Below are 115,139 nucleotides of genomic sequence, written 5' to 3' on the forward strand. Positions count from 1 at the left end.
CCATTTTTAACCCATTGTGTTAATTTGGCTATTTGTAAGCTGTCACCTTGAGCAATAATTTCAACATCGCCGTTATCTAAATTTCTAACATAGCCAACTAAACCAAGTTTTTGAGCTTGCTGATAAGTAAAAAAACGAAATCCTACACCTTGTACACGACCACCAACATTTATTTTAACTTTCTTAATCATCCTGTAGCCTTATTTTATGATTAATTCAAACATATTTATCTTAATGATGAAATACTAATTCAGATTGTAAATACTAAATATAATTCTCTATCATGACTAAATAACTTATATAAAAAGTGAACACCATTCAACGAATAAATACGACACTTGCAGTATTTTATTTTAGATACACTAATAATAATGTTTTTATTATTCGATTAAATTTTATTTTTTAATAAAATAAGCGATCATGATTAATAATAAATAATTAAAACGATGGAAATAAAAATGTTATTAAAATATAAAAAAAGCTTGTTCTTTCTTTGTCTATTTTCTGTATTGAGCTACTATACACTCTATCCATGTGCTTTTGCCAATATTGAATTTGATAAGCAAAAAATTGGCAAAGTCGTTGATGAATTTAATGGAGTGAAAGTCTATTATAATGGTAGTATCCATAATGTAAGTGGAAGAAATATCGCTAAAGACGGCTATAACTTAGGTCAAAAATATCAATGTGTTGAATTTATTAAACGTTATTATTATCAGCGTTTTAATCATAAAATGCCAAATAGCTATGGTCATGCTAAAGATTTTTTTGACCCATCAATTGCTGATGGAAAGATCAATCGTCAACGCAATTTACTACAATTTCATAACGGCTCACCCACTAAACCACAAGTTGACGATATTATTGTCCTTAATTGGTCTAGCTATGGACATGTTGCTATTATCAGTAAAGTAACCGACAACGAAATTGAAATTGTACAACAAAACCCAGGACCTAATGCAAGCAGTCGAGCAACCTTTCCTTTAATTTTTAAAAACGGAAGATGGACAATAGCGGATTTTGGAGTTTTAGGTTATTTGCGTAAAAATCAATAACCGTCAAAATAAATCAGATTATAAAAAGATAAGCAACATAATTTTATTCATAACATAAAAAAGAATAATCGAGAGCTTTAATACATACTAATCAATAAACCATTCATTCTTCTGCTTGGATACTATTTTTATTGTCTCTAAAATAGCCGATAAATGTTCATGTTGAGCTATTGCAGCGAGCTCCGGATCATGTTTTTTTAAAGCTGTCAGAATTTTTTCGTGTTGTTTAACAAGATTTTCTGGAGGAGAAATCTGTTCTAATGAAAGAAATCTGACTCTATCCATCATTGCTTTAATGTTCTCGACACTTTCCCAAGCCATTTGGCAATCTATCACATTCATTAAAATTTGATGAAACTCATCATCTTTTTCAAGAAAATAATGAATATTCTTGTGCTTATTAGCTTGTTTTTGTTCATCAAGATTTTTTTGCAGCAATAAAATATCTGCCGCACTAATCATTAGTGCTGCTTGTTTGATAATTGCACACTCAACAGCATCTCGTATAAATTGGCCATCAATAACTTTTTTAATCGATATTTTTGTAACAAATGTTCCTCGTTGCGGAAGAATTTGCACAAGTCCCGCTTCAGCTAATTTAATGAACGCTTCTCTAACCGGTTGCCTTGAAACACTAAATTGACTAGAAATCTCTTTTTCTGACAGTAAAACACCAGGCAATACTTGACAAGTAATAATCGCTTTTCTTAATTTACGGTAAATTTGTTGATTAACGGGTTCTGAAATATTTAAGTCGGCAGATTTAAACATATATCATTCTTATGGTAAGGAACAAAATAAGGAAGAATAGTAGGATATTTTTAGGTATAAGAAAAGTTTTTTTGATTAGAATGGCAACACATTTTCAAACAAAAAATTAAGGGGTAAGTGTTTTTTAAATTTAACGGGAGGCAAATAGCCTAACGAAGAATGTAATCGTTTATGATTATACCAATAAGCATAAGCCGAAAAAGCGCATTGTAACTCAGCCGTTGAGTTGAAACGTTGGCCTTTTACTAATTCCGTTTTAATTGTTTTAAATGCCGCTTCCGCTACCCTTTGTCATTAGGTTAAATCCGCAACAACAATTTGTTCTTTATCACCTACATCAAATTGTCGTTGCAGGTGATTTTTGTCGATTTTTGATTGATACGCTGGTTATCACGCAGTTTATCTAAACAAACATTTATCTAACAAACAAAGACAGTAGAATTTTTGTTAAAAAGTTTCTAGAGCACACTACGTTTATGTATAAAAACAATAAAAATCAAATAGATATTAATGGGTGAATATTCTCTAGTTTGCTGTTTTGTTTCATTTTTAAGTAAAGGTAAACCTTTGGTAACAACGTGTAGCATTTCACCCGGATAGGTTTTGTTATAGCATTTAGCCAAATTGGTGACCGTTATTTTTTCTTTATGATATAAGCGCCATATTTCTTGTCTGTGATAAGGCGTTAATTTTGTTTTTTATGTATATTCATTACAGTCGTTTCTCAAATTACTGTAAACAACGCGAGGAATTTCTACAATTTGTTTGGAAGGTAATGCGACAGTTGTTAATGGTGGAAAGCTAACTTCACTAAAGTCATTATTATTTCCATTTTTTCTTTTTCTTTTTTAAATACTCTTTTGGGCTTTCTAACCACCCTATGCTAAAAATGTAAATACAAATAAATATTCCTGATGAGAAAAGTAAAAGCTCATAGTCAGAACTATAGTTATGGATTGTTTTTCTATGTCCGGCAATAAACGCCTCGAAAAAAGCAACGATATAATTTAAAAACAACATAATGCGCCTTTGCCATTTCAACTTTTTATTATATTGATAATCACTTATTGTATATTGTCTAAAACGATAAGTAATAATAATAGGCATAATTGAAAAAAAGTAATACGCAATGTAAATCAATATAATCATCTGTGTTATTCCTGTTATTCAATAGAACCTTCTTCAATATGGCCATCAAAATATTGCCGATATGTAGTACCATCCAAGCGCGTGCACAATGAATAATTAGGTTGGTCATCTACATCAGATTCACTACCTGTAATACGTATTACTATTGCACAACTATCTACAATTTTCTCTATATTATCAATCTGTTCGGGATTTGAAATATATAGATTCATCTCATCAAGCTCATTGTTTTTAAAAAAAATATTTTTGCTTTGTTCATAAATTTCACTTAAAGACATAACATCACTTACTATTTCAGAACTTAACAACCATTTATTCATCTGTCTATATGCTCGTGTCAAATCCTCTCTACCATAATGAAATAATTTGAATTTTGCTGAATTAGCGCGATTAAATTGATTAATTGCAAAACTTTTATCAATTTTAGGAACTAATTTAAGTTTACCATGTACGGATATACCGATATCAACTAAATCATAAGCCAAAGAACCTGCCTCTTTAGACATTCCTAATCCTACCGCCGCATCTTGATACATTGATTTTAAAAAACCATCCTCACCAGTTATCCCTTCTTGAATACTATTAACTCCATGCGCTGCTACATATGAGCCAAGTATACAACCCATACCAGTTGTGCACATTGCAAACCCCGTCATCATCAAGCCTGCACCACCTAAAACACTTAGTCCCCGACCTACCCAGTGCAGGCTTTGATCCCATAAACTCTTTTCTTCAGATTTTATCGCTTCTGAGCCTTGTTCATAGCTCATAGCTCCGCTTTCGACTTGATTTACAATGTGCGTGGCAAAATTATTAATATCATCAATAAAATCTTGTTTTATATCATCATGGTAAAGGTGTTTTTCACAAACTTCATGCGCACAATCAAGTAAATTTTGAGCGTCAAGACAAATCTTTGTTTTATCTTCATTTGATGCTACTAATGAATTAATTTGTGTGTGAATATCATTTTGCGCGATTGTTGAAAATGTATTATTAATAGGATTTGACTTATTTGTATAATAGGGGGTTGCCACATCAATAAAAAGAACAAGAGTTAATCGCTTAAACTCAACGACTGAGTTACAACGCGCTTTTTCGGCTTATGCCTATTGGTACAATCATAAACGATTACATTCTTCGTTAGGCTACTTGCCTTCCGTTGAATTTAAAAAACACTTACCCCTTAATTTTTTGTTTGAAATGTGTTGCTATTTCAATGAAATAAATATAGAAAGGTTATTTGTACTAAATTGGAGTACAAGTGAAAAGTGTAACGCCCTTGCAGGCAATTACACTTTGTTTTTATTAATTATGTTAGTTGTGTTAGTAATGTTTAAAAAAAACTTTAAAAACTTTCTGCTAATTGTTCAACTGACTTTTTAGCGCCAGTATCCCGCAAAGCTAAATAAGCTTTAGTTACCTGTTCAACAAAACATTTATTGTTAGGTAGATCATCACCAAATACATGTGATAATGACAATAGCGATTTTACCCGTTCTTGATTATCTTGGCTGTTTGCTACTAGTTCTTTCAACTTATCAGCAATTGGATCACTTATCTCAATCATCTTACCTGCATCATCAGTCCCACTTACATATTTCATCCAAGCTGCAATACCTAAAGCTAGGCAATCAAAAGGTGTGTTATTCGCTAAATGAAAACGGACTGAATCGAGCATACGTTGGGGTAATTTTAAAGTACCATCCATGGCTATTTGCCAAGTACGATGTTTTAAACCTGTATTGCGATAACGATCAAGCAACGAATCGGCATAAGCCTGTAAATCAACTCCTTTTACTCGTAATGTGCTTGCTTGTTCATTTATCATCAAATGTCTTGCAGCTTTCACATAATTAGGATCTTGCATGCATTCATCAATATGTAAATAACCTGCTAAATAGCCTAAATAAGCTAAAAACGAGTGACTACCATTTAACATACGTAGCTTCATCTCTTCATAAGGCAAGACATCACTAACAAGTTCAGCACCGGCTTTTTGCCACTCGGGTCTGCCAGCAACAAAGTTATCTTCAATAACCCATTGCTTAAATGGCTCTCCGGCAACCCCAGCCGGATCTTCAATGCCACCCAGTTGTTTTTGGATTTTTTCCATGGTTTCAGGTGTCACGGCAGGTACAATTCGGTCAACCATTGTTGATGGGAATGTCACATTTTGGTCGATCCAACTAGCCAAACTTGGATCACGTTGTTTGGCTAACGCCAAAACAACATTACGTGTCACGTGACCGTTTTCTGGCATATTATCACAAGACATTACCGTAAACGGCTTTAAACCTTTTTCTTTACGTAAACGTAATGCCTCAACAATCACACCCGGAACAGTTTTCGGTTTAGCGGGATTTTCAATATCGTGTTTAATCATCGGGTTATTTAGATCAATTGATGCTGTTGAGGGTAAATAATAATATCCCTTTTCAGTGACAGTTATTGAAACAATAGCGATTTCAGGGCGTGTCATAACCTCTAATATTTTTGCAATACCATCAATATCAGCATGTAATGCCTCTTTGACAACCCCGACAATTCGCGAATTCCAATTATCGTAAGCCATTTCGCAAACACTAAATAGGTAGTCTTGCTGCTTTAAATCTTCAATTTGTTTTTCACCACCAATTAAATTAACTTCACAATATCCCCAATCACTTCCATACTTTGCAGCCAAAATGTCAGTAAAAAAAGCTTGATGAGCACGATGAAAAGCACCAAAACCAAGATGTACTATTTTAGTTTTAAGCTTGTTTCGATCATAATTCGGTACAACGACCTTTTCAGGTAGTTGTGATAAAGTTAGATTTGATAGTTTCATTATTTTTCCTTCAAAACCTTAAATTATAATGCAGCATCATTTAAATCAGATAAATCACGATCTTTAATTTCTGGCATAAAAATCGCTGATATCAAACCAATACAAGAATAAACAATGATCATAGCAACAATTGGCCACCAATCGTTAACAATATTACAGAAAATTCCGGCTAATAAAGGACCAAATCCGACTGCAATAAGACCTCCGGCTTCTTTAGATATTGCCATTTGAGTAAAGCGATTACGAGCACCAAACATTTCCGCCATAGTAATATTTTCTAGCGCAAATAACCCTAGTACTGCAATGTTATGAATAATAATTAAGCATAACATTATAGTGCTAACTGAATAACTTTTATCAACAACAATAGATAGCATTGGATAAGCAAGAATAATTGAAGAAACAGTCAAAACAATATATGGAATTCGTCGACCAATTTTGTCAGATAACCACCCTAAAAAAGGAATAGTAACAAATCCTACAATAGAACTAATCATTAAAGCATCTGTAGGTATACCTTTTTCGAATAATAAAGCCTGCACCAAGTAACCTGCTAAAAAAGTTTGAATTAACCCTGAATTTCCTGCTTGCCCAAAACGTAAACCAGTTGCTAGCCAAAATGATTTACTTTTTATCATTTCAACTAATGAAATGTGTTTGATTGGTTGTTTGTCATTAATTGATTGGGTATTTACATCATTAACACCATCAAATACAGGGCTTTCTTTTAAGTTCATTCTAAGCCATATCGCAAAAATCATAACAATCGCACTTACAAGGAAAGGTACTCTCCATCCCCATGCAATTAGCTGTTCTTTATCTAACAAAAAAAACATAACTGCCCAAATTGCAGTAGCGCTCAATGTACCGCAATTAGTGCCCATTGCAACTAATGAAGAAATAATTCCTCTTTTTCCTATAGGTGCATATTCTGCAAGCATAGTGCCCGCCCCTGAAATTTCAGCACCAGCACCCAAACCTTGAACTATTCGTAAGAGGACCAACATTAAAGGAGCTAAAATACCTACTTGAGCATAAGTTGGTAATACACCAATTAGTGTTGTACAAATACCCATCATAGTAATTGTAATAAATAATACTTTCTTTCTACCAATTGCATCTCCCATTCTCCCAAAGATAAAAGCACCAACAATTCGGGCAATGTATCCTGCCCCATAGGTTCCCATAGCTAAGATTAGTGCCATAATTGCCGATTGTTCGGGGAAAAATATTTCACGAAATACTAGTGCAGCGCCTAAAGAATATAATTGAAAGTCCATAAATTCTAATGCTGTTCCAAGCCATCCAGAAACAGCCGCTTTAACTAAATCTGAAGCATTTCTTTCACATTTAATCTTTCCTATGTTATTCATATTTTACTCGCCTTATAATTTTATATATAAAAGATCATCAATAAAAATGTGTTTAAAAATTCCTAACTAATAGTTAGTAACACCTTGCAACACTGTTCTTGATCTTTTTCAAAAGTTTCTATCGCTTGAATGACTTGCATATAATCGAATTGATGTGTGATTAACTTTTGCGGGTCAATTAATTTTTTCTTAAGCCAATCAATTACAACTGGAAATTTATTAGCATTTAATCGAGATGAAAAAATAGATAATTCTTTACTTGTAATACCTTGCTGAGTTATCTGACAGGCATCACTTGAGAACCCCATAATTAAGATTCTTGCTGCTGGTGATGCAATACTAATTGCTTCTTGCAAAATGGATGGATGACAGGCTGCATCTATAATAACCGTCGGTTTAATACTGAGCTTATCCAGCTCATCTTTTAAAGATAAAAAGGTATTGTTTATTACTCTGTCAGCACCACTAATTTTTGCCATATTTAAACGTTCTTCAATTCGATCAACAACAATAACCTCTTTAACGTTATAAACTCCTTTTAACGCTTGTACTGAAGTTAGTCCCATTGGGCCTGCACCATAAATTAGTACAATATCATTTTCAGTTGGTTTTAAATGGCTGGTTGCATTTGCTGCGATAGTAAATGGTTCAATCATCACTGCAAACTCATCACTAATTTCATCTGGGATAACATAAGCATTTTTACTTGGAACTACTGCGTACTGACTAAATCCACCATCTCGATGAACACCCAATACAGTAAGAGATGTACAAACATTAGGACGACCTACTAAACAAGAATAGCAGTGCCCACAACTAATAACTGGATCGACAGATACTCTTTCTCCAATTCTAGATCTATCAACCCCTTCACCAACTTCATCAATCACACCAAAAAATTCATGACCAATAACTCGTGGATATTTAACAAATGGGTTATGTCCGCGGTATATATGGCTATCTGAACCACAAATACCTGCTAATTTTACTTTTACTCTTACTTCCCCATTTGCAGGCTGAGGAACTTCTCGTTCCTCAATTACCAATTCATTAGGTTGTTTGATTACAATACTTTTCATATAACCTCCTATAATTTACCAATTCCACAACGTACCATCATCTAAACGAGCAATTGGTAAGTAAGCTGGTTTGTATGGATATTTTTCGGCAAGCTTTTCATCAAAATCTATACCAAGGCCTGGTTCATCGCTTGGGTGCATATAGCCATCATTAAAAGTCCAGTTTGGTGAAAAGACTTCTAGCATTTGCTCTGAATAACCCATAAATTCTTGCACACCAAAATTAGGTACCCACATATCAAAATGCAGTGCAGCTGCATGGCAAATTGGGGATAAATCAGATGGTCCGTGGGATCCTGTTCTTACTTGATAAAGTGCAGCAAAATCAGCAATACGGCGCATATGAGTAATACCGCCCGCATGGGTAATTGTAGTTCGAATATAATCAATCAATTGCTCTTGAATAAGTTGTTTACAATCCCAGATGCTATTAAACACTTCACCAACTGCAATTGGAGTGACTGTGTGTTGGCGTATCAAACGAAAACATTCTTGATTTTCGGCCGGTGTCGGATCTTCCATCCAAAACAGCCTGTAATCTTCTATACTTTTTCCAAAACGAGCAGCTTCGATTGGTGTTAAACGGTGATGCATGTCATGTAGTAGATGCTCATTAAAACCAAATTTATTTCGTACGGCATCAAACAATTTAGGCATAAAATCGAGGTATTTCTCTGTTGCCCAACATTGTTCTTCTGGGTAATTGCCACGAGTGGCGGGTTCGTAAGCTAGGTTTTTCCCTTTACTTTGACCATAGGTTGTCTTCATACCCGGTATACCACATTGCACACGAATTGCTTTAAACCCCATTTCCTTATGTTTAGCATAGTCATCTAATGCTTCGTCAATGCTTGCACCAGTAGTATGACAGTAAACCATAACTCCTGTGCGCGACGCGCCTCCTAATAACTGGTAAAGAGGCATGTTGGCTAATTTTCCTTTAATATCCCACAGAGCCATATCAATGGCCGAAATAGCTGACATAGTCACAGGACCACGACGCCAATAGGCGCCTTTATAGAAATATTGGAAGATGTCTTCTATTTGATGCGGATCGCGCCCAATTAGTTGAGGGCACAGATGATCTTTAAGATAAGAAGCTACGGCCAATTCACGTCCATTAAGCGTTGCATCACCAACACCATAAACTCCTTCGTCGGTGGTTATTTTTAATGTGACAAAATTTCTTCCTGGACTGCATACAAAAACATCTGCTTTTACAATTTTCATTCAATACCTCTCATGTAAATTTAGACGTTATTAAAATAACAACACAAATACTACCATACAAGTAGAGTTGTATGTTTTTTGTGAAATCAATCACAGAAAAACTGCTTTTTGTAAAAAAGTTTCATTAAAAATATTGTTTAAGTATAAAAGAGAGATAAAAAGAGGGTAAAATCGCAATGATTTCTTTTTTTAAGTGTATTAACGATATAATAAAGCCTGTTACGACTGGATTTTAACTGTTACAGTTACCGGTTTTTAAATCAATATGTTTTGTAATTAATGGACTGTATTTTGATATTATTAATAGATAATTATGATTCTTTTACATTTAATATTTACGATTATTTATGCCAAGTTGGCGCCGAAGTTAGAGTTATCAAAAATGACGAACTAACAATCGAACAAATAAAAGAACTAAGCTTTTCTAAAATTATCATTTCTCCCGGCCCAGGGGCACCAATTCATGCAGGAATATCACTTGCTATTATTGCCGAATTTGCTCATATTTGCCCGATACTGGGTATCTGTTTAGGACATCAAGCGATTGCTCAATATTATGGTTACCGTATTGCCAAAGCACCAATACCGATGCATGGTAAAGTTGATGAAATAACGCATGATGGTCAGGGGGTATTTAAAGGAGTCAAAAACCCGCTTTCAGTGGTTCGCTATCACTCATTAATTGCTTGTGATAATTTTTCACAAGAAGATTCTCACCTGATTGTAACCGCTCGAAACAATCAAGGGTTGATTATGGGATTGCGTCATAAATCGTTACCCATTGAGTCAGTTCAATTCCACCCTGAAGCGATAAAAACCGAATCAGGTTTACAAATGATTAATAATTTTGTCCATGAGCAATCTTGATATGAAAATTTATATAGATTTTGAAAATCAACATAAATATTTTTGCAATCCTATCGCCATTTTAAGATCGAATGATTACTCGACAATTAAACAGCAATTCGATTTAATCGAAAAATTTACGCAACAAGGTTTTTACGCGGTTGGGTATCTCGCTTATGAAAGCGCAACAGGGTTAAATAGCGAAAATAAAACAAAACATAATGATGAGGTCCATCAAGGTTTACCACTATTGTTATTTGGTATTTTTGATCATTATTCTATCGTTGAACAAGTAGAAATAAGTGGTTATACACCGTCAAGTTTTAACTTAATTAGCGATACATTAATGGATGAATATAATCAAAAAATTGACTTTATTCGATCACAAATTGAATCAGGTAATACTTATCAAACCAACTATACGATTCAATTTACCGCACCATTTAATGAAAGCGCTATTGATTATTACCACTTTTTACAAAAAAACAATCAGGCAGATTATTGCGCTTATCTTGAGTTTGATGATTATCATATTTTATCCATCTCACCGGAATTATTCTTTAAGTTAGACAATAAAATTATTACGACAAAGCCAATGAAAGGGACAACTGCACGCGGCTTAAATAATCAACAAGATAAACAACAGTTAAAATTATTATTTTCTGAAAAAAATCAGGCTGAAAACATGATGATTGTTGATTTGTTGCGTAATGATTTAAGTCGCATTGCAAAACCAGGAACAGTAACGGTGCCTGAATTATTTTCAGCTGAAAAATATCCAACGGTTTGGCAATTGACTTCAATAATTCAAGGTGAATTGAAAGAAGATGTCAATTTATATCAAATTTTTCAAGCCCTATTCCCTTGCGGATCAATTACCGGTGCCCCAAAAACCAGTACCATGCAAATTATCGCAGATATTGAAAACTCACCACGTGGCGTTTACTGTGGGACAATTGGTTACATTGAGCCCTATATGAATAAGGCCATATTTAATATCCCAATTCGTACATTGACCATACACAACCAACAGTTGCGTTATGGTGTTGGCGGGGGGATCACTTGGGATTCGACATCCCAAGACGAATATAGCGAGATCTTGGCTAAAACAGCAATTTTGCATCGTACTACTTCTACTCCAAAATATATCATTGAATCGTTATTGCTTGAAAAAGGGCAATTCTTTTTATTGAATGAACACTTAAGCAGGCTTGCCCAATCAGCTGATTATTTTGATTTTAACTGTGACATTCACGCAATTAAGTTGCAACTTATTAAGTTAGCAAATTCAATGCCTAACAATATTTATAAAGTAAGAATCTTACAGCAAAAAGATGGGCATTATACTATTAGTAAAGATATCATTAACACTCCGATAGACATTAATGAAATTCAACTTGCAACACAGTGCGTTGATAACCAAAATGTCTATTTGTATCATAAAACATCAAATCGTGAGCACTTTCCGGATTTAACTGTAGGAAAAGAATATATTAATTTTAATCAACACAATGAGATAACTGAATTTGTTAATGGTAATCTCGCGTTACTGATTAATGATCAATGGGTGACACCTAAAAAAGAATCAGGATTATTAGCTGGCACCATGCGACAATTTTATTTGGATCACAATCAATTGTTAGAAAAAACGATTTTAAAAGATGATCTGGTAAATGCCGATAAAATCGCTTTTATCAATAGTGTTCGCAAATGGGTGGAAATTGATGATAAGGTTTTTAGTCAGTTCAAACTGTCACTAAGATCTATTGCTATTTAAGTTTAGACATTCCGTCAGCACGCTGAAGGAATGTCAGTGTAACACTAATGCTTTATTGAGTTTGCAAAGTCTAGTTCTTCATCTTGCCATCCTTTCGATAGCGCTTTAACTAAAGCATCATAGCCATTGGTTGCTAAAGGAACATGGCGCTCAAATGGTTTGATTTCAATATTATTTTTACGGTCAGTAACAACCCATCGGCCTTTAATTATCGCATCCCCCGTATAACTGCCATGAAAGCTATCTATAAATAATTTTACCGTTAGTGTTGGTGTTGTAATTGACTTACTGGATACTAAATAATTAGGTAACATGGCCGTTAAATCCTGCGTTAATCGGTCTTGAAGCTGCTGAGATAACGTTGATACCCATAAATGGTTGATTGCTGTTTCATATTTGATATTATCGGTTTGTAATACGATGCCGGGTTTATTTAAAAAACTCGCCACATCAACTGACTCAATCCAAATAAATTGATTCGTGGTTTTCATGTTTTGCGATACAGGAATCTGTGAATTGCTAGTGAGTTGAAAATAACTTTTACTCGGGTTGCTAGCTGAGCAACCCGCTAATATAGCGAACAATGACATAAATACGACTATAAGTAGTTTTTTATAAATTCTGTTCATTATTTTTTACCTTTTGCTTGAGGTTCTTGATCTTTTTTCGCTGGAGCAGAAAAAATCAGTGCATTACTTTTATCATTAAGCGTATTGAGTAATGGAGTAAGTTCGTCCATCATGTGTTGCACTTTTTGTAAACTCTCTTTCATTTGATTGTTGAGTTCAGAACCTGGCTGTAAGCCTTTCATTGTTTCATTTAGTGAACGTAAAGTCTTTTGCAAATCTTTTGGCATATTCTGCATCTCTTTACTAGCCATAATCTGATTTAATGATTCCATTAAATGTTGGCTTGAAGCTAATGATTGATTAAACTGCGATAAGGTATTGTTAAATGGTAATTTATTAAAGTTATCTAGTAACTGCATAATTTTTGCTTGAATTTGCGCAATACCAGTCGAGGTTGTCTCAATTGTATCGTAACCAAACTGCTTAGCTAGTTTGGGATCATATTTGTTTTTTAGATCAGGATAAAAATCAAGATCTATATACAGTGCACCAGTGAACATGTTTGATGTTTTTAATGAAGCTCTTAACCCATTTTTTTGCTCTTTCATAATCACTGCGGCAATGTCGATCTTTTCATCAACAAGTTCAGATAAACGATCAGGTTCGATTCTGATTAATATCGGCACTTTTTTATTTAAAATGGACGATTTTTCTAGCATTTCAGCAGTATAAAATGGCACTTTAGATACTGTGCCTAACCTAATACCATGATATTCAACAGGTACACCTTCTGACAATCCAGATATAGAATCAGAAAGCATAATAAGAAATTCTTTATATTCAGTATATTGTGAATCTTGGATGGATTTTTTATCTTCATATAATTTATAAACTGCATTTTGCTCCGCAGGTGCACCTAATTTAGATCCATCAGGTAAATCAAAACTGATTCCACCAGACATTAATACATCTAAAGAAGGAACATCTAAGTTTGCACCTAGAGATGAGAGTGTCAAATTAATTCCCCCCTCTTTCCAAAAGCGGACATTTTGTGTTACTAAGACGTCGTAAGGTTTAGTAATAAAAATTTGATATTTCATCTTACGCGCTTCAACATCAAATTCTGAGGTTTCAACATTACCTACACGGTAGCCATGAAACATAACAGAAGCACCTCGAGGAATTACACCGTTTTGCTCACTTTCGAGATTTAAACGAATTCCTTTAATACTTGGATCGGACAATGGCGGTGTATCAGAAAGCACGAAAGGTTTATTTTGAAAACTGTGAGTATCGTTTCCGGCAATTAATTCTATATATACACCCGATAAAATAGTCCCCAATCCAGTCACTCCATCACGACCAATTTCAGGCTTGACAACCCAAAAAATCGAATCATTTTTTAATAGTGGAACCATATCATTATAAATTCGACCTTTTATTACCACTTGCTTGTAGTCATCCGATAAAGTCACTTCATCAACTATACCGACATCAACGCTACGGTTTTTAATTACCGTTTTTCCAGCAACAATACCACTGGCATCTTTTGCAAGCAATGTGAACGAAGTACCTTTATTGGTAAAATGAGAGTAGATTATCCATAGACCAACAATTGCAGTAACAATGGGAATAATCCATATTGCTGAAATAGCTCTAATTTTAATTATTTTTGCTGATTTACTTGATGTTGCCATATTGTTCCTATTAATCTATTGTCTATTTTGCGGACGATCCCAAATTAAACGAGGATCAAATTTTTGTGATGCGATCATTGTGATAATAACGACAGTTGCAAAAAAGGTAACGCCAATATCTGGATAAACCCCCATCATTTGTTGATTTCTCACTAAAGAACAAACAACAGAAACCACAAATATATCTATCATTGACCATTTACCAATAAACTCAACTGCAGTGTACAATTTTTTCATTTTTAAGCAATTACGTTTATTTTTTCGTTTTACTGCTAGTGCAAAATAGCAAAGCCAGCTTAAAGAAATGATTTTTAAGATTGGTATAATGACACTAGCAATAAAAATGACAAGAGCAACAGGCACATCGCCTGCTTGCCACATATAAATAACACCATCCATAATATTTGAAGTAGATGATGCCCCTAAAACAACAGTTATCATAATTCCAAATAAATTAGCGGGAATGTATAAAATCAATGAAGTAACCAACAAAGCTAGGGTCCATTGTATTTTATCACGATCTCTAATTTTGCTTTTTTGCTTACATCTTGGACATTTTATATATTGCACAGGCAATATAGCCTGACAGCATTTGCATAGTTTTAAATTTTGACAAATGCCTGTTTTACCAACTTTTAATGTATCTGTAGCAAAGTTATTCCGATGAATTTCATTCCAAATTGCTTCTGGCGAAAAAATAACTAAAGACTTTATATAAAAAAAGACAAATAGACAGAACGCCCAAAATGTGCCAGTCACACCAATACTGCCATAACTCATTAATTTAACAAAACTAACTAAAATACCAGTAAGAAATATTTCAGGCATACACCAATGCTGAAACTTTTCATAAACAATAAGTAGATCTCGTTTCCGATACTTTGTTAACCGTAGCTTGGAGCAGAGAAAGACGATAATTACTAAATTAACTATCGGAAAAAACAAAACAAATAAGATAAAAAGTGCTGAAATATAGCTATATTTATCAAAAAAAAGGGTTTTAGGAATATCTAATACGCTAATACCGATAAAATTACCCACAATACGAATATCAATAAAGATAAAGCCACAGGCTACGATAATCATAATTAATGAACAAACTGCATAGATAGTAGCTCTAAACTTCATATTATTATTGTTTTTAGCTAACGTTGTATTACAACGTGAGCAAACAGCTTTATGCCCTATAACTATATCAGCTAATTCTATGACCAAATCACAGTGTGAGCATAAAACATAATGTTGTCTATCAATGGCCATTATTTTCCTTATTTGATATATATTTTAACCTGTAAAAATATTACAGATTAGTATAGCGTTAAGTATAAAAACTGATGAATTATTTTAAACAATCACTTGATAAATAATTACTTTAATAAATAAAGTGTGATTAAAAAGTTATTTAAAGCCAATAATTAAAAAGGTATTTTTATGAAAATATTACTGCATTGCATTAAATTAGTAGAATTTGATTATTATATTGTGTAAATAACAATCTCTATAAAACACATTACTTTTCTTATTTAAAGAATCATTATTAGTTTAATTTAATCGAGTATTATAATCATAAAATTAATAGAATAATCCAATAAATGTAATCTTGAATATCAATATTTCATCACCATCTGTTAGTTTCCATTATTAAACTCAACCATTATTCATAAAAATTTGTGAAGTAATTCCCGTAATTAACTAAATGATTGCTCTGTATAAAAAAAACTTGATACTGTATAATAATACAGTGTAATATATCCATATCTTAACTCACTGGAGTTTTATAATATGAACGAAAACAAACAACGCGCACTTTCCGCTGCATTAAGTCAAATCGAAAAACAATTTGGCAAAGGTTCGATTATGCGTTTAGGCGATACCCAAACGTTAGATGTAGATGCGGTATCTACTGGTTCTTTAGGATTAGATATTGCATTAGGTATCGGTGGATTACCAATGGGCCGAATCGTTGAAATTTTTGGCCCCGAATCATCAGGTAAAACAACACTCACTTTATCTGTCATAGCACAAGCTCAAAAAGAAGGTAAAACTTGTGCATTTATTGATGCCGAACATGCACTCGACCCAATTTATGCCGCAAAATTAGGAGTGCAAGTAGACGACTTATTAGTGTCTCAGCCAGATACAGGAGAACAAGCACTCGAAATTTGTGATGCATTAGTTCGTTCTGGTGCGGTTGATGTTATTATTGTCGATTCAGTGGCTGCATTAACGCCAAAAGCAGAGATCGAAGGTGAAATGGGCGATTCTCATATGGGATTGCAAGCCCGTTTAATGTCACAAGCATTACGTAAATTAACTGCGAATATCAAAAATGCAAATTGTTTAGTTGTTTTTATTAACCAGATTCGTATGAAAATTGGTGTTATGTTTGGTAATCCAGAAACCACAACGGGTGGTAATGCTCTTAAATTCTATGCATCAGTACGTTTAGATATTCGTCGAACAGGTGCGGTAAAAGAAGGTGAAGATGTTATTGGTAGTGATACGCGCGTAAAAGTCGTAAAAAATAAAGTTGCCGCACCTTTTAGACAAGCAGAATTCCAAATTCTTTATGGCTGTGGCATTTCTAAAGAAGGAGAATTGATTGACTTAGGAGTTAAGCATAAGTTGGTCGATAAAGCTGGAGCATGGTATAGCTACAATGGCGAAAAAGTTGGCCAAGGCAAAGCTAACTCAATTAAGTTTTTACAAGAGCATCCTGAAATCGCTAAAGAACTTGAAACTAAACTACGTGATCTATTATTAAATAGTCCTGCAGTTTTTACGACTGATGAAGGAAATATTTCATCAGAGGATGAAAACTTTGAATAAGAATACAAACCTCAATAAATCAATTCTAAATAAAGCTGTGCAATTACTTGCACAGCGAGATCACTCTTCATATGAACTGGGACAAAAAATAACATTTTTTTTTGCCAAAAAGCTACAAAGTACAGATGAAAAATATCACGATCAATTAGCTACACTGAAAACTGAAATACTAGATGTAATTGAATATTGTATTAATCAAAATTGGATTAATGATGAACAATATATTAAAAATTATATTGTTATGCGTGCAAATAAAGGTTATGGAAAGTATAGAATTGCAATGGAGCTTAAACAACGAGGGTTATCAGTTGATTTGAGTCGACAATTATTACAGATGTCTAATATTAACTGGGCAAATCTTGCATATAAACAATTAATAAAAAAGCTAAAACTAATTGACTTTAAAAACAATCATAAAAAACAAAAAGTTATTAATTTTTTGATTGCGAGAGGCTATACACAAGATGATATTAAAACTGTGTCCAATTTATTGACTTAAGTAATTATAATATCTAGAATACAATATATGTAATTTAATAAAATTGATTACAAAAAGCTCACTAATTCTTTTTTATTTTTTCCTTATTTACTTGTAATATTAACTAGCTTCAACCCGATTTAAGAATATTTACTTTTCAACTTTAGTTGTAACGGGTATATTACTATGTTTAAAAATCTATCGTTTTATATGGAAGCATAAATGAAAAGTACTGCAGAAATTCGTCAAAGTTTTCTTGACTTTTTCCGTGGCAAAGGACATCAAGTTGTCGCAAGTAGTTCCCTTGTTCCACACAATGACCCAACACTGTTATTTACTAATGCCGGAATGAATCAATTTAAAGATGTATTTCTAGGTGTTGATAAGCGTTCTTATACTAGAGCAACAACATCGCAACGTTGCGTCCGTGCTGGTGGTAAACATAATGATTTAGATAATGTTGGCTATACTGCTCGACATCATACTTTTTTTGAAATGTTAGGGAATTTTAGTTTCGGTGACTATTTTAAGCATGATGCAATACATTTTGCATGGGAATTATTAACCAGTGAAGAATGGTTTAATCTACCTAAAAATAAGTTAACGGTTACCGTTTATGAGACAGATGACGAAGCGTATGCAATTTGGGAAAAAGAAATAGGTATACCAAAAGAACGCATCATTCGTATTGGTGATAATAAAGGTGCTCCATATGCCTCAGATAATTTCTGGCAGATGGGTGATACTGGTCCTTGTGGTCCATGTACCGAAATTTTCTATGATCATGGTGATCATATTTTTGGGGGACCTCCTGGCAGTGCTGAAGAAGATGGTGACAGATTTATCGAAATTTGGAATATTGTTTTCATGCAATTTAATCGCCATCCTGATGGCACAATGGAACCATTACCAAAACCATCAGTCGATACAGGTATGGGACTAGAACGTATTGCTGCAGTTTTGCAACATGTAAATTCTAATTATGAAATAGATGTATTTAAGAAATTAATTCAAGATGCAGCTAATATTATTCAAACTAAAGATTTAGAAAGTAAATCACTCAGAGTTATTGCTGACCATATCCGTTCTTGTGCTTTTCTAATTTCGGATGGTGTTTTACCTTCGAACGAAGGTCGAGGATATGTATTACGCCGTATTATTCGGCGTGCAGTGCGCCATGGGCATATGCTAGGAGCAAAAGATATCTTCTTCTATAAGCTGGTTAAACCATTAATTGACGTCATGGGAAGTGCAGCAGTCGAATTAGAAAATAATCGAGAATTAGTTGAAAACGCACTCAAAATTGAGGAAGAACAGTTTTTAAAAACGCTAGAGCGAGGGTTATCTTTGCTTGATCAAGAGTTAGCTAAAATAACTGGTGAAGTTTTACCTGGAGATGTTGCGTTTAAACTTTATGATACTTATGGCTTCCCGTTAGATCTAACAGCTGATGTATGCCGAGAAAAAAATATTAGTATTGATGAATCTGGCTTTAATCAATGTATGGAAGAGCAAAGGAAACGAGCCCGCGAATCAAGCTCATTTAATGTCGATTATAGCAATGTTATTAAACTTGATGATATAACTGAGTTTTTAGGCTATCAAGCAACAGAATCATCCGGAAAAGTTATTGCTATATTTAAAAATGGTCAAAAAGTTGAAAGTATTAGTGCTGGCGATGAAGCTATCGTCGTTTTAGACAAAACGCCATTTTATGGAGAATCTGGTGGTCAAATTGGTGATAAAGGCTTATTAACAGCAGCTAATCTTGAATTTAGGGTTTTTGATAGTCAAAAATATGGTAAAAGTATTGGCCATTTAGGAAAAATTGTAAAAGGTTTTTTAAAAGTTGGTAATAATATCACTGCAGCTATTGATGTAGAATTACGCGAACGTATTCGTCGTAATCATTCTGCTACACATTTATTACAAGCTGCCTTGCAACGTGTTTTAGGTAACCATGTTCATCAAAAAGGGTCTTTAGTTAACGATAGCTATCTACGTTTTGACTTTTCACATAATCAAGCCATTACGTCAGAACAAATTATTGAAATAGAGAACTTAGTTAATCAACAGATTCGTCGCAATTTATTAGTAGAGATTGAGCTAATGCCAATTGATAAGGCGAAAGATAAAGGCGCAATGGCTTTATTCGGCGAAAAATATGAAGATATCGTTAGAGTTTTAACTATGGGCGATTTTTCAATTGAACTTTGTGGTGGTACTCACGTAGATAGAACTGGAGATATTGGTTTATTTAAAATAATATCAGAATCAAGCATTGCGTCTGGTGTACGTCGTATCGAGGCAACGTCAGGGCAAAATGCAATGGATATGATACATAATGAATCCAACTTATTAACTCAAATTGGACAATTAGTTAAAAGTGACAAATCTACAGTTTTAGCACGCATTGATCAATTACTCGATCAAACTAAACTGCTTGAAAAAACAATTGAGCAATTAAAAGCACAGAAAGCTAGCCAAGAAAGTGTACAATTGCTTAACCAATGTGAAAAAATAAATAATAAAAATCTGTTAATTGCTAAACTTGATAACGTTGAAGCAAAATTATTACGGACTATGATTGATGATCTTAAAAATCAATTAAAAACAGGCGTAATTATTTTAGCTGCTATCAATGAGGGCAAAATTAATATAGCTGCAGGTGTCACTAACGATTTAGTCAATATAGTTAAAGCTGGAGAACTAGTTTCTCAATTAGCATTAAAAGTAGGTGGTAAAGGTGGTGGGCGACCTGATTTCGCCCAAGCAGGTGGAATGGATCTTTCAGCATTACCAGAAGCGTTGTCTTCTGTGAAAAAGGAAATCAGTAATAAATTACAAGCAAGTTAGCCAGATATACTCAAATGTTTGTTAATTAAATATTAGAGTATATCTGTAAAATTCCGTCTTTCTGTCTTATTGATGGGGGGCTGACGAAGCTATATCTTAAAATTGTTTGGATATATACTTAACTGATATTAGGAGATCTAATGTTAATTTTAACTAGGAGAGTAGGTGAAACACTAATAATTGGTGACGATGTAGTTATTACCATCTTGGGCGTAAAAGGAAATCAAGTCAGAGTTGGTATTAATGCACCTAAAGAAGTTTCTATTCATAGGGAAGAGATATATAACAAAATTCATCAACCACAGGTTACAAACGATGAATTATCGGAGACAAGAGAGTAATATTGGGCAGGAAATAAACAACCAGCACGCGTAAACAAAAAAATGTTTGACTTATTTTTTGTAAAACGTAATATGTGCGCCACACATTATGATTTTGTTGTTAAAGCAGAGTCATAATGTTTTGGTGAGATGGCCGAGAGGCTGAAGGCGCTCCCCTGCTAAGGGAGTATGCGGTCAAAAGCTGCATCGAGGGTTCGAATCCCTCTCTCACCGCCATTTTAATAAATTAAAATATGCATCCGTAGCTCAGCTGGATAGAGTACCCGGCTACGAACCGGGCGGTCAGGGGTTCGAATCCCTTCGGATGCACCATTTTAATAAATTCAAAACGCATCCGTAGCTCAGCTGGATAGAGTACCCGGCTACGAACCGGGCGGTCAGGGGTTCGAATCCCTTCGGATGCACCACTTTTTTAACGAACTTACACGCATCCGTAGCTCAGCTGGATAGAGCACTCGGCTTCGAACCGAGCGGTCAGGGGTTCGAATCCCTTCGGGTGCGCCATTTATGTTGAATCCCGATATAATTCTAGTATACTAAGCTCACAAATTTTAATATCAATAAATCAATCTACTTTTTGATTTATATGTTCTGTTATCTATATTAGAATAACAGCAAAGTAGAAAGATATTCCCTAATTAATAATGGACATTATGTATGTTAGACCCAAATTTACTCCGAAATGAATTGGATCTTGTCGCTAAGAAATTAGCACGTCGTGGATTTAAATTAGATATTGATACTATTCGTCATTTAGAAGAAAAACGCAAAGTATTACAAGTTGAAACTGAGAACTTACAAGCTGAGCGTAATGCTCGCTCAAAAGCGATTGGTCAAGCAAAGGCTCGTGGTGAAGACATCACAGCTGTTCGTGAAGAAGTCAACAAGCTAGGTGAAAAACTTAATAGTGCAAAAACAGAGCTTGAAACATTACTCAATCAAATTAAAGATATTGCCTCTACTATCCCAAATATCCCTGATGATTCTGTACCTGATGGTAAAGATGAAAGCGATAATATCGAAATATCACGTTTTGGTACACCAAGGACATTTGATTTTCCAGTTCAAGATCACGTTGCATTAGGTGAACGTTTTGGTGGGCTTGATTTTGCAGCTGGTGTAAAACTAACAGGTGCTCGTTTTGTGGTTATGAAATCGCAAATAGCGCGCTTACATCGTGCTATCACCCAATTTATGTTAGATTTACACACCGAACAACACGGCTATGCCGAAATTTATGTACCGTATCTTGTAAATCAAGCAACGCTTTTTGGCACAGGACAATTACCTAAGTTCGCTGGGGACTTATTTCATACTAAACCGCTTGACGAAGAGACAGAGAGCAGTAATTATGCATTAATTCCAACCGCTGAAGTGCCAGTCACTAACCTTGTACGCGATGAAATTCTTGATGAAAGTGTATTACCATTAAAAATGACAGCGCATACTCCTTGCTTCCGTTCAGAGGCGGGATCTTATGGTAAAGACACTCGTGGCTTAATTCGTATGCATCAATTTGATAAAGTAGAATTGGTTCAAATTGTTAAACCTGAAGAATCTATGAAAGCGCTAGAGGAGCTAACTGCTCACGCAGAAAAAGTATTACAATTACTTGAACTGCCATATCGGAAAATTGTACTGTGTACTGGTGATATGGGCTTTGGCTCATGTAAAACCTATGATCTGGAAGTATGGGTACCTGCTCAAAATACCTATCGTGAAATCTCTTCTTGTTCAAATATGTGGGATTTCCAAGCTCGACGTATGCAAGCTCGTTATCGTAATAAAGCTGACAATAAAACATATTTAGTGCATACACTAAATGGTTCTGGATTAGCAGTAGGTCGAACGCTGGTTGCCATTATGGAAAATTATCAACAAGCAGATGGCACAATTAAAATTCCATCTGTTTTAGTTCCTTATATGAATGGCGTTGAGTTTATCGGATAAGATATTTATATATAACATAGACAATAGCGCTAATAATTAGCGCTATTTTTTTATTAAGGTAGGTGGAGAAATGATAAAAGGAGTCGTGCTTTCAATACTGGCATCATGTTTATTTGGGCTACTTTATTACTATCCAGTTTTATTACATCCCTTATCTGTTGTTGATATTTTTTGTTGGCGATTATTAACATCGTTTCCTGCAATAGTTGTATTGATCATTGCAGGAAAACAATGGTCAGCTATAACTGCACTAGTTAGGCGAATAAAAGAACAACCTCTTCTTTTATTGGGGCTATTATTTTCTTCGTTTTTGCTCACAATACAGATGATGATTTTTATCTGGGCGCCACTTAATGGACATGGATTATCCGCCTCACTAGGTTATTTTTTATTACCATTAGCAATGGTGATTTCTGGACAGATCGTTTATAAAGAAAATCTTAGTTTTTTACAAAAAATTGCGGTTGGACTTGCTGTATTAGGCGTTGCTATTGAAATCTACATTACAGGTGCATTTTCATGGGAAACAGTTGTTATCGCCTTGGGGTACCCAATATACTTTATAGTAAGGCGCAAATTGCAAATAGATGGCATTTCTGGCACGTTTTCTGACTTTTTGTTTATCTTCTTAGGGTGCATTATATATTGTGCTCTAAACTATCGTTTAGACAAAATAATCAGTGATCTTTCTCATTTCCATATTTATATCCCTATGTTAGGTATCATCACTGCGGTTGCTTTTGCAATGTATTTCGTTGCTAGTCGTTTATTGCCCATGGGATTATTTGGCTTAATGGGATACGTGGAACCCGTACTACTAACACTTATTTCAATAGTATTTTTACATGAAACAGTCTCATTAAGGCACATTGTGTCATATGGATTTATTTGGCTATCAGTTTGTATTCTAGCTTTGGAAGGTGGGATTTTTGTTATGCGAGCAATAACACGCAAAAGAATTTAATGGATGCAAAGAAGGCACTATCCATTGTGCCTTTTGCTAACCGTTTATCTATTATTTACTAAAAGTGACATAATGACCATAACTTTCTATGATGCTTTTGATCCTATCAAGCGTTTCTCTTGGTGGCGATTCAACCCCTTCCAACTTATATTTATCACCAAGCGTATCCCATTTATATGCCCCCATTTTATGGTAAGCAAGCAATTCTACACGCTCAATATTGTCCATCCCTTGAATAAATTGACCAAGCAAATGTGCTGAATCATCATCATCGGTCCATCCAGGAACAACCACATAACGTATCCAAGTTCGTTTATTGATTTTTTGTAAATATTTGGCAAACTCAAGAACCCGCTTATTAGGAACGCCGACTAATTTTTGATGTATTTCATCATTGACTTGTTTTAAGTCAAGCATGACTAAATCCGTCACTTCTAAAAGTTCATCAACAACATGATCGAGCTGTCTTGCATAACCATTAGTATCTAAACAAGTACTAATACCCTCTTGGTGACAAGCTCTAAACCATTCAGTAACAAATTCAGCTTGTAAAGTTGCCTCACCGCCAGAAGCCGTAACACCACCACCATTTGGCATAATAAAACTTTTGTAAGAAACAATCTCTTTCATAAGCTCATCAACAGTGACTTCTCGACCTGCTTTTACATCCCAAGTGTCACGGTTATGACAATATAAACAACGCATTAAGCAACCTTGAAAAAAAACAATAAAACGAATCCCAGGACCATCAACAGTACCAAAAGATTCAAAAGAATGGATTCGACCTTTAATAGGTGTCTTTGTTGTCATAATAATATTTTGTTGTTCCATAGATAATCTCTAATCATTGCTCATATCGCTTTTTAATAATTTTAACGCCGTACCCGTACCACCAAGCTTACACCAATCGTATTGATATTTTTTAATTAAAATTAATACCAATATTGTTGAGGCTTGATAAAAAAATAGCGCCCTAAAGGACGCTATTTTCGGTAAAGTAATCCATTAACTAAATTACATTGATTGCGTAAATGTACGACTAATTACGTCATTTTGTTGTTCTTTAGTTAATGAGTTGAAACGTACTGCATATCCAGAAACACGAATAGTTAATTGTGGATATTTTTCAGGATGTTCCATCGCATCTAACAATGTATCACGATTTAATACGTTAACATTTAGATGTTGGCCACCTTCAACTGTTGCTTCGTGATGGAAGTAACCATCCATTAAACCGGCTAAGTTACGTTTACGAGCACTATCATCTTTACCTAATGCATTTGGAACGATTGAGAAAGTATAAGAAATACCATCTTTAGCGTAAGCAAATGGTAGTTTAGCAACAGAGGTTAATGAAGCCACTGCACCTTTTTGGTCACGCCCATGCATTGGGTTAGCACCTGGTCCAAATGGTGCACCAGCACGTCGTCCGTCTGGAGTATTTCCTGTTTTCTTACCATATACAACGTTTGATGTAATGGTTAATACTGATTGAGTAGGAATTGCGTTACGATAAGTTTTAAGTTTTTGAATTTTCTTCATGAAACGTTCAACTAGGTCAACTGCAATATCATCGACTCGAGGATCATTGTTACCGAATTGTGGATATTCGCCTTCAATTTCAAAATCAGTCGCTAAACCATCTTCATCACGAACCGTTTTCACTTTTGCATATTTAATTGCAGACAGCGAGTCAGCAGCAACAGAAAGACCAGCAATACCACATGCCATAGTACGAATAACATCACGATCATGTAACGCCATTAATGATGCTTCATAACTATATTTGTCATGCATGTAGTGAATAGCATTTAAAGCTGTTACATATTGTTTTGCTAACCAATCCATAAAGTGATCTAAACGAGCAAATACTGTATCAAAATCTAAATATTCATCAGTGATTGGAGCTTCTTTAGGACCAACTTGCATTTTTAACTTTTCATCCACCCCGCCATTGATTGCGTATAGAAGAGTTTTAGCAAGATTTGCACGCGCACCAAAGAATTGCATTTGTTTACCTACAATCATTGGACTTACACAACATGCAATAGCATAGTCATCATTATTAAAGTCAGGACGCATTAAATCATCATTTTCATATTGTAATGATGAAGTATCAATTGATACTTTAGATGCGAACTCTTTAAATCCACTTGGTAATTTTTCAGACCAAAGGATAGTCATATTAGGTTCTGGTGATGGCCCCATTGTATATAAAGTATTTAAGAAGCGGAAAGAAGTCTTAGTAACTAAAGTACGACCATCAACCCCCATACCTGCGATAGATTCAGTCGCCCAAATTGGATCGCCAGAGAATAATTCATCATATTCAGGAGTGCGTAAAAAACGAACCATACGTAATTTCATAACGAAATGGTCAACAATTTCTTGTGCATCTTTTTCAGTAATTAATCCTGCTTCAAGATCACGTTGGAAGTAAATATCAAAGAAAGTCGATGTACGACCTAATGACATCGCAGCCCCATTTTGTGATTTAACCGCAGCTAAATAACCAAAGTATGTCCATTGTACTGCCTCTTGAGCAGTTTTCGCCGGTCCGGAAATATCAAAGCCATATTTAGCAGCCATTTCTTTGATTTGACCAAGTGCACGATGTTGTTCTGCGATTTCTTCACGACGTTGCATAGTCATTGCTAAATCAACACCATTTTCAAAATCTGCTTGTAATGAATTAAATTGTGCAAATTTGTCTTGCATTAAGTAATCAATACCATAAAGTGCAATACGACGGTAATCACCAATGATACGACCACGACCATAAGCATCAGGAAGACCTGTAATGACACCTGATTTACGACAACGAAGAATATCTGGAGTATAGATATCGAAAACACCTTGGTTATGAGTTTTACGATACTCTGTGAAGATTTTTTTGACTAAAGGATCAAGCGTTCTATTATAAGCCTTACAAGAATTCTCGATCATTTTGATACCACCAAACGGGATAATAGCACGTTTTAATGGTTTTTCAGTTTGTAAGCCAACAATTTTTTCTAAATCTTTTTCAATATAACCTGCATCATGAGCAGTAATTGTCGAAATAACACTGGTATCAAAATCCACGGGGGCATGGGTAGCATTTTCAATTTTAATGCCTTCCATTACTTTATCCCATAACTTAGTTGTAGCATCTGTTGCACCAGCTAAGAAAGACTCATCACCTTCATATGGCGTGTAGTTCTTTTGAATAAAATCGCGGACATTAACATTATTTTGCCAATCACCATCTTTAAATCCTTTCCAAGCAACTGCTTGTACTTCGTTTAAATTACTCATAATTTTCACCTCAGGTTTACAAAAATATCTATTTACTCTCTTATACATAAGGGTAAATATTTTAAAATCAATGTGGCTTGCGTAGATATAAAGCCCAATAAGGTAGTGCTACAGCTAAACCACCTAAAATATTCCCTAGTGTAACTGGGATTAAATTGTTAAACACAAAATGCGCTATAGTTAGCTCTTTAAATGTATCTGATGATACGCCAACCGCTTGCCAAAATTCAGGAGAAGCAAAATTATTAATCACAATCCCCATAGGAATCATAAACATATTTGCAATACTATGTTCAAATCCACTTGCAACGAACATTGCAACAGGTAAAACCATGATTAACATTTTGTCTAGCAAACTGCGCCCAGCATAACTCATCCAAGCCGCTAAACACACCATTAAATTGGCAAGAAAACCAAGACACACTGCTTCAATAAAGGTATGATGTAATTTATGGTCAGCAGTTTGTAGAACATTTAATCCCCACAAACCATTGGCAACCATATACTGACCTGAAAACCAAATAACTGTGACAAACAGTATAGCACCAATAAAGTTACCGATATATACTAAAATCCAATTACGGATCATTTTCACCCAGCTCACTTTATGAGTCATTTTAGGTAAAATCGTTAATACTGTTGAAGTAAACAAGTCAGAACCACAACAAACAACCAACATAAGTCCTAATGAGAAACAAATACCACCTACCAATTTTGCTAAACCAAAAGCAACGGTTGCAGTTCCGGTTGTTACAGTAATATAAAATACGAAAGCGATAGAGATAAAAATACCTGCAAGCATTGCGGATAACATTGTGCTACATAGGGGTTTATTTACTTTGTAATTGCCAATGTCTTCGGCAATTTGGGTCATTTGTGCGGGAGAATAGGAATCTACAAGTTTATCGGTACTCAAACTAACATCCTCAAAAAAACTAGGGTTTTATGAGACGCATAGTATACTCAAAATTTAAAGCAGATCACGTTTTTTTTATTAAAAAATTTTAAAACTAGAAAAATCGCTGTTTATTAAAGAAGTTGCTTATAGTAAAAAATGTGTGGGGTAAGTTTTTCTGGAAAATTTGTTCACGTTTTGCGGACTAACCTTAATCACTTGTAGCCACATTTCGACGCCAAATAAACGGAAATAATAACCTTTGAATGTTGTAAAAGATTGGTGTGTTTTCTATAAAACAACTCAGGCATGACATTGATTTTATTTGATTTTTATTTAAATGTTTTTAGTGAAAACAACGCTAAACAATCTATTATTGCTATCTTTCCCGAGTTTAATAGCCCCTCATCATTCGTAATGAATGATGAGGGGCTATTCATCTTTGTTACTAGCTTATTTGTTATCTAAAATCCTACTGACTTTTATCAGATAATTGCGTGATTCTTGAGAAACATGAGAAGTAACTAATTTTCGATAAACTTGCTGTGGTGTCATGGAGTTAATAATATTAATTGCTTCATTACGATCATTTGAGAATGTACGAAGCACACTACCTGCTCCACCGTTATATGAGGTAATCATGGCATATCGTAATGAAACTGGATTATCAATCCCCGCTAAATATTTTGTTTTTAACAATGACAAATAAGCAGTTCCCATATCAACATTATTACGTGGATCAAGTAAAAATTTTCGGCTTGGCTCCCCTGATTTACCCCGTAATTTAAAAATATCACGCCCAGCTGTATGTTGTTGCACTTGCATAAGACCAAGAGCATCTGTTCGACTAACAGCATAAGGGTTAAAGGCTGATTCCACTTCTATAATAGCTAAAATCAAGCGTTCATCAATAAAATAGCGATTAGACGCTTCAGTCACTAATGGTAAGAATTTTCTAGCTCGTTGATTAATATGGTTAGGAACTAGTTTTATTTCAACATAAGTAATTCTATGCGCACCTGATATACGTTGTTTCAAATTATTGGCTAGTACGTAATCAGCAAAACTATTTGCTCTACCACTCCAACGAATAGGTTGATGTTCTTGATCCAATACTTGATTGTATAAAAATGGTTCTCCGGATAAATCTTGACTGATTTTATCATGGCGAATAATATCGACCGGTTCTGGCATAAGTAAGGTCGAAACTATTGCATCTTTTAAATTATCTATTGGTGATTCAGACATAGTTTCAATAGTAATCACCCCTGAAACAAAATTAATATGGACGCGCGTTTGTAAATTATCTTCATATTGAACATAGTCTTTAGGGCCTGCTATCAAAATTTCTTTAGGCCCCCAAATTTGTTCAATATTGTTAGCATATTGTCCAATCAAAATATTAAAAGCATTGGTATCTTTAACATAATAATCATCATTATGATTGTTCAAATCTTTGCTAGAACAACCAGATAATAGGCTCACAGTAATCAGTAATGTAATAATTTTTTTATTATTAGTCATTTGATATCTCAATTTTGGGGTTTATAGCCATCAATAACAACTTCTTCGCCTTCAAATAGAAATTTAATCATTTCAGCTTCAATCTTTTTACGGTGTTCAAGATTCATCATATTGAGCTTATTTTCGTTAATTAGCATCGTTTGCTTTTTAAGCCATTCTTGCCATGCTTGTTTTGATATTTCATTAAAAATACGTTTGCCAAGTTCCCCAGGATACAATTGGAAATCTAAACCGTCTGTTTCTTTTTTTAAATAATGACAATAAACAACACGACTCATTTTTATCTCTTTTAAGTTGAATTAAAAAATAGTGTGTGATTATACCTGAAAATAGTTATAAATCAGAAGGAAATTATTGCATAAGTATTCTACTTTAAAACACCCATAAAATTGAATATTAATTTAAATTATATGAATAATTATTTACTTTACACTGTAATTAGTTCGATTAAAATAATCTAAACTATTTAATAAAATAAGGATTGAATAATGCAGCCAAAAATCACACGGGCACTTTTTGATAAAGTCATTTTACCTGTTTATGCACCAGCTCAATTTATTCCTGTTAAAGGTCAAGGTAGCCGAGTTTGGGATCAAGAAGGTAAAGAGTATATTGATTTTGCAGGCGGCATAGCGGTCAATGCGTTGGGTCATTGCCACCCAAAACTAGTTAAAGCTCTACATGAGCAAAGTGAAAAGTTATGGCATGTCAGCAATGTTTTTACGAATGAACCGTCATTAAATCTTGCGCAGAAGCTTATTGATAATACTTTTGCTGACCGTGTTTTTTTTGCCAATTCAGGGGCGGAAGCTAATGAGGCCGCGTTTAAGCTAGCGCGATATTATGCAGCACAAAGATATAGCCCCTATAAGAGCAAAATCATTGCTTTTTATCAATCTTTTCATGGTCGTACGTTTTTCACCGTTTCGGTAGGCGGACAAGCAAAATATTCTGATGGTTTTGGACCAAAACCTGCTGATATCATTCATGTTCCTTTTAATGATCTTAATGCCGTTAAAGCGGTAATAGATGACCATACTTGTGCGGTTGTATTAGAGCCAGTACAAGGCGAAGGCGGATTAACCTCAGCAACACCAGAATTTTTACAAGGTGTGCGTGAGTTATGTGATGAATACCAAGCACTACTTGTATTTGATGAAGTACAATGCGGGATGGGGCGAACAGGCAGTTTATATACTTATCAACAATATAATGTAAAACCCGATATTTTAACCTCCGCTAAGGCATTAGGGGGCGGATTTCCAATTAGTGCTATGTTAACAACCAATGAAATTGCGTCAGTCATGCATCCTGGCGTGCATGGTACCACTTACGGGGGTAATCCTCTTGCTTGTGCGGTGGGCTGTGAAGCTTTTGATATTATTAACTCCCCTGAAGTACTTGATGGCGTACAAAAACGGCGTGCTCTGTTCATTGAAAAACTCGAAGAAATTAATGATCAATTTAAACTATTTCGTGAATACCGAGGTAAAGGATTGTTATTAGGTGCAGAGTTACAACCCAAATTTCACAATAAAGCGCGCGATTTTTTAAACGTTGCCACTGAGTTTAGGGTGATGATCTTAAATGCTGGTCCAAATGTGCTGCGCTTTACACCATCACTCATTATTTCAGATCATGAGATAAAAGAAGGTATGTTGCGATTTGAAAAAGCCGTGGAAAAGGTTGTCAATGCTTAAGTTTTTCTATACAGTAACGGCATTTTAATCAATTAAGTGCCGTTGCATTTAAAGGATACTTATTTATGACCGATTTTCACCCATTAAATTATGCCAAAACTCATTTTATTTTAAGTGCGCCCGATATTTCTCATCTACCTATTGACAGTGGTGTCGAGATTGCTTTTGCGGGTCGCTCTAATGCAGGTAAATCAAGTGCACTAAATACCTTAACCAATCAAAAAGGTCTCGCTAGAACGAGTAAAACCCCAGGACGAACACAACTCATCAACCTTTTTGAAGTTGAAGAAAATTGCCGTTTAGTTGATTTACCGGGTTATGGTTATGCTCAGGTGCCGGAAGCGATAAAACGAAAATGGCAAAAATCACTGGGCGAATATCTCCAAAAACGCGAAAGCCTAAAAGGACTGGTTGTATTAATGGATATCAGGCACCCTTTAAAAGATTTAGATCAACAGATGATCGAATGGGCTGTTTCAGTTGATATCCCTGTTATGCTATTACTGACTAAAGCGGATAAGCTGGCTTCTGGTGCGCAAAAAAAACAGGTTAATATGGTTAAAGAGGCCATCTTACCTTTTCAGGGAAATATTACCGTTACGCCTTTTTCATCGCCTAAACGTATTGGACTTGAAGCGTTAAAACAAAAATTAGATGAATGGTTTAGTCAGCAATAATGGAAATCATTTAATGAATAGTTCAACATTTTCGTTTCAATCTTTATCGCCGGATCTTATTCTTGATAGCTTATCTTCAATAGGCATATCTGTAGATTCCGGGTTAACCGTATTAAATAGTTATGAAAATCGGGTTTATCAATTTCAAGATGAAGATCGCAAACGTTATGTTGCGAAATTTTATCGCCCTCATCGCTGGAATAAAAATCAGATCTTGGAAGAACATCAATTCACGCAGCAATTAGCTGATGCTGAAATACCGGTGATTGCGCCATTAACGTTTAATCATACCACGCTACACGAGTATCAAGGTTATCTGTTTGCCCTGTTCCCAAGTGTTGGTGGTAGGCAATACGAGATGGATAATATCGAACAAATGGAATCCATTGGGATGCTACTTGGGCGTATCCACCAAATTGGTGCTAAGCAAACATTTTTACACCGCCCGACTATCGGACTCGAAGAATATCTTTACCAACCACAAGATACCTTATTATCTAGTACTTATATTCCAAAAAAAATTCAAACTGATCTTAAAGGTCTTTTAACCCAACTAATAAAAACTGTTGAACAACATTGGCATAACGATTGGCAACCTATTCGCCTACATGCCGATTGTCACGCAGGCAATATTTTATGGCGTGATAATGCAATGTTTGTTGATTTTGATGATGCGCGTAATGGTCCTGCTATTCAAGATCTGTGGATGTTGCTTTCTGGCAATCAGCAAGAGCGACGCATACAGTTAGATATGCTAATTGAAATGTATCAAGAGTTTTATGACTTTGATAACCATCAATTACAACTTATTGAACCTTTAAGAGCAATGAGATTGGTTCACCATTTAGCATGGATTTTAGAACGCTGGCAAGATCCTGCTTTTCCCATCGCCTTTCCATGGATGACTGATGATGATTTTTGGCATCAACAATTAGTTGAATTTGCACAGCAAATTACCACCATAAAATCGCCACCACCACAATTGATGGCAATGTTACAAAATTAAGAAATCAAGCAACAACTGTTCTAAATTAGGTTGTTGCAAAACCAATCGTTCTTTTTTTTGCTTAGATAGCTGCTTTATTCGATACTCAATTTTAAGCGCAGTTGACCTATCACCCACATTAACTTGATAAACAATACTGAGATCTTTATGACCTTTTAAATGTTTAGCACCTTTACCATTTTTATGTTGTTGCAAACGCCTAGCAACATCAGTGGTGATACCTGTATACAATGATTGCTTTGCTGTTCTAATAATATATAAAAACCATACTGATACGTTGTTTTTCATAAATAATCAAGAATAATCGATTTATCTATTTGTTAATAATAGTATTTTCATCTTATTATCAGTATAACACCAATTTTAGTCACTTTTGTGTAAAGTGGATCGAGCAATACAAAGATCATAGCTTCGTTTACTTTAATGGGGATAATGTTTAAGATAAGCATAATTTTTTATGTATTTTAAGGCAATAAATTTGAATAACTTTGCAAAAATTATTGAAATCCAACGTGGCGATATAAAATTCGCTTATGTACAAAATGACGAAATCAATTATCTAGACCTTTTTGACCAATTTTTGGCGGAAGAAGGGCATCATGAATTACTCGATCCTAGCGATAAATTAGAGCGATATACTTATTTAATCAATCATAATAAAAGCCAATTTATTTTTAAAATTGATGGTGGCGTTGAACACCGTTTAGAGCGTCGCTTGATCGCCAAAATTACAGGTGATTTTTATTTCAATTTAATTCGTAAACTCGCCAAAATATCACTTGATAAATGTGATATTGCTTATGAACTTTACTTGGTTGCTTTCGACCAAAAAACAAAGCGTCATTATATGATTTTCAATTTTATTGAAGGACGATCTTTAAAATGGGAAGAAATGAAAGAGTATGGCGAACAAATAAAAAACTGTATAGAAAAACTGCACAGTTATAATCTGGTCTCTAATGATGTTCATGGTGGCAATTTTATCTTAACATCTGATGGAAAAATCAAAGCCATTGATTTAACTAACTCAGGTTTTATTTGGTTAACTAAAGCCAATGACGCAATTGAATTAAAAGAACGTTTTAATATCAAAATTAAGGTTCCTTTTTTTGCCATGGCAATTAAAAAATTTACTCATGGATTTAAACGCTTATCTCGTAAAATCCGTGGTAAAGAAGATTAATCATCTAATCATTGTGAGAATTTGGTTACTCACAATGATAATTTATGCCGGCATCTAACTTGCATTATTCATACTTAATATTTACATTAATCTATAACTTTAATCAAATTTGTAAGCATCATTTTTAAATATTAGTTGAAGGAATCATGTTTTCGCTAATGCTGTAACTGATTATTTATATCAGGCTAAATATTTTGACAGTTATATCTTAACAACCACTCGTCATCAAAATAATATCCATTATCTGCTAACCAATATTGAGTAAGCTCAATAAGATACGGGTTTAGTCGTGAATGATTGATTCGCAAATAAGCGGTCATCCAAACTTAGTTATAGATGCTTTGAATAAAGAAATTGATAAAATACAAACTGTTTATTTCGATAATAGACAACTAAAATGATTTAATTTTTTGTCACGGAATTTTAGGTTAACTACACCTTTTAGTATAAAAAGCTAGATTCTATTCCCACCTCTTTATCCATTAATTTCTATTTAGAAAATACGGTCAAATCCAGATAATGTTTATCAAAATGACTACTCTACACCATCATTATTAAGGCAAATTTAAAAACAACTAATCTCATATTTTTTTATTGTATTTTATAAAAAATCAATATTATGATTGATAATCATTTTTAATCATATATTATTTGCAGTTAAAATTTGAAATAATCCGGTAAATGAAAAGTAAAAATAAAGGACAAAAAAGAATGAATATAAAACAATTAATAGGAATAATGATAACCAGTAGTTTATTATTTGGCTGTGCTAAAGAGTCTTCAAGATCTGTTGAATTACCAACAGTAAATAGCTATCGCTCTGAATATCAAGGTCTAAAAACGAATATTGCTATAGGTAAATTCGAGAATCGCTCTAATTACCAAAATGGTATTTTTTCTGATGGTGTAGATAGACTCGGTAATCAATCTAAAACTTTATTAATTAGTCATTTACAGCAAACTAATCACTTTAATGTATTAGATAGAACCAATATGCAAGAATTAGCGACTGAAGCGAAATATAGAAAGCAGCAACAAAAAGTGATAGGTGCTAATTATATTATCTCAGGAGATGTGACTGAATTTGGCCGCAAAGAAGTTGGAGATCACCAATTATGGGGCATTCTTGGTAAAGGTAAACAACAAGTTGCTTATGCCAAAGTTACTTTAAATATTATTGACATACAAACAACTCAAGTTGCTTATTCGGTACAAGGAGCTGGGGAGTATAATTTATCAAATCGTGAAATACTTGGTTTTGGAGGTAAAGCTGGTTATGACTCAACTCTTAATGGCAAAGTACTAGATTTAGCGATTCGAGAAGCTGTTAATAATTTAATTAATGGATTGGATAATGGTACATGGAAACCCGTAACTAAGTAAAAATTACAATTAATGATATAAGGATCATAATGATGTTAAAAAAACAATGTTTTGTACATTTATTATTCATGGGGATGCTATTATTTTTGAATGGTTGCCAATCATCTCCTAAAACTATTTATTATTGGGATGATTATCAAGAGAATCTTTATAACTATACTCAATCTGACAAAACTGGACATGCTGAACAAATTCAATCATTAGAACATATTATTGAAAAAGCAAAATCAGCAAATAAGCCAGTTCCGCCAGGACTGCATGCACACTTAGGTCTATTATATTCAACTGTAGGAAAAAAAGATAAAGCATTTGAACACTTTGAAGCAGAAAAATTGCTCTTCCCTGAATCAAAAAGCTTTATTGATTTTATTGAACAAAAATATCAAGGACATTAATCAATGAATAATAAATTTACTGCGCTAGCAGGAACTATATTTGCACTTTTCATGCTAGTAGGTTGTGCAACAAATAAAAAAGACTATGACTATACAGCATTTGAAGAAAGTAAACCTACCTCTATTTTGGTATTATTACCTACTAATCATTCAAACGAAATCAATGCGAGTTACGGAGTATTGTCTCAAGTCACATTGCCTTTAGCTGAAGCAGGATATTATGTTTTTCCTGTTAATTTAACCAATGAAGTGTTTAAACAAAATGGTTTCACTATTGCTGATGATATTCATTCGGTCACTTTAACAAAGTTACAACAAATTTTTAATCCTGATGCGGTGTTATATCTAAAAATAATAAATTATGGAACTAATTATCAGATTATACAGAGTGATACTCGTGTTACATTAGAAGCGAAGTTAGTAGATGTTCAAACTTCTAAAGTAATTTGGACTGGTACTGCATCTGCATCAAGTACTGAAAACCAACAATCGAGCAATAGCCTAATTAGCACGTTACTTTCAGCTGCAATTACACAAATTAGTGATACCGTTAGAGATCATAGTGTGACAATATCCGGATTAGCGGCAGCGAGATTATTTACACCTCATCCAATAAAATATAATGGTATTTTATATGGTCCTTATGCTAATACCACCAAATTAGATCAATAGTTATTTATTAATATAAACAATATCTATTCTAAAAAGGTAGATTTTAGGCGGTATAAATTGCCGCCTGATTACTAGTTAATAATTTGTATTCATATTTCTAAACACTAACAAATCAATACGTAAGCAGATAGAATTAATTAGTTGTTTTGCTATTTTAACTATTCTATTTTGTCAGTTCTATCTTAACAACCACGGGTTATCAAAATAACCATTCGTTATCTGTTCATCAATATTAAACAAGTTCAGCAATAGACTGGTGTTTCAGTAGCCGTTGTCGTTGACGACACTTGGGAGCATGCTTTTTTCTATACTATATCGGCCTGTTATGGCTGGCGGCATTAGTGAGGGTGTATTACAATTATTTAACGGCTACAGCAATATTCTTAATCAAGTTTATGATTCATTTATTAGAGCATTAATTCTTGCAACGGTCGTGGGTAACTTTTTTTGCTATTACCTTTACTACCATAATGAGCCGAATTGGTGAAGTGAAACCACACTTAAGCGGTCATGGACAATTAATTTGATGGATTAGCTGTTGCTTTAAAAGAAGACAAAACGCCATTAAATGCTAGCGCTATGAGTGGCGCAGTGATGATTTTAGCCACATTATTTATCTTTGGTATGATTTTAGCAAAGATTACTCATTTTCCTAGCCCAGTATTAATGATTATTATTACAGCTATTGTAAAATATTTCCGTTTACGATTAGAAAGCGTGAAGAGTGGATGTCAGCAATGGTATGAATTTATCTCTGGTAATTTTACTTTTCCTCTCATAGCTGGATTAGGTTTGTTATATATTGACTTGGGCAGTGATGTTAATGTATTAACTATCTTTTATTTTATTACAATTATTTCAGTCGTGTTTACCATTTCTATGACAGGTTTTGTTTGTAGTTTTTCTTAAAAAGGTATCCATGTCAAAGCAGTATGGGCGGAACTGGCGATGTAGCAACACTATCTACTGCAAATCGAATGAACCTAAAGCCTTTTGTTTTGCACAAATAACTCGTTTAGGCGGTGCGTTAATGGTTATTAGCACCATAGCAATATTACATTACCTACTTATGTGATAAAAAAAGAAATAAGACATTATGAGAAATTAGATTACATTTTAAAATGAAAAGATATATGAATACATAACATTAGAAAAGTGGATTAAATATATATTAAAAATAATTTGAAAGGAATAATTATGACAACAGTTCAAGAAAAAGCATTAGCAATTAGTAAACAAATGCATGGAAAATTAGAAATTCGTTCAAAAGTACCAGTAAATTCTATGGTAGATCTGAGTATCGCTTATACCCCTGGCGTGGCAGCAGTCTGTACAGAAATAGCTAAAAATCCAGCATCTGTTTACGAATATACAAGTAAACGTAATTTAGTTGCAGTTATCACTGATGGCTCAGCGGTATTAGGACTTGGCAATATTGGACCAGAGGCAGCTATTCCTGTAATGGAAGGCAAAGCAATATTATTCAAACAATTTGCTAATGTAGATGCCGTTCCTTTATCATTAAACACACAAGATCCTGATGAACTGGTTAAACTTATTGCTGCATTAGCACCTTCTTTTGGTGGTATTAATCTTGAAGATATTAGTGCGCCACGATGTTTTGAAATTGAAAAACGTTTGCAAGAAATATTAGATATACCAGTATTTCATGACGATCAACATGGTACGGCTATTGTTGTATTAGCGGCATTATACAATGCATTAAAAGTTGCAGGCAAAAAGATTGAGTCGACTAAGATTGTTATAAATGGCGGAGGCGCTGCAGGCTTAGCTATTGCTGACATGTTATTAGCAGCTGGTGTAACCAATTTAAAAGTGGTCGATAAAGTTGGTATTTTATCTGAAGATAATAATTCATTACCACCGCATCATTTAGCAATGGCTAAAAGAACCAATTGTGAAAAACAAAAGGGCACATTAGAAGATGCTATTAAAGGAGCTGATGTTTTTATTGGAGTTTCAGCACCAGGCGTATTAAAGGCTGAATGGGTTGCAACGATGGCAGAAAAATCGATTATTTTTGCAATGGCTAATCCAACACCTGAAATATTTCCAGAAGAAGCAAAAGCTGCAGGGGCTTATATTGTCGGTACTGGTCGTAGTGATTATCCAAATCAAATTAATAATGTATTGGCATTCCCAGGAATTTTTAGAGGAGCTTTGGATGCGAGAGCCAAAAATATTACTTTAGGAATGCAATTAGCCGCAGCCAGAGGTTTAGCAAGTATTGTACCTGACGATAAATTATCAGTAGAATGCATATTACCTAATGCTTTTGAACCCAATGTTGCCAAAGTTGTGGCTGAAAGCGTAAAAAATGCGGCAAAATAAGTGTATTATTTTATTAGTTAAGTTGTATTAATAATAAATCTGCTAATTACCATTTTATTAGCAGATTTATTTATTATTAGGTGAATATAAATTCACTGCATTGCTATCGAAAGAGCTATTAAATGAAATACCTTTTAAATCGATTAACACTTAAATATCAGTTTATCTGCTTGTTCTTTTTTTGGTTTTTATCTTATCAACTATTACTAAAAATATATTTATTATTCAATTGTTAATAATGAATATTTACAGGCTTTTCGTCAACAAGTTGAAAATATCGCTAATATTATCTCTTCATCAAATAATATAATAAAAAGCATACAAACACCTATATCTTAAAATTTAGCTTTTCTCCAAATTGAAACCGAATAAACACGAATATTAACGCAAGTTTAAAGTATTATTACCACTTATATAGGGAAAAAGAGATTCATGGTTGATGTTTTAATGGTTGAAGACGACCCTATAGTGGTAGAGCTTAATAAAAAATACATATAAATGGTTCCCGGTTTTAATTTAATGCTAATGTCAGTAATGGTGAACAAGCTCTACATTATATTCATGACAATCATATTGATTTAGTCCTATTTGACGTATTTATGCCAAAACTCAATGGGATAGAATTATTGCAGCACATTCACATTAGTTACTCCAAAATTGATATTATATGGTAATTGCCGCTTGTAAAACCAATGAGTTCAAACTGCACAGCATTTAGGTTTGATTGATTATATTGTAAAATCTTTCACTTTTGAGCGATTACGAACTGCATTGATTTCCTATCAAGAACGCATACGGTTGTTATCATCATCCAAAATATTCAACCTACATCAACTAGATGATCGGATTTTTGCCAAACCAGCTTATTATAACAAAGGGTTACCTAAAGGTATCGATAATCAAGCCTTACACAACGTTCAAGATGTTATTCTTCAATGTAATTGCGATTTTCCCATGAGTAACATAGTTGAGTTAATTTCGTTATCTCGTATATCGAAAAATACCTTGATTAATTTGAGGAACTCGACGAGCTTAAAAAGCATTTGACGTACCTATTTATTGGTAGACCTGTCAAACGTTATATTTATCAAAATATAAATTATAATCTCACATAAAGCACATTAATTATAATTATTTTGCATCCATAAAATTAGAATTTCTAAACAAGAAATATTTTTATTAAGAAAGTATGATAAGCATAAAATAAAGAATATTTAGATAGATAAATTATTTTTACATAGTTATCTCATCTAGTGATAAGCTAAAGCTTGGAGTAAAAACGTCTAAAAAGTAGTTCATTTCGGGACTATTACGTTCAGCTAAAGTCTTTTTTAAACGTTGTTCGGCCAATTTAAATTCATTATTACCTGCACTCAATTCTTCAATAGTTTTAAGATAGGCACATAATGCGTCAGCCTGTTTTACGATGCTTTTTTCTGCTTCATCATAAAAATCATCATCGATTAATGCTCTAAAATCATCTTGTAACTCTTTAGGTAGCATATTAATAAGTTTATGTTGTGCTATTTTTTCAATCTTTTTATATTCAACCGTGATTTGCGGATTATAATACTTTGTAGGTGTTGGTAGATCACCGGTTATGACTTCTGAAACATCATGATACATTGCCAATAATGCAATTCGCTCGGGATTAACATTACCATTAAATTTCTTATTTTTAATTATTGCTAAAGCATGTGCCACAAAAGCAACTTGTAAGCTGTGCTCTGATACATTTTCAGTTCTTAAATTACGCATTAAAGGCCAACGGTTAATTAGTTTTAATCGTGATAAATGAGCAAAAAAATGGCTATTATTCATGTTATTATCTCTTCAATATAAAATAAAAACGCTCCCATTAAAAATAGGAGCGCCTATAATATGAAACAATATTACTTTGTGATTTTACGCTAGAATAAGCTGTTGGGTACCCAACGCAAGTGGCACTGTTTGCTCTTCTGTAAATGTCACATATTCCCATGCATCTTGTTTCGCCAATAATGCTTGTAATAATTGATTATTCAATGCATGACCTGATTTATAACAAATTACTTCACCAATCATATTATGACCACTCATATATAAATCGCCGATAGTATCAAGCATTTTGTGGCGTACAAACTCATCTTCAAAACGCAAACCATCTTCATTAAGCACTTTATAATCATCAACCACAATTGCACAATCTAAGCTACCACCTAAGCACAAGCCTTTAGACTGTAACGCTTCAATATCACGCATAAAACCAAAAGTTCTTGCGCGACTGATCTGACGAATGAATGATTCAGACGAAAAATCTAATTGGTAACGTTGCGAACTACTATCGATAGCTGGATGATGAAAATCAATAGTAAAATCTAATCTAAAACCACTATAAGGTCTTACTTCTGCCCATTTATCACCATTTTCAACTCGAACTGTCTCTTTTACGCGTAAAAACCTTTTCAGCGCGTTTTGTTCAGCAATACCAGCATCAAGTAATAAATAAACAAATGGGCTTGCGCTACCATCCATTATTGGTATTTCAGGAGCATTAACCTCGATAATGATATTATCAATACCAAACCCAGCTAAAGCAGAATTAATATGCTCAACAGTCGAAATACGAACATTGTCTTCGTTTATTAAACAAGTACAAAGCATTGTATCACGTACAGATTTTGCATCCACAGGAAAATCTACATGTGGATTTAGATCAGTACGACGATAAATAATACCTGTATTTTCAGGCGCAGGGCGCAATATCAAAGTAACCTTCTTGCCAGTATGTAAACCAACACCAGTTGCTTGAATAGTCTTTTTTAATGTTCTTTGTTTCACTTTGCACCTACTTTTTGTTTGCGACTATTGATTTTGACAATAAAAAATCAAATAAGTTCATTTAATTCGCTTGCTTACGTATGAAAGCTGGAATATCTAAAATTTTATGATCTTCAAGAGAAGAGGCTGTTGGTTCATTAACAACCTTAGCCAATTTATCTTCTTGTTGTACCAATGTATTACTTTGAGAAAATAATTCATTATGTGATACAGGTTTAGGTATTTTGACTTCTGAACGTCTATCCATACCAATACCGGTTGCAACCACTGTTACTCGAATTTCATCAGACATATCAGGATCAAACGTTGTACCTACAACAACAGTAGCATTGTCAGAAGCAAATGCTCTAACTGTACTACCTACTGTTTCAAACTCTTCTAAACCAAGATCTAAACCAGCTGTTACATTTACTAATACGCCTCGAGCACCCGATAAATCGATATCTTCAAGTAATGGACTAGAAATTGCCATTTCAGCGGCTTCTTCTGCACGATTATCACCACTAGCTCGACCAGATCCCATCATCGCATACCCCATTTCAGACATCACCGTTCTTACATCGGCGAAGTCGACATTGATATGACCTGGTTTAGTAATAAGCTCAGCAATACCTTGCACAGCACCTTTTAAAACACCATTAGCGGCGGCAAAAGCGTCCAGTAATTTAACACCACGACCTAACACTTTTAATAACTTATCATTTGGAATAGTAATCAGTGAATCGACATGTTTTGCTAATTCAGAAATACCTTGCTCCGCAAAAGCCATACGCTTTTTGCCCTCAAAGCCAAAAGGTTTAGTGACAACAGCAACAGTCAAAATACCTAATTCTTTTGCTATTTCCGCAACAACTGGGGCAGCACCAGTGCCTGTGCCTCCTCCCATTCCTGCTGCGATGAAAACCATATCGGCGCCTTCAATAGCACTACGGATAACCTCACGATCTTCTTCAGCAGAATTCCTTCCAACTTCAGGGTTAGCACCTGCGCCAAGTCCTTTAGTAACATTAGTACCGATTTGAATAGTTTGACCTACCTTAATTCTTTTCAATGCCTGCGCATCGGTATTTGCCGCAAAAAATTCAACACCCTCAATATGCTCAGCAATCATATGCTCGACAGCATTACCTCCGCCACCACCGACACCAATAACTTTAATGACTGCTGCTGGTTCATCATCTGCAACCATAGGCTCAAACATAACTTATCTCCAAATTTACGATCTGCGAACATTGTACAGATAATCGTCTACAATGTCCACGAAGTTCTTGAAATATATTAGCTAAAATTCTTTTTTAAACCAACCGGTCAATCGTTTAGCTATCCCTTTTAATGATGATTTATCACTATCTTTAGCTTCATCATTTAATAAACTCTGTTTCCCATAATGTAATAACCCTATAGTTGTTGAACAATAAGGTTTTTGCACATAGTCGGTTAAGCCAGATATATTTAATGGCTGCCCAATACGAACTTGATTTTGGAAAACTTTTTCAGCGCACTCTACCATCCCTTTTATTTGAGCTGCACCACCAGTTAATACAATACCTGCTGCCAATTGATATTTAACATTTTGTTTTTTTAGTTCTTCTTGCAATACAAGTAATTCTTTTTGTACTAATGAAAGAAGCTCTGAATAACGAGGTTCAATTACATCAGTAAGAGTTTGTCTTTGTAATGAACGAGACGGCCTTCCTCCAACACTTGGTACATCAATGACTTCATCTTTACCAATTAGCGAACCTACAGCACATCCATAACGAATCTTAATATTTTCAGCATCCATTGGCGGTGCGCCAAACGCATAAGCAATATCACTAGTAACAACATTGCCAGCATAAGGAATGACAACAGAATGACGTAAAGCACCACCAGTATATACTGTCACATCCATTGTGCCGCCACCTATATCAATTACGCAAACACCTAATTCTTTTTCATCATCCGTTAAAACTGCATAGCTAGAAGCCAATCCAGAAAAAATAAGTTGATCCACTTTCAATCCGCAACGTTCGACTGCTTTAACAATATTTCTTGCCATATCATTATGACAGGTGACTAAATGAACTTTAGCCTTCATTCTTACTCCGGATAAGCCAATAGGATTTTTAATTCCTTCTTGCAAATCGATAGAATATTCTTGCGCAATGACATGCAAAATACGGTGCTCATCTAAAATTCTGACTGATTTTGCTGTATGAACAACATTGTCGACATCCTCTGCGGTTACTTCTTCATCCGCTATTGGTACCATACCTATTTCATTTTGGCAGCGGATATGTTTACCTGAAAGACTTAAATATACTGAAGATATTTGGCAATCAGCCATTAATTCAGCTTGATCAACCGCACGTTGAATTGATTTCACGACAGACTCAAGATCGTTCACACCACCTTTATCTACCCCTTTTGATGGGCAGTGTCCCACACCAATAATATTAACAATACCATCAGGAAGAACTTCACCAACAAGAGCGAGTACTTTGGATGTACCTACTTCTAATCCAACGACCAATTTTTTTTCTGTTGCTTTCATACTTCAGCCTTAATTTATTCCTTACTGCCCCATTTTTTCTCTTTGCACTGAAATACCGTTTTCGTAACGTAAATCAGCTACCGTTATTCTTTCATTTTCTGGTACCCTTAACTGAATTTCCGGAAATAATTTAATGAATTGTTGATATCGATTTTCAATATTTTCACTACCTAACAACAACTTTATTTCTTGATTTTCAAGGCAAACACCAGATGCACACTGTTCTACCATTAATTGCCATGCATTACGCTCATCAGTTATAGCTGTTTTTATATGTAATGCCAACTGATTATTAGCCAGTTTTTTAGAAAGATTCTCTAATTTATAATAAATTTCTAATGCCGTTTTTGCTTTACTCTCAGGACCATATAGTCTTGGTAACTGTAATTCGACAATACGGTCAAGTGGCACACTAAAAACAATGCCATTTTTATCAAGTAAAAATAGATCATTCCAATAAAGTACAGGCTTATATTCTTCCACATAGGTAATTAGCCTATCTGGCCACTGTTTACGTACACTGGTTTGTTTTACCCACGGAAATCGCATTACTTCTTGTTGAATATCATTCACATCTTGTCCAATGTAGGTATTAGGCAACCCTAATCCTAGAATGGCCTCTCGAAGATCGTCCTCAGTTGTATAGGTATGTTCCCCGCTTAATGTTAATTGAGATAAAACCATTTGTTCGGGATCATCCATCCAATTTTTAAAGCTTTGAACTACCCAAATACTAATAAAAATAATCATAATAAAGAACAAAAAACCCAACAACTGTTCTGTATTACGAAAGATAAGCAGCCGCCTCCTAATTCTATCTTCTCTATGAGCTGCTTGTCGAACTTGTTTCATAAAATAAGGCCAATTATAGTGTTGCCAAATTTAAAATTCTGAACACAAGTTCATTAAATGACCAACCATGTTGTTTGGCTGCCATTGGCACTAAGCTATGATCGGTCATACCAGGTGCTGTATTCACTTCAAGCAAGTACGGCTTTTGATTCGCATCAAACATAACATCGACCCGCCCCCAGCCTCTGCATCCAACAGCTTTATAAGCATCTAACGCTAATTTGCGAATCTGTTGTTCTTTGTTATCTGGTAAACCACTTGGACAAAAGTATTGCGTTGAGTCCGATAGATACTTTGCATCATAATCATAAAATTTGGTAGTGGGTTTAATGCGAATTGCAGGTAAAACCTCTTCACCTACAATTGCCACTGTAAATTCTGGACCAGCTAAAAATGATTCAATCATTATCGCATCATCATATTGAAAAGCCATGTCAATAGCATTTTTCAATTCAGAGGCTTCATTAACCCGAGCCATACCTACACTAGAACCCTCATGAATTGGTTTTACAAATAATGGTAGTCCAAGTTGTTTTACAATAGCATCAATATCAACCATCTGCGATTTATTAACCATAACATAGTCAGCAACAGGTAGGTCAAGTGCTTTCCAAACCAACTTAGTTTTTAACTTATCCATAGTCAGCGCAGATGAAAGAATATCACTTCCAGTATAAGGAATATTTTGATAAGTCAACATTGCTTGAATGATACCATCTTCACCACCACGTCCGTGTAAAATATTAAATACTTTTGTAAATCCTTCTTCTTTCAATTGTGTGATAGCGTGATTTTTCGTGTCAATAAGATGGGCATCAATACCATTTGCCAATAATCCTGCATGTACAGCTTCACCTGACTTAAGTGAAACTTCTCGCTCAGCAGAAGTACCACCATACAATACAGCAACTTTATCAACCATTTTTATAAAACCTCTTTTGAAAATAATTGAGTTTTAGCTAATTGGTGCGCTATACGACCAACACTACCAGCACCTTGTGTTAATAATAAATCACCACCTTGTAATATTTCTTGCATAATTTCGGGTAACAAATCTAAATCAGAAACATAAATTGGATCAACTTTGCCTCGATTACGAATTGAACGACATAAAGATCGGCTATCAGCCCCAGCAATAGGCTGTTCACCCGCTGAATAGACATCCAACATGACAAGTGCATCAACTTGAGAAAGTACTTGTGCGAAATCATCAAATAAATCGCGAGTTCGTGTATATCGATGTGGTTGAAATAACATAACTAAGCGACGATCAGGCCAACCATTTCTAGCAGCTTGAATAGTGGCATTGACTTCACTTGGATGATGACCATAATCATCAACCATCATAATATCTCCACCATCAGCATGAGGAAAAACACCTAATAAATCAAAACGTCGACTAGTACCAGCAAATTTAGCTAATGCATTTATAATTGATTCATCATCAATACCCTCTTCGGTTGCAGCAATAATTGCAGCTGCTGAATTTAAAGCATTATGTTTACCTGGTGCATTTAACTCAATATTTAAATCTTGGCGATCTGGGCGGCACACCGTGTAATAACTAACCCCTCGTTCTTGACGATAATTTTTAATAACTACATCAGCTTCTTCACTAAACCCATAAGTAATGACTTTACGTCCAACAATCGGCAATAATTCACGATTAATGGTATCGTCATAACACATAATCGCTAAACCATAAAATGGAAGGTTACGTAAAAATGAAATAAATGTCTGTTTAAGATTATCAATACTACCTTGATAAGTATCCATATGGTCTGGTTCGATATTTGTTATAATAGAGACCATTGGCTGCAAATGAAGAAACGATGCATCACTTTCATCTGCTTCGGCAATAAAATAACGACTACTACCCAATTGTGCATGAGTTCCAGCTGCTTTAACCAAACCTCCATTGACAAAAGTTGGGTCAAGTTTTGCTTCGGCATAGATTGCAGTTACCATTGCGGTTGTAGTCGTTTTACCATGAGTGCCAGCAATAGCAATTCCATAGCGAAAACGCATTAATTCAGCAAGCATTTCAGCTCGTTGAATGACTGGTATACGCGCTTGCCGAGCAGCAATCACTTCAATGTTATCTTGTGAAATAGCCGAAGAAATAACAACAACACTAGAATTAATCACATTTTCAGCAGTATGGCCAATGACAATTTTTGCACCTAATGTTTCTAGATGTTGAGTAACCGCATTTTCAGCGATATCTGATCCACTAATTTCGTATCCTTCATTAGCTAAAACTTCAGCAATCCCTCCCATACCAGCACCACCAATACCCACAAAGTGAATATGTTTGACTCGTTTCATTTCAGGAATAATTGCTCTTAACTTCGCTAATTCCTTTGTATTCACTATCGAACTCCTAATTATCCTTTTGTCGTATAGTTGTATGTACTTCATATATCATCATTGAACATTTTTATCGTAGTTATTTTTATTCGTTCAAACAAATCATTGACTCAAACATACACCTAACCCGAAAGATTTTGACAAAATTATTACATAAATTCATATCATAAACTTATCATTTTATCACTGAATCAAGGGCTTTCGCCACTTTTTCTGTGGAATTTACAATAGATATTCCTTTAGCTTTAATTGCCATTTCAAGTAATTTGTCACGATTCAAATTGAATAATAACTTTGATAACGATTCAACATTAAAATCAGGTTGTTCTATAATATCAGCCGCCCCTATATCAGCTAATGCTTTTGCATTCCAAAATTGCTGACGATCTTTATGCATAAACGGAATAAAAATAGCGCCAATACCGACAATTTGAATTTCACTAACAGTTAATGCCCCGCTGCGACAAATTACAATATCTGCCCAACTGTATGCTCTAGCAACATCAGATATAAATTCAGTCACTTTATTATTTGTCATATCACAATCTTGATAAGATTGAATTACTGAATTTAACATTCCTTTACCCGTTTGATGCCATACCACATATTTATCCGACAATTGAGTTATCACTTGAGGCACAATGTCATTAAGAACTTTAGCGCCTTGGCTTCCTCCCATAACTAATACTCTAATTGGTCCATGACGATCTTTGAATCTTTCTTCAGGTTTTGCAACAGTTAAAAGATCATTACGCACAGGATTACCAACTACTTCAGCCTTAGGAAAAGCAGTAGGAAATGCTTGCAAAACTTTAGTAGCAATTTTAGCCAGCCACTTGTTAGTTAATCCTGCAATACCGTTTTGCTCATGTAATACAACTGGTATGCCAAGGGTTTTGGCTGCGATCCCTCCAGGACCCGAAACATATCCCCCCATACCTAAAACAACATCAGGACGATAGTTTTTTAAAATCTTTCGAGCTTGTAAAACTGCTTTTAGGATTTTATAAGGCGCTTTTAATAGTGCCATCATACCTTTTCCTCGTAGCCCTGATATTTCGATAAAATCAATATCAATACCATTTTCGGGGACGAGATGTGCCTCCATTCGATCGGCGGTGCCTAACCATCTTACTTGCCAACCTTGCTTCATTAAATAATGCGCAACAGCAATACCCGGAAAAACATGTCCTCCTGTTCCCCCTGCCATAACTAATAATTTTTTCATTACTTTAATAACCTTATTCTTGCTTGCGCTTGTTGTTGTCTAAATTCAAAATCTATTCTAAGTAATATGGCAACCGCAATACTCATCACGATAAGACTTGAACCACCATAACTAATAAATGGTAAGGTTAATCCTTTAGTCGGTAACATCCCTGATGTAACACCAACATTAACAAATGTTTGAAAACCAAACCATATACCAATTTCACAGGCCAAATAACCTGAAAACAATGAACCTTCATTCAAAGCCCGATAACCAATTGCAAGCGCCTTAAATGTCAAAAAGAAAAGTAATGACAATAAAGCAACCACTCCTATATATCCATACTCTTCAGAAATAATTGAAAAAATAAAATCAGTATGGCATTCAGGTAAATACCCCAATTTCAAGATAGAATTTCCCATACCTTGACCCGTAATTCCTCCACTACCAATTGCCATTAAAGATGCAACTAATTGATAACCTGAACCTGTTGCATCTTGCCAAGGATCAAGAAAGGTCAATAGCCGAGTTAATCGATAGGCTTCATATAAGATCAAGCAAATCACCGCACCAACCCCTGTTAGCAAAATAGCAATAAATTGCCACAATTGAGCACCAGCAATAAATAAGATACCAATAGTCACCATAAACAAAACAATAACTGTACCCAAATCGGGTTGCTTAAGTAATAAAATTGAAAGTACTGCCATGACAACCATTGGTTTAAAAAATCCCCAAAAACCACTTTGCACTTCTTCGGATTTACGAGATAAGTAACCCGCTAAAAATAAAAAGAGTGCTAATTTTGAAAGCTCTGCTGGTTGAAAATTAAATACACCTAAGGGTATCCAACGAGATGCGCCATTAATTGAAGATCCAATACCTAACACAACGATCAACATAATAATAGCAATAATTAGTAACACTGAACCAAACTGCTGCCAACGTTGCATCGGGATATACAACGTAATAAACATTAAAAATAGTGATAGTCCTAACTGAATAAGCTCTCGTTGTGTATAAAAGAAAGGATTACTTTCGCTAAATGACATCGATGCTGATGTGACCATTATCAGACCAAATATCATTAAACCAAGCACAGTCCAAAGTAATGAATTATCAAATGGTATATTTGGATTAACTTGTTTTTTTATCCAAAAAAATGTCATTGTTTACTCCTATGAACATATTCTTTGGCAAGTTTGGCAAATTGGTTTCCTCGATCAATATAATTTTTAAATTGATCGAGACTTGCACAAGCTGGGGAAAGTAAAACCACATCATTTGCTGCTACTTTTTGTGCAATAATTTGTATGGCATCCGCCATTGTTTCAGTCATTGTTGTGACAGCTGGTGCTAATTTAGCTAACAAATTACGATCACGACCAAAACAGAAAACTTCAAGATTGTTATTCAGTAAATAAGGAATTAAAGGCGAAAAATCCGCTGATTTTCCATCTCCTCCTAATAATAAATATAATTTTCCCTGACAAACAACACTTTTCAAGGCCGCTTCCGTGCTCCCCACATTAGTTGCTTTAGAATCATTAATCCATTTCACACCATTTTGCTCAAAAACTAATTCAAAACGATGTGGCAAACCTTGAAATGAAGCAATTGTAGCTAAGCTTGACTGTCGAGCAATATTTAATTTATCTGCTATAGCCAAAGCAGCTAAGGCATTAAGATAATTATGACAACCAACTAGCTTCATTACTTTGGTCGATAAAACAGGATTATTTTGAGCAATTAAATGTTCACATTGACTATCTAAATGATAATCACCCATTTTTAATCCAAATGAGACACAAGCATGGTGCTTAGATATTGGTGAAGTTAATTTATCATCATAGTTAGTGACACAATATTTTGCATTATGATAAATGCGTTGTTTAGCCTCGGTATACTGCATTAAACCAAGCGGATAGCGATCCATATGATCTTCTGAGATATTTAAAATTGTTGCAACTGTCGCTTGTAAACTGTAAGTTGTTTCTAGTTGAAAGCTTGATAATTCTAGCACATAGATATCGTAATCCTGCTTTAAAAGGGATAGTGCAGGTTCGCCTATATTCCCGCCAACACCGACTTTAATACCCGATGATTTAATGATATCACCGACGAGGGTTGTCACCGTTGTTTTACCATTAGCACCAGTGATAGCAACAATTTGCTTATTGGGTTGCGCAATTACTTCACGGCAAAAGAGCTCAATATCACCAATAATTTCAACCCCTTTTTTAGCTGCTTGTTGCAGTTCGGGCGTAGATAAAGCAATACCAGGGCTGGCAATGATTAAGTCTGCTTCAAGCAACCAATCAATATTTAATTCACCTAAATAGTAAGCAACACGTTTGTCTAATTGCTCAATCCCTGATGGAGATGAACGCGTATCAATAACTTTAGGTATAACATTTTGAGCAAGAAAATACTCAACACAAGAAAGCCCTGTGATGCCTAACCCAATAATAACAACATTTTTGCCCTGATAGCTAACCATGACTCCATCCTGATTTATTCTTAATTAACGCAACTTCAAGGTTAATAAACCAATCAATACTAACATTAAGGATATAATCCAAAACCGAACAATAACGCGAGGCTCAGGCCAACCTTTTAATTCATAATGATGATGAATTGGCGCCATTTTAAATATCCGTTTACCGCGTAATTTATATGAACCCACTTGTAAAATTACTGATAGTGTTTCAATAACAAATATTCCGCCCATTATCAGTAATAAAAATTCTTGTCTTAATAAGACTGCAATAATACCGAACACACCGCCCAAAGCTAACGACCCAACATCGCCCATAAAAACCATAGCTGGATATGTGTTAAACCATAAAAAGCCAAGTCCCGCACCAATAATTGCGGTGCAGACAATCATCAATTCACCACTAAATTTAATATAAGGGATATGCAAATAAGCAGCAAAATTAACATTACCTGTTGCCCAAGATACGAGAGCAAAACCAGCCGCAACAAAGACAGTTGGCATAATGGCAAGTCCATCAAGTCCATCGGTTAAATTCACAGCATTACCAGCACCAACAATCACAACGTAAGTAAGCAGAATAAATAATAACCCCAATTGTGGCATAACATCTTTAAAAAAGGGTAAAACGAGTACTGTTACTGCGCTATCTTTCCCATAAACATACAGACCAAAAGCAACAATTAATGCAATAACCGACTGCCAAAAATACTTCCATCTTGCAATAAGACCAGCACTATTTTTACGAATCACTTTTAAATAATCATCGGTAAATCCAATAATGCCATAACCAATTAACACAAATAAGGTGACCCAAACATAAGGATTATGAAGATCTGCCCATAAAAATACCGATAAGATAATGGATGCTAAAATAAGCACACCCCCCATAGTCGGCGTACCTTTTTTACTTAAATGTGATTCTGGTCCATTATGACGAACGACTTGACCAATCTGTAGTTTTTGCAGCCAGTCAATGACTTTTTGCCCCATAAATAATGAAATCGCTAACGAAGTTAATAAGCCTAAAATAGCTCTTACCGTTAAATAAGAGATAACATTAAAAAAGGTAAAATATTTAACTAAATATTCCGATATCCACAATAACATAATTTTAATCCTGACTCACTTTGAGTTGTCCAATTTGAATTTTTTTGATAAGTTCTTCCATTTTTGCACTACGCGAACCTTTAATTAACATTGTTAAAGTAGGATGTTGGCATAACAGTGTTAACAGATAATTCACCGCATCTTGTTTATTATTAAAATGGTGACCGACACCACTATATTGGCTAATAAATTGACTTAATTTGCCGACACTAACTACACAATCAATTTTTTCATCATGAGCAAGCTCACCTATTTGTCGATGATATTTTTCAGCCTCAGCCCCTAGCTCCCCCATATCCCCGACCACTAAAATTCGATATCCTTGCCCTTTTGCTAAAACTTTAACTGCCGCCGACATTGAACCAACATTAGCATTATAAGTATCATCCCAAATTAATTGGGTTTGATTTAATTTTATTGGAAATAGCCGACCTCTTACGGGTTTTAAAATAGCTAAACCTTGCTGAATTTGATTAAATGTTGCACCAACAGAGAGCGCTAGAGCTGATGCCGCAATAGCATTTGAAACATTATGTTGTCCAACTAGCGGTAATATAATTGCACATTCACCTTTTGGTGTATGTAATGTAAATGTCGTGTGTTGAGCATATTGAATATTAGTAGCATAAAAATCGGCTGACGAATTGGCTAACGAAAATGTCCAAAATGTTTTATTTGTTAGCTGAGTAAACCATTTATCAGAGTAACTATCTAAATTAATAATGGCCATACCGCCATTAGTTAGACCTTGAAAGATTTCACCTTTAGCTTTTGCCACACCTTCAAGCGAACCAAATCCTTCAATGTGTGCTTCAGCAATATTATTAATTAAAGTACTTTGCGGTTTAACAATATTCGTGGTATAGGCAATTTCACCAATATGATTAGCACCTAGTTCTATCACTGCAAATTGGTCTTGCTTAGTTAAGCGCAGTAGTGTTAATGGCACGCCAATGTCATTATTGAAATTACCTTGAGTATAAAGAGTGTGACCGCAATTTTGCAAAATGGCTGCAGTCATTTCTTTAACTGACGTTTTACCTGATGAGCCTGTAAGTGCCACAATCTTGGCTGTACTTTTTTGGCGCACAAAATTCGCAATTTCTCCTAAAGCTAAGCGAGTATCTTTGACAACAATCTGCGGTATTGCCTTATCAAGTTTATGATCGACAATCGCTGCTATAGCGCCGTCTTTAATAGAAAGCTCTGCAAAAGCATGCCCATCAAAATTATCGCCAACAAGTGCAATAAACAACGATTGTTTAACGATTTTTCGTGAATCAGTACAAATAGAATCAATCACAATACTTTCGTCTGGAATGTGATAAGTTTTACCATTCACTATTTTTTTTATTTGCTCAATATCTAATGGAATCATGATTGATTCTCTACTCCTAAAAGCCTTTTAACTGTTTCTTGATCTGAATAGTGATATTTAGTTTTACCCACTATTTGATAATCCTCATGTCCTTTACCTGCAATTAAAATTACATCATTAGGTTTAGCTTGTTTTAACGTTTGTGTAATGGCTTGCACCCTATCAGTAATTATGTATAGGTTGTCGGTATAATGTAAACCTTGTTGAATATCTTCAATAATTTTCATTTCATCTTCAGTACGTGGATTATCATTAGTCAAAACAATTTTATCGGCAAACTGTTCTGCTATTTCAGCCATTAAAGGTCTTTTGCCACTATCCCTATCACCACCACAACCAAAAATTACCCATAAAGTTCCTTTACAATGAATTCGACTTGCTTGTAATGCTTTTTGTAATGCATCAGGAGTATGGGCATAATCGACGATGACCGTTGGACTATTTTTAGTATGAAATACTTCCATTCTTCCACAAATAGGTTTCAAAAAAGAAGCCATATTAATTACCGCAAAAAATGGGAACTCCAATGTTAAAAGCGTAGCTATAGCTAATAATAGATTTGAAACATTAAATTCGCCTAACAATCGGCTATGAATAATGGCATTTCCCCAACTTGATTCCATATGAATTTGGGCTCCTTTATCGTGGTAATCAATCATAGAAACCCCAACATAAGGTATATTTAATGTTTTTAATCGGCGCAATGTCTTAGGTTGGCATGATACTGCTGTCACTTGAGGAAGTTTTTCAATCCAACGTTTACCATATTTGTCATCATAATTAATAATTGATTTACCGGCAGTTAAAACTTTTTTTTCTTTTTCATCAGGAGTAAATAAGGACCATTTTGCTTTTGCATATTTACTCATGGTTTTATGGTAATCAAGATGATCACGACTTAAATTGGTAAATACGGTAGCTACACAATTTAGTCCTTTCACCCGATCCATTGCAAGTCCGTGAGAAGAAATCTCCATGGACACAACTTTGACCTGTTTTTTTACAAAATCAGCTAATAATGTTTGCACATCTATTGCTGAAGCTGTCGTATTAGCTGATGGCTCAATTTGATTATAAATTCCGTTACCAATGGTACCTAAAATAGCCGTTTTGTCATTAAGTAATGTTGTACATTGAGCAATAAGCTGAGTAACTGTTGTTTTTCCATTAGTCCCTGTTACGCCAATAACCGATAAATTTTTCGATGGAAAATGATAAAAATCATTGGCAATTAATGATAAACGTTGCGAAAGTTGAAAAACACTGATTTGTGGGATTATAGGTTTATTATCTTTTTTAAGATAGTCAATTTTTAGATCATTTGATTTTCTCTTTGTTTCAATTAAGATAACAGCTGCGCCTGCTGAAATGGCTTGGGGAATAAATGTTCGTCCATCAACCGTATGACCTTTGATAGCAACGAACACATCGTTTTTTCCCACTTTACGACTATCAATACACAAATGATTAAGCGAAAAATTGTCTAATTTTAGATGACGACTTCCACCTAATAATTCAAATAATGTTTTAAATGAGCTTGTAGCCATCATTTCCACCTATTAATAAATAATCATTTGGCCATCAACTTGGCGATCTGGTTTTATATTCATCGTTCTAAGAACACCGCCCATAATTCGGCTAAAAACAGGTGCAGAAACCGACCCGCCATAATATTGACCTGCTTTTGGGTTATCAATCACAACGACAAGAGAATATTTTGGCTCTGTTGCAGGGGCAATACCTGCGGTATACGCTAAATATTGATTAACATACCGCCCACCAGATAACTTTTTCGCTGTTCCTGTTTTAACCCCCACACTGTAACCAGGAACCGAAGCTTTAGTACCTCCCCCAGTAACAGCCACCGCTTCCATTAATTGAACGACTGTTTTAGCTACTTTTTCAGCTACTACACGTTGACCTTTTACAGGCTCTGTGACTTTTAAAATTGATACCGGTCGATAAATTCCATAACTACCAATGGTCGCATAAGCTCTTGCTAGCTGTAATGGTGTAACACTTAACCCATACCCAAATGCAAATGTCGCTCGTTCAATATCAGCCCATTTTCTGGTTCTATCAGCTGCAATTGAGCCACTAACCTCACCACCTAAACCTAACCCCGTTGGTTGACCCAATCCAAAGCGGCTATAGAACTCTACAAGATCGCCCTGCTGCATTTGTAAAGCTAATTTACTTACACCAACATTACTTGATTTTTCCAAGATACCAGCCAAATTGAGTGCTTTTTGATATGACACATCCTTAATTTCATAGCGATTAACATAAAATGGTCTAGTGTCAATAATGGTATTTAAATTAGCTATTTTCTTTTCTAAAGCTGCCATTACCACTAAAGGTTTAACCGTAGAACCTGGCTCAAACGCATCAGTAACAGCTCTATTTCTCAATAAATTATAATCAATTGATGAACGATTATTAGGATTATAAGATGGACTGGTTGCCATCGCTAAAATCTCACCCGTATGTACATCAATTAATACCGCTGTTCCACTATCTGCTTTGTTAAATTCAACAGCTTGACTAAGTTCACTATATACTAGCGATTGTAAACGTGCATCTATACTTAATGTTAAATCCGATGCTGTTTCACTTTCTGTACGTTCTAATTCTTCAATTACGCGACCAATTCGGTCACGTCTTACTATTCTTTGCCCAGATTCACCAATTAGCCATTTATTGAAACTTTTTTCGATACCCTCAGAACCTTTTTCAGTACCATTTTCATCAATATCTGTTAAACCAATTAATTGAGCTATATTTTCAGCTGCTGGATAATAACGTTTAGATGTTTTCGCAAATGAAATTCCTGGTAATTTTAGTTTTTTTAAATAGTCAGAAATTGTTGGCGTTACTTGTTTAGATAAATAAACAAACCTCATTGACGAATTACCTAATTTTTGCTCTAGTGTTGACATTGGAATTTTCAGCGTTTGGGCTAACCCTTGCCACCTGATATCATCCGCTTTAATCCCCCCTTTTTGTACAACAATTTTAGGATCCGCCCAAACATCAAACATTGGCACACTTACTGCTAACGCACGCCCATTACGATCGGTGATCATTGCTCTTGGTGCATCCATTTCTTGGTGACGAAGTGAACGCTTATTACCTTCGGCAATGAGTTTATCCGGTTCAATAATTTGCAGCAATGTCATTCGAACAATAAGGCACATAATCGCCAAAATAATAAGACCATATACAATATAAAAACGATTTGGTGTAAAAAATTGTTTTTTACTATTCAACTTATTAGCTTTATTGGTTCTTGAAGCCTTTTTAGTTTTGCCTTTTTTATATTTAGTGACAGGTTTCATTATTTACTCTTTATCACAATAACTGTTTCATTTTGTGGGGTCACATAAGACATACCTAATTGACTCTTAGCTTTCTCTTCAACACGTTTTGGATCTGCAAGAACATTTTCTTCAATAACTAAATTCCGCCATTCACTTTCTAATACATCTTGTTCTAATAAAAGTTGCTCACGCTCAAATAACTGTTTACGAACCTGTTGCGTTGTTATTAATACAGCACCAGCAGAAATAATAATCATTACCAGTAATAACAATGAAATTTTTTGATGTCTGAATAAATCACCAATAATTAAACCAAATAAACTTTTACTTGGTCTTTTTTGAATATCTTTATCAATATAAGTTTTATCTCGAAAATTATCATTGTTTTGGTTGCTATTCATTTTTCCTTTCTGCTACCCTTAATATTGCGCTTCGAGAACGAGGGTTATTATTAATTTCAATAGTATTAGGCTTAATTTTGCCAAGCGATTTTAATTTAGCACCACCATATTCTTTAATTTGTTGCACAGTTAGTGGCAATCGAGCAGGTAAATCTGGACCTTTACTTTGTTTACTAATAAATTGCTTTACAATTCTATCTTCCAAAGAATGAAAGCTAATAACCGCTAATCTTCCTTGATTTGCAAGCAAGGATAAACTGCCAGTTAATGCTTGCTCAACTTCTTCCAATTCACTATTAATATAAATTCGAATAGCCTGAAAACTACGTGTAGCTGGATGCTTATTTTTATCTTTTCTTGGTGTTGCTTTTTCAATTAAATTAGCCAACTCCAAAGTACGGGTGATCGGCGAAACTTTATTTTGCTCCACGATCGCTCGAGCAATACGCTTGGCAAATTTCTCTTCACCAAATGTCTTTAAGACCCACGCGATATCGTCTTCATCACTGCTGAGTAACCATTCACTTGCTGTTAAACCTTTATGGTTATTCATACGCATATCAAGTGGTCCATCACGCATAAAAGAAAATCCCCTTTCGGGGTCATCAAGTTGTGGCGATGAAACACCAAGGTCTAACAAGATGCCATCAATCTTACCCATTAGTTCAAGTTTATCAATATATTGGTACATATTTGAAAACTCACCACGAATAAAAGCAAATCGAGGATCTGTTATCTGTAAGGCAACTTGCTCAGCACGCTCATCACGATCAATAGCAATCAACCGACCTTGTGCACCAAGTTGGTCAAGTATTAAACGAGAATGACCTCCCCGTCCAAAGGTACCATCAACATAAATACCATCTTTTTTTATATTTAATGCTTTTATAGCTTCGTTTAATAAAACAGTTGTATGTTGATAATCCATCAATCTTTTACTCTTATAATTAAATAGTTAAACTTTTCAAATTATCTGATAAGTTTTCAATATCGGTTGGTAATGCAGCAATATCATCGTTAATTTGTTGATACCAAATCGCCTCATCCCAAATTTCAAATTTATTAGATTGACCAACAAACATTGTATTTTTTTCTAATTTTGCATAAGTACGTAACGAAGGTGGCAATAAAATTCGACCTGAACTGTCCATCAAACACTCAGTTGCATAACCCAATAACAATCGCTTAATTCTACGTTCAGCTTCTACAATCGTTGATAATGTTGCAAGCTGTTGTTCGATACATTTCCATTCAGACAGAGAATAAAGCGTCAAACAAGAATGGTATAAACCAATTGTGCAAACCATACCTTCAGACAAAGATTCACGGTAACGAGTAGGAATTGCTAACCGTCCTTTATTATCTAAATTGACCGAAATTGCACCACTAAACATGAAAGTACCATTATTTATAAATTTCTTGTTAATTTTTATTTAATATAAATTATCAAGTTAATTAAATAATCTATTTTTACCACTAACCCCCACTTTTTACCACAAATTCTCACAAAATAATAGGTTGTTGGTTAATTATTTATAAAAGATTGGTTTTCTTCCTCAAAATGAACAAATATCACAAAAAATCATAGACGGAAACATATTATAGTTAAAAAATTTAAAGGACAGTTTAAAACAACAATTGGTAAATTGTGCCTTAACCAATGCCTACCTTTTTATTGGCGAGTTAGCTAAACATTTTGGAGTAGGCGAAGCAACATTAGATGAGTGAATTAGCTAGTTTTTACGACACAAAAAATTATCTATATCAAAAAAATATTAGGGGCTGTTGATCTTTACTGTACATAAATTTCTCAACAATACATTGGCAGCCACATTAACATAAATGCCAGTTATACCATACTGGCATAATTCCTTTCTAATTTATCGTATCTAGTTGATATTGAACGATATTTATTGATTCTAGCAAAGGCATTCTCGACTAAATGACGATAGCGATAAAGGCACCTATCCATACTGCTTTTATCTATATCCTTACCATAATTACGTTTAGCAATCACCATTCGTCCGCCTTTTTGACGAACAAAGCACCGAAAAGGCTCGCTGTCATAACCTTTATCGGCTATTACTGTATTCACTTCATCGAGCTTTCCAACTAGGTTTTCTGCATAAGTGATATCATGTCGTTGTCCTTCAGAAAGCTCAAAACAAATAGGCAAACCACCACTATCAACCGCAAGATGAATTTTAGTTGAATGACCACCACAGCTCTGATCTATTTGCTCGGAATGCTCCGTTGCAGCACCTGTACTATGTTGATGAGCCCTGATAATCGAGCCATCTAGGAACACCCATTCAAAATCCGCTAGTTGTGATAAATGTTTGAAAATATCAACTAATATTCCTTTTTTAGACCACAAATTAAATCGTCTATAGACGGTGCTCCATTCACCAAACTCTTCTGGCAAATCTCGCCAAGGAATACCGGTTCTCATTCGGAAAAGGAGCCCTTCAAACGTCATCCGATGCTCGGATTTATTATAAACTCGGCCGGTATTTTTCATTATTTGTAGTAGCTTTTCCCACCGTTTATCTGTTAGCATTGTTCTTGGCATGATGAATCGAGTTAGGGTTGTTTTTTGCAGAATTATTATAACTCACATCATGCCGTCTAAAAAATAATCACGAAAGATCAACACGCCCTAATTTATCATTAATATAATTATCATTTTAAATGATAGTGTCATTAAAGTTTCTCCATGGGTGGTTATTTCTCATCGCTTTTTGATAATTACTTGGAGTTACCCCGAAATTTCGACGGAAAATAGCAATAAAACCACTAATATTATCATAACCTAAATTTAAAGAAATTTCTGTGATAGGTCTGCCCGCAACAAGCAACTCTAAAGCTTTTAACATACGTAGTTTCTGTCGCCATTCTGTGAAATTAAATCCAGTTTCATTTGTAAATCGACGAGTTAATGAGCGTCGAGAAATCCCAGCCCAAACGCTCCATTCATTAATGTTTCTATCGTCACTAGGATTATTAGACAAAGCTAAAGCAATTTTTAACAAACGAATATCTTTTGGCATTGGGAGTGCTATCTCAACTTGAGGGATTATACTAATCTCGTCGACAATCACTGCCATCAATCGCTTATGCTCGGGTTGCAATTCTGAATTATTCCATGTCATGGTTCGGGTAATTGCTTCACGCAATAGACTAGATAATTCTAGCATGCAGGGTTTATTCGGCAGATTATTACATTCGCTTTTTTGTATATAGATACTCCATCCGTGGAATGGCCCATGTGATCCGAGAAGAGAATGCTGTGTATCTGGAGGTATCCATATACCATGAGTTGCGGGTATTACCCATTGACTACTTTCCACTTCAATTGAAATTAAACCTTGTAATGTACCAGCTAGTTGTCCTCTCGAGTGATGATGAAGTTCTGTTACTTTCACTGATGGGGATTTGAGTGATGCCGATATAATCATAGGTTCGTTATCAGAAGAAGCGACCTCTGGAGAAATGAGTGAAATATTCATTTATATGGCCTCTAAGTAATATTTTGTGGCTGGAATTAGTTAGTAATTTTTTGTTTTACTAACTATCCTAAATTAGCCCAACTTAATTCAAATAAAATAAATATAACTATATATATTAAAAATAAATTAGCAATAAATCATGAATGATTTAAAAAAAATATTATTTAATATAATTGATTGAAATAATTAATGTTATATATATTTTTATTAGCTAGCTGTCTAGAAAGAGGTATAAAATGAAAGGAAAACATGTTTTATTTGGCATAAGCCCTTTTAATTCCAAATTTAATGAAAATTACATTAAAAATATGTTGGAGTGGGGGTTTGATAATTATGATCATGTAGATGTTTTACATCCACATGAAGAGGCTAAGTATCTTTTAATAGGAGCTGGAGATAATGAGGTAAAAGCACGTAAAAAATCACGAAAAGAATTTTATCGAATTGAAAGAGCTATTAATAATTATTTATCAATGTTTGGTCATGATTTTTTTGCAAAAAGAATATTAAAATTTTCCGATTTTTATGCTGACGAATTGTATAAAAAAAATGTAGAGATAATAAAAGAAGATTTTAAAAATAATGAGAATTTTCACTCATTATGTATAACTCAGTCATATAAAGCTATTTTGAATAGAAAAAACGCCATCAGTAAAACATCTGAAATAAAAGAACAGGATATTATTATTGCTACAGAATATATAATAAGAGAAATTCCTTTTATTATTTCCCCTTCTTTATTGTCATCTTCACTAACTAGTCTGCATATATCTTATTACTGTTCATGGCCAATAGCTGATTATGTTTATGCTGGAAAGTTAAGTATCAGCCCTAGTTCAGATACAAAAATTATTGTTAAAGATCATTCAATTTAATTATTAAGTAATATGGAGGTAATATGTTGACTATGAACAATCATTTTCCAGGAGTGTTGTCTGATGAATATGGACAAGATCCATACAAATATATTGATTTATTGGATAAAACGGAGAACGTTATTTATGACAAAACTTTAAATGCGCATTTAGCTATTAGTTATGATGCTGTTCGTAGCATACTTGGAAATTCAGTATTATTTTCAACAAAACCTTTATCTAAAAGAGCTGAGCCAGTAATGAGGGGAAAAGTTCTGGCTCAGATGGAAGGTAATGAACATAAAATAAAAAAGAGCATGCTCTTACATCAGCTTACCGGTCGTGTGTTGAAAGATTATTATCACCCCAAACTGACAAATCTATGTGATTCATTGTTAACAGAAATTATAACTAAGAACAAATTTGATTTTATTTCTGATTTTGGTAATAAATATGCTTTATTAACAACATTCAATATCATTGGTATTGATTATAATAAATTAGACTGGTATCTAGAAAGATTAAAACTCATAGTTCAATTTGCGACTGGGTTTAATCTTTCAAAAGAGACTGAAGATATCGCACTATTTGCATCTGAAGAATTGGAAAAAGTGATATTGGATTTAATCGATGAACGTAAAAAGTGTGCTGGAGATGATATTATTTCTTTTATTATTCATAATAGTAATGAAAGTGAAATATTAAGTGATAGTGAGATAGTCGCACTTTCATTAAACATTTTACTTGCAGCTTCAGAACCAGTTGATAAAGTTTTAGCAAATTGTATCTATCACCTTTATAGAAATGAATCTTATATTGATCTAGTTATCTCCAATGATTGCAGCACTAATAGTATCTTGCAGGAAAGCTTACGAATTACACCACCTGTTCATTTAATTCCACGCCAAGTCGAGGATGATAGTTGTGTTGAAGGTGTTAACTTAAAAAAAGGAGATTTAATATTTTCCTTAATACCATCAGCAAATAGAGATGAAAAATATTTTGAACACCCAAACACATTCAATCCACGAAGAGAATTTAAGGGACATCTTTCATATGGAGTGGGAATTCATGCTTGTATTGGTGCTCAATTTGCAAATATGCAATTAAATATCGCCCTTCAAAAATTAGTTTTAATACTTAAAAATTATAAAGAAATTACACCGCCAACGTTCGGTGGAATATATACGCGAGGCGCAACTCAATATAATCTGGAAAGAGTTTAATATGAAGCAATCGATTGACCTGACAACCTCAGAAAGAAAGTTAGTGTTTGCTATGACACTATCTAGTATATTGCCATTATTAGATAGCAGTATTGTTAATGTTATTTTACCCTCAATTTCGAATGACATTAATACCTCTTATGCTTATATGCAATGGGCTGTTACCATATATATGCTTGCTTGCGCAGCTGGCATATTACTATCACCTTATGTACATGAAAATTTTGGACTCAAGAAAGCATGGGTATGCTCAATTTTTGTCTTTCTTGTTGGTTCTATATTAGTTGGATTTTCATATAATCTGGTTTCTTTAATCTTGTATAGATGTCTACAAGGTTTTGGTGCAGGAATTTTAATTCCTATTACTCAATCTACAATAGCAACTTATTTTGGTAAGGAAAGACTAAAGCCGGTTATGGCATTGATTGCTATTCCGTCAGTCTTTGCCCCTGCACTAGGGCCAATTTTTGGAGCAATCATATCAGAACAGTTAAATTGGAGAATAGCTTTTTTTATCAACATACCTTTAGTACTTATGGCTTTTTTATTTGGTAGAACGACAATGCCTGATAATAAAACGTCTAAATACAATATGAATATTTATGTATTAATGACATTTTTAATTGCTTTAATAATATTTTTCATCTCTATTAAAAATATCACTTCTGGGCATTTTTTTGATATTTTTAATATTATTATGCTAGTTTTAGGTATTGGTTTGATGCTGGTTTCGCTTATTATTAATAACAAGTCAGACAGTAAACTGATCGATTTAAGTTCATTTAGTTGTATTCAATATTCGTTCGCAATAATTATGGGATTTCTGACGTCACTTATCTTTTTTGGTTTCATGATTTTTTTTCCTTTAATACAAGCAATAAATGATAATATATCTATTACATATATTGGTATGTTGCTAGCTCTACAAGGTGTAGGTGCCTGGTTGGCTAGAAAATTTATTTATAAATCTCTAAGTGAGATAAATTCATTTCTAATTATTGGTGTAGGATTAATAATATCAGCAATAAGTATATTAATAATTCAAGTAGGTGGCAACGCCTTTGAAATTATCGGTTTTACTGTTCGAGGTTCCGGATTAGGCGTCGCCACGATTGCTGTTCTCTCTTCTCCATTTGAGTTCTGTGATAAAAATCAAATTAAGGACACGAGCGCTATCACGCGTGTTACACAGCAAATTGGTGGTGCATTTGGAGGCGTACTATCAGGAATATTAATCAACCTCACTCAACATCAAATAATTTCAATAAACTGCGCTTATCAGGCAATGTTTTTTGTGTCTCTGGCTTTTGGTTTTCTAGCGGTTATTGTCTATATTTTCTTTGGCCGAGTGAATACAAGGATTTAGCATACAAAAAAACGGAACATGTGAGTTCCGTTTTTTTCGCTTATTCAACGATACTGCTAAGCCACTTATTCAGTATTGAACAATTGAATAAACTATAAAGAGTCTCAACCGCTGACGCAGGTTTCAACTTGAATAAGGTATTTTTTCTGTTTAAACTAATTTTCTAAACCACTTACACAGTGTAACGGTATACTTTTCTTGCAGATATTCTTAGCGGTATGAAAAAGCATCAACTAATAAGATTATCCCGTGACAAGACAACTAAGTAGTAAATTTAAAAGAGAATGTGCAGAATTAGTTCTGAATTCTATATTTTTGGCAGGAATACCTTGTAGATATCTGCTCAGAACATCATGCACTAACATTCGGGTTACCAAATATTGGTGTTTATACTTGTCAAAGTATAATTTTGCCACTGCTCCAATTCCTGATGATTCAAAAATTGGACATAGTTGGTCAAAGCAAAATCGGGATTTATTTCCTCATTATAGGTAAACCAGATGTGTATTTCATTTTCTGCTATCTTCATAAAGCTTTCTACTTATTCTTTGGTTTCGTAAATACGGTTTAATTTGAAACTCCATTGACTGAACTAATCCAAGCTCATCTTTCAGGCAGCTTATTGAACTTTGATATCAAACTAGAGTTATCTGTACAGCAGGAAAGGCGCCTAGAATAGGGAAATGGCGATAAATAGTCACTTATCTAGAGGTATTTAGGTCTAAATATAAGCCCAAATGCCTCAAAAAAGCACGGTTAAAAATTTAGTTTGAGTGAAGCTTTACCGTACAAAGGTCTCAATAAAAATCAAAGTGGTTTATACATATGGTAATTTATCAGTACCTTGATCCTCGCCAAAATATTAGACAGTGCCCGCCTCTATCATTTTTTCGTTTTGGTAATATTGTTGTTCATATTGTTCAGGTGATACCCAGCCATTAGCTGAATGACGACGTATCCGATTATAATAGATTTCAATATATTCAAATAGTGCTTTATTAGCCAGTTTCCTCGTTTTGTAGTAACAGTCATGAATAATATGTGTTTTGAGTGTATGAAAAAACTCTCAACAACCGCATTATCAAAGCAGTTTCCTCTTCGACTCATGCTTTGCCTGAGTCCATATTGTAACAATAACTGCTTGAAATCAGCACTGCCATATTGGCTTCCTTGGTCACTATGAATGAGTACATTTTTAGGAAAGTGACGCCGAAATAAGGCTTGTTTTAATGTATTACACACTAAATGATGGTCTATGTAGCGACTCGTTTGCCTAGCAATCACTTTTCGTCCATATAAATCGATAATCACCGACAAATATAACCAACCTTCACCCGTTTTAATATAAGTAATATCGGTTACCCATGTCGTATTCGGCTTATCACGGTTAAATTTCCTATCTAACGTATTGGGCGCAATATTGAGATGAGCCTAGTTTGTTTTATACTTGAATTTACGTGCTGCTTTACTCTGTAATCCCAATTGTTGCAAAACACGGCTAATTGTCCTTTCTGAAACTTGATAGTCCGCTTGCCTTGCATCATAAAGCAGGCTTGGCGCACCCAAACGGGCATTATGTTGCCAATTTTTAATATACTCGCTGAGTTTGGCTGATTTGTTTGCTCTTTTTAACCAAGCATCATAACCCGATGAACTGACACCAAGTAATGAGCATATCTTAGTAACGGGATAGCAGGTTAAATGATTTTTCATATAAGCGTACTTCACCGACTTGGATTATTGATGAAGTACACATGCGCCTTTTTTAGTATATCATTGGCCATTTTCAGTTCTTTAATCTCTTTTTCTAACGCCATAATCCGCTGTTGCTCAGCCGTTAACTCTCGACGGCTGGTTTTATTCGGGGAAAGTTGCCTAATCCATTTATCTAGGGTTGATTTACCCACACCTAGATGGTTGGAAAGTTCGCTAATAGAAAGGTGTGCATGAGATAATGCATAATCAACTGGTTGTTGTTTGAATTCGATACTAAATTTTTTAACCATGATATTTATCTCGCCATTTATAGAAAGTTGAATTTCCCATGCCATATTTACGGCAAAGTTCCTTGACAGGGATACCGGCCTCAGCTTCTTTTAAAATAGATACAATCTGATGTTCAGTCATTTTTTTCATGGTTAAATCCTCAGTGGATTAATAAAGAGAATTTTCTACTCTTTTGCTGTACTATTTTAAGGGGTAGTTACAGAACTGAGCTTAAAATCCCAGCTTCAGGAAGAAATCATAAAAAAGCTTTAGTGCCCACAAAGGCACGTAAAACGTGGGCACAGCAACTACAACAAAATCATTCTGTTACTATTGCTATGAGTTGTGCCATTGTTGGCTTAAGCCGTTGTGCTTACTATTATCAACCTAAATTACTGGATGATTCGGTGATAATATCAGTATTAAGTACTATCACTGACAAGCATTTACGCTGGGGCTTTCCCAAATGTTTTAATCGCATCAGAAAGCTTGGCTATAAATGGAATCATAAGCGTGTTTATCGAGTGTATTGTGAGTTAAAACTTAATATTAGGGCTAAACGTGAAAAACGTATCCCCCCACGAACACTAGAAAAGCTATTGGTTCCTAATAAACAAGGTGAATGCTGGTCAATGGATTTTATGAGTGACAGTAGTGGTAATCAACGTCGCTTTAGGACATTCAATGTCATCGATGACTTTAATCGTGAGGCGCTAGGCATTGATATTGCAGTAAGCTTACCGGTAGGGAGAATTACCCGTTATTTAGATAAACTGGCCGAATATCATGGGTATCCATTAAAAATACGAGTCGATAATGGGCCAGAATTTACAGGAAAAACCTTTATAAACTGGGCTAAATCACATGATATAGCCATTGATTATATCCAGCCCGGTAGTCCTTATCAAAATGGCTATATTGAACGATTTAATCGTACCTATCGCACAGAGGTATTAGATTTATATTTATTTAATAATCTGGAACAAGTAAGAAAGGTAACCGAAGAATGGCTAACCAGTTATAACACCGAAAGACCTCATGAAGCACTAAATAATATGACGCCGATTGAGTATAAAACACTAAAACAGGCAGCTTAATTTTCTACGTGAGTTGTGTACTGGGTTTGGGGTATTTACAAAACCACCCTATCAGATTACCCACTCGACTGAACAAAAGGCGATTTTAGATAATAGCCAAGAGTGGGGCGTGTTTGATGACGAAACGGGTGAACTTATCGACTATGGTCAATTTAAAAGACCCAAGAAAAAAGCCAGCCGAAAAACAAAAACAGCAAAACAAGCAGAAAAGCCCATAAAAGAGGATTAATTGGTAAGGTCAAAGCACTGCTGATCCAGTGCTTTGGAAGCAAAATTTATTGTAAAAATTCATTACCGACGCAAGTTGGCAAACAAAACGGAAGAAAATTTAAGATGCAGTCCAAAACCCTGTGACATTCACTTTGTCCTGCTGCAAAACAGCTCGAATAGGCATTTGATTAACATTATGATCTTTTTCGGCTTGTTCTAATACCTGCATTTTACTTTCACCAACTAAATGTAGATAGATATTTTTACTATTTAAAATAGTAGGTAACGTTAAAGTAATACGATCAAGTGGCGCTGTTAATGGTGTCATCCCGACAACTTTTCGACCTGATTTCATATCTAAACCGGCCGCTAAATTAGCTGCACCTGGAAATAATGAAGCGGTATGTCCATCTTCGCCCATACCTAAAACAATTACATCAAATGGCATCGGAATTTTATCTAACATCTTGTCAGTCATTTCGGCGCCATCAAATGGATTATCACAACTGTTTTTTAAACCGACAAAATTAGCCAATTTTGCATTGTTTTGTAATAGATGCGTCATCACTAACTTTTCGTTACTGGCATCATTAGTATCATCAACCCATCTATCATCCACCAACGTAATAAAAACTCGACTCCATTCTATATTTTGTTGACTCAGTGATACAAATAATGGAATAGGTGTTTTACCCCCCGAAACCGCAATAGAAGCATGTCCTTTTTGTACAATGGCCTGTTTTAATTCATTGACGATATGTGAGGTTAAATCTTCGATCAATAATTGACTATTTTGATATTTATTTAACGTAAACATAGTTATTTTTCCTTTATTCAAATTCGTGCCATGAATGCCCATCTTTAGTGATTAAGGCAACGGATGCGACTGGTCCCCAAGTTCCAGCTTGATAAGTTTTTGGTGGTTCTTTTTCTGTTTCCCATGCACTAATAATTGAATCAACCCATTTCCATGCAGCTTCAACTTCATCACGATGAACAAATAACGCTTGGCGCCCCCGCATAACTTCAAGTAATAAACGCTCATAGGCATCAGCGCTTTGTTGGTGAAAAGTTTCGCTAAAACTTAAATCAAGTTTCGTGGTTTGTAAATTGTGAGTACTATCTAATCCCGGTACTTTGTTTAAAATTTCAATATCCATTCCTTCATCAGGTTGTAAACGAATCGTCAATTTATTTTGTGGTAATTGTGGATAAAATTCACTAAATAAATTAAGCGGTAATGGTTTGAAATAAACAACGACTTCAGAACATTTGCTCGGTAAACGCTTACCTGTACGTAAATAAAATGGAACGCCCGCCCAACGCCAGTTATCAATATCAACTCGAATCGCAACAAATGTTTCGGTATTGCTTTTTTGATTTGCGCCGTCTTCTTCTAGATAGCCCGGTACATTAACACCATTAACAAATCCTGCTGTATATTGTCCACGAACTACTTTTTCGCGTATATTGGTTTTATTAATTGGCCTAAGAGCATTTAGTACGGCTATCTTTTCACTACGTAAGCTATTATCTTCTAGGTTAGCAGGTGGTGACATGGCAATCATGGTTAATATTTGTAATAAATGATTTTGCACCATATCACGCATTTGGCCGGCTTTATCAAAATACCCCCAACGACCCTCAATACCTACTTGCTCAGCTACCGTAATTTCGACATGATCAATAGAATTACGATCCCAAAATGACGCAAATACTGTATTGGCAAAACGTAAGGCTAAGAGATTTAGTACTGACTCTTTACCTAAATAATGATCAATACGATAAACTTGTGATTCACTAAAGAATTTAGCCACCGAATCATTGATTTCACGAGATGATTGCAAATCAGTTCCAAGTGGCTTTTCCATCACAATGCGGTTTTGTGATTGATTTAAACCTGCAGCAGCTAGACCTTGGCAAATAGTTCCAAAAGCACCTGGATGCATTGCAAAATAGAAAATAGCGGGATGGCCTGAATCAAGTTTATTTTTCAATCCTGCAAAACCAGCACTATCATTAACATCTAATTTATGAAAATCCAATCGTTGACTAAATCTCCGCCAAATACTATCGTCTAACGGCTCCGGCATAAATGAGATGAGTGCATCTTTTGCAACTTCACAATAAGCAGCATGATCCCAATCAGCACGTCCTACGCCTAAAATCTTGGTTTGTTCAGGTAGTTTTCCATATTTTTCTAGTTGATATAAAGACGGTAGTAATTTACGTCTTGTCAAATCCCCTTTAGCACCAAAAATAACTAAATCGCAAGTTGGGATATCAGACATGGTTTTCTCCTAGGATGGTATAATGTAATTATTCTATTATGTTGGATGGTTAGTGTACAGGTTAAATCATAACAATAGGCATTAGCCTACATTAGCTCTAAAACAAAAAGGTCACCACAGTGGTGACCTTTTGCTTGAAACAAAGAATTGAATAATATTCCAATACATAAATTATACGCGTACAAAATCCATATGAACTAATTTTGGTTTAAATGCATGACGTTGTACTGCTTGTACTTTTACTTTAACTGCTTTTCCGTCAACCTCGATAGTTAACACTTCAGAATAAAAATCTGGTTTTTCTTGCATATTAAAGATTTGGTTGTGATCAAGCACAACAGAGATTGCAGGTTCAGTTCCACCATAAATGATGGCTGGGAATTGACCAGCGTGACGCAGGCGGCGGCTCGCACCCTTACCATGCTCTTTTCTAACTTCAGCTTTGAATGTAAACATATTTATTTCTCTTAATGATTTAAAATAAAAGCCAATTACAGGCGACCCAGTAGTTGACTATCAAACTAGCACTTTAAAAAGTGGTGGGTGTGGATTATAAAGTGTTATCCCTGTAAACGCAATCAATTAATCTTATTACCAATGAGTAAAACATTGATTGCGTATGTGGCATAAATTATGAACGCTTAGAGCAATTCTATGCGAAAACCATAAGTAAATTTCTTATTGGAAGATAATTTCAATGGTTTTGTGATACAACCGGCTTCGACACAAACCATTGATTTATATTCATCATCGCCAAAATCCTCCATGGCTTTAGCTTTATTTATCCATGGATTCCAAGTAACTACATCACTGACATTAGTGTTGGTTAATTGAATTGTTCGGATGCCATCAGTTATCGTTAGTTGTTTACTCGCATCAGTATAAATACGGTCGACTTCTTGATTAAAAGTTAATTGGCCTACTGTTGCTGGTTTGTTTTCAACTGCAAGTCGTTCTTGATAAGTTTCACCTAAACCTTTGACCACAACATGGTCAATGTTATCAATACCAAAATAAGTATGTAGCGCACTAGTTATATCAAAGTCAGCATAACAGCTTAAAGTAACTTCACAAGTTTTACCTAAATGAAGATTTAATGACACAGTAAAAGGTTGGTGACAATAAGGTTCTGTCTGCTGATTATTAGTAAGAGACAATATGAGATCAACGCCATTATCATCCTCTTTACAAGAGTCTAATTTCCATTCAACAATACGCGCAAAACCATGAGAAGGACTCCCTAATTGACCAAACCAAGGCCAGCAAACGGGTACCCCTCCTCGAATAGCCACCCCTTGTTTAAAATTTGTTTTGTCGCTTAGCCAAACAACGGGGGTTTGTTCAGTAGCGGGTTGCCAAAATAACAAATGTGCACCTTGTAATGTAACCGCTGCCTTGCAAGTTTTATGGTGAATAACCACAATAGGGAGTTCACCATAAGTCGATTGCTTAACCGATGGGCTTAGTGATACGCCTGATAAGCCACTATCTAAAATCGCTTTATATATACTCATACTTACTCCTAAATAATAGATTTAATCAATAATTAATATCGGAATATATCGATAATTGTACGCTTTTTAACTTAATAATAAAAACACTATAGATGCCAAAAGCTTTTTTTAATAAACTGGAGTAAAATGGCACGCTATCAAAATAAGATAATATAGGTTATTTTTGTTAAAAAGTTTCAGGAAAGACTACGTTTATGTATAAAATCCCAATGAGCTTGTATATTCATATGCCATGGTGTGTACAAAAATGTCCTTATTGTGATTTTAATTCACATACCGTAAAAAAAACGCCAGATTATGAAGCTTATGTAGAGCATTTGATTAAAGATTTACAGCATGATGCTGTTTTTTGCTCAACCCGCTCAATTTATTCAATCTTTATTGGCGGAGGTACACCGAGCCTGTTTTCTGCTGAATTGATTGATAAATTATTATTGAATATAAATAAGATTATCCCCATAAATAAGAATGCAGAAATCACCATTGAAGCCAATCCAAATTCTGTAGATATAGAAAGATTCAATGGTTATCAGCAAGCAGGTATAAATCGAATATCAATTGGTGTGCAAAGTTTTCAAGCCGATAAGCTGGTTAAATTAGGGCGGATACATGATCCCAAAGAAGCAATCACAGCAGGAAAACTAGCCCAAAAATTAAATTTAAGAAGTTTTAATTTAGATTTAATGCATGGATTGCCAAATCAAAGTATTGATGATGCCATATATGACTTAGAACAAGCCATTGCTATCGCGCCGCCTCATTTATCTTGGTATCAATTAACTATTGAGCCCAATACACTATTTGGATCAAAACCCCCCGTTTTACCAGATGATGATAAACTTTGGGAAATTTATCAACGAGGTCATCAATTATTGACAAGCCATGGTTATCAACAATATGAAACTTCGGCTTATTCTAAAGAAAATTTACAATGCCAACATAATTTAAATTATTGGCGATTTGGCGACTATTTAGGTATTGGATGTGGTGCTCATGGTAAATTAACACAACCTGATGGCAAAATTATTCGCACCATAAAAACGCGTCACCCAAAAGGGTATTTAGAAGGACGTTATTTAGATAAATATTATACGGTACCGGAAGAAGATCTGCCCTTTGAATTTTTTATGAATCGTTTTAGGCTTTTTGAACCAACGCCTAAACACGAGTTTGAACAACGGACTTCTTTACCTTTACAAACAGTTGAGAAACAAATAGCGACTGCCATTGGAAAATGCTATTTAATTGAAGATAAACAAAACTGGCAAATAACAGAGCATGGAAAGCTATTTTTGAATTCGTTATTAGAGATATTTCTATAAATAAATTATTGATATATATAAACCTATAATTAAATCACATTAATATTTACAATTATTTAACATAATAGGAGCTAACTATTTAATCAATAATTCACATAACTTTACATACATTTATCCAAAAAACGTGCATAATATCTCTCGACAATGCATTTATTTCATTGTTTTTCCTATTCCTTATGTTTTCCCAATAACTTTGTTATTGGGATTTTTTTGCCTGTAATTTTGATAACCCCATTGCTTTAAGCTTTTAATTATTACTTGATAAAAGCACAAGAAAGAAATTGTTTTAGTTCAACTAATGTGGAAGTTCCTTCCATAGGACCTTTTTTAGATACGGCTAATGCGCCACTCGCATTGGCATATTGCAATGCTTTTTCGACTGAATAACCTGCCAACATTAAACTGATAAATGTTGCACCAAAACAATCTCCCGCGCCTGTTGGATCAACGGAGTTTATTGTATATCCCCCAATGTGCAATATTTGTAAATGACCTTGCTTATCAATTCCATAATAATTAGCACCTTTAGAACCGCCTTTTACCACAATGTGCTTAATTCCTTTGTTAAGCAAATTAATCATGGTTTGTTGCTCACTTTCACCATTATGGTGAGAAAAATAACTAACTTCACTTTCACTCGGTAAAAAGATATCGGTATATTCCATTATGTAATCAAAAGATTGCTCCATTTCGGGTATATCAAACATCTCTTTACGTAAGTTAGGATCGAATGAAATTGTACCACCTTTATTTTTGATAATATCTATTGCTTTACGCATAGCATCAATCACGCGAAACGAATAAAGCGATGACCCCATTACATGTAAATGAGTACAATCTTTTAATAAGTTTTCATTAATATGATTAAATGAAAGTAAACCACATGCGCTATTTGGAATATTAAAAATGAAATCTCTTTCGTTAGCACCTTTATAAGTAACAAATGCACTGCCGGTATTGGCTTTATGATGTGAAGTAATGCCATCAATAATTACACCGTCATTTTTGAGGCGACTAATACACATTTTGCCAAAGGCATCTTTTCCGACACAACTAAAAAAGACAACAGGAAAACCTAATTTTGCAACTTGATCTGCAAATATTGCGGGAGCACCACTAACAAAAGGACCGATAAACTCTCCTGTTTGATCGAAACGTTGATTTTGTGTTTTCGCCAAAAACTCAACCAACAGCTCACCTATCGTGCAGATTTTAAAATGCATATTATGTCTCCAAGATGTTTTGATAAGTCACACAATATTTATTGGAAATCAGCTGATCAAAATGAGTATCTAATAATTGTTGATGATATTCAGTCACAGCCGGTCGTGACAAAACCACCATATCAATATCAGTTAGTATCCCAATGCTATTGTTATCATTATGGGCGATGCGTTGTGGCAAAATGCCGATAGTATGTGCCGCTTTTTTCATTATTTGTTGATAAGTTTTAACTTGTTCTAAATTTTCAATAATCAATTGATTATCAGAATTAATTGCACTTAATTCAATGATAAAATGCGTCACTGAAAATTGATTCAAGACAAAGTTAATCATCTTGTTATCTTGCAAAATATTGCCATCAAGTAACACGCCACCAACAACAATCACTTCAGCATCGGTAAATTCTTTTGCTAATTGTGCGTTACTAATATCATTCATAATAAGTATTAATGATTTTTTGCTATGTAAAAATGGAATCAATTTCCTTATTAAATTGCCATGGCTTAAAAACAACGTATCACCATCATTAATATAACTTAAGCAGACTTTGACTAATTCAATATCACGACAATCACTAACACTTTGTGTATAACTTGGGGTAATGGTACTAGCCTGATTAAACACACTCTCTGGAGCAATATAAATCGCTCCACCAAAGGATCGCTTTAAATATCCTTGCTGCTCTAAATAAGTTAAATCTTGACGAATAGTCACATTCGAGACTTGAAGCAATTCTGATAACTCATCAACTTTAACTTCGCCTTGCTGACGAACTATTCCTGCAATTTGCAATCGTCGCTTTAATAGGGCTGAAGATGCTCTAGCCAATTTGATTTCCCATGCTGTAGATAAAAATAAAGAAGCAGTGATAATAGAATTAATCCTATACTTGGTCAACATCAAACTAGATCAATGTTTTACCTTATAAATCATATTAATAATGCTTAACATATTCTTTATTCGGCAGCCCCTATATACATATTAACCATCAAAACGAAAATTTATAAATTATTTTTATTTCGTTTCGAAAGTAAAGTTGAATTTTGTGATCTATCTCACGTGATTACCACTAGAATAACTTACGTTTTGAAAGTATATTCATTAACAATAAATTTCAAAAAGAAAGTTATTGGCCCAATATCAATCGAAACCAAATTATTAAGGGAAAGTCATATGTCTATCATTTCAAGCCACAATATGTTAAAAAAAGCGCAAACAGAACACTACGCTGTACCTGCCTTTAACATCCATAATTTAGAAACCATGCAGGTTGTTGTCGAAACTGTCGCCGAATTGCAGTCCCCTGTCATTTTAGCAGGCACACCTGGGACATATAGTTATGCCGGAACAGAAAATATTATTGCCATTGCTGATGAGTTATCGAAAAAACATAACATTCCATTAGCAGTTCATTTAGATCATCATGAACAATTCGACGATATAGCTTATAAAATTAGCGCCGGTATTCGCTCGGTGATGATTGATGGTTCACATTTCCCATTTGAAGAAAATATTGCGATTGTTAAACATGTGGTGGATTACGCCCACCGTTACGATGTCAGCGTTGAAGCTGAACTAGGCCGTCTTGGCGGCGTTGAAGATGATCTCGTTGTTGATGCAAAAGATGCTTTATATACCAATCCTAAGCAAGCAATAGAATTTATTGAAAAAACAGGAATTGACTCTCTTGCTATCGCCATAGGAACCGCACATGGTCTTTATAAATCAGAACCAAAACTAGATTTTGAACGCTTATCAGAAATCCGTTCAATGGTTGATATCCCCCTTGTATTACATGGTGCATCTGGCGTGCCAGAAAAGGATGTCCGTGAGTGTATTCGACGTGGCATTTGTAAAGTCAATGTCGCAACCGAATTAAAAATTGCATTTTCAGATGCCCTAAAACAGTATCTTATTGAACATCCTGATGCTCATGATCCTCGTCACTATATGAAACCGGCAAAAGCAGCAATGAAAGATATTGTCAAAAAAATTATTGCGACATGTGGATGTGCTGGCAAATTATAGAGGTTGAGATGATGATCTATACATTAACACTTAACACGGCCATCGATATGAATATTCATTGTCATGGGCTTAACCCTAATAGCGTCAATCGCACATTACACACGAAATATAGTCCCAATGGTAAAGCAATCAATGTTGCAATTGTCTTACATAACTTTGCTAAACCAACTTGTGCACTAGGCTTTTTTGGCGGGTTTTCAGGTAAATATATTACCGATGAACTGACAAAAATGCAGATTGAAACAAAACCCTGTTTTATTGACGATATTACCCGTATCAATATTTTTATTAATGATGGACAAAATGAATATAAATTGGTGAGTAAAGGTCCATTTGTACCGAACGATAAAAAAATCGAACTGCTTACTATCATTGAATCATTAGTCAACAATAGCTATTTAGTTATCAGTGGTAGTTTACCCAATAATGTTGAGCCTGAATATTATGAAACGATTTTAGATTTATGTAACAAAAAAAATATTCAAGTTATTCTTGATATTAGTCACAAAAAATTAAGCCAGTTACTTACCTACAAGCCACTATTAATTAAACCTAATGATGATGAAGTCAAAGAGATTTTTGGTTTTGAAACCAGAACCACATCACAAATCATTACCACGCTAGAAACGCTACACGTGCAAGGTGCACAAAACATTTTATTAACCATGGGGGCTAAGGGACTCTACTTTTCTAATGGGGTGCATATTTGGTATTGCAATGCTGTAGCAATCAAATTAATCAGCTCTGCTTGTGCTGGTGATGCTTCACTGGCGGCTTTTCTTAGTGAATGGTTGCCTGAGCAACAACATATTGAAAAATCAATGAAAAAAGCATCTGCGACTGGTGCTAACGTGGCCGAATCAGATGGATTAGGTTTATTAGATAAAGTCAATATTTATATGGATCAGCTTGAAGTGACCCAAATAAAGTAAGGGGGATTATTATGAAAAAAATATTAGCTGTAACAGGCTGCCCAACGGGCATTGCCCATACCTATATGGCAGAAGAAGCCTTGAAAGCGGCTGCTGAAAAAGCAGGCGTTGAAATTAAAGTAGAAACCAATGGTGCAGGTGGGGTTGATAATGCCATTACCGATATAGATCTTGCGAGTGCAATGGGTGTTATTATAGCAGCAGATAAAGATGTCAATCCAAACCGTTTTGATGGATTGCCTGTTATTGAAGTCCCTGTCAAAGATGGTATTCATAAAGCAGCCGCACTAATTGAACAAATCACTTCAGGTAAGGTTCCTATCCGCAAAAGCGATAAAAACGACACCAAAAACTCGGTTTCACCATCTAACCCAATAGATGTAAAAGAATCGATGGGTCGACAGATTTATAAACACCTTATGAGTGGTGTCTCTAACATGTTGCCTTTTGTTGTTGCTGGTGGGGTATTAATTGCACTCTCTTTTTTATGGGGAATCTATTCAGCAGATGAAACCAATGCACAATATAATGAATTTGCTGCATTATTGATGAAAATCGGCGGCCAGGCATTTGGTATTATGGTGCCAATCTTTACCGGTTTTGTCGCTTACTCTATAGGAGGAAGACCTGGAATGGTTGCCGGTTTTGTTGGCGGATTGATTGCCAATATGACCGGAGCTGGTTTTTTAGGTGGCATTATTGCTGGTTTTGCTGCGGGTTACTTGATGCTTTATGTCAAAAAGTGGTTAGGCTGCTTGCCTCGTTCATTTGAAGGACTAAAGTCTATTTTTATCATGCCATTAATCGGTGTCTTTGTGATCGGTGCCGGCATGTATTTACTAGGCGGACCGATTGCAACCATTAACAATGCCATGAAATCATTCCTTGAATCATTACAATCCGCTAATCCTATTTTACTTGGTATAGTAATTGGAGCCATGTGCTCTTTTGACTTTGGCGGTCCTGTCAATAAAGCAGCCTATGTGACTGGCACCATGCTACTAGGTGAAGGTAACTTTTACTTTATGGCTGGAGTTTCTGCTGCGTGTATTGTGCCACCTTTTGTGATTGCTTTTTCAACGACTATTTTCCGCGACAAAGCATTTACTGAAGAAGAACGTGCAGCCGGAATGGTAAACTATATTTTAGGTTCAACGCACATTACCGAAGGCGCCATTCCTTTTGCGGCAAAAGATCCATTACACGTGCTCCCAATCATGATGCTATCATCGGCCATTGCTTCTGTATTAACTTTCTTAAGCCAAATTCAAGTCCCTGCTCCCCATGGTGGTTTTTTAGTACTGCCATTGGTAAATAAACCTTTTCTCTGGGTGGGTTGTATTTTCGCTGGTGCACTTATTGGTGCCATATTATTAGGTTTAATACGTATTCATCAAAATCGACAATTAGCAATTAAAGTCACAGTATAATTAACCAGTTGATATATCGATAACTTTTCGGTATATCAAAATTAATAAGGACGACAAATGAGTCATTTAAAACTGACAACTAATGATATTTCAATCATAAGCGGATCTCACTCTAAGCAAGAAGCCATTCAGTCAATATCTGAAGCGATGATCAAAGCCGGTTTAGTTAAAGATGATTATACCCAAGCTATGTTTGATCGTGATGCGCAAATCTCAACCTTTTTAGGTAATGGCATCGCAATTCCGCATGGTACCACAGACAAACGTGATAGTGTCATCGAAACAGGGCTAAAAATAAATTATTATCCTGAAGGAATCTATTGGGATGAAGATAACAATATTGCTTATGTTGTCATAGGGATAGCAGCAAAAACCAATGAACATCTAGATATTTTACGGCAATTAACTCGTGCTGTAATTGCTGAAGATACCCTTGAACGCATTAAAGCAATTAATACCACTGAAGATTTATTAAAAATATTACAAGGTAGTTGATATTAATCATCCCATGATGAGATTGTATTCTCATTCATGGGATTGATGTTTTTATGTTACTTAATACTAGTTGGCATTAGCTGTTAAGCTTAATCTTTGATTTAAATATAAAGTTATTTTTAAGATGTGAAATATTTAAACCTATTATCGATAATGCTCTTATTATCTATTTCCAATAATACTAAATTCCTTTTAAAGCTAAGACTAAAGACAATAAATTGTTCATCGATGTCAAAATAGTAACATCTATAATCTTCATAGTTCATAGATATGATATTTAAATATCTAGTTGCGATTGAAGGTATCAGTTAAAAACAAACAGACATCCTAATTTAAAATCAAAACCCAGATTTGTAGTTTTATAATCAATCCCATTTTAGCTTTTGACTATATCGCTTAATAGATGATTTTTTGTTAATAGAATTATATCCGTTTTAAAATAACTCGCAGATCTTCGCCTACCATAACAACCGATTCAAATCGAAAATTTGGCGCCATTGATAGATTTTGTAAGTTAGGTAATATACACATATCTTTTGCATTATGACCAAGTAATTTAGGTGCGTAATAGATAATCAATTCATCAATTAAGTTTTGTTCTATTAGAGCACCAGCTAGCTGAGCACCCGCTTCAACCCAGACAGAATTAATACCTTTTTGACCTAAAATTGTCATTAAATGCACTAAATCAATATTATTTTTTGGTGAGGATTCAACTATTAATTGAGTGTTAGGCTTATTGATGGAAATAGCTTGCTTCCGCACTACCCATATTTCGCCTAATTGCTTAAAAAGATTCTCATCACCGGTTAATTGATTTTGGCCATCAATAATGACACGAATAGGCTGCCGAATATTTTCGGCGGAATAAACTTGTTTTATATCATCAGGTAACTCAGCATGTCTAACCGTTAAACTCGCGTTATCGGTTTGTACCGTTATGCGGGTACTTAAAATACAACTTGCCTGTGCCCTAAACTGTTGTACATCTTGTCTTGCCGCGCTTGATGTGATCCATTTGCTTTCGCCCGATGCCATTGCCACTTTACCATCAAGAGAAGTGGCAAGTTTAAGTTGTACATATGGAAATCCTGTTCGCATTCGTTTTAAAAAGCCTTGATTGAGCGTTTCAGCCTGCCTATCGAATACCCCAACAACCACCTCAATTCCCGCATCACGCAATCGTTTTATACCATTGCCCGAAACATTTGGATTGGGATCTTGCATGGCAATAACAACACGTTTAATTTGCGATTTGATTAGGGCATCGGCACAAGGTGGCGTTCGACCAAAATGGCTACAGGGTTCTAGTGTTACGTATGCTGTTGCATCTTTAGCATTATTCCCGGCCATTTGTAGTGCATAAACTTCAGCATGTGGTAGCCCTGCTTTTTGATGATAACCTTTACCAATGATTTGATTGTCTTTTACAATCACACAACCAACATTAGGATTTGGTGATGTGGTAAAACGACCAAGCTTAGCTAGCTCAATCGCTTGTTGCATATAAAAATAATCATTGTCGTTTATCATCGTCATCTGGGGTATTATTTCTGTTGTAACTTGGCAATTTCATTACTAAATTGTTCGATATCATCAAAACTAAAATAGACCGAAGCAAAACGAATATAAGCAATTTTATCTAAGTTTTTGAGTTCTTCAATCACATAGTCACCAATTAATTTTGCTGGAACCTCGCGTTCACCGGTTGCTCTAAGTTTGGATTTTATACGTGTTATCGCATCTTCAATGGCATCAAAACTCACTGGGCGTTTTTCAAGTGCCCTTTTGATACCATTACGTAATTTATCCTCATTAAATGGTTCACGAACTTTATTGCTTTTAATGACATTAGGCATAATTAATTCAGCAATTTCAAATGTGGTAAAACGTTCATTGCACTCGACACACTGGCGACGGCGACGAACTTGATATCCTTCACCGACAAGACGTGAATCAATCACCTTTGTATCATCTGCATTACAAAACGGACAGTACATAACAATATCCTTATAATGACATAATTAAGCTTACAATAGCTGAAAATTTTAATTTAAACAAGGTTGATTAGTATCTTCTATTTTTAGATAGGGTGGTACAAGTAAATTTAAGCATTGAAAATGAAGATGATGACTGTGAGGATAAAATTGGCTAGTCAATGAAGTAAACAAATAAGGGGCACTATCATTAAGTAAAAAATGCCGTCGCCTATTGGGCAACGGCACAATATTTACCAATCTAAGTTAATTAAAAAATCACGTAATTTGGCAAAATCATCAGGCATATTATGGGAAAGTAATGTCATATCTGCACGTTCCGCTAGCGCTTTTGGCAGTGGAATTGACTTGCCAAGAATATCTTCAACCACCTCTTTAAATTTAGCTGGATGCGCCGTACCTAAAAATAGACCATATTCACCGTCTTGCAGTTGATCACGTAATACACGGTAAGCAATTGCACCATGGGGCTCTGACAAATAATTTTTTTGATTAAGTTCACGAACGGTCTGCTTAGCAACTTCATCAGACACAGCAGCATGACCAAGTGATTTAAGTGCCCAACCTTCTCTTTTATAAATTTCCTCAATTCGAGGCCAATTATTAGGTTGGCTAACATCCATTGCATTAGATAGCGTTGCAACTGTTGCGTGAGGTTCCCATTTTCCGGTTTCTAAATATCGTGGTACGGTATCATTCGCATTTGTTGCAGCAATAAAGCGTTTAATTGGTAAACCCATTGTTTTTGCAAGCAAACCAGCTGTTAAATCACCAAAATTACCACTTGGTACTGAAATCACAAGTTGTTCACGTTGCTTAGGCGTTAGTTGTGCATAAGCTTCAAAGTAATAACAAATTTGCGCTAGCAATCGGCTAATATTGATAGAATTAGCAGAATTCAAACCAATGTTAGTTTTTAATTCCTCATCATCAAATGCTTTTTTAACTAACGTTTGGCAAGCATCAAAGTCACTTTGAATCGCAATAGTATGGATGTTATCACCAAGTGTACAAAAAAGTTTTTCCTGTAATGGGCTAATTTTTCCCGCGGGATATAAAATTACGACCCGAATATTAGGTAAATGATAAAATGCATGGGCGACAGCGGCTCCAGTATCACCAGATGTAGCGGTTAAAATAGTAATTTTTTTATCTGCTGCAACTTGGACTAATGCTTGCGCCATAAAACGTCCACCAAAATCTTTAAATGCGAGCGTTGGCCCGTGATAGAGTTCTAGTGAGCCAATATCTGCTTCTACCGATTTTACAAGGGCAGGAAATTGGAACGCATTGTTAACAAGCCTATGCATATCATCAAAGCTGATCTCATCACCAATAAAAGCAGATAAGATTTTAGCACTACGAGTCACAAAATCGAGTGTTAATAATGATTCAATTTCGTTTATAGAAAACTTAGGTAGCTCTTGAGGGAAGAATAAACCTTGCCCTCTTCCTAATCCTTGTTGCACCGCATCAGCAAAACTAACTTGCTGGTAATGATCTTTTAAGTTATACAATTTCATAATATATTCCAGTTATCTTTATGCTTTAATTTTGTGCTTTTTCTGATATTAACTTAATCAGCAAAAAGTTGGCGTCTTCTTAGGTTTAACTCGATTTTTTATAATCAATAAACTTAGATCACTCTTGCACCTTGGGTATCTATTTTACAAATATGGGTAAAACCTTCATCATTTTGTAAATAACTATGTTTAAGCAGTAATTCAATTTGCTGAGCAGTTTCAAGCTTATCGGCAATCACAAACATTGTTGGACCAGAACCGGAAATACCCGATGCCAACGCACCAAGTTGTTTAACCCGTTTTTGTGTTTCATCAAAGTGAGGCAATAGCTGTTTACGATAAGGTTCCGCAATATTATCAAAAAGCATTGTCGCAGCTAGCTTAGATTGCTTGGTATAACAAGCATGCAAGAACCCACCAACATAGCGCCCATGCGCTATACAATCAGCTTTTTGATACTGGGCAGGTAATATTGCGCGCGCATCAGCGGTTGAAACCTTAATGCCTGGATATGCCATTACCCAGTACCACTCTTCAAAATGCGGTATCGATTCACTAATGATGCCCATTTCATCAAGGATAAGTTGCATTCCACCCAAATAGCAGGGCGCCACATTATCATAATGCACACTACCCGAAATACGTCCTTCAAGTTCCCCCATCATTGAAAGCATTTCAAACTCATTAAATGGTTTATCAAAAAACTCATTTAAAGCAACAAATGCCCCAACCACAGAGCAAGCACTTGATCCTAGCCCCGAGCCAATTGGCATATTTTTTTCAAGCGTCATACTGACAGGCAATTTTTTACCCATTGCTTGGCAAAAGCGCTGCCAACATTGATAAACAATATTATATTTAGGATCATAGGGTAGTTTTTTGACAAATTGACCTTTGCTAGTAAGGGAAAATTCGTTAGTAGATTCAACGGTAATACAGTCCCCCAGCATCGCACCACTAATCGGGCTAATTGCTGCACCTAATATATCAAAGCCAACACTAATATTGGCCATTGATGCGGGTGCATAAACAGTTAAAGATTTATGACTCATTTAACCCCCAATTTTGCCAGATGTAGTTCGTAAAATATCAGCAAAAACACCTGCTGCTGTGACATCATTCCCTGCACCATAACCACGTAAGACCAAAGGAATTGGTTGGTAATAACGTGTATAAAATGCTAAGGCATTTTCGCCATTTTTGACTTTATAAAGAGGATCTTCACTATCGACAGCTTCAATTCTAACACTGCATTGATTGTTTTCGATGCTACCCACATAACGTAATACTTTACCTTGTTTTGCCGCTTGTTCTGATTTTGCTTTAAACTCTAAATCTAATTGCGGTAATTTAGCCATAAACTCATCAATACTACCTTGTGCATATTCAAGAGGTAATACGGACTCGACATTGATTTGATCCAATTCTAATTGTAAACCTGATTCTCTAGCTAAAATAAGTAACTTTCTAGCTACATCGGTTCCAGATAGATCGTCTCGAGGATCAGGTTCAGTAAAGCCTTTTTCTTTTGCTAATTTAGTGGCTTCGGACAATAACATTCCCTCATCAAGTTTTCCAAAAATAAAAGAGAGCGAACCTGATAATATGCCAGAGAATTTAATTAGTTCATCCCCAGCATTAAGTAGATTTTGTAAATTTTCAATAACGGGTAAACCAGCTCCAACATTGGTGTCGTACTGAAATTTACGTTTACTTTTTTCGGCTTCTTGACGTAAACGTAAATAATAAGCCATTGAACTTGTATTTGCTTTTTTATTTGGCGTGACAACATGAAAGCCATTAGCTAAAAAGTCTGCATATTTATCAGATATTTCACAACTAGAAGTACAATCAACTAAAATTGGATTAAGTAATCGATTATTTTTAGCAAACTCAATAATTCCATCTAACGAATAACTATTTTCACTGTGCTTAATTTGCTCTCGCCAATTTGAAAGATCGATACCATCGCGATTAAGAACGTTATGTTTAGAATTAAATAACCCACAAACACGCAAATCGATCTGTTTGTTTTTAAGCCATGCTTGTTGACGTTCGATTTGATCGATTAATGCACCACCAACACCACCAACACCAATCACAAACACATCAAGCATTTTATCAGTACCAAATAACATCTGATGTGCAACACGTACGCCCATCACGGCAACATCATTATCAACCACAACTGAAATAGACCGTTCAGATGAACCTTGTGCTATAGCAACAATATTTATATTGGCTCTAGCAAGTGCTGTAAAGAAGTTAGCCGATAAGCCTCGCAATGTCCGCATACCATCGCCCACAACGGAAATAATAGCAAGTCTTTCGATCACTTCAATCGGTTCAAGTAATCCATCTTTTAGTTCTAAGAAAAATTCATCGCTCAATGCTTCTTCTGCCCGATAAAGTTCAGTTTGAGGTATACAAAAACTGATACTATATTCTGATGAAGATTGAGTAATAAGTACGACTGAAATACCTGCATAAGACATTGCAGAAAAAACACGTGCTGACATACCAACCATACCTTTTAATCCAGGACCAGAAACATTGATCATTGCCATATCATTTAAATTGGTGATACCTTTTACTGGTGTAGTTGAATCAACAACATTAGCACCAATCAGTGTTCCCGGTGCATCGGGATTATTCGTATTTTTAATTAAACAAGGGATTTGGAACTGGGCAATAGGTAAAATTGTTCTTGGATGAAGTACTTTTGCACCAAAATATGAAAGCTCCATGGCTTCTTGATAAGACATCGTTGTAAGCAGTTTAGCATCGGGTACAATACGAGGATCACAGGTATAAACACCATCAACATCTGTCCATATTTCACAGCTATTAGCGCGTAAGCATGCCGCGAGTACCGAAGCTGAATAGTCTGAACCATTACGCCCAAGAACAACTAACTCGCCTTTCTCATTACCTGCTGTAAAACCAGGCATTAAAATAATATGATCTTGTGGGATACGCATTTCACTAATTCGGTGTGAAGACTCTGCAATATCGACCGTTGATTCTAAATAGCTACCTTCTGCAATTAACATTGCGACTGGATTGATTACAGTAACTAAATGCCCCTTAGCTTTTAATAGTTCTACCATAATGGCGATAGAAAGTTTTTCACCACGACAGATAATTGATGCATTAATGCTATCAGGGCATTGACCTAATAAACCAATACCCTTAAGCAATTGCTTAATATTATTTAATTCATCAAGCGCAAAGCGCTTCATCTGTTCATAAGCAAAATTAGGTTGTGCTTTTGCAATACCTTCTAATAAATCAGCAAAGATTTTTTCAGCATCATAGATATTATTTTGTATATCTTGTCCTGCAACTGTTTTTTCAACCATTGCAACTAAATGGTTGGTAATTTTAGCTGGTGCCGATAAAACAGCAGCGGTTTGCTCTTGTTTAGCATTATTTTTAATAATCTCTGCAACTCGCAAAAAACGTTCTACGTTAGCAACAGATGTTCCTCCAAATTTTAAAACTTTCATATCACACCTTACTTATTATCATAATTTATGCCATTATTATTTGAGTTATTGTTTTTAGCGCTTGCTTATAGGTATCAAAAAAATCTTGTAGTATTATCACGCTATTTTCATTTTTAACTTATTTCTTTGTTTACGTTAACTATATTACTTTCATACAAAATAAAAACCCGCCTTTAAGGGCGGGTTTTTTAATATCTTTTGGAAAAATCAACCCGCCCTAGATCGCATAATAGTACCTAAAGTGCCAATGATGTTTGTCATACTAGTTAAAATTATCATGATTTCCCTCGGAAATTATTAAATTAAGCTCAAAACAAAACAGCCCGACATTTTCATGTCAGGCTGTAATTTAAAAAACCTTTTTGCTGTTTTCGTACTCATTGACAACTTTATTTAATGCTAGATATATGCTTTGAGCATCTTGTTTCTTTAATGCTTCATCTAAAATATTAAGATACGATAACATCAATTTTTGATTATCTTCGGCAAATTGTGGAGATATTTCCTGATCTTCATATAACATAACATATGTGCGAGCAAATCCAAAAATCAAAAAATAAACTGACGCATTTTTTGGATCTTCTTGAATTAGTACTCTCATTGCATTTCGTAGTTTTACATAACTATCTGTACCAGGCAAACTTGTCGCAAATGTTTTCGTTACATCAGAAAATGTCATTGCCTTAAACCTCAATCAAATTCATAAGAAGAAAGGATAGCAACCCATTAGCAGAAGTGCAAGTCTATTTTGTTTACCAACCATAATTTTTTTGTTTCCAGTAAAAATCAGCTACAAAACTCAATAATAAGGATTATATTATTTATCTTCTTTACAAACAGTCAATCCTGCCGGCGCTTGTGCAACAGGCATTATTTCAATTGAATTGACATTGAAATGAGTTGGTGTATTAACTAACCAAGAGACAGTATTGGCAATATCTTCAGGAGTAATAAATTCAACGCCTTGGTAAATCGCTGAAGCCTTTTCGTTATCGCCATGAAATCGAACATTTGAGAACTCTGTACCACCACATAATCCAGGCTCAATATTAGTGACCCTTACTTTTTTTCCTAATAAATCTGTCCGCAAATTAGCACTAAACTGTTTAACAAAGGCTTTAGATGCACCATAAACATTCCCACCTTTATAGGCATAAGTGCCAGCCACAGATCCAAGATTAATGATATAACCAAAATTGCGATCAACCATTTCTGGTAAAATTTGTCGAGTTAAATTTACTAGCCCAATAATATTGGTTTCAATCATTGTTTCCCAATCGTTATAATCTGCTTCATAAGCAGGCTCTAAGCCTAATGCTAAACCTGCATTATTAATCAAAACGTCTATGGGTTGGAATTCATTCGGTAATTGTAACAAAATGGTATTCACTGCATCTTTTTTAGTTATATCTAATGGCAATGACAAAAAATTAATACCTAATTCATCTGCAAGTTTTTGTAGTTTATCTATACGCCTAGCTACACCTATTACTTTATAACCGTCTGCAATTAGCTTACGGCAAATGGCTTGCCCAAAACCAGAGGATGCACCAGTAACTAAAGCTATATTCATATTAAATCCCCTTATAAACTAAAATGAAAATTTGAGTATATTTCGATAAACTACAATATGCATACACAACAAATAAACTAAAACACCTACTTCCCTGAAATTTTTTCACAAAAATATTTATCTAATACGTATAAAAAACCCGCTTAATGAGCGGGTTGATATTTAATACTTCATTTAGCAGATTCTTGCACAGGTTCTTCATCTTTTAATGGCACAATTAAAGTATCAATATGAGTACTATTGATAAGTTGACGAGCAGAAGACATTAACTTACTCCAAAAGTCCTGATGATGGCCACACACGACTAAATCAGCACCATATTCGTGAATTGCCTCAATTAATACTTGGTCAAATTCTCCATTTCCTGAAAGAGTGTGAGCAATAGGATAACCCGCATCATCTGCCAATTTATTTAATGCAATGTGTGCATCTTCAGTAATTCGATCTTTCATATCATTCATATTAATATCAACCAAACCAGTATAAAGATCAGAATAGTTAATACCAACATGAATCAATGATATTTGAGCATTATACGGCCTAGCCATAGAAACTGCTTTTTCGACAAGAACTTCACTTTCAGGCGATAAATCCACTGCAACTAATATGTGTTTATAAGCCATAATACGTTACTCCTTCCTATTTGATGCTCAGGTTAAATTACAAATTGATATTCTCTTTTTACTACTAAATTAATTTTTGAGCAAGCCAAAAAAGTGATCCAGATAGCAAAATCGAAATTGGAAGTGTTAAAATCCATGTTAACGCAATATTTTTAATGGTTTTACCCTGTACTCCACCACCATCAACGATCATTGTACCAGCAACAGATGATGAAAGAACTTGGGTTGTCGATACTGGCATACCGGTATAACTTGCAATCCCAATTGATAAAGCCGTTGTGATTTGTGCCGACACCCCCTGTGCGTAAGTCATACCTTTTTTACCAATTTTTTCACCTATAGTAATAGCTACACGCCGCCACCCTATCATTGTTCCAACTGCCAACGCCGAAGCTACCGCAATAATGATCCAAATAGGCGCATATTCAACAGTTTTGAGCAAATCATTATTTAAAGATTTTAAATATTGTTTGTCTTCTGGTGGCACATTAGGTTGTTTGGCAACATGCAAAACAGTATCAGATAAACATAATAATATACGTCTAGCCTGAGATCGTTGTTCTACATTTAACGATTGATAATCATTAATTTTATTAAAAAGTGAATTCGCTATTCCAATAGTGATGAAGGAACGAGAATAATCACAATGATATTGATTCAAATCTGTAATAGGAATGTTTGCATCAATCGCAGATTGTTTACCTATCACAGTTGTTAAATCTTCACTATGCGAAACAAAATACTCTTCAATATTATGGATTGCATTACGGGTATTAGTAATATCATAAGTAGGAGCATTCATATTAACGATAAAACCAGCAGGGGCAATTCCCATTAACACTAACATTAATAAACCAATTCCTTTTTGCCCATCATTAGCACCATGAGAAAAGCTCACGCCAGCAGCCGATATAATAAGCATGATACGGATCCAAAACGGTGGCTTTTTCTTGCCATAGAGTTTTTCACGCTGTTCAGGCGTCATAAAAATACGTTCTCTTTTTTTACTGCTCTTTTTACTTTGCCCTTTACGTGTCCAATATTTACGTAGAAAAAAGATCATTAACCCGGCAATAACAAGACCAACTATTGGTGAAATAATCAAGGATAAAAAGATTTGGAGCATCTTAGGGATATTAAGCGCATCAATGATTGATGTATCCATAATCAATGCATTTGCAAGTGCCACTCCAATAATAGAACCAATTAAAGTATGTGAACTTGATGCAGGAATACCAACATACCAAGTACCTAAATTCCAAATAATTGCTGCAAATAAAATAGAAAATACCATAGCAAGCCCATGAGCCGAACTGACATTAAGTAATAAATCAGTTGGTAACAAGTGCACAATTGCATAAGCAACACTAAGCCCACCAAGTAACACGCCAAAGAAATTAAATACTCCTGCCATAAAAACTGCGAGTTGTTCTTTAAGTGCCCTTGTATAAATAACAGTGGCAACAGCATTGGCGGTGTCATGAAATCCATTGATAGCCTCGTAAAAAAGTACAAAAAGTAAAGCAAAGGCTAATACTATAATGGTTGAAAATTCTAAATCAGCAAATAGATGAAACATAATATATCTTTCTGTTGTTAATTAGCACCACTATTATCCTTGAGAATAGGCTAATGAGCAAAACAATTTTTACATTTTTTGTTGGGCATAACGTGCCGCTAAAAAGGCACAAATCATTAATTGGATTTGATGGAAGATCATTAAAGGTAAAATCATAATGCCTATTATTGATATGGGAAAAAGAACACTTGCCATTGGAATACCACTCGCTAAGCTCTTTTTCGAGCCACAAAATACAATTGTGATTTCATCTTCTTTGCTAAAACCTAAAAATCTTGCACTATAAGTGGTAATAAATAACACTATAGTCAATAGAATAATCGAGAAAAATAGAATGTTTAATAATGATAAAAAACCAACTTGCAACCATATACCATTAACTACCGCATCACTAAAAGCAACATAAACTACTAATAAAATCGACAGGCGATCTATTTTAGAAATAACGCTTTTATATTTATTTATCCATTTGCCAATAAAACGTCTAGATAAATGCCCAACAATAAAAGGCAACATCAGTTTTAACATAATAGAGCTAATCGCATCAATTATGTTCATTGATGTCGAAGCTTGGGTATGCATTAATAATCCAACCAAAAGAGGGGTAATAAAAACACCTAATAAAGTTGATGCAGATGCACTACAAACAGCTGCTGCTACATTACCTTTTGCTATTGAAGTGAAAGCTATAGCTGATTGTACTGTTGCCGGTAAAACACAAAGATAAATAAAGCCTAAATAAATATCTTGTGATAAAAAATTTGGCACCAACAATTGCATCATCAAACCTAATATAGGAAAAATCACAAAGGTAGTAGCAAATATTAATAAATGCAATCGCCAATTCTTTATGCCAACAACAATTGCTTGAAAAGAGAGTTTGGCGCCATGCATAAAAAAGAGTAAGCCAATAGCGAAGGTTGTAAGGTATTCAAAAACAGTTTTGGTTTGTCCTTCACAAGGAAAAACACTAGCTGTAATCACAACACAAATTAAAATCCATAAAAATGAATCAATCTTAAATCGTTGCAGTATATTCATGGTTTTTAGTGTCTTTAATTAAAAACAATTAAAAAAATCGCCACAAAAGTGGCGTTATATGTAAATGATAAAATTTATTCTAAGAAACTACGAAGCACATCGGATCGACTTGGATGGCGCAACTTACGCAAGGCTTTAGCTTCAATTTGACGAATACGTTCTCGTGTAACATCAAATTGTTTACCGACTTCTTCTAGCGTATGATCCGTATTCATATCAATACCAAATCGCATACGTAACACTTTGGCTTCTCTTGGCGTTAATCCAGATAAAATATCACGTGTCGCACTGCGTAGGCTTTCAGACGTAGCTGCATCTAACGGTTGCTCAAGAGCAGTATCTTCAATAAAGTCACCTAAATGGGAATCTTCATCATCCCCAACAGGTGTTTCCATTGAAATGGGCTCTTTAGCAATCTTAAGCACTTTACGAATTTTGTCTTCAGGCATTTGCATGCGTTCTGACAACTCTTCAGGCGTTGGTTCACGACCAATCTCTTGTAACATTTGACGTGAAATACGGTTTAGTTTATTGATTGTTTCAATCATATGTACTGGAATACGAATTGTTCTTGCTTGGTCAGCAATGGATCGAGTAATGGCTTGCCTAATCCACCAAGTCGCATAGGTTGAAAATTTATAACCACGACGGTATTCAAACTTATCAACCGCTTTCATCAAACCAATATTACCTTCTTGGATAAGATCTAAGAATTGTAATCCGCGATTGGTATATTTCTTCGCAATAGAGATAACGAGACGCAAATTAGCCTCAACCATTTCTTTCTTAGCACGGCGTGCTTTAGCTTCACCAATAGACATGCGCCGATTAATATCTTTGATTTGCTCAATAGAAAGGTTAGTTTCTATTTCAATTTGCTGCAATAGATTGATCTGAACTTGAATAGGTTCTTCAAATTCTTTCAAACTTATAGCAAATGCGCCTTTAGCTGTTAATGCCTTTTGATACCAGCTCATATTATTTTCATTACCAGTAAAATGCGTCATAAACTGCTTTTTCGGCATTTTGCATTGTTCCACACAGATCTTCATAATTGCACGTTCATGTGTTCTAACGCGCTCCATCATGCTTCTCATGTTATTAACAAGAATATCAAACTGCTTAGCAACTAAACGAAATTGTTTGAATATTTCTGATAAGTTTTCAATCTCTTTTTGCGCTTTTTTATGAGCTCGACCATATTTTTTAATAGCATCCGATGTTTTATCATGTTGCTCTTTTAATTCAGCAAATTTAGCTCTGGCAACTTCAGGATCAATAGAAACATCATCATCAGTTGAAGAATCGCTTTCTTCATCCTCATTCTCATCGTCGCTATCATCAATGTCAATTTCGGTTTCACTAACTAACTCTTCAGGTAGTTCTTCAGAGACTTCCTCAGCATTTGGATCAACAAAACCGGTAATCAAATCAGATAAGCGAACCTGTCCGCTTTCGATCAAATTATATTGCTCTAAAAGATAGGTAATGGCTTCTGGATATTCGGATACTGACGTTTGAACCTGATTAATGCCATCTTCAATACGTTTAGCAATATCAATTTCACCTTCACGTGTTAACAACTCAACCGCGCCCATTTCGCGCATATACATACGAACAGGATCGGTTGTTCTACCAATTTCTGACTCAACATTAGATAATACTAATGCTGTTGCTGCTTCAACGGCTTCCTCATCAGGGACATTATCTGAAAGTAATAACTCATCAGAATCTGGGGCTTCTTCAAGCACTTGAATGCCCATATCATTAATCATTTGGATAATATCTTCAATCTGATCTGAATCAATAATCTCTTCAGGTAAATGATCGTTGACATCAGCATAGGTCAGGTATCCTAGCTCCTTACCTCGAATGATTAGGAGTTTTAGCTGTGATTGAGAATTTTGCTCCATAAAAGGTATCCACTTTAGTTATTTGGTCATCTATATTATATATGTAGAACTATATCTGAAAATCTACATATACCCTATATATTTAGTCTTTTTTTGATAAAACAAGTATTAAAGTCGCCAATTCTTTTTTCTCTGCGGTACTTAAACCAGAGACTCTCTCTTTTGCGATTAGTTCATCTTGCCTTTGGGCGAGTATATTATCATATAACTCTTTTAAAGTATGTGAAAAAGTTGAATCTATTTCATCATCTTGATAATGACACTCCCATGTTGATAAACGATTTAATTGTTTATAAAACGGTCTATCTATACACTCTGTTAGTATTTGTGCTGTCGTTATATTGGGATAACGTTGACATAATTCAAGTAATTCAATAAAGATCTCAATACCTGCCATTTTAACTTGGCGAATCACATTAATATCAGAAACTTGTTCAGCAAGATTAGGATATTGAAGTAATAAACCGATTAAAACACGCATAGTGGTTAATTTTATTTGTGATACAGGGGCTCTTTCTTTTGCCTTTTCATTACCTTTGTATCGATTGTCACTCATTAATTGCTCTAGTTGAGAGACATCAAGCAAACCTAAATAATTGCCAAGTTTTTGTAATAAATTTAATCTAAAAGCTTTTGCCTTAATTTGATCAAGTAGTGGTAAAGCTAGCGAGCTCAATTTAGCTTTTCCTTCAGCAGTTTTTAAATCAACCTGTTTCAAAAGTTCATCAAATAAAAACTTTGATAAATTTGAGGCCTCATTTAAATATTCTTCAAAATCCGCTTTACCAACTTTACGAATAAAGCTATCCGGATCTTCATCTTGAGGTAAAAAAGCAAAGGTAATTTTCTTACCATCGATTAAGCAAGGCAATAATACATTAAGAGCCCGCCAAGCGGCACTTCGCCCAGCATTATCGCCATCATAACAAAATATTACCGAATCTGTTGCTCTAAATAATAACTTAATATGTTCTTCTGACGTTGCCGTGCCTAAAGATGCAACAGCATAATCAATACCATATTGAGCAAGCGAAACCACATCCATATAACCTTCAACCACGATGAGTTGTTGAGGATTACGATTCACTTCTTGTGTTTCATAAAGTCCATAAAGTTGGAAACCTTTATGAAAAATTGGAGTTTCCGGAGAATTAATATATTTCGCAGGATCATTAATGATAGTTCTTCCACCAAATGCTATGACATTTCCTTGCCTATCACGGATAGGAAACATGACTCGTGCCCGAAAGCGGTCATATTGATTACCACTATCATTGGTTACTTGCATGCCTGCTTGTTTATAAAGCTCTGCTTCAGTCTTAGTTTTAACAATATTTTGTGAAGTTAATCGCCAATCATTAGGGGCATAACCAATTTTATATCTGGCTATAATTTCAGCGTTAAGACCTCGATTCTCAAGATATTTTTGAGCATCGATAGATGTTGGTAATGCTAATTGCTGCTGGTAGAAATCCGTGATTTTAGCCATCAAGGTATACAAATCACGACGTACATTTCGAGATTCAATATGTTTAGATTGATCAATTTCATTGTTATCACTATCAATATAAGGTACTCGAATTCCTTGCATACTAGCTAATTCTTCAATAGCTTCAGGAAAAGACAACCGTTCATATTGCATTAAAAAATTAACAACCGATCCCGATGCACCACATCCAAAACAGTAATAGATCTGTTTTTTCTCATTAAGCGAAAAAGAGGCTGTTTTTTCATCATGAAAAGGGCAACAACCAAAATAGTTATTCCCCCTTTTTTTCATTTTAACGCGTTTACTAATCACATCGAGAATGCTAGTTCGAGCAATGAGATCTAAGATGAAATCGCGGGGAATAAGACCTTTCATGATAAATTTTCAACCAATTCTGGTATTATAGAAAGACAACAAGCCGTATCAAAAATACGGCTTGTTAGAATTCTTTATATTAAAAAATAAAAAATTGATTTTAATATCAATTCAAGTTTTCAGTATAAATAATCTTAAAAACAATTAATATAGACGAGTGCGACGAGCGTTTTCTCTTTCCAATTTTTTAGCATGGCGTTTAACAGCAGCTGCTTTAGCTCGTTTACGAATAGTTGTCGGTTTTTCGTAAAATTCACGATTACGAACTTCAGCTAAAACTCCTGCTTTTTCACAAGAACGTTTGAAACGACGTAATGCTACATCGAAAGGTTCATTTTCACGTACTTTAATTACTGGCATGTGCCTCTCACCTCAAATTTGTTTAATATCACAAGGGACTAAATTTAGTGCGCAATTTTACCTCTAATCAATATATATTGTAAAGTAAAAAATCGAATTATTCTAAGAGAGCAAATTAATTTGCCAATCAACATATGGCATCAGATAATAATTCAAATCTTATAAAGAATACACAGGAGTTTTTCATGCTATCATTTACTGGTCAATACCCAACTCGTCGCTTACGCCGTAATCGCTCCCATGACTTTAGTCGTCGTATGGTTGCAGAACATAGCTTGACCGTCAATGACCTCATTTATCCAGCTTTCATTATTGAAGGAAATAATGTTACTGAACCCGTTACCTCAATGCCAAATGTAAACCGAATGAGTATTGATGTATTACTAAACGAAGCAGAACAAGTAGCTAAATTAGGGATTCCTGTTCTTGCATTATTTCCTGTTATTGAACCAGCAAAAAAATCACTACTTGCACAAGAAGCATATAATGAAACTGGATTAGTACCAAAAGCGATTCGAGCATTAAAAAAAGAATTCCCTGAACTAGGTATACTTACTGATGTCGCACTTGATCCTTATACCACACATGGGCAAGACGGCATTATTGATGAACAAGGGTACGTACAAAATGATCGCTCTATTGAAACGCTTGTTAAACAAGCGCTAATGCAAGCAGAAGCGGGGGTAGACATTATCGCACCAAGTGATATGATGGATGGTCGCATTGGCGAAATACGTAATGGACTAGAAAATCACGGTTTTGTTAACACCAAAATTATGGCTTATTCAGCCAAATATGCATCTTGTTTTTACGGTCCTTTTCGTGATGCTGTCGGCTCTGCCAAAAATATTAAAGGTGGCAATAAAAAAACTTATCAGCTCGATCCCGCTAACAGTGATGAAGCATTACAAGAAATTTATCAAGATTTAAGCGAAGGTGCAGATATGGTCATGGTTAAACCGGGTATGCCTTATCTTGATATAGTGCAAAGAGTCAAAGAAACTTTTGCTGTACCGACTTTTGCTTATCAAGTTTCTGGCGAATATGCCATGTTAACAGCGGCAATTGAAAATGGTTGGTTAGATAAAAAATCAGCCATTATGGAATCTTTGCTTTGCTTTAAACGCGCGGGAGCCGATGGAATATTAACCTATTTTGCTAAACAAGTCGCCGAATGGTTGCATCAACAAAAATAATATTTATTCATATAGACATTGCCGCTCTTTCCTAATTGGAAAGAGCATTATTCGCCGATTGATCATATTACAATCAGCAAATTGCATTAATAATCATACTATGTAGTAGCAATACATTTTTGTATCTTCTTAGTTCATCGAAGATACAAAAAATTAATAAATACAAACAGGTTAACACTCATACTAGGTCAAATGTTACTCTTCGCTAAAAAGCGTAAAAAAATTTCTGGATAGCTATATGTTTAAGTAAAAATTTGATAACATTTGCGGGGGATAAGCGATAATGGAATAAAAAATGATTTATGAACTCGTACCAACCGAATTATATGATGAATTGACAGCTTTTTATCATGATCTAGAGAAAATCACATCGCAACATACAGAATTTTGTCCATTTTGTAAAAAAACTAAATTTTACATAATTCGTTCAAAACCCACTAAAACATATCGTTGTAAAAATTGTCATAAATATTTTACCGTTTCAACTAATACACCCTTCAATCGTTTAATGCCCTATAATTGGTTAGAGATTATTTTTACTAACCGCATAAACAAGATGAGTTATCACGAAATTGCCAAAAAACTTGAAATTTCACACGAAAAGGTCATACGTCGAGATCGAGCTATTATTCATTATCTTCAAATCCATTACCCATCATTGCATAAGTGGTATACACATCAAAAGCAAGCCACATTAATTCCAACCTTGGCTCAACAATATAAAATTATTAAAGCTAAAGTGACAGACTTATTGAATGAACAAAGCCCAACTTGTATACACTGCGGATCCAACGAAACAACCAAAGTGGGTTCACGTACTTGTTACCGCTGTAAGCGTTGCCGGCATAGTTTTAATACTTTAAGCAACACCCATTTAAACCGTATACCAAAACCTGAATTATGGCTACAATTCATTGATCTACTTGTTTCTGGAGCTAATAATTTACAAATAGGAAAAACTCTTAACTTACACAATGATACTGTACGTAAATGGCGATCTGCTTGGTATTACATGATGAAAGATTGGCATTGCGATGCTCTTGCCATTTGGTGCAAAAATAAAAATCAATAAGGCAACAATGAACAACGATCAACAAATAATTTGTTAACTGAACATATTTCCAGATAACTGGATAAAAAAATTACTCTATAAATAACTTACTACAGTTACCAAGTGCAGTAATTAATAATTATTTTTTTATACTGAACCAAAGCTTTTACCGTTTAGTAAAATGATTAAACAGCAACATATTCAAGGGTCTTCAAATAAAATAATTTAATAAAATAAACAAATCTTTATTACTAATTACGATTTAGAAAGGTTATATCATGAAATTAGCTATGGCATGGACCTCACCAAAAATATTTATGATATTGCTTTTGTTTCATCCAAAAACTGTTTTGGCATAAAGAAAAATGGTAACGATTATAGACGCAAACTCAGAATTTTATGAGCAAGATCATATAGAACCCGTGTTATGTAATGCGAATAAGTAATTAGAAAAAACCATTATCAAAACCTTTAAATTAGCATCAAATGGTAACACCATCATTAATGATAAAAATTAATAAGAAATTGAACTACCTAATATGGGTACTTATTCGGATTATAATCAAAACTTCGATTAGACTAAAATGGTTTGTATTACAATAGGCAACGAGTAAAAAACCGCCAATCGAATAAGGACAGTTCAATATGATTAGTCATTTCCATATTCATCATATTCGCGACAAAGTATAATTGTATCTTCAATTAAACGTCTAGCAATAGTGCCATATTTAGGAATTTTAGGCAATTCTGTATAATGATACCAGTTTGCTTCGATGAGTTCGTTTTTGTCTACTACTATTTCACCGCTATCATAATCAGCTAAATAACCCATCATTAATGAATTTGGAAATGGCCAAGGTTGTGATCCTACATAACGAATATTCTTAATTTTTATTTTTGATTCTTCAAAAACTTCCCGTTCAACTGCTGTTTCCATTGTTTCACCAATTTCAGTGAAACCAGCTAAAATAGTATACAAGTTATCTTGATTATGCCTAACATGCTTTGCTAATAAAATTTTATTTTTGCGGCGAATAGCCACGATAATAGATGGTGAAATTTGTGGATAGTAACGCTCTTTACAATGGTCACACATACAACACCATTCTGTATTACTAATATACATCTCATGCCCACAATAACCACAATATTTATGGGAACGGTAAAACTCAGAAAGTTGAACTGCTCGACCAGCCATATTAAATAAGGATTGATCAGTCCTATCAAGTAATGGACGAATTGAACTCATCGAATTTTTCATTTCATAACAAATCAGCCAAGCCGTTAGCCCTTTCCATTCGCCTATTGGTTGAGCAAGTTTATTCGTAAAACCTAGCTCATCAGCACACCCGACAGGAACTTCACCATCAGGCAACCACAATCGACCATTAGCACTTACAAACCAGTAACCGATTTCATTACCAGTTAAATTAAATTGTTGCTGTATATTCATATAATTAACACCAAAATAAAAACGAAAAAGGAGGATTTTACTCCTCCTTTTAATCAATATTATTTCTTTTTCTTCTCGTGAAGTCCTTTTTTCTCAAGTTCCCAGTAGATAATACGTTGCTGAGCAATTGTGAATAAATTACTGACGATATAATATAGAACTAAACCCGATGGAAACCATAAGGAAAAAGCCGTAAAGATTAATGGCATATAAGTCATGAGTTTTTGTTGTAGTGGGTCGGTAACAGGTGTTGGTGACATTTTCTGAATTAAAAACATGCTAGCACCCATTAATAAAGGCAAAATATAATAAGGATCTTGCGATGATAAATCACAAATCCAGAGCGCAAATGGTGCATGACGTAGCTCAACAGAATTACCCAACATATAGAATAATGACAAAAAAATTGGCATTTGAATCATTAGTGGTAAGCATCCCCCTAATGGATGCACTTTTTCTTGCTTGTAAAGTGCCATTGTTTCCATACTCATTTTTTGTCTATCATCTCCATAACGTTCTTTCAGCGCTTGTAAACGTGGTTGCAATAGCTTCATTTTAGCCATTGAACGATACTGCGCGCGAGTTAATGGAAACAAAATACCACGAACAATAAACGTGATGACAATAATTGAGAAGCCCCAGTTACTAATAATATTTTGAATGAACTTCAACAAATAAAACAACGGTTGTGACAAAAACCATAACCAACCATAGTCGACAATTAAATCAAGATGGTTAGCCGTTTCCTTCAATTGGCTTTGAATTTCAGGACCTAACCACAGTTTTGCTCCAGTCGTGTATGTACTTCCAGCAGGAATAACAGCTGACTCGCCTTTAAAACCAATTGTTGCTTGAGAGTTATTAGCCGTTGTACGAGAATAAAATAGATTATTTTTATCCTGAGATGGTACCCATGCTGAAGCAAAATAGTGTTGTAACATCGCAACCCAGCCAGTGTGAGTTTCAACCGCCAAATCTTTATCTTTAATATCATCAAAACTATATTTACTATAATTGGTGCTAGAACTCGAGTAAGCAGCTCCACGGAATGCACTTTGCCCTAGTCCACTTCCCCCTTCGGTTGGTATATCATCAGGTAATTTAATGGTTTGTTTTAATTGACCATACATTGCAACATCAATAGCTGCACTACTTTGATTATTAATATCATACTGAACATCAATGGCATAATTACCACGGTGTAATATGTAATATTTAGTATAACTTACGCCATTAACTTGATAAGTGAGTGGAACACGCAATTCATCTTGCCCATCAGCTAAAACATATTCTAACTTTTCAGTTTGATATACTGGACGTTTTGAACCTTGAGTAGCATTATCTGGACCACCTTTACCTGTTAAACCACTTTCTGCAATATAAACATAATCAGGGCGTGAAGTTAATAATTGAAAAGGCGTACCTGAGTGAAGTGTTTGCTCATATTTTAACAATTTTGCGGCTTGCACATCACCACCATAAGTATTAATAGTGAGTGACAAAACATCTGATTTTACAGTAATTGTTTCACCCAATGCAGAGCCATCTGTTAAACTATCATCACCCATTTGTTGTGTCAACTGATTAGCTATTGGCGGTTTAGGTGCGTGATCTTCCTCCCACGCTTTCCAAATAAAAAAAGATACAAAAAGTAAAGCAATGACTAAAATATTACGTTGAGATCCCATTAGTGTTTTTCTCTATTGGTTTTAGTTTTTGGAGGAACAAAATCTTCTCCTCCTTCATGTAAAGGATGACATTTTAATACACGTTTAGCTGTTAGCCAACTACCTTTTATTAATCCAAAGCGCATTAATGCAATTGCTGCATATTGCGAACATGTCGGAGTAAATCGACATTTAGGACCAAACAAAGGGCTAATAAAACGTTGATAAACACGAATAAAAAAAACAAAAACATTAATTATCATATAGTTACATGCATAAACATGCTGTTTGATAATAAATATAAATTTATTTAAACCTCTTGCTTGGCTATGATTCGTTGGCATAATTTATTGAGTATTTCAACGATTTGTTGATTATCTAAGTCTATAACAGGCTGTTTAGCCATCAGAATAAAATCAATATTAGGAAGCTGATGTTGACGATGCCGAAAGTACTCTTTAGCCAGTCGCTTTATACGATTACGCTCATGGGCTCGTTTCACTTGTTTTTTAGCTACAGCAAAGCCCAACCGCATATGATTACAGTTATTTTTACGTGCAACTAACGTCAAAAATGGAGAGCCAGCCCGAATGGACTCTTGAAAGACCTGATTAAAATCAAAGGGAGTTAACAATCGCAACTCCCGAGGAAATGTGAACTTAATCACCCAACTTTAAATCAGCTAGCAACAGTTAAACGAACACGGCCTTTAGCACGACGGCGAGCAAGAACTTGACGACCGTTTTTAGTTGCCATACGAGCACGGAAGCCGTGAGTTCTATTGCGTTTTAATACTGATGGTTGAAATGTGCGTTTCATGACGATTTATATCCAAATCTAATTTATCAACAGGTTGCAGAGTTAAACTCCACAGCATTAATTAAAGAGGTCGGAATTATAGTGTCTATTTTATTTTCCGTCAATGAGATTTTAACAGATAAATTCTAATAAAAGTCGTTAACATCTAATTATGGCACAATTGAGTAAAACCGAATAAATAGCTTATAACATACGAATTTACACAACAAAAATAGATTAACTAATTAGCCAAAGCAAGTACACGCTTACTTTTTTCCCCCCCCACTTCACGCGCTAATTTAGGCACTAAATAACCCGATACTTGCTCAGCAAGTTGTTTCATTATTATTTTCGCAGAATCATCATCAACTAAAAAATGAGCAGCCCCTTGCACTTTGTCTAACAAATGGATGTAATAAGGTAAAATCCCAATATTAAAAAGCTTATCACTTAACTGAGCCAAAACATCGGCATTATCATTAATATTTTTCAACAATACGCTTTGATTTAATACTGTCACGCTATTTTGTTTTAAAAGCTGAATCGCACCAGCAACATCATTATCAATCTCATTGGGGTGATTGATGTGAGTAACCACTATAATTTGCAATCTACTTTCAATAAACAGGCGACAAAGTTCAGACGTTACTCGTGAAGGAATGACAACCGCCAAACGAGTATGAATTCGTAACCTCTTGATATGATGAATTTTCTCTAATGCATTAATCAAAAAAGCCATTTCATGATCTTTGGCCATTAACGGATCACCACCTGATAAAATAATTTCATTGAGTTCTGAATGATTAGCAATATATTCAAGCGCAATACCAAGATTCTTTTTATTACCTTGATTATCATGATAAGGAAAATGCCGCCTAAAACAGTAACGGCAGTTAATTGCACACGCCGTTTTAGTGATCAACAATGCACGATTGTAATATTTGTGCAATAACCCAGCAATAGCATTATCTTGCTCTTGTAATGGGTCATTACTGTACCCATCAACTTTTAATAATTCGTTATCATTACAAAGCACCTGTAGCAAAAGTGGGTCATTACTATCACCCTTTTTCATTCGGTTAATAAAAGCCCTAGGAACCCGAAGTGGAAACTGTTTTTTCGCCAGTTGCATAGGAGTTGAGATGGTGTCAGGATCTAGACCTAAATAGGAATATAAAACGTTGATATCTGTCACAACATTAGCAAGATCAACAATCCATCTATCTTTATTATTTGGTAGTTCAATTTTTTGCTGTATAATATGGCTCATTTTTTGTAATTCAGAATTTTAGTTGGAGCTTTTATGGCATCTTATAGTACTAATGAGTTTAAAGCTGGTCTTAAAATAATGCAAGATGGTGAACCGTGTGTAATTGTTGAAAATGAATTTTATAAACCGGGTAAAGGACAATCCATCAATCGTGTAAAAATTAAAAAATTACTTTCAGGTAAAACTATCGATAAAACATTCAAATCAGGCGAATCGGTCGAAGTAGCTGACGTTGTTGATATGAATTTAACTTACCTTTACACCGATGATGAGTCTTGGCACTTTATGAATAACAATACGTTTGAACAACTTTCGGCTGACTCTAAAACGGTTGGCGACAATGCAAAATGGTTGGTTGATCAAGCTGAATGTATTTTAACATTATGGAACGGACAACCGATTGCTGTAACGCCACCAAACTTTGTTGAACTTGAAGTTATCGAAACTGATCCAGGTTTAAAAGGCGACACAGCAGGAACTGGTGGCAAACCAGCAACTTTATCAACTGGCGCGGTAGTTCGTGTACCTTTATTCATACAAGTTGGTGAAATCCTTAAAATAGATACGCGCTCAGGCGAATACGTTTCGCGCGTTAAATAATTATATTCATTAAAATAACTGTTTGACTTTAAGCTTATAATATTAAGCACTGATAGAAAGAGGTTAACTTAACCTCTTCTTTATCTTTTACTAATTTTGTGTTTTTAAGCTACAAAAGCGTTTCTAGCAATTATAACGTACAGGTATATTTTATATTAAAAAGCGGTAATGTATAATTGCGCAATTATTATACAATTAAATTACTTTATTCCAAAATAATTTAATTGTCTCCATGATTCATAAACCACAACGGCTACAGCGTTAGATAAATTCATACTACGGCTTGTTGCTAGCATGGGAATGCGTATTTTTTTATCTTGAGGTAATGCATCAAGTATAGTTTTAGGTAATCCTCGAGTTTCTGGTCCAAACATTAAAAAGTCATTTTGCTGGTAATTGGCTTCACTATGTGGCTTTTGCCCTTTTGTGGTTAAGGCATAAACTTGTGTTGACAAGTCTATTTGATTGATATCTAAAAAATGGTTAAGATTTTTATAACGTTTTACATCAACAAATTCTTGATAATCAAGCCCTGCCCGTCTTAACTTTTTGTCATCCCAAAAGAAGCCCATTGGTTCAATGATATGCAAGTTAAAACCAGTGTTAGCACATAGACGAATAATATTACCGGTATTAGCAGGAATTTCGGGTTCAAATAAGACGATGTTTAAGGCAGAATTTGACACAAATTTTCTCTTTCATTATTTATTAATGTTTATGAATTGGCAATACTATCACAATTCTAAGTCCGCCAAGATGACTTTTTTCAGCTTTTACGGTTCCATGATCGCGTATGATGGCATTAGCCACAATAGCGAGTCCTAATCCTGTTCCTCCTGATTTGCGATCTCGAGCTTCACTTGTGCGATAAAATGGCCTAAAAATTTTCTCTAGTTCACTTTCTGCAACACCTGGGCCATCATCATCTATTGTAATTGTGATCTTTTGTTGTTGAGCAATAAAATTAACTACAATCTCTTTGTTACAATAACAAAACGCATTTCGTATAACGTTTTCAAGTGCACTACATAAAGCAATGGGATAGCATAAAATAATGTGATTAGTTGGAAGATTGGTAACGGTAAAATTTTTGCTGATTTGTTCTGCTTCAAAAGTGGCATTATCAAGCACTTGTTTAAACAACTTATTAATTTTATTAAATTCGCGAATTTCATTATTGTCATATTGCTGCCTTGCCAATGACAATAAATCACCAATCATAGAATCTAGCTTTATTGCTTCATTATGAATGCGCATAACTTCACTGCTTTCACCCTGTTTTCGTCGCAATAAAGATGTCGCTAACTGCAAACGTGTCAAAGGAGTACGTAATTCATGGGAAATATCGGAAAATAAACGCTGCTGTACCTCTTGCATTCGTTTTAGCTCCCTAAGCATATGGTTAAAGCTAGTACCTGTTGCTTTATATTCAGACGATCCTATTTGCTCAAGCTCTGGCCATTCTTGTAAATTGCCTTTGGCAACCTGATCCGCCGCTTGTTTTAAACCCCGCGCTGGTTTTGCAATACTCCAAGATAACCAAAGTAAAAAAGGAGAACTTATTAGCATGGTCAAAGTTAATAATAAAAAAGGATGATCAAATATAAAGTTAACAAATTGGGATTGTATGTCTGTAGCTTGTTGTAAGATATACAATTGATATTCGGCATTAGCATATTGGACTAAAAAAGGCCCTATAATCTCTTGAGAATCATAGATCTTTTTTGCAGGATCATCTACATTATGAGATTTTTCACTAAAGTTTTTTACTAAATCAATATTTTTAGTTTCAGCGGTGATAATTTGCTCATTCGGAGTAACAATAAATAATGATTGACCCGATTTTTGGTGGCTATCCATTATAACAATAAAACGCATCCACCATCGAAAACTATCTTTAGGTACATTAACAAGATCATTTTCGATCTGATGAGCAAGCACATTACCGGCTTCTTTGTCTTTATTTGCTAAATAGGTTAAGTTTCGAGAATCTAAACTTGGTAACACCATAATTAACATTAAGAAAAAACCTATGGTCAGTAAAAATATAGTGAAAATTCTGATGGTTAGTCTATCAATAAGCCACATTTTATGTTATCTGATCTTCATTTATATGTTATTCTAATCTTGTAGCAAATCATCATTGTGATCAATTACAAATAGATAACCTTTTGAACGTAATGTTTTAATCCAAGGTAAACCGTCGCTCCTAGGAGGAAGCTTTTTCCGTAAATTCGATACATGAACATCAATCGATCTCGCAAGAGGGATAAATTCTTTACCTAAAACAGTTTCACTTAAAGTATCGCGCGAAATTATTTTACCCGCATTATCAAGCAGTTTGAGCAATACTTGAAACTCAGTACCTGTTAATTCAATGTATTTATTATCAAAAGATACAGACTGCTGTTTTCGATTTACATTCAGCTTATCAATAGTATATTGAATCGGTTTATCAGCACCATCATTTACAGCATTATCCCAACGGGTTCTACGCAAAAGCGCATTAATTCGTGCGATAAGTTCTCTGTCATTAAAAGGTTTTAAAATGTAATCATCAGCGCCTAGTTCAAGCCCAATAACTTTATCGTATTCGTTATCTCTAGCCGTTAAAAAAATTACAGGGACAGTAAATTTACCTCTGAGTTGAGATAATACACTAAGCCCATTCATTTCAGGCATCATAATATCGAGCAGAATGAGATCTATAGTACTGTCAAACTTCTCTAACGCTTGAACACCATTATTAGCTATTTCAACTCGAAATCCTTCCAATTCTAGTAGTTCACGTAATAACGATGCAATCTCTGGATCATCATCAACTATAAGCAATTTACTACTCATTACAGTCCTCTTTATACCATTCCATTCATTTTTGATATTTTATCTTAATAACAAATATAGATTATATTTAAAAAGTCATTATATATGTAAAAAAGCTTAATATAGTAAATTATTATTAGTTTTATGTAGTAAATATTTTTACGTTATTAAATCCTTGGTCAATTAAATAAAGTGCTTGTAACTTACTCATAACACCATGCTCACAATATAGTAAATATTGCTTTGATTGATCCAAATCTCCAAACTGTGTAGCGAGTTTATAAAATGGAATATGCTTGATTTCCATATCGTTCAATTCCAATGGATTATCTTCCTGCTCATCTGGAGAACGAATATCAATCACTACGTAATCTGCACTCAGTGTTGTGACAGTTTCGACTTGAGTGATCTTTGTATCAGCTTGTTTGGCAATTTCACGAATATCAATATTTTCTGCTTCGTCAACGGCTTTATCTAAAATCGTGAAATCAAAATTTAATTCTTCTGCTTCAATTTTTTCTTTTACAGCTTTTACCGTTGGGCTTTTGGATATCACACCACAAAATTCTGGCATTGTTTTAGCAATATCTTCAGTCCCAATTTGGCGTGCAATATTGATAATTGTTTCTTTATCATGCGTGATAAGAGGACGTAAAATTAATGTATCACTGGCATTATCAATTAGCCGTAAGTTAGTCAGTGTTTGACTCGATACTTGACCTAATGCTTCTCCGGTTACAAGTGCTTCTACTTTATAACGTTGCGCAATTTTTGATGCAGCTCGAATCATCATCCGTTTTAGGATAACTCCCATTTGACCATCATCAATTTTTTCAAGAATCTCGCCAACAACCTGAGAAAAATCAATGGCAATAAAACGTACTTTATGTGAGCTACCAAATCGCTCCCATAAATAATGGGCCATCTGTTTAACGCCGATCTCGTGAGTTTTTCCACCAAGATTAAAGAAACAATAATGCACTCGGCTTCCTCGTCGTATTAACATATAACTTGACACGCCAGAATCAAAACCACCAGATATAAGCGAAAGAACATCTTCTTGCGTACCAGTTGGAAAACCGCCAATGCCTGTATGTCGACTCTTCACAAGTAGTAACTTATCTTTGTCGATCTCGAGATTAATCGTGATTTCTGGGTGATTTAATTTAACCTTAGCCGAAGACACATGTTGATTAAGCCCACCACCAACATAGCGTTCAACATCAATTGATGTAAATTCATGTTTACCACGACGTTTTACACGTACACAAAATGTTTTGTTTTCAATTAACGGAGCATAATAATCTAATGCTTTTTCAAAAATATCATGCATATCAACAAAAGTAATTTCATCAACAGCTAAAATATGATGAATACCAGGAATTCGTGTTAATAACTCAAGTATTTGAGCTTCACTATTTTCAGCTTTTGAGCGAACTTCAATAAAATCCCAATGACGGATAACCGCAACATTTTCAATATGGTACTTTAAAATATTACGAATATTACTCGTTAGTATTTTAATAAAACGTAAACGAACAGAATCACTTTTGATAGTTATTTCTGGAAAGAGCTTAACAATAAATTTCATAAAATCAATGTGAACTTTAATACAAATGCATCATTATACTTGTTTTCCCCAAAAACTGACAATTGATTATGAGAAATATATCTAATGACTATTTCAACTAACTTAATTAAATTTTACCAAATTAAAAATCATAATTAATTTATTGAAATAAAATTAGTGGTATACCAATAATATACTCCTTAACAAAGGTAAATCATCAACACATGAAATACGTGTTCTTGCTAATTAAAAAGTATAAATGCTCAAAATATACCAACTATATCTGAAATTTTACTTGCTTGTTGGGCTGTCTTTCGCTAATATTTCACATCAATAAATTCTGTTATATAACATAAAAAATTGACAGGTTGAAATGTACGAATTTTTAATTATAAGTTATTTAATTATTGCGGTTATAATAGTTGCATTAGTTTTAATACAACGAGGTAAAGGTGCTGACATGGGCTCGTCTTTTGGTGCAGGTGCATCCGCAACTTTGTTTGGTTCGTCAGGCAGTGGGAATTTTTTAACTCGTTCTACGACTTTATTAGGCGTTTTGTTTTTTGTAATAAGCATTTTACTGTCGAATTTAGGTAGTAAACCACATACAAATTTAACTAGCGAATTTGACAACATTGAAGATAGTGTACCAGCAACACAGCTAAATAAAGGCAATACAGAGTCTACAACGGCTCCTGCAAGTCAACCTATACAACAAAATTCAACATCAGATATTCCTGAATAAAAACGGCGCCGTGGTGGTGAAATTGGTAGACACGCTATCTTGAGGGGGTAGTGCTCTAAGAGCATGCGGGTTCAAGTCCCGCCCACGGCACCAAATCAATAAACAGTAACATTCTTTTAAAACCAACAAAGCACACCAAACCCAGTAATAACAAGCTTTAAAGTCTATTTTATTGCCCATTAAGTATCAGTAAGGTACATTTACAACCAAAAATAATGGGGGTATATTTGGGGGTATAATTAAATACCCTATTATTGCGTACCCCCAAAGGTGAAAAATGGCTGTAAAAACTACTCCCTTAACTGACACACAAATAAAAGCATTAAAAGCCACTAGTAAGGATAAAAAGTATTTTGATGGTGGAGGTCTTTTTTTGTTAGTTAAACCGACAGGGGTTAAATTATGGCGATTTAAATATAAAAAGCCAATATCACATAAAGAGACATTATTATCTTTCGGTAAATACCCAGAAACATCGCTACAACAAGCGCGAAAACAACGAGATGAAGCGCGAGAATTAATAAAGCAAGGGATAGATCCACAACATCACAAAGCGGAACAAGAACAACGTAAGCAAGAAGCTTGTAATAATACCTTTTACGCTATGGCTGAGAAATGGTTCAAATTCAAAACAGAACAAGGTTTAGAAGAACAAACACTCAAAAAGGCTTGGCGTTCATTAGAAAATCATGTTTTCCCTTATATAAAAGATATTCCAATAAACCAAGTAACAGCTATCAAAGCAATTAACGCATTACAGCCATTAAATAACAATAATAAATACGAAACAGTAAAAAGAGTTTGTCGGCGAATTAATGAAATAATGTATTATGCTGTCAATATGGGAATTATCGATAATAACCCTCTAGCTAAAATCACCGACGTATTTAATAGCCCGAAAGTAAAAAATCAGCCAACTATTCCCCCTACTGAGTTACCGCAGTTCATGCAAGCTTTAGCTATGGCAAAGATTAAATTACAAACCAGATGCGTGATTGAATGGCAGTTATTAACATTAACGCGACCAAGTGAAGCCGTTGGGGCTAAGTGGGAAGAAATTAATCTAGATAAAAAATTATGGAGTATTCCTGCCGAACGCATGAAAATGGATAGACCACACAATATACCTTTATCACCGCAGGCAATAAAAATACTTGAGATAATGAAATCTATTAATCATAAAAGTGAGTTTGTTTTCCCAACAGCAAGACCGCCTTATAACAAGCCAATGAGTAGCCAAACCGCTAACATGGCAATAAAGCGCATGGGATACAAAGATAAGTTAGTTGCGCATGGATTAAGAGCTTTAGCTAGTACCGCTTTAAACGAACAAGGCTTTAATTATGATGTCATTGAAAGCGCGTTATCGCATGTAGATAAAAACGCAGTAAGGCGAGCCTACAACAAAGCAGAATATGAACATCAAAAGCGTATTATGCTTGACTGGTGGGGTGACTTTGTCGAGCAAGCAAGCCAAGGAAATGTCTCACTATCAGGTAACCGCAATTTAAAGCTAGTTAATCATTAACCATATCGCGCTATTCATACCGTGCCCCGTATTTGGGTTACGATAAAACCGTAACTCAAATTTGAGTTACTCACTTCAATAACTTCATATTAAACCACTCCTCATATCTGAGGGGTGCTTTTTCAAATGTCATCCTTTACCTATGCCAATGATTAGGTTGTTTTTATACTTACCTCCCCATAATCTTAAACTTTTAATATAAAGTGTTCACTACTATTCACCAATCTAATATTAATTTATATATATCAATATATTATATACTTATTATATATTTTTTTTGGTGTTCACTAGTATTCACTACTGTTCACTACTATACACATTATTAAAATAATCTTGATCCTGTAATTAACCAATTGAAATATAAATATATTTATATAACGTTATTATTTTATTAAAATAAAATAATTATTAATCATAATGTTAAGTTAAAGTGATTTTAAGGTTGATCCAGGGCTATTATTGGAGGAAAAGACTAAATGTTCTATGGTGATTTTCACCATTCAGGTATTAAATTCGCAATCAGCTAAAAAGTCAGCAGGTTTATTACATTGGTTCGAGATAGCTATTCATGGTTACCCATTTAGTAATAGCAGTCAAAAAAATTATTTCAATTCGCGGTTTTGCATAAAAAGCAGGATGGGCGGTTTAGAACGTATAAGGTCGTAGGAATTTACTCCCCCCTCCTCTTGGTTGGTTTAGTGAATTTTTGGACACGTTAGAAAGCAATCTAATAATTCGCCTTATTGGATTATAATAGCCTTATTATTAGTAAGTTAGGTGGTAATATGGCAGGGCGAAAATCAAAGATAAAGGACATGTTAAAACTAGGGCAAGAGTATTTGCATAAACAGGGCTATATCAAAAATGGCGAAATCATTCCCTCTATGGCTGGACTGGCTTTATATGCTAACTGTTCAAGGTCAAGTTTATATAATTATGCGAGTTCAAGCGAAGAATTTAAGGACATGTTAGAACTTATCAAAGCACGCCAAGAAGTCGAGTTAATTAATAAAGGCTTAAAGGGTGAGTTTAACGCGAGTATTGCTAAATTGATGCTTGCTAATCATGGTTATTCTGAAAAGCAGACATTAGATCATCAATCTATGGGTAGTAGCATTATAGCCAAATCCAAACCAATGCGCATAGAACTAGTATCGCCACCACCAAAGGATTTAACCGCCTGACAAGCAAAGAGCATAAAAATGTTTTACGAGTAATTAGAGGCTTGTTATCCGCTCAAGTTTTAGACGCTCAAATTGAGCCGCTTCCTATAGAATTTAAATATCCGAAAATCCATTTAATATAGGTATCCAAACAAGTATCCAGTAAAAAGGTATTTAATAAATGGATACCAATTTAATCATAAAAGGCAGTTAACAAGTTAGCGCACTCCAAGAACGTACTTAATAGATACGTACTAACAATAGTTATATATCTTTGGTTTAGCTAATGTGAAACCTGATGAATTGGTACGCACTAAAGAGGTACGCACGGAAAATATACTTAACGAACAGCAACTAATAGCAGAAGATAAAGATGATCCAAATTTGGATGATAAAATAAGACAAGCAGTTATCTTCATAATAAAGACAGCTATAATTGTATCTTTAGCATTTTGATTTAAAACAAGCTAATTAATCTGTATTGAAAATATTTACTGGCATAATGCTAGTGATTATATTGATAGATTAATACCTAGATTGGTTAAGAAATGATTAGAATGAATGTTTTTTATGTGTGCGCAAAAAAATTTAATTAGTTGCGTTCATTTATGTTCAGTTATATATTGTTAATTCCATTGACATCTAAAACAAACTGAAATATTATCCGTCCCCATTTTTTATACTAATTAGGTATCGTAAATTATTCATTGTGAGAATGATCATGAATGAAAGAAACTATAAAAATTTACTTTTAGATAGAACTAATTTGCGGCAAAGTATTACTAATTATCTTCAGGATAATGGATTTAATTTGCATAAAGATGAAGAAGATAATTCTAAATGGCGCTTAGAGTTTTCTCGTCCAAACGAAAATACTTGTTTAATCAATATATTTTTTAATAATAACGGAACTTCAACGATTCAGTATAAACAAGGTCAGAATCAAATAGTTGGTAAGGATTTTGCGGATTATTTGTATGACACTATTAATCCTAATGAGTTAAGAAATGTTGATATGACATTGTGCAATATTATGCACAATGATTTTGATGTGATTTTAGAAACTTTAAAATCCGAGTTTGATGATATTGTTATTAATATCACGCCAAGAGGGCATGATCTTCTTATTCAAATTAAATCTGACTATTATAAGGATTATATAACGTTAATTCATTACAATAATAGAAAACTTCAAATTCAAGGAAAACCTCTAACTTGTTATAAAAGATTAATTTATTATATATCTGATTTGTTAGATCTTTCAGGAATCGAATCTGTATTAATGAAGTCTGACTCCTCGCGGGCGGAAGTGTTAAATTTAGGAATGGCTGAGTTTCATTTAAAAAATCAGTTAGGTGAGGATATTTTTGAGCAATTTAATCACAGTATAAAGTCGTTGTTATTATCTAGTTTTTGTGTCAAATTTTCATCACCCAAGCTTCCTGATTATTGTATGTTACTTTATCCCGAATTCAGAGCATTAGAAGGAATGTTAAAGCAGAAATTGCTTGAGTATGGGCTCATTGCAAGTCAGTGTGAGGGTATTGATTCTTTTGGGGGATTCTTTGTTAAAAAAACGCCAAAGGAGAGTTTCTCCATAAAACAAGAATATCAACAAAAAATACCATGTAAGGATATGCAAAAGAGACTATGTGATGCTTTTGAGTTTTTTAACAAACATAGAAATAGATTATTCCATATGAATGAACATGTTGATTCAAGTAGAATGATAAGTGATATAAACGAAATGAATAGAATTAGTAATATTATATACTCGCACTTAAAGAACTTAATATAAATGTTTGATATAAATTATTCATTATTAAATAGCAATGACATCATTGTTATTACAGCACTTAACCATGAATCACCTTTAGATAATTTAAAGGATGTGGTTGCTCGTCTAAAAGAATGTAAAATCAAAAATAAACCAGTTTTAGTTATTTTTGATTTGTTGTGTTCTAATGGTAATGAATGGAATAGATTCGTTTCTCTACGATTTGATGGCACAAAATTTATGCACCAATCTTTTAATGTGTTATCTAATGATGATGTGATGCCTAATATTATTGACACTCAGCAATCGTATTTCACTCAACACCCTGAAATTATTAAATCCTCAGTTTTGAATTAGTCGCTTCATATTGGTTTCAAATACCCCAAAACCCATTCCATGTATATAATTACAGTGCTATAATGTACCTAACTGTATATTACTGTATTATTTGCGTCTAGGCTGATCCCCGAACATTCGCAACCCTAGCGAACTGGCGCAAATATCTATTAGGGGCGTGAGGGGCGTATGGAAAGAAAACCTGAGTATTGTCCAAGTTGGTTTAATATAGAAAATTATAGTATTTGTGATTCTTTTAGCAGATATTCATGGGAATATTCTATATTTTTAAGACAATTGTTAATTAATGTAATAAGTCTTAAAGATAGAACAAAAAAAAATGGGAAAAAACAGCTCGCAAATCAACTTCTAATAAACCGACTTATTGAAATATCATCACCTGAAATATTATTAGAAGCTAGTACTATGAAAAGTGAAGAGTCTATTCCTTCTTTTTTGGAAAAAGAAAAATCAATTTCAGATCTATCTTATTGTGATTTGTTGACTATATATGAAAATCTACAATATCAGGAAAATAAATCATTCGATTATATGAAAGATATAATAAAACATAGAGATAAATGTCATGAAATGTTTAAGGAAGAAGATAAAAAGCTAGGCATATCTGATGCTCATGCCTATTGGATTAATTATTTTGATGAAGATTTTTATCCTAATGACTGGAGTGTTTTTGATAATATTCCACAATATGAAGAAGATGACGCACATATAAGAGTTAACTTAAGGAATAATGATGAGGACATAATAAACTCATTTAAAGAATGGTTGCAAAATACTCGACAAAAAACAGATATTATAAGATCTAACCGAATTAGTGATAAAGAATTAACTAAACTGTCACAATTTAAAACTCTGGCTTATATAGATCTATTTTTATGGATGAAAATAACAGATATAAAATTAACACAATATCAAATAGCAAATTTATTATATCCTAATGAGTTTGATATAGATATTAAGGAGCGTTTAAAAGCTTGTACCATTCCTAGAGCAACAATGGTACTTAATTCTAGCAGAAGAATATTTAGTTAAAAAGGGACAAAAATTTAAATATTCCATCCCTATGCATTATTATGGATAATTAATACTAATATGTTAATTATTCATAACCACCCAGTAGGAAAAATATCTAATTATCATCTCTCGAATAGTTATATTTACAGTTATATCCTATATCTATCTTTTAGATACAGGAGAATATAACGAATGGCCAATCAAATCCTATCCAAAAAAGAAGTAAAAGCTTTACTACATTTCAAATCCGACACTAGCCTTTATACGCTAGAACGGAAAGATGAAACCTTTCCCCAAAAAATCAGAATTGGCTTGCGCCGTGTTGGCTATCGAGCTGATGAGATTTACTCTTGGCTTGAATCTCGCAGAGTAGAACGTCGCGAGGTAGCATAATGGTGATAAAACAAAACCCTCTATATCGTGAAATAATCGAGGGCTTGCATTGGAATCTTGACGCTTCCAATCATAGCCAATCTGATTATAATGTAACTATCCCCTAAAATAGTACAGCAAAAAAGTAGAAAATTCTCTATGATACAAGTAAAGGGGATTTAATTATGAAAAAAATGACTGAACATCAAATCGTCGCTATTTTAAAAGAAGCTGAAGCAGGTATTCCTGTCAAGGAACTCTGCCGTAAATATGGCATGGGGAATTCAACTTTCTATAAATGGCGAGATAAATACGGTGGTATGGAAACCTCGGATATCAAACGTTTAAAGGAGCTGGAGGCCGAAAACCGTAAACTTAAACAGATGTTTGCTGAGCTCAGTTTAAAATCTCAGCTTCAGGAAGAAATCATAAAAAAGCTTTAGTGCCAACTGGGGCACGTAAAACGTGGGCACAGCAACTACAACAAAATCATTTGGTTACTATTGCTATGAGTTGTGCCATTGTTGGCTTAAGTCGTTGTGCTTACTATTATCAACCTAAGTTACAGGATGATTCGGTGATTGTTTCGGTATTGAATGCTATCACAGACCGGCATTTACGCTGGGGCTTTCCTAAATGCTTTAATCGTATCAGAAAGCTCGGCTATAAATGGAATCATAAACGGGTATATCGGGTGTATTGTGAATTAAAGCTTAATCTCAGGGTAAAGCGTAAAAAACGTATTCCTCCACGAAGCCCAGAAAGGCTATTGGTTCCTAATAAACAAGGTGAATGTTGGTCAATGGATTTTATGAGTGACAGTAGCTGTAATCAACGTCGCTTTAGGACATTCAATGTCATTGATGACTTTAATCGTGAGGCGTTAGGTATTGATATTGCAGTAAGCTTACCGGCAG

At 34.6% G+C, this 115,139-nt stretch carries 107 protein-coding genes, 5 tRNA genes and 6 pseudogenes (1 of these 118 only partly in view); 50 read left to right on the forward strand and 68 right to left on the reverse strand.

The features are described 5' to 3' along the window. Positions 1-191: the 5' portion of an acylphosphatase gene (gene yccX, locus A9G23_RS07140; RefSeq protein WP_141670049.1), read on the reverse strand. 88 nt of this gene lie to the left of the window's left edge; the window shows 191 of its 279 coding nt (coding positions 1-191); it begins with the start codon at positions 189-191; its stop codon lies off the left edge, out of view. A 267-nt stretch (positions 192-458) separates the two neighbouring features. Here yccX and A9G23_RS07145 point away from each other — a divergent pair, with 267 nt between their 5' ends. Then, entirely contained in the window at positions 459-1,055 is a 597-nt protein-coding gene (locus A9G23_RS07145) for a CHAP domain-containing protein (protein ID WP_065586938.1), read from the forward strand. Between the two features lie 87 nt (positions 1,056-1,142). On the opposite strand, the gene A9G23_RS07150 is transcribed toward A9G23_RS07145, so the two are convergent. From A9G23_RS07150 to A9G23_RS07160, 4 genes and pseudogenes are all read right to left on the reverse strand, one after another. Next, the gene (locus A9G23_RS07150; protein WP_065586939.1) at positions 1,143-1,826 is read right to left on the reverse strand and encodes a GntR family transcriptional regulator; all 684 of its coding nucleotides are present in this window, start codon (positions 1,824-1,826) and stop codon (positions 1,143-1,145) included. 75 nt (positions 1,827-1,901) lie between these two features. Then, positions 1,902-2,096: pseudogene (locus A9G23_RS11925) on the reverse strand (IS3 family transposase); the annotation flags it as partial. A gap of 552 nt (positions 2,097-2,648) precedes the next feature. After that, positions 2,649-2,975, reverse strand: a complete 327-nt coding sequence (locus A9G23_RS07155) for a hypothetical protein (protein ID WP_065586940.1) — start codon at positions 2,973-2,975, stop codon at positions 2,649-2,651. 14 nt (positions 2,976-2,989) lie between these two features. Then, the gene (locus A9G23_RS07160) at positions 2,990-4,012 is read right to left on the reverse strand and encodes a DUF4225 domain-containing protein (RefSeq protein WP_065586941.1); all 1,023 of its coding nucleotides are present in this window, start codon (positions 4,010-4,012) and stop codon (positions 2,990-2,992) included. Between the two features lie 4 nt (positions 4,013-4,016). Here A9G23_RS07160 and A9G23_RS11930 point away from each other — a divergent pair, with 4 nt between their 5' ends. Further along, on the forward strand, positions 4,017-4,361 hold the full coding sequence (locus tag A9G23_RS11930) for an IS3 family transposase (protein ID WP_141674922.1): 345 nt from the start codon (positions 4,017-4,019) through the stop codon (positions 4,359-4,361). Here the strand turns inward: A9G23_RS11930 and A9G23_RS07165 are convergent. The 4 genes from A9G23_RS07165 to manD all read right to left on the reverse strand — a co-directional run bounded on the left by A9G23_RS07165 (position 4,324) and on the right by manD (position 9,487). Further along, positions 4,324-5,805 (reverse strand): mannitol dehydrogenase family protein, encoded by a 1,482-nt coding sequence (locus A9G23_RS07165; RefSeq protein WP_065586942.1) that lies wholly within the window; start codon positions 5,803-5,805, stop codon positions 4,324-4,326. The genes A9G23_RS11930 and A9G23_RS07165 overlap by 38 nt on opposite strands. A 23-nt stretch (positions 5,806-5,828) precedes the next feature. Then, positions 5,829-7,178 (reverse strand): MFS transporter, encoded by a 1,350-nt coding sequence (locus tag A9G23_RS07170; protein ID WP_280642560.1) that lies wholly within the window; start codon positions 7,176-7,178, stop codon positions 5,829-5,831. 62 nt (positions 7,179-7,240) lie between these two features. Further along, on the reverse strand, positions 7,241-8,257 hold the full coding sequence (locus tag A9G23_RS07175) for a Zn-dependent oxidoreductase (RefSeq protein WP_065586943.1): 1,017 nt from the start codon (positions 8,255-8,257) through the stop codon (positions 7,241-7,243). A gap of 15 nt (positions 8,258-8,272) precedes the next feature. Further along, positions 8,273-9,487: a D-mannonate dehydratase ManD gene (manD, locus tag A9G23_RS07180; RefSeq protein WP_065586944.1), complete on the reverse strand. Its 1,215-nt coding sequence runs from the start codon at positions 9,485-9,487 to the stop codon at positions 8,273-8,275. Between the two features lie 291 nt (positions 9,488-9,778). On the opposite strand from manD, the gene A9G23_RS07185 reads away from it, so the two are divergent. Together A9G23_RS07185 and pabB are read left to right on the forward strand one after the other, a co-directional pair. Further along, positions 9,779-10,354, forward strand: coding sequence for an anthranilate synthase component II (locus A9G23_RS07185; protein WP_081296981.1), 576 nt, complete (start codon positions 9,779-9,781; stop codon positions 10,352-10,354). A gap of 1 nt (position 10,355) precedes the next feature. After that, positions 10,356-12,110 carry an aminodeoxychorismate synthase component I gene (gene pabB, locus A9G23_RS07190; protein WP_065586945.1) on the forward strand — a complete coding sequence of 585 codons (1,755 nt, stop codon included), beginning with the start codon at positions 10,356-10,358 and terminating at the stop codon, positions 12,108-12,110. Positions 12,111-12,154: 44 nt separating this feature from the next. Here the strand turns inward: pabB and A9G23_RS07195 are convergent, their stop codons facing one another. Genes A9G23_RS07195 through A9G23_RS07205 form a run of 3 tightly spaced genes read right to left on the reverse strand, consistent with a single transcriptional unit; the run spans position 12,155 to position 15,636 of the window. Then, positions 12,155-12,739: a PqiC family protein gene (locus tag A9G23_RS07195; RefSeq protein ID WP_065586946.1), complete on the reverse strand. Its 585-nt coding sequence runs from the start codon at positions 12,737-12,739 to the stop codon at positions 12,155-12,157. After that, positions 12,739-14,376, reverse strand: coding sequence for an intermembrane transport protein PqiB (gene pqiB, locus A9G23_RS07200; RefSeq protein WP_065586947.1), 1,638 nt, complete (start codon positions 14,374-14,376; stop codon positions 12,739-12,741). Before pqiB ends, A9G23_RS07195 begins: the two co-directional genes overlap by 1 nt. A gap of 15 nt (positions 14,377-14,391) precedes the next feature. After that, the gene (locus tag A9G23_RS07205) at positions 14,392-15,636 is read right to left on the reverse strand and encodes a PqiA/YebS family transporter subunit (protein ID WP_065586948.1); all 1,245 of its coding nucleotides are present in this window, start codon (positions 15,634-15,636) and stop codon (positions 14,392-14,394) included. Positions 15,637-16,158: 522 nt separating this feature from the next. On the opposite strand from A9G23_RS07205, the gene recA reads away from it, so the two are divergent. From recA to rarD, 10 genes are all read left to right on the forward strand, one after another. Next, a complete protein-coding gene (recA, locus tag A9G23_RS07210; protein ID WP_065586949.1) occupies positions 16,159-17,205 on the forward strand; it encodes a recombinase RecA in 1,047 nt (348 codons plus the stop codon). Further along, on the forward strand, positions 17,198-17,704 hold the full coding sequence (locus A9G23_RS07215) for a regulatory protein RecX (RefSeq protein WP_176700269.1): 507 nt from the start codon (positions 17,198-17,200) through the stop codon (positions 17,702-17,704). The genes recA and A9G23_RS07215 overlap by 8 nt, the downstream gene beginning before the upstream one ends. Before the next feature lie 201 nt (positions 17,705-17,905). Beyond that, a complete protein-coding gene (alaS, locus tag A9G23_RS07220; RefSeq protein WP_065586951.1) occupies positions 17,906-20,539 on the forward strand; it encodes an alanine--tRNA ligase in 2,634 nt (877 codons plus the stop codon). 140 nt (positions 20,540-20,679) lie between these two features. Further along, complete coding sequence (csrA, locus tag A9G23_RS07225; protein ID WP_065586952.1) at positions 20,680-20,880, forward strand: carbon storage regulator CsrA; 201 nt, start codon at positions 20,680-20,682, stop codon at positions 20,878-20,880. A gap of 123 nt (positions 20,881-21,003) precedes the next feature. Next, a tRNA-Ser gene (locus A9G23_RS07230) sits at positions 21,004-21,096 on the forward strand. 19 nt (positions 21,097-21,115) lie between these two features. Next, positions 21,116-21,192, forward strand: a tRNA-Arg gene (locus A9G23_RS07235). A gap of 18 nt (positions 21,193-21,210) precedes the next feature. Beyond that, positions 21,211-21,287, forward strand: a tRNA-Arg gene (locus tag A9G23_RS07240). A 20-nt stretch (positions 21,288-21,307) separates the two neighbouring features. Continuing rightward, positions 21,308-21,384 (forward strand) — tRNA-Arg (locus A9G23_RS07245). A 153-nt stretch (positions 21,385-21,537) separates the two neighbouring features. Next, complete coding sequence (gene serS, locus A9G23_RS07250; RefSeq protein WP_065586953.1) at positions 21,538-22,830, forward strand: serine--tRNA ligase; 1,293 nt, start codon at positions 21,538-21,540, stop codon at positions 22,828-22,830. 70 nt (positions 22,831-22,900) lie between these two features. Then, positions 22,901-23,794, forward strand: coding sequence for an EamA family transporter RarD (gene rarD, locus A9G23_RS07255; RefSeq protein ID WP_065586954.1), 894 nt, complete (start codon positions 22,901-22,903; stop codon positions 23,792-23,794). 51 nt (positions 23,795-23,845) lie between these two features. Here the strand turns inward: rarD and pflA are convergent, their stop codons facing one another. The 5 genes from pflA to A9G23_RS07280 form a co-directional block, all read right to left on the reverse strand. Then, positions 23,846-24,625, reverse strand: a complete 780-nt coding sequence (gene pflA, locus A9G23_RS07260) for a pyruvate formate lyase 1-activating protein (RefSeq protein ID WP_218058807.1) — start codon at positions 24,623-24,625, stop codon at positions 23,846-23,848. Positions 24,626-24,808: 183 nt separating this feature from the next. Next, complete coding sequence (pflB, locus tag A9G23_RS07265; RefSeq protein WP_065586955.1) at positions 24,809-27,091, reverse strand: formate C-acetyltransferase; 2,283 nt, start codon at positions 27,089-27,091, stop codon at positions 24,809-24,811. Between the two features lie 67 nt (positions 27,092-27,158). Next, a complete protein-coding gene (gene focA, locus A9G23_RS07270) occupies positions 27,159-28,007 on the reverse strand; it encodes a formate transporter FocA (protein WP_081296984.1) in 849 nt (282 codons plus the stop codon). 432 nt (positions 28,008-28,439) lie between these two features. Next, positions 28,440-29,510: a membrane-bound lytic murein transglycosylase MltC gene (mltC, locus tag A9G23_RS07275; RefSeq protein WP_065586956.1), complete on the reverse strand. Its 1,071-nt coding sequence runs from the start codon at positions 29,508-29,510 to the stop codon at positions 28,440-28,442. 8 nt (positions 29,511-29,518) lie between these two features. After that, the gene (locus A9G23_RS07280) at positions 29,519-29,788 is read right to left on the reverse strand and encodes an oxidative damage protection protein (RefSeq protein ID WP_065586957.1); all 270 of its coding nucleotides are present in this window, start codon (positions 29,786-29,788) and stop codon (positions 29,519-29,521) included. Between the two features lie 210 nt (positions 29,789-29,998). On the opposite strand from A9G23_RS07280, the gene argD reads away from it, so the two are divergent. The 3 genes from argD to A9G23_RS07295 all read left to right on the forward strand — a co-directional run bounded on the left by argD (position 29,999) and on the right by A9G23_RS07295 (position 32,893). Then, the gene (argD, locus tag A9G23_RS07285; RefSeq protein WP_065586958.1) at positions 29,999-31,210 is read left to right on the forward strand and encodes a bifunctional acetylornithine/succinyldiaminopimelate transaminase; all 1,212 of its coding nucleotides are present in this window, start codon (positions 29,999-30,001) and stop codon (positions 31,208-31,210) included. A 65-nt stretch (positions 31,211-31,275) separates the two neighbouring features. After that, positions 31,276-31,887, forward strand: a complete 612-nt coding sequence (gene yihA / locus A9G23_RS07290; RefSeq protein WP_065586959.1) for a ribosome biogenesis GTP-binding protein YihA/YsxC — start codon at positions 31,276-31,278, stop codon at positions 31,885-31,887. A gap of 13 nt (positions 31,888-31,900) precedes the next feature. Next, positions 31,901-32,893 (forward strand): serine/threonine protein kinase, encoded by a 993-nt coding sequence (locus A9G23_RS07295; protein WP_065586960.1) that lies wholly within the window; start codon positions 31,901-31,903, stop codon positions 32,891-32,893. On the opposite strand, the gene A9G23_RS07300 is transcribed toward A9G23_RS07295, so the two are convergent. Beyond that, positions 32,882-33,181, reverse strand: coding sequence for a GIY-YIG nuclease family protein (locus A9G23_RS07300; protein WP_065586961.1), 300 nt, complete (start codon positions 33,179-33,181; stop codon positions 32,882-32,884). The two genes, A9G23_RS07295 and A9G23_RS07300, sit on opposite strands and share 12 nt — an antisense overlap. Before the next feature lie 190 nt (positions 33,182-33,371). On the opposite strand from A9G23_RS07300, the gene A9G23_RS07305 reads away from it, so the two are divergent. From A9G23_RS07305 to A9G23_RS11940, 9 genes and pseudogenes are all read left to right on the forward strand, one after another. After that, positions 33,372-34,076, forward strand: coding sequence for a lipopolysaccharide core heptose(II) kinase RfaY (locus A9G23_RS07305; RefSeq protein ID WP_065586962.1), 705 nt, complete (start codon positions 33,372-33,374; stop codon positions 34,074-34,076). 711 nt (positions 34,077-34,787) lie between these two features. Beyond that, entirely contained in the window at positions 34,788-35,459 is a 672-nt protein-coding gene (locus tag A9G23_RS07310) for a CsgG/HfaB family protein (RefSeq protein ID WP_065586963.1), read from the forward strand. 32 nt (positions 35,460-35,491) lie between these two features. Then, positions 35,492-35,854: a DUF4810 domain-containing protein gene (locus A9G23_RS07315; RefSeq protein ID WP_218058808.1), complete on the forward strand. Its 363-nt coding sequence runs from the start codon at positions 35,492-35,494 to the stop codon at positions 35,852-35,854. Between the two features lie 3 nt (positions 35,855-35,857). Next, positions 35,858-36,526 carry a DUF799 domain-containing protein gene (locus A9G23_RS07320; RefSeq protein WP_065586965.1) on the forward strand — a complete coding sequence of 223 codons (669 nt, stop codon included), beginning with the start codon at positions 35,858-35,860 and terminating at the stop codon, positions 36,524-36,526. A gap of 295 nt (positions 36,527-36,821) precedes the next feature. Then, positions 36,822-37,013, forward strand: a complete 192-nt coding sequence (locus A9G23_RS11395) for a 2-hydroxycarboxylate transporter family protein (protein ID WP_141670050.1) — start codon at positions 36,822-36,824, stop codon at positions 37,011-37,013. 71 nt (positions 37,014-37,084) lie between these two features. Beyond that, positions 37,085-37,435: pseudogene (locus tag A9G23_RS07325) on the forward strand (2-hydroxycarboxylate transporter family protein); the annotation flags it as partial. 20 nt (positions 37,436-37,455) lie between these two features. Next, positions 37,456-37,536, forward strand: a pseudogene (locus A9G23_RS11935) (2-hydroxycarboxylate transporter family protein); the annotation flags it as partial. Positions 37,537-37,723: 187 nt separating this feature from the next. Next, on the forward strand, positions 37,724-38,878 hold the full coding sequence (locus tag A9G23_RS07330; protein WP_065586967.1) for an NAD(P)-dependent malic enzyme: 1,155 nt from the start codon (positions 37,724-37,726) through the stop codon (positions 38,876-38,878). A 536-nt stretch (positions 38,879-39,414) separates the two neighbouring features. Further along, a pseudogene (locus A9G23_RS11940) lies at positions 39,415-39,552 on the forward strand (response regulator); the annotation flags it as partial. Between the two features lie 559 nt (positions 39,553-40,111). Here the strand turns inward: A9G23_RS11940 and yfbR are convergent. From yfbR to A9G23_RS07425, 19 genes are all read right to left on the reverse strand, one after another. Continuing rightward, on the reverse strand, positions 40,112-40,699 hold the full coding sequence (gene yfbR, locus A9G23_RS07335) for a 5'-deoxynucleotidase (RefSeq protein ID WP_065586968.1): 588 nt from the start codon (positions 40,697-40,699) through the stop codon (positions 40,112-40,114). An 84-nt stretch (positions 40,700-40,783) separates the two neighbouring features. Continuing rightward, positions 40,784-41,698: a UDP-3-O-acyl-N-acetylglucosamine deacetylase gene (gene lpxC, locus A9G23_RS07340; protein WP_065586969.1), complete on the reverse strand. Its 915-nt coding sequence runs from the start codon at positions 41,696-41,698 to the stop codon at positions 40,784-40,786. Between the two features lie 61 nt (positions 41,699-41,759). Further along, positions 41,760-42,899 (reverse strand): cell division protein FtsZ, encoded by a 1,140-nt coding sequence (gene ftsZ, locus A9G23_RS07345; protein ID WP_065586970.1) that lies wholly within the window; start codon positions 42,897-42,899, stop codon positions 41,760-41,762. Between the two features lie 81 nt (positions 42,900-42,980). Next, on the reverse strand, positions 42,981-44,234 hold the full coding sequence (ftsA, locus tag A9G23_RS07350) for a cell division protein FtsA (protein WP_065586971.1): 1,254 nt from the start codon (positions 44,232-44,234) through the stop codon (positions 42,981-42,983). A gap of 21 nt (positions 44,235-44,255) precedes the next feature. After that, positions 44,256-45,086: an FtsQ-type POTRA domain-containing protein gene (locus A9G23_RS07355; protein ID WP_065586972.1), complete on the reverse strand. Its 831-nt coding sequence runs from the start codon at positions 45,084-45,086 to the stop codon at positions 44,256-44,258. Positions 45,087-45,099: 13 nt separating this feature from the next. Continuing rightward, positions 45,100-46,008 carry a D-alanine--D-alanine ligase gene (locus tag A9G23_RS07360; RefSeq protein WP_065586973.1) on the reverse strand — a complete coding sequence of 303 codons (909 nt, stop codon included), beginning with the start codon at positions 46,006-46,008 and terminating at the stop codon, positions 45,100-45,102. A gap of 2 nt (positions 46,009-46,010) precedes the next feature. Beyond that, on the reverse strand, positions 46,011-47,459 hold the full coding sequence (gene murC, locus A9G23_RS07365; RefSeq protein ID WP_065586974.1) for a UDP-N-acetylmuramate--L-alanine ligase: 1,449 nt from the start codon (positions 47,457-47,459) through the stop codon (positions 46,011-46,013). Between the two features lie 172 nt (positions 47,460-47,631). Beyond that, positions 47,632-48,684, reverse strand: a complete 1,053-nt coding sequence (gene murG, locus A9G23_RS07370) for an undecaprenyldiphospho-muramoylpentapeptide beta-N-acetylglucosaminyltransferase (RefSeq protein ID WP_065586975.1) — start codon at positions 48,682-48,684, stop codon at positions 47,632-47,634. After that, positions 48,684-49,835, reverse strand: a complete 1,152-nt coding sequence (gene ftsW, locus A9G23_RS07375) for a cell division protein FtsW (RefSeq protein ID WP_081296986.1) — start codon at positions 49,833-49,835, stop codon at positions 48,684-48,686. The genes murG and ftsW overlap by 1 nt, the downstream gene beginning before the upstream one ends. Further along, entirely contained in the window at positions 49,832-51,166 is a 1,335-nt protein-coding gene (gene murD / locus A9G23_RS07380) for a UDP-N-acetylmuramoyl-L-alanine--D-glutamate ligase (protein WP_065586976.1), read from the reverse strand. The genes ftsW and murD overlap by 4 nt, the downstream gene beginning before the upstream one ends. Before the next feature lie 24 nt (positions 51,167-51,190). Further along, entirely contained in the window at positions 51,191-52,273 is a 1,083-nt protein-coding gene (gene mraY / locus A9G23_RS07385; RefSeq protein WP_065586977.1) for a phospho-N-acetylmuramoyl-pentapeptide-transferase, read from the reverse strand. A gap of 4 nt (positions 52,274-52,277) precedes the next feature. Next, entirely contained in the window at positions 52,278-53,651 is a 1,374-nt protein-coding gene (gene murF / locus A9G23_RS07390; protein ID WP_065586978.1) for a UDP-N-acetylmuramoyl-tripeptide--D-alanyl-D-alanine ligase, read from the reverse strand. Further along, positions 53,648-55,198 (reverse strand): UDP-N-acetylmuramoyl-L-alanyl-D-glutamate--2,6-diaminopimelate ligase, encoded by a 1,551-nt coding sequence (gene murE / locus A9G23_RS07395; protein WP_065586979.1) that lies wholly within the window; start codon positions 55,196-55,198, stop codon positions 53,648-53,650. The genes murF and murE overlap by 4 nt, the downstream gene beginning before the upstream one ends. 12 nt (positions 55,199-55,210) lie before the next feature. Further along, the gene (gene ftsI / locus A9G23_RS07400) at positions 55,211-56,989 is read right to left on the reverse strand and encodes a peptidoglycan glycosyltransferase FtsI (protein ID WP_065586980.1); all 1,779 of its coding nucleotides are present in this window, start codon (positions 56,987-56,989) and stop codon (positions 55,211-55,213) included. Beyond that, positions 56,989-57,372 carry a cell division protein FtsL gene (gene ftsL, locus A9G23_RS07405; RefSeq protein WP_081296987.1) on the reverse strand — a complete coding sequence of 128 codons (384 nt, stop codon included), beginning with the start codon at positions 57,370-57,372 and terminating at the stop codon, positions 56,989-56,991. Before ftsL ends, ftsI begins: the two co-directional genes overlap by 1 nt. Next, entirely contained in the window at positions 57,365-58,300 is a 936-nt protein-coding gene (gene rsmH / locus A9G23_RS07410) for a 16S rRNA (cytosine(1402)-N(4))-methyltransferase RsmH (RefSeq protein WP_065586981.1), read from the reverse strand. The genes ftsL and rsmH overlap by 8 nt, the downstream gene beginning before the upstream one ends. A gap of 19 nt (positions 58,301-58,319) precedes the next feature. Beyond that, positions 58,320-58,766, reverse strand: coding sequence for a division/cell wall cluster transcriptional repressor MraZ (mraZ, locus tag A9G23_RS07415; protein ID WP_065586982.1), 447 nt, complete (start codon positions 58,764-58,766; stop codon positions 58,320-58,322). Between the two features lie 455 nt (positions 58,767-59,221). Continuing rightward, positions 59,222-59,944 (reverse strand): IS5 family transposase, encoded by a 723-nt coding sequence (locus tag A9G23_RS07420; RefSeq protein ID WP_065586983.1) that lies wholly within the window; start codon positions 59,942-59,944, stop codon positions 59,222-59,224. Between the two features lie 115 nt (positions 59,945-60,059). Then, the gene (locus A9G23_RS07425) at positions 60,060-60,881 is read right to left on the reverse strand and encodes an AraC family transcriptional regulator (protein ID WP_065586984.1); all 822 of its coding nucleotides are present in this window, start codon (positions 60,879-60,881) and stop codon (positions 60,060-60,062) included. 236 nt (positions 60,882-61,117) lie between these two features. Here A9G23_RS07425 and A9G23_RS07430 point away from each other — a divergent pair, with 236 nt between their 5' ends. Genes A9G23_RS07430 through A9G23_RS07440 form a run of 3 tightly spaced genes read left to right on the forward strand, consistent with a single transcriptional unit; the run spans position 61,118 to position 64,327 of the window. After that, the gene (locus tag A9G23_RS07430) at positions 61,118-61,756 is read left to right on the forward strand and encodes a tRNA-dependent cyclodipeptide synthase (RefSeq protein ID WP_065586985.1); all 639 of its coding nucleotides are present in this window, start codon (positions 61,118-61,120) and stop codon (positions 61,754-61,756) included. 23 nt (positions 61,757-61,779) lie between these two features. Beyond that, a complete protein-coding gene (locus A9G23_RS07435; protein WP_065586986.1) occupies positions 61,780-62,961 on the forward strand; it encodes a cytochrome P450 in 1,182 nt (393 codons plus the stop codon). 1 nt (position 62,962) lies between these two features. Next, entirely contained in the window at positions 62,963-64,327 is a 1,365-nt protein-coding gene (locus A9G23_RS07440) for an MFS transporter (RefSeq protein ID WP_065586987.1), read from the forward strand. A gap of 862 nt (positions 64,328-65,189) precedes the next feature. Here A9G23_RS07440 and A9G23_RS07445 read toward each other — a convergent pair. Then, positions 65,190-66,333, reverse strand: a pseudogene (locus tag A9G23_RS07445) (IS3 family transposase). After that, positions 66,329-66,463, reverse strand: a pseudogene (locus A9G23_RS07455) (transposase); the annotation flags it as partial. The pseudogenes A9G23_RS07455 and A9G23_RS07445, both read right to left, overlap by 5 nt. Positions 66,464-66,585: 122 nt before the next feature. Here A9G23_RS07455 and A9G23_RS07460 point away from each other — a divergent pair. Both A9G23_RS07460 and A9G23_RS07465 read left to right on the forward strand, forming a co-directional pair. Continuing rightward, entirely contained in the window at positions 66,586-67,410 is an 825-nt protein-coding gene (locus A9G23_RS07460; RefSeq protein ID WP_081296988.1) for an IS3 family transposase, read from the forward strand. A gap of 13 nt (positions 67,411-67,423) precedes the next feature. Next, the gene (locus A9G23_RS07465) at positions 67,424-67,639 is read left to right on the forward strand and encodes a hypothetical protein (RefSeq protein ID WP_065586989.1); all 216 of its coding nucleotides are present in this window, start codon (positions 67,424-67,426) and stop codon (positions 67,637-67,639) included. Positions 67,640-67,738: 99 nt separating this feature from the next. Here the strand turns inward: A9G23_RS07465 and pgl are convergent, their stop codons facing one another. The 4 genes from pgl to A9G23_RS07485 all read right to left on the reverse strand — a co-directional run bounded on the left by pgl (position 67,739) and on the right by A9G23_RS07485 (position 71,425). Next, on the reverse strand, positions 67,739-68,437 hold the full coding sequence (gene pgl, locus A9G23_RS07470; RefSeq protein WP_065586990.1) for a 6-phosphogluconolactonase: 699 nt from the start codon (positions 68,435-68,437) through the stop codon (positions 67,739-67,741). A gap of 13 nt (positions 68,438-68,450) precedes the next feature. Next, positions 68,451-69,911, reverse strand: a complete 1,461-nt coding sequence (gene zwf, locus A9G23_RS07475) for a glucose-6-phosphate dehydrogenase (RefSeq protein ID WP_065586991.1) — start codon at positions 69,909-69,911, stop codon at positions 68,451-68,453. 171 nt (positions 69,912-70,082) lie between these two features. Then, positions 70,083-70,367, reverse strand: coding sequence for a 50S ribosomal protein L25 (gene rplY / locus A9G23_RS07480; RefSeq protein ID WP_065586992.1), 285 nt, complete (start codon positions 70,365-70,367; stop codon positions 70,083-70,085). 185 nt (positions 70,368-70,552) lie between these two features. Continuing rightward, on the reverse strand, positions 70,553-71,425 hold the full coding sequence (locus tag A9G23_RS07485) for a D-hexose-6-phosphate mutarotase (protein ID WP_065586993.1): 873 nt from the start codon (positions 71,423-71,425) through the stop codon (positions 70,553-70,555). 194 nt (positions 71,426-71,619) lie between these two features. On the opposite strand from A9G23_RS07485, the gene hemW reads away from it, so the two are divergent. Next, positions 71,620-72,747, forward strand: a complete 1,128-nt coding sequence (gene hemW / locus A9G23_RS07490; RefSeq protein WP_065586994.1) for a radical SAM family heme chaperone HemW — start codon at positions 71,620-71,622, stop codon at positions 72,745-72,747. 254 nt (positions 72,748-73,001) lie between these two features. Here hemW and A9G23_RS07495 read toward each other — a convergent pair whose 3' ends face one another. Next, complete coding sequence (locus A9G23_RS07495; protein ID WP_065586995.1) at positions 73,002-73,970, reverse strand: sugar kinase; 969 nt, start codon at positions 73,968-73,970, stop codon at positions 73,002-73,004. A 1-nt stretch (position 73,971) separates the two neighbouring features. Beyond that, entirely contained in the window at positions 73,972-74,799 is an 828-nt protein-coding gene (locus A9G23_RS07500) for a DeoR/GlpR family DNA-binding transcription regulator (protein WP_176700244.1), read from the reverse strand. Positions 74,800-75,144: 345 nt separating this feature from the next. On the opposite strand from A9G23_RS07500, the gene A9G23_RS07505 reads away from it, so the two are divergent. Genes A9G23_RS07505 through A9G23_RS07520 form a run of 4 tightly spaced genes read left to right on the forward strand, consistent with a single transcriptional unit; the run spans position 75,145 to position 78,856 of the window. Further along, positions 75,145-75,999 carry a tagatose bisphosphate family class II aldolase gene (locus A9G23_RS07505; protein ID WP_065586996.1) on the forward strand — a complete coding sequence of 285 codons (855 nt, stop codon included), beginning with the start codon at positions 75,145-75,147 and terminating at the stop codon, positions 75,997-75,999. Positions 76,000-76,010: 11 nt separating this feature from the next. Continuing rightward, complete coding sequence (locus A9G23_RS07510) at positions 76,011-76,931, forward strand: 1-phosphofructokinase family hexose kinase (RefSeq protein WP_065586997.1); 921 nt, start codon at positions 76,011-76,013, stop codon at positions 76,929-76,931. A gap of 11 nt (positions 76,932-76,942) precedes the next feature. Further along, complete coding sequence (locus tag A9G23_RS07515) at positions 76,943-78,361, forward strand: PTS fructose transporter subunit IIC (RefSeq protein ID WP_065586998.1); 1,419 nt, start codon at positions 76,943-76,945, stop codon at positions 78,359-78,361. A 57-nt stretch (positions 78,362-78,418) separates the two neighbouring features. After that, positions 78,419-78,856, forward strand: a complete 438-nt coding sequence (locus tag A9G23_RS07520; RefSeq protein WP_065586999.1) for a PTS sugar transporter subunit IIA — start codon at positions 78,419-78,421, stop codon at positions 78,854-78,856. A gap of 423 nt (positions 78,857-79,279) precedes the next feature. On the opposite strand, the gene ribD is transcribed toward A9G23_RS07520, so the two are convergent. From ribD to rpsU, 13 genes are all read right to left on the reverse strand, one after another. Then, positions 79,280-80,389 (reverse strand): bifunctional diaminohydroxyphosphoribosylaminopyrimidine deaminase/5-amino-6-(5-phosphoribosylamino)uracil reductase RibD, encoded by a 1,110-nt coding sequence (gene ribD / locus A9G23_RS07525; protein ID WP_065587061.1) that lies wholly within the window; start codon positions 80,387-80,389, stop codon positions 79,280-79,282. 14 nt (positions 80,390-80,403) lie between these two features. Next, complete coding sequence (nrdR, locus tag A9G23_RS07530; protein WP_065587000.1) at positions 80,404-80,856, reverse strand: transcriptional regulator NrdR; 453 nt, start codon at positions 80,854-80,856, stop codon at positions 80,404-80,406. A 230-nt stretch (positions 80,857-81,086) separates the two neighbouring features. After that, complete coding sequence (gene thrC, locus A9G23_RS07535; protein WP_065587001.1) at positions 81,087-82,376, reverse strand: threonine synthase; 1,290 nt, start codon at positions 82,374-82,376, stop codon at positions 81,087-81,089. A gap of 113 nt (positions 82,377-82,489) precedes the next feature. Further along, positions 82,490-83,428 (reverse strand): homoserine kinase, encoded by a 939-nt coding sequence (thrB, locus tag A9G23_RS07540; protein WP_065587002.1) that lies wholly within the window; start codon positions 83,426-83,428, stop codon positions 82,490-82,492. After that, positions 83,429-85,885, reverse strand: a complete 2,457-nt coding sequence (gene thrA / locus A9G23_RS07545) for a bifunctional aspartate kinase/homoserine dehydrogenase I (protein WP_065587003.1) — start codon at positions 85,883-85,885, stop codon at positions 83,429-83,431. A gap of 349 nt (positions 85,886-86,234) precedes the next feature. Next, entirely contained in the window at positions 86,235-86,564 is a 330-nt protein-coding gene (locus A9G23_RS07550; protein WP_065587004.1) for a hypothetical protein, read from the reverse strand. Between the two features lie 138 nt (positions 86,565-86,702). Further along, positions 86,703-87,458: an SDR family NAD(P)-dependent oxidoreductase gene (locus A9G23_RS07555; RefSeq protein ID WP_065587005.1), complete on the reverse strand. Its 756-nt coding sequence runs from the start codon at positions 87,456-87,458 to the stop codon at positions 86,703-86,705. Between the two features lie 170 nt (positions 87,459-87,628). After that, positions 87,629-88,081 carry a universal stress protein UspA gene (uspA, locus tag A9G23_RS07560; RefSeq protein WP_065587006.1) on the reverse strand — a complete coding sequence of 151 codons (453 nt, stop codon included), beginning with the start codon at positions 88,079-88,081 and terminating at the stop codon, positions 87,629-87,631. A gap of 64 nt (positions 88,082-88,145) precedes the next feature. Beyond that, positions 88,146-89,660 carry an inorganic phosphate transporter PitA gene (pitA, locus tag A9G23_RS07565; RefSeq protein WP_065587007.1) on the reverse strand — a complete coding sequence of 505 codons (1,515 nt, stop codon included), beginning with the start codon at positions 89,658-89,660 and terminating at the stop codon, positions 88,146-88,148. 69 nt (positions 89,661-89,729) lie between these two features. Beyond that, entirely contained in the window at positions 89,730-90,701 is a 972-nt protein-coding gene (locus A9G23_RS07570) for a bile acid:sodium symporter family protein (RefSeq protein WP_065587008.1), read from the reverse strand. Positions 90,702-90,775: 74 nt separating this feature from the next. Continuing rightward, positions 90,776-92,614, reverse strand: coding sequence for an RNA polymerase sigma factor RpoD (rpoD, locus tag A9G23_RS07575; protein WP_065587009.1), 1,839 nt, complete (start codon positions 92,612-92,614; stop codon positions 90,776-90,778). Between the two features lie 82 nt (positions 92,615-92,696). After that, entirely contained in the window at positions 92,697-94,478 is a 1,782-nt protein-coding gene (dnaG, locus tag A9G23_RS07580) for a DNA primase (RefSeq protein ID WP_065587010.1), read from the reverse strand. A 144-nt stretch (positions 94,479-94,622) separates the two neighbouring features. After that, entirely contained in the window at positions 94,623-94,838 is a 216-nt protein-coding gene (gene rpsU / locus A9G23_RS07585) for a 30S ribosomal protein S21 (RefSeq protein ID WP_034882800.1), read from the reverse strand. A 185-nt stretch (positions 94,839-95,023) separates the two neighbouring features. On the opposite strand from rpsU, the gene hemB reads away from it, so the two are divergent. After that, entirely contained in the window at positions 95,024-96,034 is a 1,011-nt protein-coding gene (gene hemB / locus A9G23_RS07590; RefSeq protein ID WP_065587011.1) for a porphobilinogen synthase, read from the forward strand. 295 nt (positions 96,035-96,329) lie between these two features. Further along, positions 96,330-97,106 carry a hypothetical protein gene (locus A9G23_RS07595; protein ID WP_065587012.1) on the forward strand — a complete coding sequence of 259 codons (777 nt, stop codon included), beginning with the start codon at positions 96,330-96,332 and terminating at the stop codon, positions 97,104-97,106. 628 nt (positions 97,107-97,734) lie between these two features. Here A9G23_RS07595 and nudC read toward each other — a convergent pair. From nudC to epmB, 6 genes are all read right to left on the reverse strand, one after another. Next, on the reverse strand, positions 97,735-98,538 hold the full coding sequence (gene nudC, locus A9G23_RS07600; RefSeq protein WP_065587013.1) for an NAD(+) diphosphatase: 804 nt from the start codon (positions 98,536-98,538) through the stop codon (positions 97,735-97,737). Between the two features lie 59 nt (positions 98,539-98,597). Continuing rightward, a complete protein-coding gene (gene yidC, locus A9G23_RS07605; RefSeq protein ID WP_065587014.1) occupies positions 98,598-100,226 on the reverse strand; it encodes a membrane protein insertase YidC in 1,629 nt (542 codons plus the stop codon). Then, positions 100,226-100,468, reverse strand: a complete 243-nt coding sequence (yidD, locus tag A9G23_RS07610) for a membrane protein insertion efficiency factor YidD (protein ID WP_065587015.1) — start codon at positions 100,466-100,468, stop codon at positions 100,226-100,228. The genes yidC and yidD overlap by 1 nt, the downstream gene beginning before the upstream one ends. 47 nt (positions 100,469-100,515) lie before the next feature. After that, positions 100,516-100,872, reverse strand: coding sequence for a ribonuclease P protein component (gene rnpA, locus A9G23_RS07615; RefSeq protein ID WP_081296990.1), 357 nt, complete (start codon positions 100,870-100,872; stop codon positions 100,516-100,518). An 11-nt stretch (positions 100,873-100,883) separates the two neighbouring features. Then, on the reverse strand, positions 100,884-101,024 hold the full coding sequence (gene rpmH / locus A9G23_RS07620) for a 50S ribosomal protein L34 (protein WP_025314679.1): 141 nt from the start codon (positions 101,022-101,024) through the stop codon (positions 100,884-100,886). Between the two features lie 220 nt (positions 101,025-101,244). Then, the gene (gene epmB, locus A9G23_RS07625) at positions 101,245-102,273 is read right to left on the reverse strand and encodes an EF-P beta-lysylation protein EpmB (RefSeq protein ID WP_065587017.1); all 1,029 of its coding nucleotides are present in this window, start codon (positions 102,271-102,273) and stop codon (positions 101,245-101,247) included. 33 nt (positions 102,274-102,306) lie between these two features. On the opposite strand from epmB, the gene efp reads away from it, so the two are divergent. Then, the gene (efp, locus tag A9G23_RS07630; RefSeq protein WP_065587018.1) at positions 102,307-102,873 is read left to right on the forward strand and encodes an elongation factor P; all 567 of its coding nucleotides are present in this window, start codon (positions 102,307-102,309) and stop codon (positions 102,871-102,873) included. A gap of 200 nt (positions 102,874-103,073) precedes the next feature. On the opposite strand, the gene trmL is transcribed toward efp, so the two are convergent. The 4 genes from trmL to thiI all read right to left on the reverse strand — a co-directional run bounded on the left by trmL (position 103,074) and on the right by thiI (position 107,287). After that, the gene (trmL, locus tag A9G23_RS07635; protein ID WP_065587019.1) at positions 103,074-103,559 is read right to left on the reverse strand and encodes a tRNA (uridine(34)/cytosine(34)/5-carboxymethylaminomethyluridine(34)-2'-O)-methyltransferase TrmL; all 486 of its coding nucleotides are present in this window, start codon (positions 103,557-103,559) and stop codon (positions 103,074-103,076) included. 22 nt (positions 103,560-103,581) lie between these two features. Beyond that, positions 103,582-104,961 carry an envelope stress sensor histidine kinase CpxA gene (cpxA, locus tag A9G23_RS07640; RefSeq protein ID WP_065587020.1) on the reverse strand — a complete coding sequence of 460 codons (1,380 nt, stop codon included), beginning with the start codon at positions 104,959-104,961 and terminating at the stop codon, positions 103,582-103,584. Positions 104,962-104,994: 33 nt separating this feature from the next. Then, the gene (locus A9G23_RS07645) at positions 104,995-105,717 is read right to left on the reverse strand and encodes a response regulator (RefSeq protein WP_065587021.1); all 723 of its coding nucleotides are present in this window, start codon (positions 105,715-105,717) and stop codon (positions 104,995-104,997) included. A gap of 121 nt (positions 105,718-105,838) precedes the next feature. Further along, positions 105,839-107,287 (reverse strand): tRNA uracil 4-sulfurtransferase ThiI, encoded by a 1,449-nt coding sequence (gene thiI, locus A9G23_RS07650; RefSeq protein WP_065587022.1) that lies wholly within the window; start codon positions 107,285-107,287, stop codon positions 105,839-105,841. A gap of 352 nt (positions 107,288-107,639) precedes the next feature. On the opposite strand from thiI, the gene secG reads away from it, so the two are divergent. The 11 genes from secG to A9G23_RS07700 form a co-directional block, all read left to right on the forward strand. Continuing rightward, positions 107,640-108,011 (forward strand): preprotein translocase subunit SecG, encoded by a 372-nt coding sequence (gene secG, locus A9G23_RS07655; protein ID WP_065587023.1) that lies wholly within the window; start codon positions 107,640-107,642, stop codon positions 108,009-108,011. A gap of 7 nt (positions 108,012-108,018) precedes the next feature. Beyond that, positions 108,019-108,104, forward strand: a tRNA-Leu gene (locus tag A9G23_RS07660). A 184-nt stretch (positions 108,105-108,288) separates the two neighbouring features. Next, positions 108,289-109,539 carry an integrase domain-containing protein gene (locus tag A9G23_RS07665; protein ID WP_065587024.1) on the forward strand — a complete coding sequence of 417 codons (1,251 nt, stop codon included), beginning with the start codon at positions 108,289-108,291 and terminating at the stop codon, positions 109,537-109,539. Between the two features lie 785 nt (positions 109,540-110,324). After that, complete coding sequence (locus A9G23_RS07670) at positions 110,325-110,723, forward strand: terminase small subunit (protein WP_065587025.1); 399 nt, start codon at positions 110,325-110,327, stop codon at positions 110,721-110,723. Positions 110,724-110,990: 267 nt separating this feature from the next. Continuing rightward, a complete protein-coding gene (locus tag A9G23_RS11515; protein ID WP_176700607.1) occupies positions 110,991-111,158 on the forward strand; it encodes a hypothetical protein in 168 nt (55 codons plus the stop codon). A 265-nt stretch (positions 111,159-111,423) separates the two neighbouring features. Beyond that, positions 111,424-112,500, forward strand: coding sequence for a type II toxin-antitoxin system RnlA family toxin (locus A9G23_RS07675; protein ID WP_065587026.1), 1,077 nt, complete (start codon positions 111,424-111,426; stop codon positions 112,498-112,500). Continuing rightward, the gene (locus A9G23_RS07680; RefSeq protein ID WP_065587027.1) at positions 112,501-112,836 is read left to right on the forward strand and encodes a type II toxin-antitoxin system RnlB family antitoxin; all 336 of its coding nucleotides are present in this window, start codon (positions 112,501-112,503) and stop codon (positions 112,834-112,836) included. Positions 112,837-113,004: 168 nt separating this feature from the next. After that, entirely contained in the window at positions 113,005-113,868 is an 864-nt protein-coding gene (locus tag A9G23_RS07685) for a DUF6387 family protein (protein ID WP_065587028.1), read from the forward strand. Positions 113,869-114,042: 174 nt separating this feature from the next. Continuing rightward, entirely contained in the window at positions 114,043-114,243 is a 201-nt protein-coding gene (locus A9G23_RS07690; RefSeq protein WP_065587029.1) for a helix-turn-helix transcriptional regulator, read from the forward strand. A gap of 164 nt (positions 114,244-114,407) precedes the next feature. Next, a complete protein-coding gene (locus A9G23_RS07695) occupies positions 114,408-114,665 on the forward strand; it encodes a transposase (protein ID WP_065586190.1) in 258 nt (85 codons plus the stop codon). Next, the coding region (locus A9G23_RS07700; protein ID WP_141674914.1) for an IS3 family transposase at positions 114,665-115,139 on the forward strand (475 nt) is incomplete at its 3' end. The genes A9G23_RS07695 and A9G23_RS07700, both read left to right, overlap by 1 nt.

It is taken from the genome of Gilliamella sp. App4-10 (assembly GCF_001690495.1).
GTDB lineage: Bacteria > Pseudomonadota > Gammaproteobacteria > Enterobacterales > Orbaceae > Gilliamella > Gilliamella apicola_G.

Excerpts from the sequence above, each read along its gene's own strand:
- A9G23_RS07150 (WP_065586939.1), bottom strand. The coding sequence starts at position 1,826 with ATGTTTAAATCTGCCGACTTAAATATTTCAGAACCCGTTAATCAACAA.
- A9G23_RS07595 (WP_065587012.1), top strand. The coding sequence starts at position 96,330 with ATGATTTATGAACTCGTACCAACCGAATTATATGATGAATTGACAGCT.
- A9G23_RS07175 (WP_065586943.1), bottom strand. The coding sequence starts at position 8,257 with ATGAAAAGTATTGTAATCAAACAACCTAATGAATTGGTAATTGAGGAA.
- A9G23_RS07360 (WP_065586973.1), bottom strand. The coding sequence starts at position 46,008 with ATGGTTGATAAAGTTGCTGTATTGTATGGTGGTACTTCTGCTGAGCGA.
- A9G23_RS07515 (WP_065586998.1), top strand. The coding sequence starts at position 76,943 with ATGAAAAAAATATTAGCTGTAACAGGCTGCCCAACGGGCATTGCCCAT.
- A9G23_RS07685 (WP_065587028.1), top strand. The coding sequence starts at position 113,005 with ATGGAAAGAAAACCTGAGTATTGTCCAAGTTGGTTTAATATAGAAAAT.
- ftsZ (WP_065586970.1), bottom strand. The coding sequence starts at position 42,899 with ATGTTTGAGCCTATGGTTGCAGATGATGAACCAGCAGCAGTCATTAAA.
- A9G23_RS07505 (WP_065586996.1), top strand. The coding sequence starts at position 75,145 with ATGTCTATCATTTCAAGCCACAATATGTTAAAAAAAGCGCAAACAGAA.
- A9G23_RS07155 (WP_065586940.1), bottom strand. The coding sequence starts at position 2,975 with ATGATTATATTGATTTACATTGCGTATTACTTTTTTTCAATTATGCCT.
- A9G23_RS07320 (WP_065586965.1), top strand. The coding sequence starts at position 35,858 with ATGAATAATAAATTTACTGCGCTAGCAGGAACTATATTTGCACTTTTC.
- thiI (WP_065587022.1), bottom strand. The coding sequence starts at position 107,287 with ATGAAATTTATTGTTAAGCTCTTTCCAGAAATAACTATCAAAAGTGAT.
- A9G23_RS07420 (WP_065586983.1), bottom strand. The coding sequence starts at position 59,944 with ATGCCAAGAACAATGCTAACAGATAAACGGTGGGAAAAGCTACTACAA.
- pitA (WP_065587007.1), bottom strand. The coding sequence starts at position 89,660 with ATGTTTCATCTATTTGCTGATTTAGAATTTTCAACCATTATAGTATTA.
- A9G23_RS07315 (WP_218058808.1), top strand. The coding sequence starts at position 35,492 with ATGTTAAAAAAACAATGTTTTGTACATTTATTATTCATGGGGATGCTA.
- hemW (WP_065586994.1), top strand. The coding sequence starts at position 71,620 with ATGTATAAAATCCCAATGAGCTTGTATATTCATATGCCATGGTGTGTA.
- yidD (WP_065587015.1), bottom strand. The coding sequence starts at position 100,468 with ATGATAATTAATGTTTTTGTTTTTTTTATTCGTGTTTATCAACGTTTT.
- cpxA (WP_065587020.1), bottom strand. The coding sequence starts at position 104,961 with ATGTGGCTTATTGATAGACTAACCATCAGAATTTTCACTATATTTTTA.
- efp (WP_065587018.1), top strand. The coding sequence starts at position 102,307 with ATGGCATCTTATAGTACTAATGAGTTTAAAGCTGGTCTTAAAATAATG.
- argD (WP_065586958.1), top strand. The coding sequence starts at position 29,999 with ATGCAGCCAAAAATCACACGGGCACTTTTTGATAAAGTCATTTTACCT.
- A9G23_RS07300 (WP_065586961.1), bottom strand. The coding sequence starts at position 33,181 with ATGAAAAACAACGTATCAGTATGGTTTTTATATATTATTAGAACAGCA.
- pgl (WP_065586990.1), bottom strand. The coding sequence starts at position 68,437 with ATGTTTACGTTAAATAAATATCAAAATAGTCAATTATTGATCGAAGAT.
- mraY (WP_065586977.1), bottom strand. The coding sequence starts at position 52,273 with ATGTTATTGTGGATATCGGAATATTTAGTTAAATATTTTACCTTTTTT.
- A9G23_RS07435 (WP_065586986.1), top strand. The coding sequence starts at position 61,780 with ATGTTGACTATGAACAATCATTTTCCAGGAGTGTTGTCTGATGAATAT.
- epmB (WP_065587017.1), bottom strand. The coding sequence starts at position 102,273 with ATGAGCCATATTATACAGCAAAAAATTGAACTACCAAATAATAAAGAT.
- pflA (WP_218058807.1), bottom strand. The coding sequence starts at position 24,625 with ATGGAACAACAAAATATTATTATGACAACAAAGACACCTATTAAAGGT.
- rpmH (WP_025314679.1), bottom strand. The coding sequence starts at position 101,024 with ATGAAACGCACATTTCAACCATCAGTATTAAAACGCAATAGAACTCAC.
- A9G23_RS07675 (WP_065587026.1), top strand. The coding sequence starts at position 111,424 with ATGAATGAAAGAAACTATAAAAATTTACTTTTAGATAGAACTAATTTG.
- zwf (WP_065586991.1), bottom strand. The coding sequence starts at position 69,911 with ATGTCTGATATCCCAACTTGCGATTTAGTTATTTTTGGTGCTAAAGGG.
- recA (WP_065586949.1), top strand. The coding sequence starts at position 16,159 with ATGAACGAAAACAAACAACGCGCACTTTCCGCTGCATTAAGTCAAATC.
- rpsU (WP_034882800.1), bottom strand. The coding sequence starts at position 94,838 with ATGCCAGTAATTAAAGTACGTGAAAATGAACCTTTCGATGTAGCATTA.
- rplY (WP_065586992.1), bottom strand. The coding sequence starts at position 70,367 with ATGTTTACATTCAAAGCTGAAGTTAGAAAAGAGCATGGTAAGGGTGCG.
- A9G23_RS07670 (WP_065587025.1), top strand. The coding sequence starts at position 110,325 with ATGGCAGGGCGAAAATCAAAGATAAAGGACATGTTAAAACTAGGGCAA.
- A9G23_RS07295 (WP_065586960.1), top strand. The coding sequence starts at position 31,901 with ATGAATAGTTCAACATTTTCGTTTCAATCTTTATCGCCGGATCTTATT.
- A9G23_RS07520 (WP_065586999.1), top strand. The coding sequence starts at position 78,419 with ATGAGTCATTTAAAACTGACAACTAATGATATTTCAATCATAAGCGGA.
- csrA (WP_065586952.1), top strand. The coding sequence starts at position 20,680 with ATGTTAATTTTAACTAGGAGAGTAGGTGAAACACTAATAATTGGTGAC.
- dnaG (WP_065587010.1), bottom strand. The coding sequence starts at position 94,478 with ATGAAAGGTCTTATTCCCCGCGATTTCATCTTAGATCTCATTGCTCGA.
- yidC (WP_065587014.1), bottom strand. The coding sequence starts at position 100,226 with ATGGGATCTCAACGTAATATTTTAGTCATTGCTTTACTTTTTGTATCT.
- nrdR (WP_065587000.1), bottom strand. The coding sequence starts at position 80,856 with ATGTACTGTCCGTTTTGTAATGCAGATGATACAAAGGTGATTGATTCA.
- ftsI (WP_065586980.1), bottom strand. The coding sequence starts at position 56,989 with ATGAAACCTGTCACTAAATATAAAAAAGGCAAAACTAAAAAGGCTTCA.
- A9G23_RS07680 (WP_065587027.1), top strand. The coding sequence starts at position 112,501 with ATGTTTGATATAAATTATTCATTATTAAATAGCAATGACATCATTGTT.
- serS (WP_065586953.1), top strand. The coding sequence starts at position 21,538 with ATGTTAGACCCAAATTTACTCCGAAATGAATTGGATCTTGTCGCTAAG.
- rpoD (WP_065587009.1), bottom strand. The coding sequence starts at position 92,614 with ATGGAGCAAAATTCTCAATCACAGCTAAAACTCCTAATCATTCGAGGT.
- A9G23_RS07495 (WP_065586995.1), bottom strand. The coding sequence starts at position 73,970 with ATGCATTTTAAAATCTGCACGATAGGTGAGCTGTTGGTTGAGTTTTTG.
- thrC (WP_065587001.1), bottom strand. The coding sequence starts at position 82,376 with ATGAAATTGTATAACTTAAAAGATCATTACCAGCAAGTTAGTTTTGCT.
- A9G23_RS07170 (WP_280642560.1), bottom strand. The coding sequence starts at position 7,178 with ATGAATAACATAGGAAAGATTAAATGTGAAAGAAATGCTTCAGATTTA.
- rsmH (WP_065586981.1), bottom strand. The coding sequence starts at position 58,300 with ATGGATTATCAACATACAACTGTTTTATTAAACGAAGCTATAAAAGCA.
- A9G23_RS07205 (WP_065586948.1), bottom strand. The coding sequence starts at position 15,636 with ATGGCCATTGATAGACAACATTATGTTTTATGCTCACACTGTGATTTG.
- A9G23_RS07695 (WP_065586190.1), top strand. The coding sequence starts at position 114,408 with ATGAAAAAAATGACTGAACATCAAATCGTCGCTATTTTAAAAGAAGCT.
- alaS (WP_065586951.1), top strand. The coding sequence starts at position 17,906 with ATGAAAAGTACTGCAGAAATTCGTCAAAGTTTTCTTGACTTTTTCCGT.
- A9G23_RS07550 (WP_065587004.1), bottom strand. The coding sequence starts at position 86,564 with ATGACATTTTCTGATGTAACGAAAACATTTGCGACAAGTTTGCCTGGT.
- murD (WP_065586976.1), bottom strand. The coding sequence starts at position 51,166 with ATGGTTAGCTATCAGGGCAAAAATGTTGTTATTATTGGGTTAGGCATC.
- A9G23_RS07440 (WP_065586987.1), top strand. The coding sequence starts at position 62,963 with ATGAAGCAATCGATTGACCTGACAACCTCAGAAAGAAAGTTAGTGTTT.
- A9G23_RS07165 (WP_065586942.1), bottom strand. The coding sequence starts at position 5,805 with ATGAAACTATCAAATCTAACTTTATCACAACTACCTGAAAAGGTCGTT.
- murE (WP_065586979.1), bottom strand. The coding sequence starts at position 55,198 with ATGGCTACAAGCTCATTTAAAACATTATTTGAATTATTAGGTGGAAGT.
- uspA (WP_065587006.1), bottom strand. The coding sequence starts at position 88,081 with ATGGCTTATAAACACATATTAGTTGCAGTGGATTTATCGCCTGAAAGT.
- ftsW (WP_081296986.1), bottom strand. The coding sequence starts at position 49,835 with ATGACATTTTTTTGGATAAAAAAACAAGTTAATCCAAATATACCATTT.
- A9G23_RS07310 (WP_065586963.1), top strand. The coding sequence starts at position 34,788 with ATGAATATAAAACAATTAATAGGAATAATGATAACCAGTAGTTTATTA.
- yfbR (WP_065586968.1), bottom strand. The coding sequence starts at position 40,699 with ATGAATAATAGCCATTTTTTTGCTCATTTATCACGATTAAAACTAATT.
- A9G23_RS07570 (WP_065587008.1), bottom strand. The coding sequence starts at position 90,701 with ATGAATATACTGCAACGATTTAAGATTGATTCATTTTTATGGATTTTA.
- A9G23_RS07510 (WP_065586997.1), top strand. The coding sequence starts at position 76,011 with ATGATCTATACATTAACACTTAACACGGCCATCGATATGAATATTCAT.
- mltC (WP_065586956.1), bottom strand. The coding sequence starts at position 29,510 with ATGACTAATAATAAAAAAATTATTACATTACTGATTACTGTGAGCCTA.
- ribD (WP_065587061.1), bottom strand. The coding sequence starts at position 80,389 with ATGATAAACGACAATGATTATTTTTATATGCAACAAGCGATTGAGCTA.
- A9G23_RS07425 (WP_065586984.1), bottom strand. The coding sequence starts at position 60,881 with ATGAATATTTCACTCATTTCTCCAGAGGTCGCTTCTTCTGATAACGAA.
- mraZ (WP_065586982.1), bottom strand. The coding sequence starts at position 58,766 with ATGTTTAGTGGTGCAATTTCGGTCAATTTAGATAATAAAGGACGGTTA.
- manD (WP_065586944.1), bottom strand. The coding sequence starts at position 9,487 with ATGAAAATTGTAAAAGCAGATGTTTTTGTATGCAGTCCAGGAAGAAAT.
- ftsA (WP_065586971.1), bottom strand. The coding sequence starts at position 44,234 with ATGAAAGCAACAGAAAAAAAATTGGTCGTTGGATTAGAAGTAGGTACA.
- A9G23_RS07665 (WP_065587024.1), top strand. The coding sequence starts at position 108,289 with ATGGCTGTAAAAACTACTCCCTTAACTGACACACAAATAAAAGCATTA.
- A9G23_RS07485 (WP_065586993.1), bottom strand. The coding sequence starts at position 71,425 with ATGAGTATATATAAAGCGATTTTAGATAGTGGCTTATCAGGCGTATCA.
- A9G23_RS07280 (WP_065586957.1), bottom strand. The coding sequence starts at position 29,788 with ATGAGTCGTGTTGTTTATTGTCATTATTTAAAAAAAGAAACAGACGGT.
- A9G23_RS11395 (WP_141670050.1), top strand. The coding sequence starts at position 36,822 with ATGCTTTTTTCTATACTATATCGGCCTGTTATGGCTGGCGGCATTAGT.
- nudC (WP_065587013.1), bottom strand. The coding sequence starts at position 98,538 with ATGAATATACAGCAACAATTTAATTTAACTGGTAATGAAATCGGTTAC.
- pqiB (WP_065586947.1), bottom strand. The coding sequence starts at position 14,376 with ATGGCAACATCAAGTAAATCAGCAAAAATAATTAAAATTAGAGCTATT.
- murF (WP_065586978.1), bottom strand. The coding sequence starts at position 53,651 with ATGATTCCATTAGATATTGAGCAAATAAAAAAAATAGTGAATGGTAAA.
- thrA (WP_065587003.1), bottom strand. The coding sequence starts at position 85,885 with ATGAAAGTTTTAAAATTTGGAGGAACATCTGTTGCTAACGTAGAACGT.
- A9G23_RS07430 (WP_065586985.1), top strand. The coding sequence starts at position 61,118 with ATGAAAGGAAAACATGTTTTATTTGGCATAAGCCCTTTTAATTCCAAA.
- yihA (WP_065586959.1), top strand. The coding sequence starts at position 31,276 with ATGACCGATTTTCACCCATTAAATTATGCCAAAACTCATTTTATTTTA.
- A9G23_RS07145 (WP_065586938.1), top strand. The coding sequence starts at position 459 with ATGTTATTAAAATATAAAAAAAGCTTGTTCTTTCTTTGTCTATTTTCT.
- A9G23_RS07355 (WP_065586972.1), bottom strand. The coding sequence starts at position 45,086 with ATGAAACAAGTTCGACAAGCAGCTCATAGAGAAGATAGAATTAGGAGG.
- ftsL (WP_081296987.1), bottom strand. The coding sequence starts at position 57,372 with ATGAATAGCAACCAAAACAATGATAATTTTCGAGATAAAACTTATATT.
- hemB (WP_065587011.1), top strand. The coding sequence starts at position 95,024 with ATGCTATCATTTACTGGTCAATACCCAACTCGTCGCTTACGCCGTAAT.
- A9G23_RS07330 (WP_065586967.1), top strand. The coding sequence starts at position 37,724 with ATGACAACAGTTCAAGAAAAAGCATTAGCAATTAGTAAACAAATGCAT.
- murG (WP_065586975.1), bottom strand. The coding sequence starts at position 48,684 with ATGAAAAAATTATTAGTTATGGCAGGGGGAACAGGAGGACATGTTTTT.
- thrB (WP_065587002.1), bottom strand. The coding sequence starts at position 83,428 with ATGAGTCATAAATCTTTAACTGTTTATGCACCCGCATCAATGGCCAAT.
- secG (WP_065587023.1), top strand. The coding sequence starts at position 107,640 with ATGTACGAATTTTTAATTATAAGTTATTTAATTATTGCGGTTATAATA.
- A9G23_RS07645 (WP_065587021.1), bottom strand. The coding sequence starts at position 105,717 with ATGAGTAGTAAATTGCTTATAGTTGATGATGATCCAGAGATTGCATCG.
- A9G23_RS07195 (WP_065586946.1), bottom strand. The coding sequence starts at position 12,739 with ATGAACAGAATTTATAAAAAACTACTTATAGTCGTATTTATGTCATTG.
- pflB (WP_065586955.1), bottom strand. The coding sequence starts at position 27,091 with ATGAGTAATTTAAACGAAGTACAAGCAGTTGCTTGGAAAGGATTTAAA.
- A9G23_RS07690 (WP_065587029.1), top strand. The coding sequence starts at position 114,043 with ATGGCCAATCAAATCCTATCCAAAAAAGAAGTAAAAGCTTTACTACAT.
- rarD (WP_065586954.1), top strand. The coding sequence starts at position 22,901 with ATGATAAAAGGAGTCGTGCTTTCAATACTGGCATCATGTTTATTTGGG.
- A9G23_RS07555 (WP_065587005.1), bottom strand. The coding sequence starts at position 87,458 with ATGAATATAGCTTTAGTTACTGGTGCATCCTCTGGTTTTGGGCAAGCC.
- pabB (WP_065586945.1), top strand. The coding sequence starts at position 10,356 with ATGAAAATTTATATAGATTTTGAAAATCAACATAAATATTTTTGCAAT.